This is a genomic window from Streptomyces sp. CB09001, assembly GCF_003369795.1.
Taxonomy (GTDB): Bacteria; Actinomycetota; Actinomycetes; order Streptomycetales; family Streptomycetaceae; genus Streptomyces.
Map to the genome: position 1 here is coordinate 1,355,343 of NZ_CP026730.1, position 113,449 is coordinate 1,468,791.

Genomic DNA, 113,449 nt, shown 5'->3' on the forward strand with positions numbered 1-113,449 from the left:
GTCAAGTCCCGCACGGTCCGCGGCATGGTGAAGCCGGCCGCGCAGGCGCTGTAGGCGACCGGGGACACCTGGGGGCCGCCCGACCACGGGCGCCCCTGGGTCCTAGCCCCGCCCCAGTCCCTCCATGAGCAGGGACAGGTATCGCCGTACGGCCATGCCGTCCACCTCGTCGGCGGCCTCGGCCGCCGTCACCACGCCGTGCAGCAGCCGCAGCACCTCGACCGGCTCCACGTCCGCCCGCAGCGCACCGGCCTCCTGCGCGGCCCGCACCAGCCGGGTCGCCGCGCCCCGCACACAGTCGCCGCACGCGGGCCCGCCGCCGGTGACGGCCGTACCGAGCAGCGCCTTGAGCCCGCGCACCTGGAGCATCCCGACGGCCAGCTCGTCGAGCCACGCCATGAGCGCCGCGCCCGGCGGCCGGGCGTCCGCGATCACGTCGGCGCGGGCCGCGATCGCCTCCAGCCGCTCCAGGTAGGCGGCCTCCAGCAGCGCCTGCCGCGTCGGAAAGTGCCGGTAGAGGGTGCCGACGCCGACCCCGGCCCGCCGGGCGATGTCGTCCAGGGAGGCGCCCTCACCGTGCTCGGCGAAGGCTTCCGCCGCCACCGCCAGCAACCGCTCACGATTACGCCGGGCATCCGCCCGCATGGGCCTGACCTGCGCCACAGCCCCTCCCTGCACAGCGGGCAACCTTCCGGGCACCCTACCGCGCGTGCTCGTCCCGGGCGTCCCACGGCCAGTCGGCGTCCCGGCCCGCCTCGAGCAGCGGAACCATCCGGAACGCCGCGTCCGAGAGCCCTCCGAAGGTGTGCCGGTTCGCCCGGCCCGACGGACCGTGGCCCGCCCGGTACCCGGCGAGGTTCCAGGTGTACACGGGCACGTGCGGCGGCACCTGCTCGGTCGGGTCGCCGTACCGGCTGTGGGCGTACTGCTCGTCGGTGACGATCAGTACCCGGTCGTGCTTCCTGTAGTGGCGCCGCACCGCCTCGGTGGTGTGGGTGCCGCCGAGGTCGCCGAAGCGGGCCAGAACCTTCAGCACCGACTCGCCCTCGCGGTACTTCACGCGGTTGCTCGACGAACCGAACTCGACCAGGTCCGCGTCGGCCGCCCGCAGCGCCAGCGCCGTGCCGAAGACGGCCGCCGCGTCGGCCCGGGTGAGCTCGGAGCGGTCCGACATACGCGAGAAGAACATCGAGCCCGAGCGGTCCACGAGGACCAGCGTCCGGCCGCCCAGCGCGGGCACGTTGGCCAGCGAGTGGCCGAGCGCCTGCTCCAGGGGGTACGACCAGCGCAGCGACGGCGCGTGCCGGTACGCGGCGAGGTAGCGGAAGGGGAACTGCCGCGAGCGCGCCACCTCGGCCGGGTCGCTGATCCTCGCCGCGACCCGGGCGGCGACCTCGTCCGAGACACCGGCCTCGTCGAAGTTCCGGAGGTTGCGGAGCAATGCCATCGCTCCCATGGACGGGATCACCGCTTCCCAGGCGGCCTTGTCCATCGGCCCCTGGAGCCAGCCGGCCAGCATCTCCCACGTGATGCCCGCCGCCGTGAGCCGCTCGGCGCCGTCGGGTGCCGTGACCACGGCTCGCCGCTCGGCGACGGGCAGCGCCATCAGCTCGCGGTGCGCGGTCAGGACGCGGTTCGAGGCGGGCGGCACCGCGGTGTCCGGGTTGTGCCGGCGGTCGAGGGCGTACTGGAACAGCTCGCCCTGCCACGGCTTGTCCGGGTCGGGCGCCGCGTGCACCAGGTTGAGGATGTCGCCGAAGCGGTACCCCTTGGACGCGGTGTCGTACTTCAGCAGCGACTTGCCGTGGTAGAGCCGTCGCACGGCGTCGGCGATCCCCCGCTTGACCGGCTTGGGCACGGCGCGGCCGTACGTCGCGGTCCAGTACGCGAGCAGCTCACCGGGCTCGTCGGGCCGCCGCAGGACGGAGGCGACGACCTGCCGGTTCGCCGGTCCGTCGGTGACTCCGGAGTCGAGCCGCGCCTTGACGTACTCGGCGGCGCCGACGATCGAGGCGGTGCGCAGGTTGCCCTCGCCACGCAGCCAGCCCAGCAGGCCGGCCGTCCAGGACGGGTCGGAGAGGGCGAGTTCGCGCACCAGCGTGGCGAAGCGGTCGTCGCGGGCGGCGCCGCTCTCGTAGTAGGTCTGCTGGGACACGAAGTTGGCCACCGACAGCAGAAAGAGCTCGGAGCGCGCGTCGCGCTCGGCGCCCCGGCCGCCCTCGCAGGTGCGCAGCACGCGGCCCGTCGAGGTCACGCGCGAGGTGGGCTGCGCCTTCGCGGCCTTGGTGTTGAATCGCGCCATGGTGAATTCCCCCGAATTCTCGAAAGCTCGAAATCTCGAACATTTTCGGAGGGAGGCACGGCAGCGGAAGGGTGCCCGAGGTCGGAATCGGCGACGGGACTGTGCGGATGCTCTGCCGAATTGAGCTACACCGACCCGAAGTCGATGACGGGATTCGAACCCGCAACCGTCCGATCAAAGGAAGTATCCGCTGCCTGCGCACCGGGCACCCTTCGACTGCTGGGCCTCCCGAGATCAAGTGGGCTGCGGCATGGGATTCTTTTGAGAGAAGAAGTAGCCGCGGCCCGCGCACCGGGAGGTGCGTGAAGTTGTAGGTGTCCAGAGTTCAGGTCGGCGGAACCGACAAGGTGCTCTAACCCCTGAGCTACACCGGCGCGTTGTGCCGGTGACGGGACTCGAACCCGTGGCCGCCCCATTTTGAGTGGAAGTAGGTCCTGCCTTCGCACCTGGACGTTCATCACTCTAAAAGGGCGGCCGTCGGTCGGGCGACCGATTTAATTACCGGCGCTTCTGGCGCTTCCAGGGCCCCGTGATCGCCAGCATGATGCCCGGCGTCTGGATGTTGGCGTAGAGGGTCCGGCCGTCGGGCGAGAAGGTGACGCCGGTGAACTCGCTGTATTCGGGGTCGTCCTCGGTGCCCAGGTTCAGTTCGTTGCGGGCGATGGGGTAGGTGCGGCCGCTGTCGGTGGCGCCGAACAGGTGCTGGACGCCGTCGCCGTCCTCGGCGATGACCAGGCCGCCGTACGGGGAGACGGTGATGTTGTCGGGGCCGTCGAAGGCGCCGTCGGCGGACGGGTCGGCGTTGACGCCGAGCAGGACCTTCAGCGTCAGGGTGCGGCGCTTCGGGTCGTAGAACCAGACCTGGCCGTCGTGCGGCCGGCCGGGGCTCTCGTCACGGGCGAAGGAGGAGACGATGTAGGTGCCGCCGTCGGCCCACCACATGCCCTCCAGTTTGCGCGCGCGGGTGACCTCGCCGGCGGCGAACTGCTTGCGCACGGAGGTGGTCCTCGCGTCGCGGTCGGGGACGTCGACCCAGTCGACGCCGTAGACGGTGCCGGTCTTCGTGGCGCGGGAGAGGTCGTCGACGAACTTGCCGCCGGAGTCGAAGCACTTGAAGGCCTGGAGGACCCCGGCGTCGTCGGCGAGGGTGCGCAGCCGGCCGCGGCCGTGCCGGAAGTGCTCCGGCGGGGTCCAGCGGTACAGCAGGCCGTTGGGGCCGGAGGCGTCCTCGGTGAGGTAGGCGTGGCCGCGCTTGGGGTCGATGACGACGGCCTCGTGGGCGTAGCGGCCGAGCGCCTTGACCGGCTTGGGGTCGCGGTTGGCGCGGTGGTCCTCGGGGTCGACCTCGAAGACGTACCCGTGGTCCTTGGTCATGCCGTTCTTGCCGGCCTTGTCCTCGGTCTCCTCGCAGGTCAGCCAGGTGCCCCACGGGGTGCTGCCGCCCGCGCAGTTGGTGGCGGTGCCGGCGATGCCGACCCACTCGGCGACGTGGCCGCCGCGGCGGACCTCGACGACGGTGCAGCCGCCGGCGGCGGCCGGGTCGTAGACGAGGCCCTCGGTGAGCGGGACGGGGTGCGGCCAGTCGTCGCGGTGGCCGCCGAGTTCGTGGTTGTTGACGAGGAGGGTGGTGCCGCGCGGGCCGTCGAAGGCGGCGGTGCCGTCGTGGTTGGACGGGGTGTACTCGCCGGATTCCAGCTTGGTCCGGCCGGAGTAGGTGATGACCTCGTACCGGAAGCCGGCGGGCAGGGCGAGGATGCCGTCCGGGTCGGGGACCAGCGGTCCGTAGCCGACCCCGCCGTGGCCGTGGTGGCCGTCGTGCCCGTGGTGGCCGTCGTGCCCGTGGCCGTGTTCCTCCCCCACGCTGTCGGTGTCCGTGGACGCGAGGGCGTTCGGTGCGGTGGCGAGGGCGCCGACGCTGCCCGCCAGTACGACCCCGGCGCCGGTGAGCGCGGATCGGCCGGCGAAATCCCTGCGGGTGAGCGACATGGTGTCTCCTGTGACGGTGAGCGGGCCGTGGAGGGTGGCGGACCTCGATCCGGCGTCACGGTTCCGCCCGCGCCTGAACGGGACTCCTGTCGGTTCCTGAACGGCAGTTGAACTGGCGGAGACCTCTCCCCGCCCTCGGGTCGCCAGCCGCACCCCGCACGCCGCTCGGCCCCCGCTCTGTGCGCCGCTCGGCCGCCCGCTCCGTACGCCGCTCGGTACGCCGCTCCGTACGCCGCCCCGCACGCCGCTCGGCCGCCCGCCCCGTACGCCGCCGTACGACGCTCAGCCGCCTTGCTGGGACCGTGCCTTGAACGCCGCCTTGCGGGCCTCCTTGGCGATCTTCTTGTCGGGGTGCAGCCGCCCCATCGCCTCCAGGACCTCCGGGGTGGCCGGGTGCTCGACCCGCCAGACCGTGTCGAAGAAGCCGCTGTGCCCGCGGGCGAGGCCCTCGACCAGGGCGCGCAGTTCCTCGGAGTTGCCCTCGGCGGCGAGCTGGGCGGCGACGGTGTCGATGGTCAGCCAGAAGACCATCTCCTGCGGCGGCGCCGGTACGTCCCGGGCCCCGTGCTCGGTGAGCCAGACCCGGGCCAGGCCGCCCAGTTCGGCGTCGTCGAGGACCTCCCGCAGCGCGGGCTCGGCCTCCGCGCCGACGAGGGAGAGCGCCTGCTGGCAGCGCAGCCGGCGCAGCGGAGCGCCGGGGTCGGAGCCGCGGGCCGCCGCGAGCAGTTCGCGGGCGGCGTCGAGCGGGCCCCGCCCGGCCAGCCACAGCTCGGTCTCGGCGTGGGCCGCGGCCGACGGGAAGGACGCGGTGCCGTCGAGGAGCGCGTCGGCGCCCTTGTCCGCGAGGTCACCGACGGCGGGCGCGTCGAAGCCGGCGTCCTGGAGCCGGGCGCGCAGTCCGTACAGCCCGAGCGGGGTGAGCCGCACCATGCCGTAGCGGGTGACGTCGGCCTCGTCGACGGGCGCGGCGGGCTCCTCGTCGGCGTCGGCCATGAGCGCCTCGTCGACCGGCTGGTACTCGACGAGGCCGACCGGTTCAAGGAGCCGGAACTGGTCGTCCAGGCGCATCATCGCGTCCGACACCTGCTCGAGGACCTCGTTGCTGGGCTCACTCATGTCGCTGGGCACGATCACCGAGGCGGCCAGCGCGGGCAGCGGCACCGGGGCCTCGCCGGGGCCCTCCTCGCCGACGGTGAGCAGGTAGAGGTTGCCGAGCACGCCGTCGAGGAACTCGGACTCGGCTTCGGGGTCCCAGTCGAGGGCGGACAGGTCGACCTCGCCGCCCTCGGCCATCGCGTCGACCAGGTCGTCGAGGTCGGGCACGCTCGCGTCGGCGAGCACGGTCTCCAGGGCGGTGAGCCAGACCCCGAGCACGTCCTGGGGGGAGCCGCCGGTGAGCAGGGCGAGGTCCTCGCCCGGGGCCACGGTGCCCGTCTCCTCGTCGGTGATCTCGACGAGCCCGGTGTCCACGGCGATCCGCCACGCCTCGCTCGCGTGGGCGGCGGCGTCGTCCCCGCTCAGCCCGAGCTGCTCGGCCGCCGCGGGCAACTGCTCCTCGACGAGTCCGCCCCCGGCGTCGACGCGGGTGCCGGCATCGGCCCAGCGGGCCAGCCGCGCGGCCCGGGCGAGCACCGGCGCGGACAGCGCGTCGCGGGCCAGCTCCGCTTCGGGGCGCAGCCGTGCGGGCGGCAGGGTGGAGCTGTCTGACATCGGAAGTTTCTCCTCGCGCGCCTCTTGACCGCCATACGGCCGCATCCGGACTGCCTGCGGCTCAACAGCCCAGCCTAGACGGGTTTCCACCCATGCCGCCCGGTTCATCTCCCCGTCGGGTGGTGTACATGGCCGAAACCTTGACAACTGGCGTGATCAAGCAGGAGATTGACGCGCGTAGAAAGCGGGGGGCGGGCCGGGACAAGTGTTCACTCAGGTCCCGGGTGTCCCACGTGCAGCCTGCTGCCCCTCGCACCCCACCCTCGTCCCGGCGCCACGTCACATCCCCGGAGGGATCCGTTGGCCAGCAAGTCCTCCACGCGCCTCGCCGCGCTCACCGTCGCCGCCGTCTGCTCGGCGGCGTCCACCGTCGTCCTCACCACGCCCGCGCACGCCGCCTCCGCAGCGGCCGGCCCGGTGCGGATCCACGACGTCCAGGGCAGCACCAGGCTGTCGCCGTACGCCGGCCGGCAGGTCACGGACGTGGCCGGAATCGTCACCGGCGTCCGCGGCTACGGCTCCTCCAGGGGCTTCTGGATGCAGGACCCGCTGCCGGACGCGGACCCGGCCACCAGCGAGGGCGTCTTCGTCTTCACGAGCAAGGCCCCCGAGGTCGCCGCCGGAGACGCGGTCACCGTCTCCGGCACGGTCTCGGAGTACGTCCCCGGCGGTACCTCCTCGGGGAACCAGTCGCTGACCGAGATCACCCGTGCGACGGTCACCGTCGTCTCGGGCGGCAACGCTCTCCCGGCCGCGACGGCCGTCTCCGCCCGCTCCGTGCCCCGCGCGTACGCCCCCGAGGGCGACGCGGCGGCGAACGGCTCGGTCAACGCCCTGACCCTGCGGCCGGGGGCGTACGCCCTGGACTACTACGAGTCCCTGGAGGGCATGAACGTCCGGGTCTCCGACGCCCGGGTGGTCGGCGCCTCGGACCCGTACACCGAGCTGTGGGTCACGGTGAAGCCCTGGGAGAACCGGAACCGCCGCGGCGGCACGGTCTACGGCTCCTACGACGACCAGAACACCGGCCGGCTGCAGATCCAGTCGCTGGGCAAGCCGGCCGACTTCCCCGACGCGAACGTGGGCGACACCCTCGCCGGCACCACCGCCGGTCCGCTGGACTACAACCAGTACGGCGGATACACGCTGGTCGCGAGCGAGATCGGCGCCCTGGAGCGGGGCGGCACGGAGCGCGAGTCGACGCGCCGGCAGAACGCCCGCGAGCTGGCGGTGGCCACGTACAACGTGGAGAACCTCGACCCGTCGGACGACACCTTCACCGCGCACGCCGAAACGATCGTGCATCGCCTCAAGTCGCCCGACGTCGTGTCGCTGGAGGAGATCCAGGACAACAACGGCGCCACGGACGACGGCACCGTGGCGGCCGACGTCACGGTCGGCAGGCTGATCGACGCGATCGTCGCGGCCGGCGGCCCGCGCTACGAGTGGCGCGGCATCGACCCCGTGGACAAGGCGGACGGCGGCGAGCCCGGCGGCAACATCCGTCAGGCGTTCCTGTTCAACCCGGAGCGGGTCTCCTTCACCGACCGCGCGGGCGGCGACGCGACCACCGCGACGGGGGTGCGCAAGGTGCGCGGCAAGGCGGCGCTGACCCTCTCCCCCGGGCGGGTGGCCCCGGCCGACCCGGCCTGGGAGGACAGCCGCAAGCCGCTGGCGGGCGAGTTCGTCTTCCGCGGCCGGACGGTCGTCGTGATCGCCAACCACTTCAACTCCAAGGGCGGCGACCAGGGTCTGACGGCGCAGTACCAGCCGCCGTCGCGCAGCTCGGAGACCCAGCGCCACGCCCAGGCGAAGGTGGTGAACACCTTCGTGAAGGAGATCCTGGCCACCCAGAAGAACGCGGACGTCGTCGCCCTGGGGGACATCAACGACTTCGAGTTCTCGACGACCGCCCGCATCCTGGAGGACGGCGGGGCACTGTGGTCGGCGGTGAAGTCGCTGCCGAGGAGCGAGCGCTACTCGTACGTCTACCAGGGCAACAGCCAGGTCCTGGACCAGATCCTGGTCAGCCCGTCGGTCCGCCGCGGCCACCTGTCCTACGACAGCGTGCACGTCAACGCCGAGTTCCACGACCAGATCAGCGACCACGACCCGCAGGTGCTGCGGTTCCGTCCGTAACCGGCCGGCGGTGGGGGCGGGTTCAGCGGCTTCAGCGGGGTACGAGGCCCAGCACGTGGTCGTAGCGGTTGACCGTGCTGCTCTTCACGCCCGGCCAGTCGTGCACCCGCTTCCACTGGGGCGTCGCCGAGCCGACACCGCCGCCGGGTGCGGCGAGGGCGTCGCGGTGGGCCTGCGCGCTCTGCCACTCGGCGTAGTTGAGGACGCGGGTGCCGTCGGTGCTGAGGTGGAAGTGGGCGGAGATACCGCCGGGGGGCGGGGCCGACTCGCTCTCCAGGGCCTCGAAGACGGCGTCCACCCAGGCGCGCTGCCGTTCGGGGTCGGGTCCCTCGAACTCGATGTCGACGATCACCACACAGCCCGGGACGACGGTGGCCGCCCCCGACGCGCGGCTCGTGCCGCGGTAGGGCCGGTACCGGCCGAGCTTCAGCCGTTCGATGCCCGGCACGGCGGTGTCGATCTCGTCGACGCGCTCCTGCCGTCGCGTTCCCGCGAAGGCCTCGTACGCCTGCTCGCTCGCCCACTGGGAGTAGTGCAGCAGCGTGCTGCCGTCGTGCCCGCCGTAGACGTGGTAGCCGAGCAGTTCGTCGGCGGGCCAGGGGCGGCTCTCCCAGGTACGGGAGATGGCGTCGACGGTCTGCCGTTGCCGCTCGGGGGTGCCGACCCTCCAGGTGCTGAAGAAGGGCGCCAGGACGTCGGGGCGGGCGGGACGGGGATGGGTGTGGGTGCGGCGGGTCATGCCGGCCTCCGGTGATCGGTGGTCGTCGGTGCACACACCAGCCTTTGACCTCGACCAAGGTTGAGGTCAAGTTGATTCCGATCAGGAACGCGTGTCGCGAAGCGCGTGTCGCCAACCGGGTGCCGCCACCTTCCTGCGCGGCGAGGGGCCCGCGTCGCCCGACTGGAGCCCCTCGCCGCACCGCGCTCCCCCGGAGGGCTCAGCAGTGTCCGGGCCGGCGGCGCCGCACGAGGCCCGCCGCGACCATCACGCCCGCCACCGCCCCGGCGGCCAGCACGGCGCGCGGATGCCCGAGCCCGGCCCGCACCGCGCCGCGCGCCCGCCCGGGCGGCGTGTGCCGCTCCGCGTCGTCCCGGGCCCGGGCCGCCCTGCCGTGCGCGGTGTGCCCGGCCCGGCCCGCCTTGTCCTGTACGGCGTGCCCGGCGTGCGCGGCGGAGCTGCGCAGTTGCCCGCTCATGGCGCCGGCCCTGTCCTTCAGGTCGGCGGCCCGGGCCTTGGCGCGGCCCTTCACGTCGGCCTTGCCCGCCAGCTCCTCCACGGTGTCGCCGAGCTGGCCGCGGGTCTGTTCGATCTGCCTGCGCAGTTCGTCGGGTCCCTTGGCCCCGCCGGCCGGCTGCGCGGTGGAGCCGCTCCTCGAACCGTCCCGGCTCGTCGCCTCGGTCATCGATGTGCCCTTTCCCTGATCTGGTCCACGTCGGCCCTGACGCTGCCGAGGGTCTCCTCGGGCTTGGGTGGCACGGCCCGGCGGAGCTGGGCGCGACCGGTCATGGCCAGTACGCCGGCGATCACGAAGAGCGCCGCCGTCACGATGAGCGCCGCGGCCCAGACGGGCAGTACCAGCGAGAGCGCGGCGGTGGCCGTGCCGGCCAGGGCGAACAGGCCCACGTAGGCGATGGCGCCCGCGGCACCGAGCATTCCGCCGCCGCGCCCGGCGCGCTTGCCCTTCTCGGCCAGTTCCATCTTGGCGAGGGCCACTTCCTGACGCACGAGCCGGGAGAGCTGTTCGGTGGCCTGCCCGACGAGTTCGCCCACGGAGTGCTGCTCGTCGTGCACCGGCCTGGTGTGCATGGTTCCGGTCACGGTGTTCCCGCCTCCTCTCGGTTCGGAGCACCCCGGGTACCCCGGGCCGAGCGGCGCTACCCCTGCCGCCGCCCGCACCGTCGCCGCCCGCACCGCCGCCGCCGCCCGCGGCTCCGCCACCCGAGCTGAAGCAATCCTTACAGGTATCTCGTAGAGAAATTAAGTAGAGCTACACTGTCCGGCGGCCGACACTACTCCCATGACGACAGACGACGACCGCCCCGCCGCCCCCTTCGGCCGCACCCTGTGCGCCATGGTCACCCCGTTCACCGCCTCCGGCGCGCTCGACCTCGACGGTGCCCAGCGGCTCGCCGACCGGCTGGTCTCCCGGGGCTGCGACGGCCTGGTGCTGTCCGGCACCACGGGCGAGTCGCCGACCACCACGGACGCCGAGAAGGCGGCGCTGGTGACGGCGGTCCGGGAGGCGGTCGGGGACCGTGCGGCACTCGTCGCCGGGGTCGGCACCGCGGACACCCGGCACACCGTGGAACTGGCCCTGGCCGCCGAGAAGGCCGGAGCGGACGGACTGCTGGTGGTCGCGCCGTACTACAGCAGGCCGCCGCAGGACGCCCTGGAGGCGCACTTTCGCGAGGTCGCCGACGCGAGCGGCCTGCCCGTGATGCTGTACGACATCCCCGGCCGCACCGCTACCCGCATCGAGCCCGCGACCCTCGTCCGGCTCGCCGGTCACCCGCGGATCGTGGCCGTCAAGGACTGCTCGTACGACCTCCTCGGCACCCAGAAGGTGCTGTCCCGCACCGGTCTGGCGTACTACGCGGGCTGCGACGAGCAGATCCTCCCCCTGTACGCGATCGGAGCGGTGGGCTGCGTCAGCACCGTCGCCAACGTCGTGCCTGAGCTGTTCCGGGCCGTCCTCGACGCCTTCGACGCGGGCGAGACCGGCCGGGCCGCCCTGCTCCAGCGGCGGGCGGTCCCGCTCGTCGAGTCGATGATGGCGGCCGCCCTGCCGGGCACGGTCACCGCCAAGGCCCTCCTCGGCGCGCTGGGCCTGCCGGCGGGGCCGGTCCGCGCACCGCTGCGGTCCGCGGACCGGGAGACCACTGCCGGTCTGCTGGCGGCCTACGAGGAACTGGCCGCCGACACCGGTCAGTCCCAGGCGTAGCCGTCGCCGAACAGCAGGGTGTGTTCCAGTACGTCCTCCGCCGGGTCGTCGATCTGCCCGACGTGGACGTTGAGGAGCCCCACCCGGGGGCCGTTGTGCGAACCGGTCGTCGTCTCGTCGGCGTGCGCGGTCCCCGCGGCCCCCAACGGGAGCCAGCACACCAGCACCGCGGCGCCCGCCCCGGCCAGCAGGCGCGCCACCGTCCCCACCCGCTCACTTTTCGCCTCAGGCGTCATCCCAGGTCCTCGTCTCGTCGGATCGGCGTCTGATCGGACTCTGCGTCCACCCGTTCATCCGCCAAGACCACCGGAAAGTCACGGACAGTCATCCGTACGTGCGGGTTACGGTGCCCGCGATGAGCAGACGACGCTACGTGGCCCGGGGCGTCCCGGGCGGATACCGGATCTGGGACAGCAAGGGCCGCCGCTGGTGGGGCGACCTCTACGAACTGTGCCCCGACGACCTCCTGACCGAGCTGAACGGAGCGGCCGACCAGGTCCGCGTCACCGCGCTGCTGAAGAGGTACCGGGCCCTGAAACGGTGAGCGCCGTAGGCTGGGCCCCCGCAGACGACCGACGGGGGCGACAGGAGGGGCCGAGGTGCCGGAGAAGACGCCGGACGAGACGCCGGCCGGGACGACGCTGCCCGAGGTGATGGCCGAGCTGGCCGGGCTCGAGGACCCGCGGATCCGGGCGGTGAACGAGAAGCACGGCGACGACCACGGCGTGAACCTCACCAGGCTGCGCGCTCTCGCGAAGCGGCTGAAGACGCAGCCGGAACTGGCACGCCGGCTCTGGGCGACGGACGACACCGCCGCGCGACTGCTGAGCCTCCTGATCTGCCGCCCCAGAGCCTTCGACCGCGCCGAACTGGACACCATGCTGCGCGGGGCCCGCACTCCAAAGGTGCACGACTGGCTCGTCGCCTACGTGGTGAAGAAGAGCCCGCACGCCGAGGAACTGCGCGTGGCCTGGACGGCCGATCCGGACCCGGTGGTCGCGAGCGCCGGCTGGGCGCTGACCACCGAACGCGTGACGAGGAGACCGGCGGGTCTCGACCTCCCGGGTCTGCTGGACACCGTCGAGTCGGAGATGAGGGACGCCCCGGACCGCCTCCAGTGGGCGATGAACCACTGCCTGGCCCGGATCGGCATCGACCACCCCGAACACCGCCCCCGCGCCCTCGCCGTCGGCGAACGCCTCGGGGTCCTCAAGGACTACCCGACTCCCCCGGGCTGCACCTCCCCGTACGCCCCCGTCTGGATCACGGAGATCGTGCGCCGCCAACAGGAGCAGGCCACCCCGAAGGCCACCCTCGCAGACACCTGAGCGCCCTCCCCGCGACGGACGGACAGAGCGCTCGGCGAACTGGCGCGTGATCAGTTGTGGCTGTGCAGGACCTCGTTCAGGCCGCCCCAGACCGCGTTGTTCGGGCGGGCCTCGACCGTGCCGGTGACCGAGTTGCGGCGGAAGAGGATGTTGGAGGCGCCGGAGAGCTCGCGGGCCTTGACGACCTGGCCGTCGGGCATCGTGACGCGGGTGCCCGCGGTGACGTAGAGGCCGGCCTCGACCACGCACTCGTCGCCCAGGGCGATGCCGACGCCCGCCTCGGCGCCGACCAGGCAGCGCTCGCCGATGACGATGCGGACGTTGCCGCCGCCGGAGAGGGTGCCCATGGTGGAGGCGCCGCCGCCGATGTCGGAGCCGTCGCCGACGACGACACCCGCGGAGATGCGGCCCTCGACCATCGAGGTGCCCAGCGTGCCGGCGTTGAAGTTGACGAAGCCCTCGTGCATGACCGTGGTGCCCTCGGCCAGGTGGGCGCCGAGCCGGACGCGGTCGGCGTCGGCGATGCGGACGCCCTTGGGTGCGACGTAGTCCGTCATGCGGGGGAACTTGTCGACCGAGGTGACCTGGAGGTGCAGGCCCTCGGCGCGGGCGTTGAGGCGGACCTTCTCGATGTCGTCCACGGCGACCGGGCCCAGCGAGGTCCAGGCGACGTTGGCGAGGTGGGCGAAGATGCCGTCCAGGCTCTGGCCGTGCGGCTTGACCAGGCGGTGGGAGAGCAGGTGCAGGCGCAGGTAGACGTCGTGCGTGTCGACCGGCTTCTCGTCCAGCGAGGCGATGACCGTGCGGACCGCGACCACCTCGACGCCGCGGCGGGCGTCCGGACCGACCGCGGCGGTCGCGCCGCCGCCCAGGAGTTCGGCGGCCTGTTCGGCGGTGAGGCGCTCGGTGCCGGAGGGACCGGGCTCGTCGGACAGTTCGGGCGCCGGGTACCAGGTGTCGAGGACGGTGCCGTCGGCGGCGATCGTGGCGAGGCCGGCGGCCACGGCGCCGGTGGTGCGGGGAGCAGTCGTGTCGGTCATGAGGGCAACCTAACCGGCCGCCGCCCGCCGATGCGAGCCGGGCCGGGGGGCGTCTCGCGTGCCGGGCGCGGGGATCAGCCGGGTCAGCACCTCCCGGGCGTACTCCTCGTCGTACGGCGTGTCCGTCAGCAGCACCTGGAGGCAGATGCCGTCCAGTACGGCGACCAGGGCTCGGGCCGTCACGGGGTCCGTGCGGGCGGCGAGCAGGGCGCCCACGCCCTCGGCCCACTCGGCGGCGACCGGGCGCAGCGCGGGGCGGCGCAGGGCGGCGAGGTACAGCTCGTACTCCAGCTCCACGCCGGTGCGGTCGCCGCCCAGCCATGCGCCGAGGACGCGGGCGAGTTCGCCGGGCAGGTCGGCCTCGGGGTCGGACAGGGCGGGGTGCGCCGCGACGACCCTGGCGAAGCCCTCGTTGGCCTGGCGCAGGGCGGCGACCATGAGGTCGTCGAGGGTCGCGAAGTGGTACGTCGTGGAGCCGAGCGGCACGTCCGCCTCGGCGGCGACGCTGCGGTGGCTGAGCCCGGCGATGCCCGCGCGTCCGACGACCCTGATCGCCGCGTCGATGATGCGCTGGCGGCGCTCCGGATCGTGGCGGCGGACCATCAGTGCGCTCCGCCCAGGTTGAGGACGACGACGCCGATGATGATCAGCGCGATGCCGGCGGCCTTGGTGGCCGTCATCCCCTCGCCCATGAAGGCGACGCCGATGGTGGCGATGGCGGCCGTACCCACTCCGGCCCAGATGGCGTACGCCGTGCCGACGGCGAGGATCTTCAGGGTCTGGGCGAGGAGGGCGAAGGAGAGGACGTAGGCGAGCGCCGTCAGCAGGGACGGCACGAGCCTGCTGAAGCCCTCGCTGTACTTCATGGCGGTGGTGCCGGCGACCTCGGCGGCGATGGCTCCGGCCAGGAGCAGATATCCCATGTGTACGAGCGTACATAACGTGGGGAGCGGGCGGGCGCGAACACGGGAACGGCGACACCCGGAGGTGCCGCCGTTCCCGAAAACGCTGCTGCCGATGTGTCTCAGACGTTGAACCCGAGCGCGCGCAGCTGCTCGCGGCCGTCGTCCGTGATCTTGTCGGGGCCCCACGGCGGCATCCAGACCCAGTTGATGCGCAGCTCGCTGACGAGGCCGTCCGTGGCGGACTTGGCCTGGTCCTCGATCACGTCGGTCAGCGGACAGGCCGCCGACGTCAGGGTCATGTCGACGGTCGCGATGTTCGCGTCGTCGACGTGGATGCCGTAGATCAGGCCGAGGTTGACGACGTCGATGCCCAGCTCCGGGTCCACGACGTCCATCAGGGCCTCGCGGAGCTCCTCCTCCGAGGCCGGCTTCATCTCCAGGGTCTCGCTCATGCCGTCGTCTCCTTGTCGGCGTCGGCGCCGTCCAGCGCCTGGGCGGTCGCGTCCTTCCAGGCCATCCAGCTCAGCAGGGCGCACTTGACCCGGGCCGGGTACTTCGAGACCCCGGCGAACGCGACCGCGTCCTCCAGGACCTCCTCCATCGCGTCGTCGGGCTCGATCCTGCCCTTGGACTGCATCAGCTCCAGGAAGGTCTCCTGGATCCGCTGAGCCTGGGCGAGGTCCTTGCCGACCAGCAGGTCGTTCAGCACGGAGGCGCTCGCCTGGCTGATGGAGCAGCCCTGGCCCTCGTAGCTGACGTCGCTGATCGTCGTGCCGTCGTACTTCACGCGGAGCGTGATCTCGTCGCCGCATGTCGGGTTGACGTGGTGGACCTCGGCGTCGCCATCCCGCAAGCCCCGCCCGTGCGGGTTCTTGTAGTGGTCCAGGATGACTTCCTGGTACATGGAGTCCAGCTTCATGCTCTTCGCTCGTCCCGTCAGCCGAAGAAGTTCCGTACGTGCTCCAGACCGTCGACCAGTGCGTCGATCTCGGCCGGCGTGGAGTACAGATAGAACGACGCTCGCGTGGTCGCAGGAATTCCGTAGCGCAGGCAGACGGGGCGGGCGCAGTGGTGGCCGACCCGGACCGCGATGCCCTGCTCGTCGAGGACCTGGCCCACGTCGTGGGGGTGGATGTCCCCCAGCGTGAAGGAGATCGCCGCGCCGCGCTCCTCGGCCGTGGTGGGGCCGATGATGCGCAGGTCCGGGACCTCCAGCAGACGCTTGACCGCGTACTCGGTCAGCGCGTGCTCGTGGGCGAGGATCCTGTCCATGCCGATCGAGTTCAGGTAGTCGATCGCCGCGCCCAGGCCGACCGCGCCCGCGATGGGGGGCGTACCCGCCTCGAACTTGTGCGGGGCCGGGGCGTAGGTGGAGGAGTGCATCGAGACGGTCTCGATCATCTCTCCGCCGCCGAGGAACGGCGGGAGGTCCTCCAGCAGCTCCTGGCGGCCCCACAGGACGCCGATGCCGGTCGGGCCGCACATCTTGTGGCCGGTGAAGGCCACGAAGTCGGCCTGGAGGGCCTGCACGTCCAACGGCATGTGCGGCGCGGCCTGGGAGGCGTCGATGCAGACCAGCGCACCGACCTCCTGGGCGCGGCGCACGATCGCCTCGACCGGGTTGTGGGTGCCCAGGATGTTGGAGACCAGCACGAAGGAGACGATCTTCGTCTTCTCGGTGATCACCTCGTCGATGTTGGACAGGTCCAGGCGGCCGTCGTCCGTGAGGCCGAACCAGCGGAGCTTCGCGCCGGTGCGCTGCGCCAGCAGCTGCCACGGCACGATGTTGGAGTGGTGCTCCATCTCCGTGATGACGATCTCGGTCTCGTGGTCCACGCGGTAGGGGTCGTCGGCCCAGCCCAGCATGTTCGCGACCAGGTTGAGGGACTCCGAGGCGTTCTTGGTGAAGATCACCTCGTCGCGCGAGGGCGCGTTGATGAACTCCGCGACCTTGTCACGCGCGCCCTCGTACAGCGCCGTGGCCTCCTCGGCGAGGACGTGGACGCCGCGGTGGACGTTGGCGTTGTAGCGCTCGTAGTACTCGCTGAGCGCGTCCAGCACCTGCCGCGGCTTCTGGCTGGTCGCCGCGTTGTCCAGGTACACGAGCTTGTGTCCGTCGTGGACCTGGCGGTCCAGGATGGGGAAGTCCTTGCGGATCGCCTCGGTGTCGAGGAGGCCCGGCAGCTGTGTCACTCGGATGCGCCGCCCTTCGTGTATGCCTCGTAGCCCTCGGCCTCGAGCTTGTCGGCCAGCTCGGCGCCGCCGGACTCGGCGATGCGGCCGTTGGCGAAGACGTGGACGTGGTCGGGCTTGATGTAGCGCAGGATGCGCGTGTAGTGCGTGATCAGCAGGGTGCCGACCTCACCGGACTCGCGGACGCGGTTGACGCCCTCGGAGACGACGCGCAGGGCGTCGACGTCCAGGCCGGAGTCGGTCTCGTCGAGGATCGCGACCTTCGGCTTGAGCAGCTCCAGCTGGAGGATCTCGTGGCGCTTCTTCTCACCGCCGGAGAAGCCCTCGTTGACGTTGCGCTCGGCGAAGGCGGGGTCCATGTTGAGGCGCTCCATGGCCTCCTTGACCTCCTTCACCCAGTGCCGCAGCTTGGGGGCCTCGCCGCGGACGGCGGTGGCGGAGGTGCGCAGGAAGTTGGAGACCGAGACGCCGGGGACCTCGACCGGGTACTGCATGGCGAGGAACAGGCCGGCGCGGGCGCGCTCGTCGACGGACATCTCCAGGACGTCCTCGCCGTCGAGGGTGACGGTGCCGCCGGTGATCGTGTACTTGGGGTGACCCGCCAGCGAGTAGGCGAGGGTCGACTTGCCGGAGCCGTTCGGGCCCATGATGGCGTGCGTCTCGCCCTGCTTCACGGTGAGGTCGACGCCCTTGAGGATCTCCTTCGTGGCGTTGTCGGCCTCGACGGTGACGTGCAGGTCTCGGATTTCAAGCGTTGCCATGGGTGCCTCAGGACTCCTGGGTGAGGGAGACGAGCACGTCGTCCCCTTCGATCTTTACGGGGTATACGGGGACGGGGCGCGTCGCCGGAAGACTGTCGGGCTTGCCGGACCGGAGGTCGAAGCGCGAGCCGTGCAGCCAGCACTCGATGTGGCAGTCGTCGACCTCGCCCTCGGCCAGCGAGACGTTCGCGTGCGAGCAGATGTCGTAAATGGCGAACAGCTCGCCCTCCGTCCGCACGACGGAGATCGGCGTGCCGTCGAGTTCCACCCGCTTCGGGGTGTCCTCCTCCAGCTCGTCCGCTCCACAGACGCGTACGAAGGTCATGCGACCGACGCCTCCAGCTCCTTCTCGATCTTGGCGAGGAGGCGCTCCTCGATGTCCGCGACGCCGATCTGCTGGACCAGCTCGGCGAAGAAGCCGCGGACCACCAGGCGGCGGGCGTCGAGCTCGGGGATGCCGCGCGCCATCAGGTAGAAGAGCTGCTCGTCGTCGAAGCGGCCGGTGGCGGAGGCGTGACCGGCGCCGACGATCTCGCCGGTCTCGATCTCCAGGTTCGGCACCGAGTCGACCCGCGCGCCGTCGGTGAGGACGAGGTTGCGGTTCATCTCGTAGGTGTCGGTGCCCTCGGCCGCGGCCTCGATGAGCACGTCGCCGATCCACACCGCGTGCGCGTCGTCGCCCTGGAGCGCGCCCTTGTAGACGACGTTCGACTTGCAGTGCGGGACGTTGTGGTCGACCAGGAGGCGGTGCTCCTGGTGCTGGCCGGCGTCGGTGAAGTACAGGCCGAACAGCTCGGCCTCGCCGCCGGGGCCCGCGTAGGCCACCCGGGGGTGCAGCCGTACCAGGTCGCCGCCGAAGGTGACGACGAAGGACTTGAAGGTCGCGTCGCGGCCGACGAGCGCGTTGTGCTGGCCGACGTGCACGGCCTTGTCGTCCCAGTCCTGGACGGAGACGACGGTCAGCTTGGCGCCGTCGCCCAGGACGTAGTCGACGTTGGCCGCGAGCACCGCGTCGCCGGTGTGGTCGATGACGACCACGGCCTCGGCGAAGGCGCCCAGCTCGACGACCTGGTGGCCGTAGGCGGTGCCGCCCTCGCCGTGCACGGCGATGCGGATCGGCTCGGTGAGGACCGTCTCCTTGGGGACGGTGATCACGCCGGCCTTCTCGAACGCCGAGTAGGCCTGGGCGGCGACCCGGTCCACGGGGGTCCCGGCCCTGCCGATGCGCGCGTCGTCGCGGCCGACGGTCTCGACGACGACGCCCTCGGGCGCCTCGACGTCGACCTTCACGCCGTCGCCGGTGGCGACGGCGGTGCCGTCGTGCAGCCCGCGCAGCCGCTCCAGCGGGGTGAACCGCCACTCCTCCTCGCGGCCGTGCGGGACCTGGAAGTCCGCCACGTCGAAGGACGCGGGCGCGCTCATGCGCGTGGCGACGGTCGACTCGGCGGCCACCGCGATCTGGCCCGCGGTGGTGGACCCCACGGGGATGTTCTGAGCCTCAGCCATGGCTGTCGGTCTGCTCTCTTCCTACGTTCCTGAATCTGGCGACTGCGGTGGGGGCGGGGTCAGCCGACCGCGCCCTCCATCTGCAGCTCGATCAGCCGGTTGAGCTCGAGGGCGTACTCCATGGGCAGCTCCTTGGCGATCGGCTCGACGAAGCCGCGCACGATCATCGCCATCGCCTCGAACTCGCTCAGACCGCGGCTCATCAGGTAGAAGAGCTGGTCCTCGGAGACCTTGGAGACGGTCGCCTCGTGGCCCATGGACACGTCGTCCTCGCGGACGTCCACGTAGGGGTACGTGTCGGAGCGGGAGATGGTGTCGACGAGCAGCGCGTCGCACAGCACGTTCGACTTGGAGCCGTGGGCGCCCTCGCCGATCTCGACGAGACCGCGGTAGGAGGTGCGGCCGCCGCCGCGCGCCACCGACTTCGACACGATGTTGGAGGAGGTGTTCGGCGCCATGTGGACCATCTTGGAGCCGGCGTCCTGGTGCTGGCCCTCGCCCGCGAAGGCGATGGAGAGGGTCTCGCCCTTGGCGTGCTCGCCCATCAGGTAGACGGCCGGGTACTTCATCGTCACCTTGGAGCCGATGTTGCCGTCGATCCACTCCATGGTCGCGCCCTCGTACGCCACGGCGCGCTTGGTGACCAGGTTGTAGACGTTGTTCGACCAGTTCTGGATGGTCGTGTAGCGGCAGCGGGCGTTCTTCTTGACGATGATCTCGACGACCGCGGAGTGCAGCGAGTCCGACTTGTAGATCGGCGCGGTGCAGCCCTCGACGTAGTGCACGTAGGCGCCCTCGTCGACGATGATCAGGGTCCGCTCGAACTGGCCCATGTTCTCCGTGTTGATACGGAAGTAGGCCTGGAGCGGGATCTCGACGTGCACGCCCTTCGGCACGTAGATGAAGGAGCCGCCGGACCACACGGCGCTGTTCAGCGAGGCGAACTTGTTGTCACCGACGGGGATGACGGTGCCGAAGTACTCCTTGAAGAGCTCGGGGTGCTCCTTCAGGGCCGTGTCGGTGTCCAGGAAGATGACGCCCTGCTCCTCCAGGTCCTCGCGGATCTGGTGGTAGACGACCTCGGACTCGTACTGCGCGGCGACACCGGCGACGAGGCGCTGCTTCTCCGCCTCCGGGATGCCGAGCTTGTCGTACGTGTTCTTGATGTCCTCGGGCAGGTCCTCCCAGGACTCCGCCTGCTTCTCCGTGGAGCGCACGAAGTACTTGATGTTGTCGAAGTCGATCCCCGACAGGTCCGAGCCCCAGTTCGGCATCGGCTTCTTCTCGAAGAGGCGCAGGCCCTTGAGACGGAGCTTGGTCATCCACTCCGGCTCGTTCTTCTTCGCGGAGATGTCGCGGACGACGTCCTCGTTGATGCCGCGCTTGGCAGAGGCGCCGGCCGTGTCGGAGTCGGCCCAGCCGTATTCGTACTTGCCCAGGCCCTCGAGCTCAGGGTGAGCAGTCTCCGTGGGGAGAGTCATGCGGGGTTCCTCCCGGCCGTGCTTGCAGATGCGTTGTGGGTCTTGGAAATCGTCTTGGAAGCCGCACCGGAAGCCGTCTCGGACGTCTCGGGGGGCTTCGAAGTCTTGGGGATGAACGTGGTGCACACCCCGTCGCCGTGCGCGATGGTCGCCAGACGCTGTACATGCGTACCGAGCAGCTCGGCGAAAAACTCCGTCTCCGCCTCGCACAGCTGCGGGAACTGCTCCGCCACGTGGGCGACCGGGCAGTGGTGCTGACACAGCTGCTCGCCCTGCTGGGGGTGGGGTGCGCTCCGCGCGGTAGCAGCGTACCCGTCCTCGCTCAGAGCCTTGGCCAGTGCTTCGGCGCGCTTCTCGGCGGGGGCGGACTCGACGGCCGCGCGGTACGCGCCCGACTGGGCGGCGATCCGGGCACGGGCGAAGGCGGCGATCGCCTGCTCCCCGCCCTGCTGCTCGGCGATCCAGTGCAGGGCGTCGGCCGCCAGCTTGTCGTACGACTGGTCGAAGGCGTCCCGGCCGCAGTCGGTGAGCGCGAAGACCTTGGCGGGCCGCCCGCGCGTGCGCGCGCCGTAGACCCGCTGTTCGCGGGCTTCGACCACGTCGTCGGCGACGAGGGCGTCGAGATGGCGCCGGACGGCGGCCTGGGTCAGGCCCAGGCGTCCGGCGAGCTCGGCGACGGTCGACGGCCCGTGGTCCAGGATGGAGCGCACGACACGGTTGCGGGTGGACCGCTCACCGGTCGCGAGTTCCTCCTGCGGAGCCTCACCGACGTTTTTCACAACGCCATTGTTGCGTAATTCCTCCGGGGCGGGCAAGCCGCGTCCGGATCATCGGACGGTGCCCTGCGTCACTTAGGCATACCTAAGGTGACCTGCGGAAACGATCTTTGATCGATCGGACGCCGGGCAATCCACTGGCGTCCGCGACCGGCTTCCGGAACACTCCCCGCATGCCCACGCCCCCTCCGACCGGCCCACTCGTCACCCGCGGCAGCCTCGCCGCCGGGCTGCGCGAACTGGGTGTGCGCACCGGCGACACCCTCCTCGTGCACTCCTCCCTCAGCTCGCTCGGCTGGGTCTGCGGAGGCCCCGTCGCGGTCGTCCAGGCGCTGCTCGACGTGCTCGGCCCGGGCGGCACCCTGGCGGTCCCGACGCAGACGGGCGACCTCTCCGACCCGGCCCTGTGGACCAGCCCGCCGGTGCCCGAGGCGTGGTGGGAGGCCGTCCGCGCGGCGACGCCCCCGTACGACCCGCTGATCACGCCCTCGCGCGGCGTCGGCGTGGTCCCGGAGACCGTACGCACCTGGCCCGGCGCCCGGCGCAGCGCCCATCCGCAGACCTCATTCGCCGCCCTCGGCGCCCGCGCCGCCGAGGTGGCCGCCGGCCACGCGACCGACTGCCGGCTGGGCTGGGGGTACCTCCCACGCCCTTAAGGCAGTGGGGGAACAGCCCGCTGGCCACGCTGGAGCGGCTGGACGCCCGGGTCCTGCTGCTCGGCGCGGGCTACGACGCGTGCACCGCCTTCCACCTCGCCGAGTACCGGATCCCCGCTCCGCTGGTGGAGGTGGGGCGCCCGGGGCCGGTGGGCTGGGAGCGGGTGACCGAGGTGTCGATCACGTCGGAGCGCTTCGACGAACTCGGCCACGACTTCGAACGGGACCGTCCCGTCGTGCGCGGCAGGGTCGGCGCGGCCGACGCCCGCCTGTTCTCCCTGCCGGACGCGGTCGCGTACGCCGAGCGGTGGCTGCCCCTGCACCGCCCTCGCGAGTGAGTCCCGTACCGGCGGCGAAGAGGTTTTCCACACCCCCGCGCCCGGCCGGTCGTCCGCCTCCCTAGACTCGTGACCCATGCGAAGCGAGCCCGTGGTCCAGGTCCAGGCCCTGGAGAAGCGGTACGGCCCGAAGACCGCGGTGAACGGCCTGGACCTGGTGGCCCGCACGGGCGTGACCGCCGTGCTCGGTCCCAACGGGGCGGGCAAGACGACCACGATCGAGACCTGTGAGGGATACCGCAGACCGGACTCCGGGACGGTGCGAGTCCTCGGCCTGGACCCGGTGCGACAGGGTGCCGAGCTGCGGCCGCGGATCGGCGTGATGCTCCAGTCCGGCGGCGTCTACTCCGGCGCCCGCGCGGACGAGATGCTGCGCCACGTCGCGAAGCTGCACGCCCACCCGCTGGACGTCGACGCGCTGATCGAGCGGCTCGGTCTCGGCTCGTGCGGCCGCACCACGTACCGCAGGCTCTCGGGCGGGCAGCAGCAGCGCCTCGCCCTCGCGATGGCCGTGGTCGGCCGCCCGGAGCTGGTGTTCCTGGACGAGCCGACCGCCGGCCTCGACCCGCAGGCCCGCCGCGCCACCTGGGACCTCGTGCGGGACCTGCGCGGCGACGGGGTCTCGGTGATCCTCACCACGCACCACATGGACGAGGCCGAGCAGCTGGCCGACGACGTCGCCATCGTCGACACCGGCCGGGTCGTCGCCCAGGGCTCCCCGGAGGAGCTGTGCCGCGGCGGCGCCGAGAACACCCTGCGGTTCACCGGCCGCCCGGGACTGGACGTGGCGTCGCTGCTCAAGGCACTGCCCCCGGACTCCGCGGCCGCCGAGCTGACCCCGGGCTCCTACCGGGTGAACGGCGAGGTCGACCCGCAACTGCTCGCGACGGTGACCTCCTGGTGCGCCCAGCACGGGGTGATGCCGGACCGCATCTCGGTGGAGCGGCACACCCTGGAGGACGTGTTCTTGGAACTGACGGGCAAGGAGCTGCGCGGGTGACCACGACGACCGGGACACCGGGGAACACGGGAGCGCCCGGGGCAGCGGGGACGTACGCGCCCCGGCCCGGCGCGGCTCCCCTCGGGCGCATGATCGCGGCCCAGGCCGTGCTCGAGACGAAGATGCTGCTGCGCAACGGCGAGCAGCTGCTGCTGACGGTGATCATCCCGACGCTGCTGCTCGTCCTGTTCAGCTCCGTGGACATCATCGACACCGGAGCCGGGGAGGCGGTCGACTTCCTCGCCCCGGGCATCCTCGCGCTGGCCGTGATGTCGACGGCGTTCACCGGGCAGGCCATCGCCACCGGCTTCGAGCGCCGGTACGGAGTGCTGAAGCGGCTGGCCGCCTCCCCGCTGCCGCGCTGGGCCCTGATGACCGCGAAGACGGCGTCGGTCCTGGTCACCGAGGTGCTCCAGATCGTGCTGCTGACGGTGATCGCCCTCGCTCTGGGCTGGTCGCCGCACGGCAACCCGGCGGCCGTGCTGCTGCTCCTGGTCCTCGGCACCGCCGCCTTCTCCGGGCTCGGGCTGCTGATGGCGGGCACGCTGAAGGCGGAGGCCACGCTGGCCGCAGCCAACCTGGTCTTCCTGCTGCTCCTCGTGGGCGGCGGGGTGATCGTGCCGCTGGACAGGTTCCCGGACGGGGCGCAGGACGTGCTGGGGCTGCTGCCCGTCTCCGCCCTGTCGGACGGACTGCGGGACATCCTCCAGCACGGGGCCGCGATGCCCTGGGGCGACCTGGGGATCCTCGCCGTGTGGGCGGTCGTGGGGCTCGCGGCCGCGGGGAAGTTCTTCCGCTGGGAGTAGGAACACATGCCACGGACCGACCCTCGTGAAAGCGTGCACAAGCGGACGCCTACGATGGACGGCGTGCCAAACGTGACCCGTGCCGACGCCGTAGCCGCCGTGCGCAACCCGCTCGCCTTCATCGCCGCACGCTGGACCCCGCATCCCCGGACGGTCCAGCGGGCGGCCCTCGCGCCTCTCGTGATGGCGGTGGTCATCGTCGTCACCGGCGGCGCCGTCCGGCTCACCGGCTCGGGCCTCGGCTGCCCGACCTGGCCCAAGTGCACCGACGACTCGCTCACCACCACGGGCGAGATGGGCTTCCACGGCATCATCGAGTTCGGCAACCGCATGCTGACCTACGTGCTGTGTGCCGCCGTCGGCTGGGCGATCATCGCCGCCCGCTCGCAGAAGCCGTACCGGCGCAGCCTCACCCTGCTGGGGTGGGCGCAGTTCTGGGTCGTGATGAGCAACGCCGTGCTCGGTGGCATCGTCGTGCTCGTCGGCCTCAACCCGTACACGGTCGCGGCGCACTTCGTGGCGACGACGGCGCTGCTGACCCTGGCCACGGTGATGTGGCAGCGCACCCGGGAGGGCGACACGGCGCCGCGCCCGCTGGTCGGCAGGTCCGTGCAGCAGCTGGTGTGGGTGATGGTCGTCGTCTCCGCGCTGCTGGTCGTGGTCGGCACCGTGGTCACCGGGGCGGGACCGCACGCGGGCGACTCCAGCGACGTGCCGCGCATGCCGGTCGACTGGGAGATGATCAGCAAGGCGCACGCCGTCCTGGCGTGGATCGTGGTGACGCTGACGTTCGCCCTGTGGTTCGTGCTGAAGGCGGTCGACGCGCCCAAGGGCCCGCTGTCCCGCACCCGCGACCTGTTCCTGGTGCTGCTCGCGCAGGGGGCCATCGGGTACGTCCAGTACTTCACCGACCTGCCCGAGGTGCTGGTCGGGCTGCACATGCTGGGCTCATGCCTGGTGTGGATCGCGGTGCTGCGGGTGCTGCTGGCGCTGCGCGAGCGGCCCGAGGAGGCGGTCCCCGGGCTGCCCGCTCAGGAGTACGACGCCACCAGCGTGTCGATGGCCGGTCCCAGGTAGCTCCGGGTCAGCTCGGCGCGGCGGGCGGTCCACTCCGCCGTGGCCGCGGGCCACGGGCCCTTCCCGTACCGCCGTTCGGCGATGTCCTCGACGACCTCGCCGGGCGCGCCCAGGGCGGGCAGCTCGTCCAGGGCCTCCCGCTTGGTGATCAGGCGGCCCTCGCGCAGCGTGACGGTGGCGCGGGCGAAGGTGATCAGACCCAGGTCGACCCAGACGTCCTGCGACCACAGCTGCGCCCTGCGCACGTGCGGACGCCAGAATTCCCGCTGGTCGCGGACGACGAAGGCGTGCAGTTCCCGGTCCGGCACCGGTGGCAGCAGCCGCTCCGGCGACTCGCCGTGCAGGATCCGGCCGAAGCTGTGGAGTTCGCGCCGGGTGACCGGGGTGACCGTCCGTTTGAAGAGCTGCTGGTGGGCCCAGGTCAGATGCCGCTGGTCGGGGTCGGCGACCGTGTCGGGCGACAGGTAGGTGCAGTGCAGCAGCCCGGCCAGGGGCTCGGCGCGCAGACGGGCGTGGAGCAGCCCCAGCCGCCAGGCCGTGCGGGCCGTGGCCGGCCGGGGCAGCACCGCGATCAGGTCCAGGTCGCTGCGGCCCTCCTGGTAGTCGCCCGCGCCCAGTGAACCGTGGGCCCAGACGGCGACGGGGTCGAGGGGCGTCAGGCCGGTGCGGAAGCGGTCGAGCAGGGCGTCGGTCGGCATGCGCCCAGTCTCGACGACCCGCTCCGGTGTGTACACCCGTCACTCCAGTCCGTACACCCGTCCGGCGTTCCCCGAGGCGATCATCCCCGCCACCCGCTGCGCGTCCCCGAGCGACCACGCCCCCTCGGCCACCCAGGCGCCCAGCACCCGCCCGAGGGCCTCGCGGAACAGCCGGGCGGCGACGACGTGCAGTTCGGGCAGGCCCTGGGCGCCGCTGGAGAACAGGATCTTGCCGAAGGGGGCCAGCTCGAGGATCTCCGCGAGGACCGTCGCGGCCCGGGCGCCGGTGCGCACCAGGGCGGCGCCCGAGTCGGCGTAGACGTGCGGGAAGACGCCGGCCAGGTGGGCGGCGTGGCGGTGGTAGGGGTAGCCGTGCAGCAGGACCAGGTCGGTGCCCAGTCCGGCGGTGGCCCGCACGAAGTCGGTGAGCAGGACGGGGTCGGTGCGGTCGATGCGCAGGCCCGGTTCGCCGAGTCCCGCGTGCAGCTGGAGCGGCAGGCCCGAGGCGACGGCGATCCACAGCAGGTGGCGCAGCAGTACGGGGTCGCTCAGCTCCCCGCCGACCTCGCGCCCGGTCAGCCAGCGGGCGGCGGCCCCGCGCACCTCGCCCGCGCCGGGCGGCTCCGGGGCGAGGGCCAGGCCGTGCCGTACCCCGGCGACGGAGGTGAAGGCGACCGCGTTCGCGGCGGCGCCGTGCACGGCCTCGGCGAGGTTGGCGAGGAAGGACTCGACGGTGCCCGAGGTGTCGGCGACCTGCTCGGCGAGGAGTTCCAGGCGCACGATCTCGCGCGTGTCCGCGTCCGCCGCGGTGGCCATCTCGGCGGGGCCGGTGAGGTCTCCGGGCAGTCCCGCGTCGACCAGGTAGGTGGTGATGCCGCTGCCGCGCAGCAGCCGGCGGTCGGCCTCCATGACGCCCAGTTCGCGGCGCCGGGCCAGGTAGCGGGCGGGCGGACAGTGCGGTTCCAGGCCGAGCAGGGGCGGGCACCAGCGGCGTACCGCGAAGCCGGTCTGGGTGTCGAAGAGGGTGGTGCCCGGTGCGGGCGGGCCCTCGGTGCGGGCCAGCTGGGCCTCGAAGGTGCCGAGTCCCAGCTCCGTTCTCAGGACGCCGTGGCAGTACTGGTCCACCAGGGACGGCGTTTCGATCATCCGGGCTCCCCGCGCTGGGACCGTGCGCCGCGCGGCTGGTGTGCCTTGCGGCCCCTGCGCCTCGCGGCTTCCTACGGTCCTAACGGGTGAACCCGCCCTCAGGTGTTGCTCGGGCCCCCGACCTGGATGCCGGCCATGCGCGACCACTCGTAGCGGCCCGTGGCGACCTTGGCCGCGAACTCGCCGTCGAAGTCCTCGTGGACGGTGATCCCGGACTGCTCGACGGCCTTGACCGCGCTCGCGTGGGTGCGCGCGACCAGGTCGCCCCAGGCGCCGTCCGCGCCGACGAGCACGATCCGGGCGCCGCGCTCACCGAGGTAGGCCACCTGGGCCTCGGCGCCGCCGTGGGCCTTGGCGAAGGAGTCGATCCGCCCGGCCGTCCGGGTCACCTCGTACGCGGCCCACCGGTCGGCCCAGCCGCCCTTCGCGCCGGACTGCTCCGTGTCCACCTGCTGCGTGTCTGCCATGACCAGGATGCTACCGACGGGTAGATCAAACGGCGACGGGCGGGGTGCGTGGCCTTGACCACGCGCCCCGCCCGTCGGACGAGTTCACCAAGAGCGCTCAGCGCAGGAAGGGGTCCACCGCGATCGCCAGGAACAGCACCGACACGTAGGTGATCGACCAGTGGAACAGCCGCATCTCCTTGAGCTTGCCACCGGTCACCTCGGCCTTGGCGCGGTTCTGCAGCCCGTGCGCCTCCCACAGCCACATACCGCCGGCGGCCAGGGCCACCGCACTGTAGAACCAGCCGGTGTAGCCGAGCGGCTGCAGCAGCAGCGACACCACGACCATCACCCAGCTGTAGATGACGATCTGCCGGGCGACGACCTTGTTGGAGGCGATCACCGGGAGCATCGGCACGCCGACGCGCGCGTAGTCCTCCTTGACCTTCATGGACAGCGGCCAGTAGTGCGGCGGCGTCCAGAAGAACATCACCCCGAAGAGGATGACCGGCGCCCAGGACATCGAGTTGGTCACGGCCGACCAGCCGATGAGCACCGGCAGACAGCCGGCGATGCCGCCCCAGACGATGTTCTGCGAGGTGCGGCGCTTGAGGATCATCGTGTAGACGACGACGTAGAAGAGGAGCGCGCCGAGCGAGAGCCAGGCCGACAGCCAGTTGACGGTGAGGCCGAACAGCAGCGTGGAGACGATCGCCAGGGTGATGCCGAAGACGAGGCATTCGACCGGGCTGACCATGCCGGTCACCAGCGGTCGCTGCGAGGTCCGGTCCATCAGGGCGTCGATGTCGCGGTCGATGTACATGTTCAGCGCGTTGGCGCCGCCGGCCGACAGATAACCGCCGACACAGGTCAGCAGCACCAGCTTCAGATTCGGAACACCCTGTTCGGCGAGGAACATCACCGGAACGGTGGTGATCAGCAGAAGCTCGATGATCCGCGGCTTGGTCAGCGCCACGAACGCCTTGACACGGGCCCCGAACGGCCGGTGACTCGGGCTCTGGCTCGTCCCGATAACCCCCGCAGGACGGGATTCAACGGCCGTCACGCACACCCCTGACAGAGACATCCCAGCAAGCCTCCCCGTGTGAAGTGGCGGTAAAGGCTCGCGCGTACCACGCCACTTTAGACGTTGCCCATACCTCGGCCTTCGCGGGGGTGGGCTCGTGTTGGCGAGGCCGCTCCGACGTGCGTTCGGAGAGTCGATTGAGCAGTCAGATGAGCGGCTCCGTATTCACTTGCCGAATGCGGTTTCGCCCAGTCGACAGGCGGATCCACAAGAGTCCCGGCAGTCTGGTTTCCATCGGAAAAACGCACGTACTTACGGGGGTAGGCTCGGCCATGGCCGGCCGACTCACGGACGCGCCGGCAGCCGGTGCACTCGTGCACCGGCAACCGACATGTGGAGAGGAGCCCTGACTCAGGGTGAGCACCAAGCCGACCACCACAGACCTCGAGTGGACCGAACTGGACCAGCGGGCCGTGGACACCGCCCGCGTCCTGGCCGCCGATGCCGTACAGAAGGTTGGCAACGGCCATCCGGGTACGGCGATGAGCCTGGCGCCCGCCGCCTACACCCTCTTCCAGAAGGTGATGCGGCACGACCCCGCCGACGCGAACTGGGTCGGGCGCGACCGTTTCGTGCTGTCCGCGGGTCACTCGTCCCTGACCCTCTACACCCAGCTGTACCTGGCCGGCTTCGGCCTTCAGCTGGCGGACCTGGAGTCCTTCCGCACCTGGGGCTCCAAGACCCCCGGCCACCCGGAGTACGGCCACACCACGGGCGTGGAGACCACGACCGGCCCGCTGGGCCAGGGCGTCGCCAACGCGGTGGGCATGGCGATGGCCGCCCGCTACGAGCGCGGCCTGTTCGACCCGGAGGCCGCCGAGGGCGAGTCCCCGTTCGACCACTTCGTCTACTGCATCGCCGGTGACGGCTGCCTCCAGGAGGGCATCTCCGCCGAGGCGTCCTCGATGGCCGGCCACCAGAAGCTCGGCAACCTGGTGCTGCTGTGGGACGACAACCACATCTCCATCGAGGGCGACACCGAGACCGCCGTCTCCGAGGACACCTGCAAGCGGTACGAGGCGTACGGCTGGCACGTCCAGCGCGTCGCCCCCAAGCCGGACGGCGACCTGGACCCGAACGCGATCTACGACGCGATCGAGGCGGCGAAGAAGGTCACCGACCGGCCGTCGTTCATCGCGATGCGCTCGATCATCGCCTGGCCCGCCCCGAACGCGCAGAACACCGAGGCCGCACACGGCTCGGCGCTCGGCGACGACGAGGTCGCGGCGACCAAGCGGGTCCTGGGCTTCGACCCGGAGAAGTCCTTCGAGGTCTCCGACGAGGTCATCGAGCACACCCGCAAGGCGCTGGAGAAGGGCCAGGCGGCCCGCGCTGTGTGGGAGAAGTCCTTCCAGCAGTGGCGGGACAACAACCCGGAGCGCGCCGCCGAGTACGACCGCGTGGCCGAGGGTGAGCTGCCGGAGGGCTGGGAGGAGAAGATCCCGGTCTTCGAGGCGGGCAAGGGCCTCGCGACCCGCGCCGCGTCCGGCAAGGTGCTCCAGGCGCTCGGCGCGGTCGTCCCGGAGCTGTGGGGCGGCTCGGCCGACCTCGCGGGCTCGAACAACACGACGATCGACAAGACGTCGTCCTTCCTCCCGGCGGGCAACCCGCTGCCGGAGGCGGACCCGTACGGCCGCACCGTCCACTTCGGCATCCGCGAGCACGCGATGGCCGCGGAGATGAACGGCATCGCGCTGCACGGCAACACCCGCATCTACGGCGGAACGTTCCTGGTCTTCTCCGACTACATGCGCAACGCGGTGCGCCTGTCGGCCCTGATGCACCTGCCGGTGACGTACGTGTGGACGCACGACTCCATCGGTCTGGGCGAGGACGGCCCGACCCACCAGCCGGTCGAGCACCTGGCCTCGCTGCGCGCCATCCCGGGTCTGAACGTGGTCCGCCCGGCCGACGCCAACGAGACGGCGATCGCCTGGCGCGAGATCCTGCGCCGCTGGACGAAGGAGTTCGGCAAGGGCCAGCCGCACGGTCTGGCGCTGACCCGCCAGGGCGTGCCGACGTACGAGCCCAACGACGACGCGGCCAAGGGCGGCTACGTGCTGTTCGAGGCCGAGGGCGGCGATGCGCAGGTGGTCCTGATCGGCACCGGCTCCGAGGTCCACGTCGCCGTCGAGGCGCGCGAGCGGCTCCAGGCCGACGGCGTGCCGACCCGTGTGGTGTCCATGCCGTCCGTGGAGTGGTTCGAGCAGCAGGACCAGGGGTACCGGGACAGCGTCCTGCCCCCGTCCGTGAAGGCCCGGGTCGCCGTCGAGGCCGGGATCGGCCTGACCTGGCACAAGTACGTGGGGGATGCCGGCCGCATCGTCTCCCTGGAGCACTTCGGTGCTTCGGCGGACGCCAAGGTGCTCTTCAAGGAGTTCGGCTTCACCGCGGAGAACGTGGCCTCCGCCGCGCGGGAATCCCTCGCCGCGGCCCAGCGCTGACGCTCGTATACGACACGTAGGAGATGCATTTTCCATGACAGACGCACTCAAGCGCCTCTCCGATGAAGGCGTGGCGATCTGGCTGGACGACCTGTCGCGCAAGCGGATCACGTCCGGCAACCTCGCCGAGCTGATCGACCAGCAGCACGTCGTGGGCGTCACCACCAACCCGTCCATCTTCCAGAAGGCGATCTCGCAGGGCCACGGCTACGACGCGCAGCTCGCCGACCTCGCCGCCCGTGAGGTCACGGTCGAAGAGGCCATTCGCATGATCACCACGGCGGACGTCCGCGACGCCGCCGACATCCTGCGCCCGGTGTTCGACAGCACCGGCGGCAAGGACGGCCGGGTCTCCATCGAGGTCGACCCGCGCCTCGCCCACAACACCCGCGCGACGGTCGCCGAGGCCAAGCAGCTGGCCTGGCTGGTCGACCGGCCCAACACGCTGATCAAGATCCCGGCCACCGAGGCCGGTATCCCGGCGATCGCCGAGACCATTGGCCTGGGCATCAGCGTCAACGTCACGCTGATCTTCTCGCTGGAGCGCTACCGCAAGGTCATGGACGCCTTCCTGACCGGCCTGGAGAAGGCCAAGGAGCGCGGCCTGGACCTGTCGCAGATCCACTCCGTGGCGTCCTTCTTCGTGTCCCGCGTGGACACCGAGATCGACAAGCGGATCGACGCGCTCGGCACCGACGAGGCCAAGGCGGTGCGCGGCAAGGCCGCCGTCGCCAACGCGCGCCTCGCCTACCAGGCGTACGAGGAGGTCTTCGGCACCGACCGCTGGGCAGCCCTGGAGAAGGCCGGCGCCAACAAGCAGCGTCCGCTGTGGGCGTCGACCGGCGTGAAGGACAAGGCGTACAGCGACACCATGTACGTCACCGACCTGGTCGCGCCGAACACGGTCAACACCATGCCGGAGGCCACGCTGCTGGCCACCGAGGACCACGGCGAGATCACCGGCGACGCCGTCGCCGGGTCGTACGAGCAGGCCCGTGCCGACCTCGACGCGGTCGAGAAGCTCGGGATCTCCTACGACGAGGTGGTCCAGCTCCTGGAGGACGAGGGCGTCGAGAAGTTCGAGGCGGCCTGGAACGACCTGCTGAAGTCCACGGAGGCGGAGCTCAAGCGCCTCGCTCCCTCGAAGGGCTGAAAATTGTCAAGCAGCAACCCGCTGCGTGACCCCGCAGACCGACGGCTCCCGCGCATCGCGGGGCCGTCGGGTCTGGTCATCTTCGGCGTCACCGGCGATCTGTCCCGCAAGAAGCTCATGCCCGCCGTGTACGACCTCGCCAACCGGGGTCTGCTGCCGCCGGGCTTCTCGCTCGTCGGGTTCGCCCGCCGCGACTGGGAGCACGAGGACTTCGCCCAGGTCGTGCACGACGCCGTCAAGGAACACTCCCGGACCCCGTTCCGCGAGGAGGTCTGGCAGCAGCTCATCCAGGGGATGCGCTTCGTCCAGGGCACCTTCGACGACGACGACGCCTTCGAGCGGCTGCGCGGCACCATCGAGGAGCTGGACAAGGCACAGGGCACGGGCGGCAACTTCGCCTTCTACCTGTCGGTGCCGCCGAAGTCCTTCCCGGTGGTCATCCAGCAGCTGAAGAAGCACGGACTGGCCGACCAGTCGAGCGGCTCCTGGCGCCGCGCGGTGATCGAGAAGCCGTTCGGCCACGACCTGAAGTCGGCCGAGGAACTGAACGCGATCGTCCACGACGTCTTCGGTTCCGACCAGGTCTTCCGCATCGACCACTACCTGGGCAAGGAGACCGTCCAGAACATTTTGGCGCTGCGCTTCGCCAACACGATGTTCGAGCCGATCTGGAACCGGTCCTACGTCGACCACATCCAGATCACGATGGCCGAGGACATCGGCATCGGCGGCCGGGCCGGCTACTACGACGGCATCGGCGCCGCCCGCGACGTCATCCAGAACCACCTCCTCCAGTTGCTCGCGCTGACCGCGATGGAGGAGCCCGCCTCCTTCGACGCGGACGCGCTCGCGGCGGAGAAGACCAAGGTGCTCGGCGCGGTCCGCCTCCCGAAGGACCTGGGCCGGGACACCGTGCGCGGCCAGTACTCGGCGGGGTGGCAGGGCGGCGCCAAGGCCGTCGGCTACCTCGAAGAGGACGGCATCGACCCCAAGTCGAAGACCGACACCTATGCCGCGATCAAGGTCGGCATCGACAACCGCCGCTGGGCGGGCGTCCCCTTCTACCTGCGCACCGGCAAGCGCCTGGGCCGCCGGGTCACGGAGATCGCGGTGGTCTTCCAGCGGGCCCCGCACTCCCCCTTCGACACGACGGCCACCGAGGAACTCGGCTCGAACGCGATCGTCATCCGCGTCCAGCCCGACGAGGGCGTCACCGTCCGCTTCGGTTCCAAGGTGCCGGGCACGTCGATGGAGATCCGGGACGTGTCGATGGACTTCGCCTACGGCGAGTCCTTCACCGAGTCCAGCCCGGAGGCGTACGAGCGCCTGATCCTGGACGTCCTGCTGGGCGACGCCAACCTCTTCCCGCGCACCGAGGAGGTCGAGCTGTCCTGGAAGATCCTCGACCCGATCGAGGAGTACTGGGACGAGCACGGCACCCCGGCCCAGTACCCGGCCGGCACCTGGGGGCCCGTCGAGGCGGACGACATGCTGGAACGAGACGGACGGAGCTGGCGCCGGCCATGAAGACCGACCTGACGGACACCACGGCCAGCAAGATCAACAAGGCGCTGGTGCTCGGCCGCCGGGCGATCGGCACCCCGGCCATCGGCATGGTGCTCACCCTGGTCATCGTCACCGACGAGGAGAACGCCTACGACGCGCTGAAGGCCGCGAGCGACGCCGCGCACGAGCACCCCTCGCGCACGCTCGTCGTCATCAAGCGGGTCTCGCGCTCGCCCCGGGACCGCACCCGGTCCCGGCTCGACGCCGAGGTGCGCCTCGGCGCCGACGCGGGCACCGGCGAGACGATCGTGCTGCGGCTGTACGGCGACGTCGTCGACCACGCCCAGTCGGTGGTGCTGCCGCTGCTGCTGCCGGACGCGCCGGTCGTGGTCTGGTGGCCGGTGAACGCGCCGCTGGACCCGGCGAAGGACCCGCTGGGCGCGCTCGCCCAGCGCCGGGTCACCGACACCTACGCCTGCGAGGAGCCGATACGGGAGCTGGTGGCCCGCGCCGACGCCTACGCGCCGGGCGACACCGACCTGTCGTGGACCCGCATCACGCCCTGGCGCTCGATGCTGGCGGCGGCTCTCGACCAGGTCGACTGCGAGGTGCAGTCGGTCGAGGTGGAGGGCGAGGAGTTCAACCCCAGCTGTGAGCTGCTCGCGATGTGGCTCGCCGACCGGCTGAACGTGCCGGTGCGGCGCACGGTGTCGAGCGGCCCGGGTCTCACCGCGGTCCGCCTGGACACCGACTGCGGTCCCGTCGTCCTGGACCGGGCCGACGGCTCGCTGGCGAACCTCTCCATCCAGGGTCAGCCCGGACGTGCGGTCGCGCTCAAGCGCCGCGAGACGGCCGAGCTGATCGCGGAGGAGCTGCGCCGCCTGGACCCGGACGACACGTACGCCTCGGCGCTGCGGTACGGGGTGGACCGGCTGAACGCGCCGGCCAAAGGAGACCCGGCCGGCGACGGCGCCGTCGCGGAGGCCGTTCCCGTCGGGACGGTCGCGAAGGCGCCCGCGAAGGACGCGGGGCAGGAGAAGACACCGGTGAGGAAGGCGGCGGCGAAATGAGCGACACCCCGCAGCTGGTCGTGCACCGTGACAAGGAGCTGATGGCCGAGGCCGCCGCGGCCCGCCTGATCACGAAGATCGTGGACGCGCAGGCCTCCCGGGGCAGCGCGTCCGTGGTCCTCACCGGCGGCCGCAACGGCAACGGCCTGCTCGCGGCGCTGGCCGGCTCCCCGGCCCGGGACGCGATCGACTGGAGCCGCCTCGACCTGTGGTGGGGCGACGAGCGGTTCCTGCCGGAGGGCGACCCGGAGCGCAATGTCACCCAGGCGCACCAGGCGCTCCTCGACGCGGTGCCGCTGGACCCGAAGCGGGTGCACGCGATGGCGGCCTCCGACGGCCCCTACGGCTCGGACGTGGAGGCGGCAGCGGCGGCCTACGCGCAGGAACTGGCTACGGCCTCCGTCCCCGAGAACCACGCCGCGGTCCCGTCCTTCGACGTCCTGCTCCTCGGCGTCGGCCCGGACACCCACGTGGCGTCGCTCTTCCCGGAGCACCCGGGAGTCCGGGAGACGGAGCGCACGGTGATCGGCGTCCACGGCTCCCCCAAGCCGCCACCCATCCGGATCTCCCTGACCCTGCCCGCGATCCGCGCCGCCCGTGAGGTGTGGCTGCTCGCGGCGGGCGAGGACAAGGCGAACGCGGTGGCGATGGCCCTGTCGGGCGCGGGCGAGATCCAGGCCCCGGCAGCGGGCGCCCGGGGCCGCGCCCGCACCCTGTGGCTGCTGGACTCGGCGGCGGCGTCCCAGCTGCCGAGGTCGCTGTATCCACCGGCGTCGGCATAACGCCCCAGGAACGGGAAGGGGCGGCGGGGGCGAAACCCTCCCGCCGCCCCTTCGACACGTTCACGCCCGCCCGCACAGCTCCCGGTAGGCGGCGACCAGCGCGGCCGTGGAGGCGTCCAGTCCCGGCACCTCCGCGCCCTCGCTCAGCGCCGGCTCCACCCGCTTGGCCAGCACCTTGCCCAGCTCCACACCCCACTGGTCGAACGAATCCACGTTCCAGACCGCGCCCTGGACGAACACCTTGTGCTCGTACAGCGCGACGAGCTGTCCCAGCACCGACGGGGTCAGCTCGCGGGCGAGGATCGTCGTCGTCGGATGATTGCCGCGGAAGGTCTTGTGCGGGACCAGTTCCTCGGGCACTCCCTCCGCGCGTACCTCGTCCGGGGTCTTGCCGAGGGCGAGGGCCTGGGTCTGTGCGAAGAAGTTGGCCATCAGCAGGTCGTGCTGCGCCTTCAGCTCCTCGCTCAGTTCGCCCACGGGCCGGGCGAAGCCGATGAAGTCCGCGGGGATCAGCTTGGTGCCCTGGTGGATGAGCTGGTAGTAGGCGTGCTGCCCGTTGGTGCCCGGCGTGCCCCACACCACCGGCCCGGTCTGCCACTCCACCACATTCCCGTCCCGGTCGACGGACTTGCCGTTGGACTCCATGTCGAGCTGCTGGAGATAGGCGGTGAACTTCGACAGGTAGTGCGAGTACGGCAGCACCGCATGCGACTGCGCGCCCAGGAAGTCGCCGTACCAGATCCCCAACAGACCCATCAGCAGCGGCACGTTGGACTCGGCGGGGGCGTTGCGGAAGTGCTCGTCGACCAGGTGGAAGCCGTCGAGCATCTCCCGGAAGCGGTCCGGGCCGATGGCGACCATCAGGGAGAGTCCGATGGCCGAGTCGAAGGAGTACCGGCCGCCGACCCAGTCCCAGAACTCGAACATGTTGGCCGGGTCGATGCCGAAGCCGGAGACCTTCTCGGCGTTGGTCGACAGGGCCACGAAGTGCTTCGCGACCGCGGCCTCGTCACCGAGCGCGTCCAGCAGCCACGAGCGCGCCGAGGTGGCGTTGGTGATCGTCTCGATGGTGGTGAAGGTCTTGGAGGCGATGACGAACAGCGTCTCCGCCGGGTCCAGGTCCCGGACCGCCTCGTGCAGGTCGGCGCCGTCCACGTTGGACACGAAGCGGAACGTGAGCGAGCGGTCGGTGAAGGCCCGCAGCGCCTCGTAGGCCATCGCGGGACCGAGGTCGGAGCCGCCGATGCCGATGTTGACGACGTTCCTGATGCGCCTGCCGGTGTGACCGGTCCACTCGCCGGAGCGGACCCGGTCGGCGAAGCCGGCCATCTTGTCGAGTACGGCGTGCACCCTGGGAACGACGTTCTCGCCGTCGACCTCGATCACCGCGTCCCGCGGGGCGCGCAGCGCGGTGTGCAGCACCGCCCGGTCCTCGGTGATGTTGATGCGCTCACCGCGGAACATCGCGTCGCGCAGCCCGAACACACCGGTCGCGGCGGCCAGCTCCTGGAGCAGCCGCAGGGTCTCGTCGGTGGCGAGGTGCTTGGAGTGGTCGACGTGCAGGTCTCCCACGCCGAGCGTCCAGCCGGTGCCGCGCCCCGGGTCGGCGGCGAACAGCTCGCGCAGCCGCACCTCGCCGAGCTGCTCGCGGTGCTTGACCAGCGCGGCCCACTCGGGCGTCTGGTGGAGCCTGGTACGGCCGTCTGCGTTCATGTCGGACGTCAGCCTTCTTCCTTGGGTGTCCCAGCTGTCCCGGCTGTACAGCTGTTCCAACCTAAGTGATCAGGAGTGAAGGCGGCCTACGGAGACGGAAACCGACGAGGTACGGCCTAGATCTCGCCGCGCAGTTTGGCGAGTGCCTCGGCGAGGATCGCCTCGCCGTCCGCGTCGCTGCGGCGTTCGCGCACGTACGCGAGGTGGGTCTTGTAGGGCTCGGTGCGCGGCGGGTCCGGGGGGTTGTCCCGGTCCTGTCCGGCGGGGAAGCCGCAGCGCGGGCAGTCCCAGGTCTCCGGGACCTGGGCGTCGCTCGCGAAGCTCGGCTGTGTCTCGTGTCCGTTGGAGCACCAGAAGGAGATGCGCAGACGCGGCGCTGACTCGCCACGCTCGGCCTCGCCCATCGGCCCCGCCCCGACCCGGCTTCCCCGGATCGCGTTGCCACTTGCCACGGTCGTAACTCCCTGCGTGATGGTGCCGCAAAGCGAGTCGGCGTTTCGCTTCGCTGCGAGCGCCTCAGTCTACGTAAGGCCCAACGCGCGTCCAGTATTTGGAGTTACAAGCTCCAGTGCACAGACGCAAGCCCCATGATAGGCGGCGCGCCGAGGCGCGTACCGGACATGGGGCTTTACGTGCACAAGTGTGTGACGGGGCGACGGGACCCCTCAGCTGTCGGCCTTCATGAGCAGTCCGAGCACCATGATGCAGGCGAACCAGGCCAGACCGACCACGACGGTGATCCGGTCGAGGTTGCGCTCGGCGACCGAGGAGCCGCCGACGGACGACTGCATGCCGCCACCGAACATGTCGGAGAGACCGCCGCCCTTCCCCTTGTGCATCAGCACCAGCAGCATCAGCAGCAGGCTGAAGACGATCAGGGCGATCGAGAACCCCAAAACCACGGCTGGACCAACTTCCTCGGATTCGGATGAACGACGGGGGCACGGTGACAGCAGGCCACCATGCCCCCGCAAGGGTACGACGTATCGCCGCCAGCGCATACTCACCGGTCGATCTGCCTCTCGACCGGGCGCCTGCTACTGGTCGCGGAAGCGGACGATCTTGACGAACTCGTCCGAGTCCAGCGAGGCACCGCCGACCAGGGCGCCGTCGATGTCGGGCTTCGCCATGATCTCGGCGACGTTGCCGGACTTGACGGAGCCGCCGTACTGGATGCGGACCCGGTCGGCCAGCTCCTGGGAGTACAGCTCGGCGAGCTTGCCGCGGATCGCCCCGCAGACCTCCTGGGCGTCGTCGGCGCCGCAGACCTTGCCGGTGCCGATGGCCCACACGGGCTCGTAGGCGATCACGACGGACTCGGCCTGCTCGGCCGGGAGGTCCTTGAGGCCGCCCTCGACCTGGGCGAGGGTGTGCTCGACGTGGTTGCCCGCCTCGCGGACGTCCAGCTCCTCGCCGACGCACAGGATCGGGGTCAGACCGTGCTTGTAGGCGGCCTTGACCTTGGCGTTCACGATCTCGTCGGTCTCGGCGTGGTACTGCCGGCGCTCCGAGTGGCCGACGGCCACGTACGTGCACTTCAGCTTGGCCAGCATCGGGCCCGAGATCTCGCCGGTGTAGGCGCCGCCGTCGTGCGCGGAGATGTCCTGGGCACCGTACTTGATCTTGAGCTTGTCCCCGTCGACCAGGGTCTGCACGGAGCGCAGGTCGGTGAAGGGGGCGAGGACGGCGACCTCGACGGCGTCGTAGTCCTTGTCCGCGAGGGCGAAGGCGAGTTTCTGGACGTGGGCGATGGCCTCGAGGTGGTTGAGGTTCATCTTCCAGTTGCCCGCCATCAGCGGCGTGCGGGTGGTCATCGGGGTCAGTCCTCCAGTGCGGCGAGGCCGGGGAGCGTCTTGCCCTCGAGGTATTCGAGGGAGGCGCCGCCGCCGGTCGAGATGTGGCCGAATGCGTTCTCGTCGAAGCCGAGCGTGCGCACGGCGGCGGCGGAGTCGCCGCCGCCGACCACGGTGAAGCCCGGGGCGTCGACGAGGGCCTGGGCGACCGTCTTGGTGCCCTCGGCGTAGTCGGGGTGCTCGAAGACGCCCATGGGACCGTTCCAGAAGACGGTGCCGGCGTCGGCGAGCTTGGACGCGTACAGCTTGCGGGACTCGGGACCGATGTCCAGGCCCATCCGGTCCGCCGGGACGGCGTCCGCGGCGACGGTGGTGGCGTTGGCCGGGGCCTTGGTCTTCAGGTCCGGGAACTCGGGCCCGACCACGACGTCGACGGGCAGGACCAGCTCGACGCCGTTCTTCTCGGCGCGCTCCATGTACTCCTTGACGGCCGGGATCTGGTCCTCCTGGAGGAGGGAGATGCCGACCTCGTACCCCTTAGCCTTGAGGAAGGTGTACGCCATGCCGCCGCCGATGAGGATCCGGTCGGCCTTGCCGAGCAGCTGGTCGATGACGGCGAGCTTGTCGGAGACCTTGGCGCCGCCGAGGGCGACGACGTACGGGCGCTTGACGTCGTCGGTGAGCTTCTTGAGGACGCCGACCTCGGTGGCGATGAGGTACCCGGCGTAGTGCGGAAGCCGCTTCGGCAGGTCGAAGACGGAGGCGTGCTTGCGGTGCACCGCGCCGAAGCCGTCGCCGACGTAGACGTCCGCGAGGCCGGCCAGCTTGTCGGCGAAGGCGGCACGCTCGGCGTCGTCCTTGCTGGTCTCGCCCGCGTTGAACCGCAGGTTCTCGATGACGGCGACCCGGCCGTCGGCGAGGCCGGAGACGGCGGCCTCGGCGGAGGCGCCGACCGTGTCCTCGGCGAAGGCGACGTCGGCGCCGAGCAGTTCACCGAGGCGGGCGGCGGCCGGGGCGAGGGAGAAGGCGGGGTCCGGGGCGCCCTTGGGGCGGCCCAGGTGCGAGGCGACGATCACGCGGGCGCCCGCGTCGGCCAGCGCCTTGACGGTGGGCACTACCGCGCGGATGCGGCCGTCGTCGGTGATGGTGGTGCCGTCCAGCGGGACGTTCAGGTCGGCGCGGACGAAGACGCGCTTGCCCGCGACGCCTTCGGAGAGCAGTTCGTCGATCGTCTTCAAGAGGGCTCCTGGGTTCTCGGATCGCTCGTGATCCTACGAGGGCTGGTGGCGGCGGACGCGACGCAGGGCCCGGGCAGCGCGACCTTGCGCTGCCCGAGCCCTGCTACCGCATCGAGGTGCCTTGCTGAAGTCGATCAGAGCTGGTCGCCGACGAAGACCGTGAGGTCGACGAGGCGGTTCGAGTAGCCCCACTCGTTGTCGTACCAGCCGAGGATCTTCACCGACTTGCCGTCCTGGACCATGGTCAGGGACGAGTCGAAGGTGCAGGAGGCCGGGTCGCCGACGATGTCCGAGGAGACGATCGCGTCCTCGGTGTAGAACAGGAAGCCCTTGAGGTCGCCGTCGTCGGCGGCCTTCTTGAACGCGGCGTTGACCTCGTCCTTGGTGACCTCGCGCTGGAGCTCCACGACCAGGTCGGTGGCCGAGCCGGTCGGGACCGGGACGCGCATCGCGATGCCGTCGAGCTTGCCCTTGAGCTGCGGCAGGACCAGCGCGGTGGCCTTGGCGGCACCCGTGGTGGTCGGGATGATGTTCTCCGCGGCGGCACGGGCGCGGCGCAGGTCCTTGTGCGGGAAGTCCAGGATGCGCTGGTCGTTCGTGTACGCGTGGACCGTCGTCATCAGGCCCTTGACGATGCCGAAGTTCTCGTCGAGGACCTTGGCCATCGGCGCCACGCAGTTGGTGGTGCAGGAGGCGTTGGAGATGACGTGGTGGTTCGCCGGGTCGTACTTGTCCTGGTTGACGCCCATCACGATGGTGATGTCCTCGTCCTTGGCCGGAGCCGAGATGAGGACCTTCTTCGCGCCACCGGCGATGTGCTTCTCCGCGTCCGCCTTCTTCGTGAAGATGCCGGTCGACTCGATCACGATGTCGACGCCCAGCTCACCCCACGGGATGTCGGCCGGGTTGCGCTCGGACAGGACCTTGATGGTCTTGCCGTCGACGGTGATGGTGTCCTCGGTGTGCGAGACCTCCGCCTTGAGGCGGCCGAGGATGGTGTCGTACTTCAGCAGGTGGGCGGTGGTCGCGGTGTCACCCAGGTCGTTGACAGCCACGATCTCGATGTCCGCACCCTGCTCCAGCAGCGCGCGGAAGTAGTTACGACCGATGCGGCCAAAGCCGTTGATGCCTACGCGGATCGTCACGAACCGATCTCCTCGTTGGTACGCCGGCCCGATGTGCCGGCGAGCTGTATTTGGGATGTCCCCGACCACCTCCGACCCTACCTCCCTACGGCGTCGGGGGTGACATCGAGACGCCCCATACCCGGCAGGGCGGTCCGTACCCGCCAGTAGGGGTACGGACCGCCCTGGGCGACGGGAACCGATCACCCGATTTCGCTACACCGGGTCAGTCCCCCGCACACCCGGATTCACTCGTCCAGGGCACGCAGCGCCTGCCGGACCAGTGCCGCGCGGGCGGCCGGTTCGGCGAGGTGCTCCAGTCCGAAGCCGAGCAGCACGGTGTCGTCCGTGGTGACGGCGCCGTAGGTCTGGAACAGGGTCCCGGTGCGGGTCCAGTCCTTCAGGACGGCGGGGCTGCCCGCGGGCGGTCCGGAGACCCGCCAGGCGCCCAGCGAGGTCTCGAAGCCCTCGGTCTGCGCCGCCGTGCCCCCGACGACCAGGGAGGCCTCGTCGGCGAGGACGCCGCGGCCGCCGCTGCCGGGGTCGGTGACGTAGGCGATCGACAGCTCCACGGACTTCCCGGCGTAGGCGCTCAGGTCGAACTCGACCTGCTTCCAGCCGCCCGAGGAACCGGTGAGGCTGTTCCACTGCCCGGTGGTGCCGGTCGCGGTGCAGCCGTCGTCGGACAGGGTCAGGTAGTGCGCCAGCCAGGGGTGCCCGGCCAGGTAGAACCCGGCCGCGCACTCGGCGGGCACGGCCGTGCCGGTGGCGCCGTTCGCCTCGGGCAGCGTGGTCCAGTCGTCGGCGCCGGTGGTGTGCGCCTCGACCAGGGCGTTGTCGTAGCCGCGCTCGGTGTCCCACAGCAACTGGGTGCGGAGCGTGGGGCGGTCGGCGGCGGTGACACTCGTGAGGTCGACGGTGCGGGTGAGGCGCTTGTAGGCGTCGTCGGTGTGGACGGCGGCGGCCATCCACTCCCCCGCGTAGGGCCCGTACGGGTTGACCGTGCCGGCGAACTTCCCGGCGCCCGCGCTCGCGAACTGCGGGTAGGTGCCGGGGTCCAGCTCGTCGGAGGTCACGCTGTAGGCGCCGGCGGCGTCCAGCGGGTTGCCGGGGGCGTCGCCGAGGGTGCCGTCGGCCTTGTCGAGCTTGCCGGAGCCGGTGAATCCGGTGGCGTCCGGGGTGGCGGTGCGGGTGTAGGCGCCCAGGTAGTACTGGCTGAAGTCGTCGGAGAGGGTGCCGCCGCCGAGGTCGACGTCGCCGCCCGCCTGCTCGCCGGCCTCGATCAGCCTGCCGCCCTCGTTGAGGAAGGCGCGCAGCTGGAGCTGGGTGGCGTTGCCGGGCACCGCGGCACCCGTGTAGTGGACGACGGTGCCGAAGTGGCCGAGGACGCCGAGCGCGTCGGGGGCGCCCTGGGTGGCGACGTCCCAGACGGCCGCCCGCTCGCCGCTTGCCCGGAGAGCGTCGACGTAGGTCTGGGCCTGCGTGGCCTTCGCGCCCTCCTCGGCGACGACGAGGACGTCGGCGCGGGGCCGCTCGGCGACGGTGTACGTGAAGTGCTCGCTCTCGGTGCGGTTGCCGTGCTTGCCGCTTTCTCCACGCCGGTCGTGGCTGTCGTGGGTTCCGCGCGGTGTCTCGCCGGTGAACCAGACCTCGACGCGGTCGCCGGGGTCGGCACCCCTGACCTTGGCCCGGTACTCGTCGAAGTAGAGGTTGTCCTCACCGCCGTACGTCTCACCGCCCCGCCAGGGTCGCAGCGTCGCGTCGTGCGTGCGTCCGCCGTTGACGCGGTACTTCAGCTCCTTGTCGCGCACGGACTTGCGTACGACGACGGAGACCTCCTGGTCGGCGCCGCGCGCGTAGGAGGTGGTGAAGGGGGCGGGGGTGAAGTCGGCGGCGTCCAGGCCGACCGAGGAGGACGGCCGGTCGGGGTGGGCGGCGGTCTCGGCGACGGAGAGCGCGAACGGGATGTTCTTGGCGAACTCCTGCTGGATCAGCTTCTCGTCGTCGGGGAAGTTGAAGCCGGACTGGCAGTCGCGCGCGTTCCACTGGTCGTCGGGGTCCACGTCGGAGGCCGTCTTGCAGGTCGACATCTCCGGGGTGAACATCGCCATGCCGTTGACGTTGGCCGCGTGCCCGTCGGCCTCGCCGTTGGTGGTGTACAGCTCCGAGGAGACCTGCGGGTGGTAACCGGGGATCGCGGAGTTGTCGGGGGTGCCGGCCAGCGCCTTGTAGAGGACGTCGTCGGGGGTGTTGGTGGCCACCTGCCAGCCGACACCGTAGAGGAGGAGTTCGGCGGCGGAGTGGTAGTTGATGCCGTACGTGAAGCCGATGCGCTTCTGGAAGGCGTCCAGCGCCTTGGTCTCCGGCTCGGAGCCGGGACTCGCCCCGCGGTAGGTCTCGCTGGTGGGGTTGGGGGACGAGCCCTCGTCGTCGTAGCCCCACTTGTAGGCGAAGTTGCGGTTGAGGTCGACGCCGTCGCCGGTGCTGATGGTGCCGTCGCCGTTGACGTCGCGCAGGTTCTTGCGCCAGAGGCGGTTGTCGGTGCCCTCGAAGGTGTAGTCGTAGCCGTCGGGGTTGGCCGACAGGACGAACCACAGCTCGGTGGAGTCGACGATCTTCCTGATCCGCCGGTCCTTCTTGTAGTTGTCCAGGTAGTGGTGCATCAGCCGCCGGGTCATCTCCGGGGTGATCCACTCACGCGCGTGCTGGTTGGACATGTAGAGGACGGACGGCTTGGAGCCGTCCTTCGACTTCTTCGCGTGCCTGGTGAGCTTGAGCGCCAAAATGTCCTGGCCCCGCACGGTCTTCCCGATGGAGACGACCTTGGTCAGACCGGGATTCTGCTGGGCGGTCCGCAGGATCTCCTCGCGCAGGCCGCCACTGCCGCTGTACGGGCGGAATACGCCGTCGGCGGCGCTCTCGACTCGCTTCTCGGCCTGGGTGGACAGGGTGTGCTCGGTGAGGTCGACGCCTTGTTCCTGCAGCGTGTCGGCCTGCTTCTCGGTGAGGTACAGCTCGACGGCGGCGGTTCCCCGGTCGGGTACCTGCTCACCGAGTTCGTGGCCGTCCTGGCCGGTGGCCAGCAGCAGGGGTACCTGCTCCCGGGTGACGTCGGCGCGGAAGACCTTCACTTCGTTCGCGTCCGGGGTCCCCGGGTCCGCGGGTTGTGCCTGGGCGATGGGCGCGAAGCTCGCTCCGCCGATCAGGAGCGCGCCGACAGCGAGGATCGATCTCGCTCTTCGTCTCATGAACCCCCCTAGATGGGGCCTGTCCGACAGGCCTGGGTCCGCCACAGTGGCGAACAGATGCCAGGCTCATGACAGCTCATGATCGAGTCAAGAGTGCGGCAAGGACACGCGAAAGCCGGTGCCGGTCACCCAAGTGGGCGCCGGCACTGGCTCGTTGTCCTCTTCCGTACGGCCCGGAATCCGTACGGCCGGGATCTGTGCGGCTCGGACCCGGACGCCTCGGATCCGTCGGGCCCGGATCCGTAGGGCTCGGAGTCACGGGGCGGTCGGTCCGGTCAGCCGACGAGGTTGTCGGCCATCTCCTCCTCGCCGAGGTTGGCGTCCGTTCCGGCGATGCCGAGGTCCGAGGCCCGCTTGTCGGCCATGGCCAGCAGGCGGCGGATGCGTCCGGCGACGGCGTCCTTGGTCAGCGGCGGGTCGGCGAGGGCGCCCAGCTCCTCCAGGGAGGCCTGCTTGTGCTCCATGCGCAGCCGGCCCGCCGCGGCGAGGTGCTCGGGCACGTCGTCGGCGAGGATCTCCAGGGCGCGCTGCACCCGGGCACCGGCGGCGACGGCCGCGCGGGCGGAGCGGCGCAGGTTGGCGTCGTCGAAGTTGGCGAGCCGGTTGGCGGTGGCGCGGACCTCGCGCCGCAGCCTGCGCTCCTCCCAGGCCAGCACCGAGTCGTGGGCGCCGAGCCGGGTGAGCAGCGCGCCGATCGCGTCGCCGTCGCGGACCACGACCCGGTCCACGCCGCGCACCTCGCGGGCCTTGGCGGGGATGGACAGCCGACGGGCGGCGCCGACCAGGGCGAGCGCCGCCTCGGGGCCCGGGCAGGTCACCTCCAGGGAGGAGGAGCGGCCGGGCTCGGTGAGCGAGCCGTGTGCCAGGAAGGCCCCGCGCCAGGCGGCCTCGGCGTCGCAGGTGGCCCCCGAGACCACCTGCGGCGGCAGGCCCCGGATCGGGCGGCCCCGGCCGTCCACCAGGCCGGTCTGCCGGGCCAGCTGGTCACCGCCCGCGACCACCCGGACCACGAAGCGCGAACCGCGGCGCAGCCCGCCCGGCGCCATCACGATCAGCTCCGAGCTGTGCCCGAAGATCTCCAGGATGTCCCGCTTGAGCCGACGCGCCGCGTTCCCGGTGTCCAGCTCCGCCTCGATCACGATGCGTCCGCTCACCAGGTGGAGGCCGCCGGCGAACCGCAGGACGGCGGAGACCTCCGCCTTTCTGCAGCAGGTCCGGGTGACGGGGAGCTGGGAGATCTCGCTCTTCACCGCTGCCGTCATCGCCATGGGCCGATCCTTCCATGCATCCGAAAAATACGGTCGTACGCGGCGGCCAGCAGCTCCGGGTCGTGCCTCGGGGTCCCGTCGGTCCGGGCGACCGGAGCCAGCTCGACCGCGGCACCGAACCGTTTCGCGGCGTCGGTGAGCGAGTCACGGTCGGGCACGGCGGCCTCGTCGGCCAGCACCACGTCCAGGGCGAGTTTAGGGGCGTGTCGTCCCAAAACCTCCAAATGACGCTGCGGGGAGAAGCCCTCAGTTTCTCCGGGCTGGGGGGCGAGGTTCAGCGAGAGCACCCGGCGCGCCTTCGTCTCGACCAGCGCGTCCAGCAGGTCCGGCACGAGCAGGTGCGGGATGACCGAGGAGAACCAGGAGCCGGGGCCCAGCACCACCCAGTCGGCGTCCAGGACGGCGTCGACCGCCTCGGGGACGGCCGGCGGGTCGCTGGGCACCAGGTGCACGGACTGCACCTCACCGGGCGTGAGCGCCACGGTCGCCTGCCCCCGCACGGTGTCCACCTCGTCGGGTCGCTCCGGGTCGTGGCCCCTGACCAGGGCCTGGAGCTCCAGCGGGACGGCGGACATGGGCAGTACCCGGCCGTGCGCGCCGAGCAGCTTTCCGACCAGGTCCAGCGCCTGGACGTGGTCGCCGAGCTGCTCCCACAGGGCGACGATCAGCAGATTGCCGACCGCGTGTTCGTGCAGGTCGCCCTGGGACTGGAAGCGGTGCTGGATGACGCGGGCCCAGGTCTGGCCCCAGTCGTCGTCGCCGCACAGCGCGGCCAGCGCCTTGCGCAGGTCGCCGGGCGGCAGGACGCCCAGCTCGTCGCGCAGGCGCCCGCTGGAACCGCCGTCGTCGGCCACGGTCACGACGGCGGTGAGGTCGCCGGTGATCCGGCGCAGCGCGGCGAGCGAGGCGGACAGGCCCATGCCGCCGCCGAGGGCGACGACCTTGGGCTGGGCGCCCCGGCGGCGCGGCTTGCCGCCGCGCGCCTGTTCGGGCCGGGCGGCGCGGGCGTCGGCAGGCCTGCCGCCGCGTCCCTCGGGCACCACCCGGCGCAGCCTGCTCAGCCGCGGAGTACGTCCTGTCATTCCCCTGTCATTCCCGTCCCATGTCCCGGTGGACGACCACCGTCTCCACGCCCTCGGCGGCGAGCCGAGCGGCGAGCTTCTCCGACATGGCCACGGACCGGTGCTTGCCGCCGGTGCAGCCGACGGCGACGGTCACATAGCGCTTGCCCTCCCGACGGTAGCCCGCGGCGATCAGCTGGAGCAGCTCGGCATAGCGGTCGAGGAACTCCTTGGCCCCGGGCTGGTTGAGGACATAGCTCGACACCTCCTCGTTGAGGCCGGTGAAGGGGCGCAGCTCCGGGACCCAGTGCGGGTTGGGCAGGAAGCGCATGTCGACGACGAGGTCGGCGTCGACCGGGAGTCCGTACTTGAAGCCGAAGGACATCACCGTGGCCCGCAGCTCGGGCTCCTCCTCCCCGGCGAACTGGGCGTCCATCTTGGCGCGCAGTTCGTGCACGTTGAGGCTGGAGGTGTCGATCACCAGGTCGGCGTCGCCGCGCAGCTCACGCAGCAGCTCTCGCTCGGCGGCGATGCCGTCGACGATGCGGCCGTCGCCCTGGAGGGGGTGCGGGCGGCGCACCGACTCGAAGCGGCGCACCAGGGCGTCGTCGGAGGACTCCAGGAAGACGATCCGGCGGGTGACGCCGCGGGCGTCGAGGTCCGCGAGGGATTCGCGCAGGTTGTCGAAGAAGCGCCGGCCGCGGACGTCGACGACCACCGCGATGCGGGCCACGTTGCCCTGGGAGCGGGCGCCGAGCTCCACCATGGTGGGGATCAGCGCGGGAGGGAGGTTGTCGACGACGAACCAGCCCAGATCCTCCAGACACTTGGCGGCCGTCGAGCGGCCGGCCCCGGACATGCCGGAGATGATCACCAGCTCGGGGATGGCCGCCTCGTGCGCCCCGGCTGTTTCCTTGCCCGTACTCACCTGTGCTCCGTCGTCGTGCGTCTGTTCCCGCTCCGCCGTGTGCCGGGGCTGTTCTCGTCCCGTCGCCGGCTGTGCCTGATCTCGTCCGGCCGCGGGCTGCGCCTGTTCTCGCTCCGCCGCGGGCTGTGCCTCGTGCTCGGTCATCTCTCCTGCCCCCGTCGTTCGTCCGGGGTGCCCGCGGACACGGGCTCCCCCGGGGCATCCGCCGTCGTCTCGGGTGCCCCGTCCTCGTCATCCATGATCTCTCCGGTCGCCGTGTTCACGGCGGGTGCGGCCGGGGTGGCCCGGGCGAGGGCCACGGCGACCGTCTCGGCCGTCTTGCGGCCTATGCCGGGCACCTCGCAGATCTGGTCGATCGTCGCCGACCGCAGCTTCTTCACCGAACCGAAGTGCTTGATCAGCGCCTGCTTGCGGGTCTCCCCCAGGCCGGGAACGTCGTCCAGCGGGCCCGCGCGGAAGCGTTTGGCGCGCTTGGCCCGCTGGTAGGTGATCGCGAAGCGGTGGGCCTCGTCGCGGACCCGCTGCAGCAGGTAGAGGCCCTCGCTGGTGCGGGGCAGGACCACCGGGTCGTCCTCGCGGGGCAGCCAGACCTCCTCCAGGCGCTTGGCGAGTCCGCACACGGCGATGTCGTCGATGCCCAGCTCGTCCAGCGCCCGCTGGGCGGCCGCGACCTGCGGCTGCCCGCCGTCGACGACGACGAGCTGCGGCGGGTAGGCGAAGCGCTTGGGCCGGCCGTCGTCGTCCTTGAGCGCGGGGCCGGCCGTCAGCTCCTGCCCGTCCGTGAGTGCCGCGCCGTCGTCCGGGGCGGCGTCGCCGTTCGGATACCGGTCGCCGTCGGTCGGTCCCTCGCCGTCCGCCCATTCGCCCGTCTTCTCCTTCTCGGCGAGATAGCGGCGGAAGCGGCGGGTGATCACCTCGTGCATGGAACGGACGTCGTCCTGTCCGCGGAAGCCCTTGATCTGGAACCGGCGGTATTCGCTCTTGCGGGCCAGCCCGTCCTCGAAGACGACCATGGAGGCCACGACGTCGTCGCCCTGGAGGTGCGAGATGTCGTAGCACTCGATCCTGAGCGGGGCGCTGTCCAGGTCGAGGGCCTCGGCGATCTCCTCCAGCGCGCGTGAGCGCGTCGTCAGGTCGGAGGCGCGCTTGGTCTTGTGCAGGACGAGCGCCTGCTGGGCGTTGCGCTGGACGGTCTCCATCAGCGCCTTCTTGTCGCCGCGCTGCGGGATGCGCAGCGACACTCCCGACCCGCGGCGCTCGGTCAGCCACTGCTGGACGGGCTCGACCGGGTCGGGCAGGGCGGGGACCAGTACCTCCTTGGGGACGGCGTCGCCGCTCTCCTCGCCGTACAGCTGCTGGAGGGCGTGCTCGACCAGGGCACCGGTGGTGATCTCCTCGACCTTGTCGGTGACCCAGCCGCGCTGACCGCGCACGCGTCCGCCGCGCACGTGGAAGATCTGGACGGCCGCCTCCAGCTCGTCCTCCGCGACCGCGATCAGGTCGGCGTCGGTGGCGTCGGCGAGGACGACCGCGCTCTTCTCCATCGCCTTCTTGAGGGCTCCGATGTCGTCCCGCAGGCGCGCCGCCCGCTCGTACTCCATCTCCTCGGCCGCCTCGGCCATCTGCCGCTCCAGGCGGCGCAGGTAGGTGCCGGTGCGGCCGGCCATGAAGTCGCAGAACTCGTCGGCCAGGTCCCAGTGGTCGTCGGGGGTGATGCGGCCGACGCAGGGCGCCGAGCACTTGCCGATGTAGCCCAGCAGACAGGGGCGGCCGGTACGCGCGGCGTTCTTGAAGACACCGGCCGAGCAGGTGCGCACCGGGAAGACGCGCAGCAGGAGGTCGACCGTGTCGCGGATCGCCCAGGCGTGCCCGTACGGCCCGAAGTAGCGCACGCCCTTCTTCTTCTGGCCGCGCATCACCTGGACGCGGGGAAACTCCTCGTTCATCGTCACCGCGAGGTACGGGTAGCTCTTGTCGTCGCGGTACTTGACGTTGAACCGGGGGTCGTACTCCTTGATCCAGGAGTACTCCAGCTGCAGCGCCTCGACCTCCGTGGACACCACCGTCCATTCCACGGAGGCGGCCGTCGTGACCATGGTGCGGGTGCGCGGGTGCAGGTGCGCCAGGTCCTGGAAGTAGTTCGCCAGGCGCTGGCGCAGGCTCTTCGCCTTTCCGACGTAGATCACCCGGCGGTGCTCGTCACGGAACCTGTACACCCCCGGGGAGTCCGGGATCTCTCCCGGCCTGGGGCGGTAGCTGGAGGGGTCGGCCATGACTCACACCCTACTGGCGCGGACCGACACTCCGGCGGGGCTGTGGACGACGGGCCGGGCCCCTGTGGACAGCCGGCGGGACAGGCCGGCGAAGACGGTGCGGGGCCGGTCGGTCACGCCGGGTGGCCCCCGGGACGGCGGGCCCGTGCGTTCTCGGCCAGGAGCGTGTGACGGTCGGGCGCCAGGTGTTGTCGGGACTAGGTCAACACGCTTCAATGCGGGGGGACTCGGGGCCCTGAAGCGCGGCGTACGGATGTGAAGACCTCTGCGCCGCGACCGGGGGGCGGGCGGCCCCGGGCGATCCGTGTCGACGGCCTGACCAGCCGCCGTGAACTTCACAGAAGGGCCCCTGCATGCCGCACGCCACACAGCACGCGGACGTCGCCACCGCGCAACTCGACTCGGCCCTGCGCGGTGGCCCCTTCCACGTCGCCCTGCGCGCGGCGATCGCCGCGCGCGGACTGCCGCTGCAGCGCGTGCAGCATCATCTGTCGCGCCACGGGGTGAAGGTGGGCGTCACGAGTCTGAGCTACTGGCAGCAGGGTGCCCGCCGTCCGCAGCGTCCCGAGTCCCTGCGGGCGGTGCGGGCCCTGGAGGAGATACTCCAGTTGCCCGAGGAGTCGCTGATTCGCCTGCTCGCCGAGGCCGACGCCGAGCCCGCGGAGCGAGGGCCCGCGGGCCGCTCCTACCGCGCCCACCTGGCGGCGTCGGGTGTCCTGGACCAGCTGCTGACCGAACTGGGGTACCCGTCACCGGACGGCGGGGTGCACACCCTGGGGCACCACGAACGGATCCGGATCGGCCCCCGCCGTGAGCTGGCGGGCCGCGAGTCGCACCTCATCGTCCGTGCCCACCGCGACGGCGTGGACCGCTTCGTCGCGGTCCACTACGGCGATCCGGGATGCGTTCCCGCGCGGATGAGCGTCCACGCACTGGAGAACTGCCGCACGGGCCGGGTCCGCTCCCACCAGGAGACCGGTGTGCTGGTGACCGAGCTGCTCTTCGACACGCGGCTGGGGGCCGGTGACACCCATCTCTTCCGCTACGGCGTCGAGGACGCCACGGCCGGTGTGTCGCGCGAGTACGTCCGCGGGTTCGGTACGGCGGGCGGGCAGTACGCGCTCCAGGTGCGGTTCGACGCCGCGGCGCTTCCGGTGCGCTGCCACCGCTTCACGCAGCACTCTCCGGCGGCACCGCGCGGCGGCCGGCAGGAGCTGGTGCTCAGCGGGCAGCACCGTTCGGTGCACCTCGTGGAGCCGCGGGTCAGGTCGGGGATGCTGGGCATCGGCTGGGACTGGGAGTAGGACGCGGCCCGTCCCACTCAGGTCCCGGGGCTCGCGACGATCCGGCCCTGCTTGACCTCGACCGGCAGTTCGACGAGCGGCACGGTCGCCGGGGCGTGCAGCACCTCGCCGGTACGGGCGTCGAACTCGCTGCCGTGGCAGTTGCAGACGAGCCTGGTCCCCTCCAGCTGCTTGATGGGGCACCCCGCGTGCGTGCACACCGTGCTGAACGCCTTCAGCGAGCCGTCCGCGGCCCGGCTGACCACCACGTTTCCGTCCGGGAAGAGCTTCGTCGCGCCCTTGGCGACCTCCCCGTCCGCGCCGAGGTCCACGGGCGCGGTCGGCCTGGCCGGCGCGGCACCGTCGTCGCCCGGGGAGCAGGCGGCCAGGCCGAGCCCGGCGACGGGCGCGGCGGCCGCCGAACGCAGGACGGTACGGCGGCTCGGGGCGGGACGGCCGGGCATGGGATCTCCACTGGTCGGGCTGGGCAGGGCCGGGGGCGTGCGGGTGCAGGGCGACGATATCCGGCGGCCCGGACACTTCCGGGAGCCGGGTGGCCCGGGCGGGAGGGGGCTGCGGCGTGGTCCCGCCGGAGACCGCGTAAACGCTTGCGCAAGCGTTTACGCCACCCGGGGCCATGGGGTACGGTCCGGCCACGGCGCGACCGCACGCAAAGGGGGTATGCCGGTGCCGACCATGGCCGACGTCGCGCGGAGCGCCGGGGTCTCCGTGGCGACCGTTTCGCACGTGCTCAACGGCACCCGTCCGGTGCTGCCGCACACCCGCCGGGCGGTGCTGGACGCCGTCGAGGAACTGGGCTACACCCCGAACACCCTCGCCCGCTCCCTGGTGACGTCCCGCACCCGCTCCATCGGGCTCGCGGTGTCGGCCATCAGCAACCCGTACTTCACGGAGATCCTCCAGGGCGTCGAGGCCAGTGCGCTGGAACACGGTTACAGCCTGCTCATCGCCGATCCGCACGACGACCCCGGACACGAACGCAAGGTCGTCCAGCTGCTGCACGAGCGACGCGTGGACGGCATGATCGTCGCGCCCTCCGCCGACCCCCGGGCGCTCGTCGCCTACCTCACCCGCCACCGGGTGCCGGCCGTGTTCCTCGACCGGATCGTGGACGTGCCGGAGGGCGAGGACGCCCCGCGCTTCGACCAGGTCGGCGCCGAGGGCGCCGAGCCGACGACCGGACTGGTGGGCCATCTCGCCGGGCTGGGCCACCGCCGGATCGGCCTGGTCGCGGGTCTGCCGGGCCTCAGCACGACCCGCGAGCGGATCACCGGGTACCGGCACGGCCTCGCCGCCGCCGGGCTGCCCTTCGACGAGCGGCTGCTGGTCCACGGCGACTCCGAGGCGGCCGCCGGCGAACGGGCCACGGCGGGCCTGCTGTCCCTGGCGGTGCCGCCCACCGCGCTGGTCACCGCCAACAACGCGATGACCATCGGCGCCCTGCGCGCCCTGCGGGGCCGGGGCCTGTCGGTACCCGGCGACCTCGCCCTGTGCTGCTTCGACGACTTCGCCTGGGCAGACCTCTTCGCTCCCCGGCTCACCGCCGTCGCCCAGCCCAGCAGGGACATCGGGGCGCAGGCCGTCCGGTTGCTCCTCGAGCGCCTCGCCGCGCCGGACCGGCCCGCGCGGACCCTGCGACTGCCCTGCACCTTCGTCCACCGCGGCTCCTGCGGCTGCGCCGAGCAGCCCGGACCGCTCTCCGGGAAGTCCGGCGTCTCCGGGCCGTCCGGGGAAGCCCACGCCAAGGCCCACGAAAGGACCCTCCCGTGATCGTCGTCGCCGGTGAGGCACTGATCGACCTGGTACCGCAGGGCACGGGCGCCCTCGCCGCGCTGCGGCCCGCGCTCGGCGGCGGTCCGTACAACACGGCCGTCGCGCTGGCCCGTCTCGGCTCCCCCGCCGCGTTCTGCTCGCGGGTGTCGTACGACGGCTTCGGCGAGGCGCTGCTCGAACGGCTGCGCGAGACCGGCGTGGACGTCTCGCCGGTACAGCGCGGGGCCGAGCCGACGACCCTCGCCGTGGCGTCGCTCGACGCGGACGGCTCGGCCGCGTACTCCTTCTACGTGGACGGGACGGCCGACCGGCTGTTCGCGCTGCCCGCGGCGCTGCCGTCCGGCACCCGGGCCGTCTCCTTCGGGACCTGCTCGCTGGTGCTGGAGCCGGGCGCGAGCGCGTACGAGGAACTGCTGCGCGACACGGCCGCGCGGGGCGTGTTCACCGCGCTGGACCCGAACATCCGGCCCGGGCTGATCCCGGACCCGGACGCCTACCGGGCCCGGTTCAAGAGCTGGCTGCCCTCGGTGTCGCTGCTGAAGCTGTCCGCCGAGGACGCCGAGTGGCTCGGCGGCACGCCCCGGGAGTGGCTCGCGGCGGGACCGGCCGCGGTCGTGGTCACCCGGGGCGGTGCCGGTCTGACGGCCTTCACCCGTGACGGGGGCGAGTACACGGTGCCGGGTGAGCGCGTCGAGGTGGTGGACACGATCGGGGCGGGCGACACGGTGAACGCGGCACTCCTGCACGGCCTCGCGGCGCGGGACGCACTCGGCGACGCGGAGCTGGCCGCTCTGGGTCCGGGCGGCTGGGCCGGACTGCTGGGCTTCGCCGCCCGCGCGGCGGCGGTCACCTGTTCCCGTGCGGGCGCGGAACCGCCGTACGCCCACGAGGTCGCCGCCTGACGGAAACCGGCCACTGCCGGACACGCACTCCGGCTCCGGCTCGGGCTCGGGCTCGGGCTCGGGCTCGGGTAGGACGCTGTCAGACCGCCCGGCGGACGGCCCGCAGGGCGCCGGGGCGGCGGCCGTTGAGCCGGTCCAGAGCGGTGGCCGTGGCCTCGTCCGCGGGCAGGAGCACGACGATCCGCCGGCCTTCCTCGGGCAGCGACAGGGTCTCGTGCAGCAGCCGCAACGTTCCTGTCTCGGGGTGCTCCATGAGCTGGGTGCCCGCCCGCCGGGCCGCCGCGCCGAGGTCGGAGAACCGGTCGGTGAAGGCCGCCCCCGCCGTAAGCGTCAGCTCTTCGGCGAGGTCACTCACGTACGGGTCCCGCAGCGGTGCCTCCTGCCGCAGCTGGGCGACCAGGTCGTCGGCCACCCGGTCCCAGTCGGGGTAGGCGACGCGCGCCCGCGCATCGGTGAAGAGGTACCGCAGCAGGTTGGGCCGCTCGCCGTCCAGCAGCCCGATCGGGCCGACCAGCCGGGCGTACCCACCGGTGTGGGCGACGACGTCACCGACCCAGTCGAGCACCACGGCGGGAGCGGGCTCCATCCGGTCCAGCACGGCCCGCACCGTGGGGCGCACTCCCCTGCTCCGCGACGGCGCCGCGGCGCAGAGCAGCGGGTCGCCGCCCTCGGCCTCCTTGGTCAGCCGGCGCAGCAGCATCCGCTCGCGGAGGGACAGCTTCAGCGCGTCGGCGAGAGCGCCGAGCACCTGGACGGACGGATTGCGGTCACGCCCCTGTTCCAGCCGGGTGAGGTACTCCACGCTGACGCCGGCGAGCGTGGCCAGTTCGGCGCGGCGCAGACCCGGGGTACGGCGGCGGGTGCCGACGGGGAGCCCCACCTCGGCCGGAGTGACGGACTCCCGCATCCGGCGCAGGAACGTGCCCAACTCGTTGTCGCTCACGTCTTCGAACGTACCAACGCGCGCGGACGAAAGGGTGGCCCTGCCACTACCACGCTCGGGCCGGTCTCCCACCGCGAGCGCCCGGCCTGCACGGTGGAGGGCATGACGAACGACATCCGTACCCCCTCCGCCGCTCTGCCCATCGCGCCCGGTGCGTGGGCGCTCGACCCGTTCCACTCCTCCGTGAACTTCACCATTCGCCACCTCGGCATCGCCAAGGTCCGGGGCCGTTTCACGAGGTTCGACACCGAGTTGCACGTCGGTCGGACCGCCGAGGAGATCCGGGTGTCCGCGACGGTCGACCTGGCCTCCATCGACACCGGGAACACCGACCGGGACGCGCACGTACGCGCCTCCGACCTGCTCGACGTGGAGAAGCGGCCGACCATGGCCTTCCGCTCGACCCGGGTCTCGGGCGCGGGCGAGGACTGGACCATGGACGGCGAGCTGACGATCGGCGACGTCACCCGTCCGGTGACACTCGCCGTGGAGTTCGGCGGACTGGTGGACGTCCCGATGGAGGGCGCCGGCCGGCACGCCGGGTTCGAGGCGACGGGTGAGATCCGGCGCAGCGAGTACGGCCTGGACTTCGCGCCGGGGCTGCTGGGAGAGGTCGTGAAGATCCAGCTCGACATGCAGTTCGTGGAGCCGTCCGGTGCCTGACTGTCCGGCCGCGCGGACGGCGCCGGGCCCCACGGGGGATCCCGTGGGGCCCGGCGCCGTCGGATTCAGGCCCTGATCGTCCGCTTCAGGCCTTGCTCGTCCGCGTGGTCTTCTTCGCGGCGGGCTTGGCGGTCTTCTTGGCCGCCGTCTTGGCCGTCTTGGCCGTCCTGGTGGCGGTCGCCTTCTTGGCCGCCGTGCCCGTGACCGTCTTCGTGGCGGTCTTCTTGGCGGTGGCCTTGGCCGCGACCGTCTTCGCCGCCTTGCGCGGCCTGGTCACCAGGGCGGCGTCGCTGACCCGGTCGGCGCCCAGGACGTCCCGCAGGAACTTGCCGGTGTGGCTGGCGGGGACACCCGCGACCTGTTCGGGCGTGCCCTCGGCGACCACCAGGCCACCACCGGCGCCGCCCTCCGGGCCCATGTCGACGACCCAGTCGGCGGTCTTGATCACATCGAGGTTGTGCTCGATGACGATGACCGTGTTGCCCTTGTCGACCAGGCCGCCGAGGACGGTCAGCAGCTTGCTGATGTCCTCGAAGTGCAGACCGGTGGTCGGCTCGTCCAGGACGTAGACCGTGCGCCCGGTGGAGCGGCGCTGCAGCTCGCTGGCCAGCTTGACGCGCTGGGCCTCGCCGCCGGACAGGGTGGTCGCGGACTGGCCGAGCCGGACGTAACCGAGACCGACGTCCTTCAGGGTCTTCATGTGCCGGGAGATGGCGGGGACCGCCTCGAAGAAGTCGGTCGCCTCCTCGATCGGCATGTTCAGCACGTCGGCGATGGACTTGCCCTTGTAGTGGACCTCCAGGGTCTCCCGGTTGTACCGGGCGCCGTGGCAGACCTCGCACGGGACGTAGACGTCCGGGAGGAAGTTCATCTCGATCTTGATCGTGCCGTCGCCCGCGCAGTTCTCGCAGCGGCCGCCCTTGACGTTGAAGGAGAACCGGCCCGGCAGGTAGCCCCGGACCTTCGCCTCCGTCGTCTCGGCGAACAGCTTGCGGATGTGGTCGAAAACGCCGGTGTACGTCGCCGGGTTCGACCGCGGGGTGCGGCCGATGGGCGACTGGTCGACGTGGACGACCTTGTCGACGAGGTCGTCGCCGTCCACGCGCGTGTGCCTGCCCGGCACGTTGCGCGCGCCGTTCAGCTCGCGGGCCAGGTGGGTGTACAGGATGTCGTTGACCAGCGTCGACTTGCCGGATCCCGAGACGCCGGTGACGGCCGTGAAGACGCCCAGCGGGAAGGACACGTCGATGTCCTGGAGGTTGTTCTCCCGGGCGCCGTGCACGGTCAGCCGCCGGGAGGGGTCGTGCGGGCGCCTGATGTCGGGCAGCGGGATGGCCTTGCGCCCGGACAGATACAGGCCGGTCTGCGACTCGGCGTTGTCGAGCAGCTCCTTGACGGAGCCGCTGTGCACCACCTTGCCGCCGTGCTCGCCCGCTCCGGGGCCGATGTCGACGATCCAGTCGGCGACCTTGATGGTGTCCTCGTCGTGCTCGACGACGATCAGGGTGTTGCCCATGTCCCGGAGCCGGACGAGGGTCTCGATCAGCCGGTGGTTGTCGCGCTGGTGCAGGCCGATGGACGGCTCGTCGAGGACGTACAGCACGCCGACGAGTCCGGATCCGATCTGGGTGGCCAGCCGGATGCGCTGGGCCTCGCCGCCGGAGAGGGTGCCCGCCGCGCGGTTCAGCGAGAGGTAGTCCAGGCCGACGTCGACCAGGAACCGCAGCCGCTCGTTGACCTCCTTCAGCACGCGCTCGGCGATCTTCTTGTCCCGGGCGTTCAGGGTCAGCTCGCCGAGGAAGTCCGCGCAGTCGCTGATGGACATCGCCGAGACCTCGGCGATCGACTTGCCCATGACGGTGACCGCGAGGACGAGGGGCTTCAGCCGCGTGCCCTCACAGGTGGGGCAGGGCACCTCGCGCATGTAGCCCTCGAAGCGCTCGCGGCTGGCGTCGCTCTCCGCCTCGCTGTGCCGGCGCTTGACGAAGGGGATCGCACCCTCGAAGGCCGTGGTGTACCGGCGCTCGCGGCCGTACCGGTTGCGGTAGCGGACCTCGACCTGGGTCTTGTGGCCGTACAGCAGGGCCTTGCGGGCGCGCACCGGCAGGCCCGCGAAGGGGATGTCCGTACGGAAGCCGAGCGCGTCCGCGAGGGCGCCGATGAGGCGGCCGAAGTAGTCCTTGGTGTGCCCGTGCGACCAGGGGTGGATGGCGCCCTCGTCGAGGGACTTGTCCTCGTCGGGGACGATCAGCTCCGGGTCGACCTCCATGCGCGTGCCGATGCCGGAGCAGTCGGGGCAGGCGCCGAAGGGCGAGTTGAAGGAGAAGGAGCGGGGCTCCAGCTCCTCGAAGGACAGGTCGTCGTAGGGGCAGTACAGGTGCTCCGAGTACATGCGCTCGCGCTCGGGGTCGTCCTCGGGGAGGTCGACGAAGTCGAGCACGACCATGCCGCCGGACAGGCCGAGCGCGGTCTCCACGGAGTCGGTCAGGCGCCGCTTGGCGGAGTCCTTCACGGTGAGGCGGTCGACGACCACCTCGATGGTGTGCTTCTCCTGCTTCTTCAGGGTGGGCGGGTTGGACAGCTGGACGGTCTCGCCGTCCACCCGCGCGCGGGAGTAGCCCTTGGTCTGGAGGTCGGCGAAGAGGTCGACGAACTCGCCCTTGCGCTCGCGCACCAGCGGCGACAGCACCTGGAAGCGGCTGCCCTCCGGCAGCTCCAGGACCCTGTCCACGATGGCCTGCGGCGACTGGCGCGAGATCGGCCGGCCGCACTCGGGGCAGTGCGGCTTGCCGATGCGGGCGAAGAGCAGGCGCAGGTAGTCGTAGACCTCGGTGATGGTGCCGACCGTGGAGCGCGGGTTGCGCGAGGTCGACTTCTGGTCGATGGAGACCGCCGGGGAGAGGCCCTCGATGAAGTCGACGTCCGGCTTGTCCATCTGGCCGAGGAACTGCCGGGCGTAGGAGGAGAGGGACTCCACGTAGCGCCGCTGGCCCTCGGCGAAGATGGTGTCGAAGGCCAGGGAGGACTTGCCCGACCCGGACAGGCCCGTGAAGACGATGAGCGAGTCACGAGGCAGGTCGAGCGAGACGTTCTTCAGGTTGTGCTCGCGCGCGCCACGGACGATGAGACGGTCGGCCACGCCGGTCCGCACCTTTCTTGAGAGAAGTGACAGGGGCGGGGCCCCCGTCTTTCTCAGACTAGGGGGAGCCACTGACAACGCCGGTCGGATTCACCGGTTGTCAACAAACCCCGACTTCCCAGCATGCCCGACGCCGCAGTCGACCTTATAGCACGTGCATTCGAATTGCGGGGGTCGTCCACAACCTTCACCCGAAGGTGTGGCTCGGTCTAGGGTCAGCAGCATGATTGATCACGCTCATGACCTGGCGTCTGTACGTGACGCGACCGAGCGGCTGCTCACCGCGGTCGGGAAACTGGACAACGCGTCCGTGACGGAGTCGTCACGGCTTCCCGGCTGGAGTCGCGGTCACGTCCTCGCCCACCTCGCCCGCAACGCCGACGCCCTCGTGAACGTCCTCGAAGGACGCCCCATGTACGTCTCCGGGGAGGCCCGGGACGCCGACATCGAGCGGGACGCCCCGCGCCCGCTCGACGCACAGCTCGCGGACGTGCGCGAGAGCGCCGCCCGGTTCCAGGACGTCGCTGCCGCCCCCGCGGACTGGTCGCGCACGGTGGAGCTGCGCAACGGGGTCACGGACTCCGCCTCCAGGGTGCCCTTCCGCAGGTGGGTCGAGGTGGAGCTGCACCACGTGGACCTGGGCGTCGGCTACGAGCTGGAGGACCTTCCGGCGGAGTTCACCGAGCGGGAGACCGACTTCCTCGCCGCCCGGTTCGCCGGTCACCCCGAGGTGCCGCCGACCCGGCTCACCGACGGCACGCGCGCGTGGACCACGGGACGGGAGGCGGACGTTCCCGAGGTGACCGTCACCGGTCCTCCGGCCGATCTGCTCGGCTGGCTCGCCGGGCGCCGTGCGGGCTCCGCGCTCACGGTGGCGGGCGGCCCGCTGCCGGCACTGCCTCCGCTGTAGGTCCCGGTGGGCAGGCGGGAGGCAGCCTGCGGGCCGCCTCCCGGCGCTAGGCTGGCGGTCATGACGTACAGCGGAGAGGTGACGGTCGGCGGGCCCGCCGACGTGCACGAGCTCAAGGACCTGATGATCACCAAGGTCGCGGTCGGCCCGATGAACAACAACGCCTATCTGCTGCGGTGCCGGGCCACCGACGAGCAACTGCTGATCGACGCCGCCAACGACGCGCACACCCTGCTCGGCACGATCGGTGACGACGGCATCGCGTCGGTCGTCACCACCCACCGCCACGGCGACCACTGGCAGGCGCTCTCCGAGGTCGTCGCGGCCACCGGCGCCCGCACCCACGCGGGCCGGCACGACGCCGAGGGCATCCCGGTGCCGACCGACGTCCTGGTCGACGACGGCGACACGATCCGGGTGGGGCAGGTGGAACTCACCGCACGCCACGTCGTCGGCCACACACCGGGCTCCATCGTCCTGGTCTACGACGACCCGCACGGGCATCCCCACGTGTTCAGCGGGGACTGCCTGTTCCCGGGGGGCGTGGGGAACACGTTCAAGGATCCGGAGGCCTTCGCCGACCTCCTTCACGACGTGGAGACCAAGGTCTTCGACCCGCTCCCGGACGAGGCCTGGGTCTACCCCGGGCACGGCAACGACACGACGCTCGGCGCGGAGCGGCCGCACCTGCCGGAGTGGCGGGCGCGGGGCTGGTGACGGCCGGGCGCGGGGCTGGTGACGGGCGGGCGCGGGGCTGATGACGGGCGGGCGCGTCAGGTGCGCGCCCGCGCCTCCCGCCCGACATACGCGCCCCGTGTGAAGCGTTCGCACACACCCGCGGGCCGCACCCGCTGCCCGCGCACCGGCGCGGCGCGGTCGACTGGTGGCAGCCCCGCACAGGAACGACGGCTCCTGGGCGGCACGGGCCGCCGGCCTCCCGATCCCCGCCCTCGGCCGGCGGCCCCGGCACCTCAGGCCCTGGCCGAGCCCGTCCCGGCCAGGGCCGCGATCCGCTCCACACCGAAGACGTACCCCTGCACCCCACACCCCGCGACGACGCCGTCGGCGCGCTGCGAGACGTAGGAGTGGTGCCGGAACGGCTCGCGCTGGTGGATGTTGGAGATGTGGACCTCCACCACGGGCAGCCCGTCGCAGGTGTTGAGCGCATCCAGGATGGCGACGGACGTGTGAGAGTACGCGGCGGGGTTGATCACGATCCCGCAGTGGTTCAGCCGGGCCTCGTGGATCCAGTCGACCAGTTCGCCCTCGTGGTTGGACTGCCGGAAGTCCACCGTGCCGCCGTGCGCGGCCGCCGCCTTCACGCACAGTGCCTCGACGTCCGCGAGGGTGTCGGAGCCGTAGATCTCCGGCTGACGCTGGCCGAGCAGGTTCAGGTTGGGGCCGTTGAGGATCATGATCGGGGCGTTGGCCAGGCTGCGGGGCACGGTTCCTCCGGTCCGTGAGGGTGCGGCGGTCCATCCGCGACCGCTGCTCGGTCCCCGGTCTATCACGGTGCGGCGGTGCCCCGTTCGGCCTACGGGTTGACGGCCAGCTCAAGGTACGCCGCGAACAGCACGAGGTGGACGCCTCCCTGCAAGGGCGTGGCCCGGCCCGGCACGACCGTCAGGGAGGCCACCACCACGGTCAGGGCGAGCAGCACCATGTGGATGGAGCTGAGGCCGAGGACCAGCGGCCCGGTGAGCCACACGGAGGCCAGGGCCACCGCGGGGATGGTCAGTCCGATGCTGGCCATGGCGGAGCCGAGCGCCAGGTTCAGGCTGGTCTGGACCCGGTCGCGGCGCGCGGAACGCACCGCGGCGATGGTCTCGGGGAGCAGGACCAGCAGCGCGATGATGACGCCGACGACGGCGTGGTGGAGTCCGGCGGCCGCCACCCCGTCCTCGATGGTCGGCGACACGCCTTTCGCGAGGCCTACGACCCCGATCAGTGCCAGGCCCAGCATCCCCAGGCTGATCAGGGCCGTGCGGGAGGACGGTGCGTCGGCGTGCTCCTCGAAGGTGATCACTTCGCCCTGCCGGGTGATGGGCAGGAAGTAGTCGCGGTGCCGCACGGTCAGGGTCGCGATGAACAGGCCGTAGAGGACGAGCGAGGACAGTGCCGCGAAGGTCAGCTGCACGGTGGAGAACTCCGGGCCGGGCGCGCTGGTGGTGAAGGTCGGCAGCACCAGGCTGAGGGTGGCCAGGGTCGCCACCGTCGCGAGGGCGGCGCCGGTGCCCTCCGGGTTGAACACCGCGGTCCCGTGTCGCAGGGAGGCGACCAGGAGACTGAGCCCGACGACGCCGTTGCAGGTGATCATGACAGCCGCGAAGACCGTGTCCCGGGCCAGGGTCGCGCTCTTGTCGCCGCCGTCCGCCATCAGGGTCACGATGAGCGCGACCTCGATGACCGTGACGGCGATGGCGAGGACCAGGGAACCGAAGGGCTCGCCGACCCGGTGGGCGACCACCTCGGCGTGGTGCACGGCGGCCAGGACGGAGGCCGCCAGGACGATCGTGAGCAGCGCGACGACCGCGCCGGGCAGCGAGCGGCCCCAGGTGAGGGCCAGCAGCACGACCGCGATCACGGGCGTGACGGTCGTCCACCGTGCGAGGAACGCCCTGGGACCGGTGACCATGCGGTGATCGTCGCAGAGGGCGACGGGCGCCGCACTCCGGGTCTTGGGGCCCTTCGCCCACCGAGCGAACCCGGCGCACCGGGGCCGCCGGGCACGGGAGGAGCGGCGAACGGCTCCGCGCCGCTCGCCGCTCCCGGGCCCGAGTGGGTCAGGCCTCGACGCTGTCCTTCCGGGCGTCGTCGCCCCCGGCGGCCGCCGCTTCCGCCGCGGCCTGCTTCTTCGAGGCGCGCAGGCTGGTGATCGTGGTGACGATCAGGACGGAGCAGATCACACCGAGCGAGACCGGAATGCTGATCTCGGGGACGTGGACGCCGGACTCGTGCAGGGCGTGCAGCACCAGCTTGACGCCGATGAAGCCCAGGATCACGGACAGGCCGTAGGACAGGTGGACCAGCTTCCTCAGCAGACCACCGATGAGGAAGTACAGCTGGCGCAGACCCATCAGCGCGAACGCGTTGGCCGTGAACACGATGTACGGGTCCTGCGTCAGACCGAAGATCGCCGGGATCGAGTCGAGCGCGAAGAGCACGTCGGTGGTGCCGATCGCGAGCATCACGACCAGCATCGGGGTCATGATCCGCTTGCCGTTCTCCTCGATCCACAGCTTGGTGCCGTGGTACCGGTCGGCGACACCGAAGCGACGCTCGGCGGCCTTGAGGAGCTTGTTCTCCTCGAACTCCTCGTCCTCCTCGTCGGCCCGGGCCTCCTGGATGAGCTTCCAGGCGGTGTAGATGAGGAAGGCACCGAAGATGTAGAAGACCCAGGCGAAGCTGGCGAGGATCGCGGCACCCGCGGCGATGAAGACGGCCCTCAGGACCAGGGCTATGAGCACACCGATGAGCAGAACCCTCTGCTGGTACTGGGAGGGCACCGCGAACTTCGCCATGATCAGAACGAAGACGAAGAGGTTGTCCACGCTCAGCGACTTCTCGGTGATGAAGCCGGCGAAGAACTCGCCGGCGGGCTCACCGCCGCCGAAGAGGAGCAGGCCGAGCCCGAAGAGGCCCGCCAGGGCGATCCAGACGCCGGTCCAGATACCGGCTTCCTTGATCGATACGTCGTGCGGTTTGCGGCCGATGAAGAAATCGACCGCGATGAGGGCGGCAAGGCCCACGATGGTCAGGACCCACAGGGTCACCGAAACTTCCACTACGCCTCCGGCAGTACGTCACACGGCAGATGTCAGCGTCGTCGCTGCCGGAGGTCTCTTCCACCCAGGTGTCCGGGACGCGTGATGCGCCCGGTACCACGGGCCGACGCCCCGGGATCTGGCCTGATCCGTATTGACGGGTACGCCGCACAGACAGGGAGTACTCCCCTCCGTACGGACGACAGTACCCCAATCCCCAAGGGAAGGTAAAGAGATTTGCAAATAAAGCTCAAAAGGCCAGCTCGGAGCCGGTCAGCGATCCCATGAACCGCGGGCGGCGGCGACCTGGGCGAGCACCTGCTGGAGCACCTGGCTGCCGGGCGGCACGAGCGAGGGCTCGTACGTCCAGGCGTGCCCGACCCACGGGTCGGCGAGGTGGTCGTCGGCCACTGGGGTCAGCCGCAGCAGTGAGCGCCACAGCGGATCGAGCAGCGGTCCGAACCCGGCGGACTCCTCGCGGTCGGCGACCATCATCAGGTGGACGCCGACGGCCGGCCCCTCGTCGGCGAGGTAGCGCAGCTGGTTGACGGCCCGGTCGTCGAAGCCGTGCGGGAAGTCGTTGACGATCAGCAACTGCTGCGAGGTGTCGAGGCCGGGCGGGAGCGCGTCGGGCGCACCTCCGCGCAACGCCATCTGGACCAGGTCGACGCGCTGGGTGAGACGGGCCAGTACGTCCGCCGCCCCGGCGGCGCCCTGGGCGGGCGGCGCGGCGAGCACCCCGCTCTGCGCCAGCGGCGACAGTGCCTGCGCCCCGGACCCGGCCGGGTCGATGACGTGCACGGTGAACTCGCCCGCCGGGTAGACGGCGAGCAGCCGGGCGGCGTGGGAGACGGCCGTCTCCAGGCCCAGGCGCCGCATCTCGTGCGAGTCGGCGAACGAACCGTCGAGCGAGGCGGAGCGCCCGCTGTCGATCCACAGGCCGCGCTCGAGCGGCAGCCGGATCAGCATCGGGATGCGGATGCGGTCGGCCTCCGGCAGATGGAGATCGCCCAGCCGCAGGGCCATCGGGATCTCCATGGGGACGCGATAGGCGTGCCAGACGGGGTTGTCCCAGCGGGCGAAGGCCGTCGGCAGCGCGGGCTCGACGACCTCGGCCTCGGCGACGAGCTGGGCGACGTCCCGGTCCAGGACCTCCCGGGCCTGGGCCACCAGCCGGCCGTGCCGGGCGCGCGCCGTTTCCCGGGCCGCGTCGCCCTGCCCGCCGATCCGGCTGCGGGGGTCGGACAGGACCTGGTCGAGCTCCTTCTCCATGCGGGAGTCGGCGAAGTCGACGGCGCTGCGGTAGGCGGCCGTGGTGCGGGCCAGGTCCTCGAACATGCCCCACACCTGGTTGTAGAGCCGCTCCTCCATGGACCAGCCGGTGGCGTCACCGGCGACGGGCCGGGCCGGCTGACCGGGTTCGGCCGGGGACGCGGCAGGTGGGGGCGGGGGCGGCGCCGCGTTCTGCCGGCGCGGGTGGCTGTAGTCGATCGGGCCGCCCGCGGCGGACGCGGAGGGCCGGCCGGTGGTGGCGGGCTCCCCCGGCCCGCTCTGGTACGGCTGCTGTGCCCCGGGCCGTCCAGGCGCCCCCGGCGTCTGCGGGCCGGGCGCGGATGCCCCCTGGGCGTCGTACGGCGACGCCGGCGGCACGGGACCACCGGAGCCGGTCCCGGGCGCGGTGCCCTGGTCCGGACGGTGCGCGGGGGCGGCGGCCGGCGGGGCCGGTATCGAACGGGCCAGCCCGCTCGCCACCGCCTCGTGGATGCTCGCCGCGAGCTGGTGGGCCTGGGCCAGCTGCTGGTCGGCGAGAAGCTCGCCGAGGCCGCCCGCGTAGCCCTGGCCCACGGCGCGCACCTTCCAGGCGCCCTGGCGCCGGTAGAGCTCCAGGGCGACGACGGCGGACTCGGCCTCCAGGCCGGTGATGGTGTAGCTGGCGACCTCGTCGCCGTCGAGGTCCGTGACGGCGACGAACGGGGCGGCGACGGCCCCGAAGCTGGCCGGGCCCGTCCCGCCGGCGGGCAGGGCGAGCAGCACGCTGACGCGGTGCACGGCGTCCGGCACGGCGTCCAGGTCCACCGCGAGGCGGTGGTCGGCGGCGGCCTGCCGCGAGACCTCCAGGCCCGGCAGGGTGGGAGCGCCGGGGTGGACCACCCGTTCGACGCCGTGGATCGTGCCGTTCTCGTCGCCGAGCGTGGCCCCGGCCACGACCGGCGTACCGGCCGAGACCCGGATCTCGAGACGAGCCCGGGAAAGCGGGTGGTTCTGTCCCCGCGTCAGCTCGGCCGTCATCGCCTTCCCCCTGTGTCATTCGTCTGTCACCCGCGAAACGTCATGCGGGTCTGGCCGGTCCCGCAAGGGGGACCGGCCGGTTCGTGTCGGGCTCCCTAGAGGACCGGCAGGATCGCCGGCATCAGGTCCTGGAAGGTGCGGCCGTTGGCCGGGGTGCCGATGGCGGTCATCGCCCAGCCCTGGCCCACGCGGTTCACCTTGGCCATGATCTGGGCCGTGTAGGCCCCGCCGCCGGCCAGCGTGTAGCGGGCGAGTTCCTGGCCGTTGGTCTCGTCGACCAGGCGGCAGAAGGCGTTCTGCACTTCCTGGAAGGTCTGGCCGGTGAAGGAGTTCACCGTGAAGACGATCTGGTCGATGTGGACCGGAACGCGCTGCAGGTCGACGAGGATCGCCTCGTCGTCGCCGCCCTGGCCGACACCGCCGACGAGGTTGTCCCCGGTGTGGCGCACCGAGCCGTCGTCGCTCACCAGGTGGCGGAAGAAGACGACGTCGACCGGCTGCTTGTCCGCGAAGAGGACCGCGGAGGCGTCCAGGTCGATCTCCCGGGTGCGCGAGCCGAACAGGCCGCGCCGGGGAGCCGCCTGCCAGCCGAGACCCATCCGCACCGACGTCAGGCTGCCGCCGTCGCTCTTCTGCAGACTGATGGCCTGACCCTTGGTCATGTTGACGGTCACGCGCTGATCCCCTCTCGAACTGTCCCCTGTTGCCGCGGTCTCCGCGGTTGACCAGAACCCTACGCAGGGGCACTGACAGCGCCCCACCCCGGTCCGCGCTTTGTGTCGGTCTTGCAACACAGCGCGTGCCCGGACGGGCCGTCAGGCCAGGCCCGCCTCCCGCATCTGGCGCAGTTCCTTCTTCATTTCGGAGACCTCGTCGCGCAGCCGGGCCGCGATCTCGAACTGGAGGTCGGCCGCGGCCGCCCGCATCCGGGTGGTGAGGTCCTCGATCTGCTCGGCCAGCTCCGCCGCGGGACGGTCGGTCACCGCCGTCTCCTTGGCCCTGCCCCTGGCTGCCTTGGTTCCGCCCGCCGCCTGACCGCCCAGCGCGGGCACGGGAGCCTTGGCGCCCTTGCCCTCCTTCAGCTGGCGGTAGCCCGAGCCGAGGAGCTGTTCGGTGTCGACGTCCTCGCGGGCGATCTGCGCCACGATGTCGTTGATCTTCTTGCGGAGGGGCTGCGGATCGACGCCGTTCGCCTTGTTGAACGCGACCTGCTTCTCGCGGCGGCGGTTGGTCTCGTCGATGGCCTTCTCCATCGCCGGCGTGATCTTGTCCGCGTACATGTGAACCTGGCCGGAGACATTGCGCGCCGCGCGGCCGATGGTCTGGATGAGGGAGGTGCCGGAGCGCAGGAAGCCCTCCTTGTCGGCGTCGAGGATCGCCACCAGGGACACCTCGGGCAGGTCGAGGCCCTCGCGGAGCAGGTTGATGCCGACCAGGACGTCGTACTCGCCGGCGCGCAGCTCGCGCAGCAGCTCGACCCGGCGCAGCGTGTCGACGTCGCTGTGGAGGTAGCGGACCTGGATGCCGAGCTCGACGAAGTAGTCGGTGAGGTCCTCGGCCATCTTCTTGGTGAGGGTGGTGACCAGGACGCGTTCGTCCTTCTCGGTACGCCGGCGGATCTCGTGCACCAGGTCGTCGATCTGGCCCTCGGTGGGCTTGACGACGACCTCCGGGTCGACCAGGCCGGTGGGGCGGATGATCTGCTCCACGGCGCCGTCCGAACGGGAGAGCTCGTAGGCCCCCGGGGTCGCCGACAGATAGACGGTCTGACCGACGCGCTCCTGGAACTCCTCCCACTTCAGCGGGCGGTTGTCGAGGGCGGAGGGCAGCCGGAAGCCGTGGTCGACCAGGGTCCGCTTGCGGGAGGCGTCGCCCTCGTACATGGCGCCGATCTGCGGCACGGTGACGTGCGACTCGTCGATGACGAGCAGGAAGTCGTCCGGGAAGTAGTCGAGCAGCGTGTTCGGCGGGGAGCCGGGTGAGCGGCCGTCGAAGTGCATCGAGTAGTTCTCCACACCGGAGCAGGAGCCGATCTGGCGGAGCATCTCGATGTCGTACGTGGTGCGCATGCGCAGCCGCTGGGCCTCCAGGAGCTTGCCCTGCTTCTCCAGCTCGGTCAGGCGCTCGACCAGCTCCTTCTCGATGTCGTTGACCGCCCGCTCCAGGCGCTCGGGCCCGGCGACGTAGTGGGAGGCCGGGAAGACGTACAGCTGCTGGTCGTCGCTGATGATCTCGCCGGTGACCGGGTGGAGCGTGGACAGGGCCTCGATCTCGTCGCCGAACATCTCGATGCGGACGGCCAGCTCCTCGTAGACCGGGAAGATCTCGATGGTGTCGCCGCGCACCCGGAAGGTGCCGCGGGCGAAGGCCACGTCGTTGCGCGTGTACTGGATGTCGACGAAGCGGCGCAGCAGCTCGTCCCGGTCGTGCTCCTCCCCGACCCGCAGCGGGACCATGCGGTCCACGTACTCCTGCGGGGTGCCGAGGCCGTAGATGCAGGACACGGAGGCGACCACGATGACGTCACGGCGGGTGAGCAGCGAGTTGGTGGCGGAGTGGCGCAGGCGCTCCACCTCCTCGTTGATCGAGGAGTCCTTCTCGATGTAGGTGTCCGACTGGGGGACGTACGCCTCGGGCTGGTAGTAGTCGTAGTACGAGACGAAGTACTCGACGGCGTTGTTGGGCAGCAGCTCGCGGAACTCGTTGGCCAGCTGGGCGGCCAGGGTCTTGTTCGGCGCCATCACCAGGGTGGGGCGCTGGAGCTTCTCGATCATCCACGCGGTGGTGGCGGACTTTCCGGTGCCGGTCGCGCCGAGCAGGACGACGTCCTTCTCGCCCGCCTGGACGCGCCGGTCCAGCTCGGCGATGGCCGTGGGCTGGTCGCCGCTCGGCTGGTAGGGACTGACGACCTCGAAGGGCGCCACCGTGCGTTCGATCTGGGAAACGGGCCGCATGGGTTCCACCGTACGACCCCGCACTGACAACCGGTCCCGGTCAGCGGTTCTGCGGGGTGCGGGAGCGCCGGTGGACGAGGGGACGGCGGGTGCGGCGCGCGGGGTGGTGCGCCGGGTGGCGGATGGTGCGCGGGACCTCGCTGTGGGCGGGGATGCCCGGCTTCCGCTCGGCGGGGACTACGGTGGGCCTTCCCATCACCATCAGCGGGTCGAACATAACGACGACGCCGGCGAGGAGGAGGAAGGCGAGGGGGCCGATCAGCATGGGGGCGAGCAGTTCGGCGGGCGATCCGCCGACGGAGGGCTCGGCCGTGCCGCTGAGGTGGACCTCGACCGCGGCCATTCCCGTGTAGTGCATGCCGGTGACGGCCAGTCCCATGATCAGGGCCGCGCCCACACTCCACAGGAAGCCCCGGACCTGTCCGGCCGCCCACAGGGCGGCGGTGGCGGCGGCCATGGCTATGACGACGGACACGGCGACGGTGAACGTGTTGTACGTCAGCTGTCCGTCCAGGTGCATACCGGCCATTCCCAGGTAGTGCATGGAGGCGATGCCCAGGCCGGTGATGGTGCCGCCGGTGAACAGGGCGGTCCCGCGGGCGCCCCGGTAGCCGACGATGAAGATCCCGACACCCACCATGACGATGGCGACGGCCAGGCTGGCGAAGGTCATCAGCCAGTCGTAGCGGATCGGGGTGTGCTCGATCGTGAAACCCATCATCGCGACGAAGTGCATGGTCCAGATGCCGGAGCCGATCGCCGCCGAGCCGAGGGCGAGCCAGCCGGGGCGCCAGGAACGGCTGACCAGTACGGCCCTGGCGGTGCAGCGCAGACCCAGGGCGCCGCCGAGGCAGGCCATGAGATAGGCCACCAGCGGTGTGACGAGTCCGTAGCTGAATCCGTGGACCGTGCTGTGCATGTGCGGCTGCCCTTCCGCCTTCGTACGCCCCGGTGGTGTCCCGGATTCTCCTGATGTGCGCCCCCTCCCAGGACCGCGCGAACGATTCAGGGTCGGGGCAGAGAGTATGGCGTCCACCGGAATGGTCGAACGATTCTCCGGCAAAGAATCACGGTCTCGCCCCAGTTGTGCCGCCCCCGTGAGCGTAGTTGAGCAACTCCATTCAGTCTGTGGCCACTCCGCACCCCCCTTTCGTTGACTCTCTGATGTCACAGTGGTGCTGTCCGTGATCGTTCGACGCGAGGAGTACGCATGCACGTGCGCGCAGTAGCCGTCACGACCACCGCCCTTCTTGGAGTCGCCCTCACGGCTCCGCTCTCGCACGCGCGGGCGGACGAGGCGGGGGACGAGGGGCCCACGGTCGTGGCCCACCGGGGTGCTTCCGGGTACGCGCCGGAGAACACGCTGGCCGCCGTGGACCGGGCGGCCGAGCTCGGCATCCGCTGGGTGGAGAACGACGTCCAGCGCACCCGGGACGGCGAACTGGTCGTCCTCCACGACGAGAGCCTGGCCCGGACGACCGACGTGGAGGAGGTCTTCCCCGACCGCTCGCCCTGGAAGGTGAAGGACTTCACCGCCGCCGAGATCGCGCGGCTGGACGCGGGGAGCTGGTTCGGGTCCGAGTACGCGGGCGCGCGCGTGCCGACGCTGGAGCAGTACGTGCACCGCGTGGAGCACAACCACCAGAAGCTGCTGCTGGAGCTGAAGAGCCCGGGGCTGTACCCGGGCATCGAACGGCAGACCCTCAAGGTCCTCGCCAACGAGGGCTGGCTCGACCGGCGGCACGTGGCGGGGCGGCTGGTCGTGCAGAGCTTCGACGCCGACAGCATCCGGACGGTCCACGACCTCAAGCCCGCCGTCAAGACCGGGTTCCTCGGCACCCCGGCCGTCTCGGAGCTGCCGGCGTACGCGGAGTTCGCCGACCAGATCAACCCGTCGTACGGCTCCCTCTCCATGAGCTACGTGTCCGCGGTCCACGCGTTCACCGGGCCGCACGGCAGGCCGCTGGAGGTCCTCACCTGGACGGTGAACGACGCGGACACCGCGCGCCGGGTCGCCGGGTACGACGTCGACGGCATCATCACCAACAAGCCCGACGTGGTGCGGGACGCCGTGGACTGACCCGGGCGTTGTCAGTGGCGGGCCGTACGGTGGGCGCATGGACAGCCACGGGCAGTACGAGCAGCAGGTCGGGTGGACCGTCGTCGGCACCGACATAGGTCCGCTGCTGCTGGCCGCCACCCACGACGGTCTCGTCAACGTCGTGTTCCACGCCACCGACGCCACGCGCGGCCGGGCACTCGAAAGGCTCGCGGCCCGGCTGGGCACGGAGCCGGTCGAGGCGCCCGGCTCCCCGCTGCTGGCCGAGGCGATACGCCAGGTCGAGGCGTACTTCGCGGGCCGGAGGCGCGACTTCGAGCTGCCGTTGGACTGGTCGCTGATCTCGGGCTTCAACCGTCAGGTGCTGCGCGAGCTGGCGTCCGGCGTCCCCTACGGCTCGGTCGTCGGTTACGGCGACCTGGCCGGCCGGGTGGGCCAGCCAGGTGCCGCTCAGGCGGTGGGCATGGCCATGGGGGCCAATCCGCTGCCGGTCGTCGTGCCGTGCCACCGGGTCGTGGAGAGCGACGGCGGCATCGGCGGGTTCGGCGGTGGCGTGGACACCAAGCGGCGGCTGCTCGCGCTGGAGGGTGTGCTGCCCGAGCCGCTGTTCTGAGGGGCGGACAGCGGCCGGGCGGGGCTACTCGTAGTGCCGGGCCTCGATGATGTTGCCGTCCGGGTCGCCGAAGTAGAAGCTTCGCCTGGCCATGCCGCGGGCGCCGTAGGAGTCGTACGAGAGGTCCGAGACCGGGACGGACTGCTCCTCCAGGCGGGTGCGCAGGGCGTCGAAGTCGTGCGGGGACAGGGACACGCAGATGTGGTTGACGGGATGCCCGGCACTGGTGTCGGCGCCGGGGAGCATACGCATGCGGTCCGCCATGGCGTGCGGCGCGAGATCGAGGATGGTCTCGTCGTTGAGGCGCACGGAGGGGAAGCTCACGGTCCCCGCCGCGTACTCGGTGATCCGCAGGGGCTCGAGGCCCAGGTTCTTCTCGTAGAAGCCGGCCGCGGCGACCGGGTCGCGCACCCAGAGGACGATGTGGTCGAGACGTGTCGTCATGTCCGTCATGGCTCCCAGGTTCATGGTCGGCTCCGGGGGCCGCAAGGGGCCCGTTCCGGCGCCGTCGGGGTTTGACCCGGTCCCGCGCCCGCCAGGGATGAGGGAGACCGGAGCTGAGGCTGAGGGAGAACCGTCGGACAGGAGGCAGGCGCGTGATGCTGGTGGTGTCGGAAGAGGTACGGGAGGCGATTGACGCGCGTCGCCCCGTGGTGGCCCTGGAGTCCACGATCATCGCGCACGGCTTGCCCCGCCCGCGCAATCTGCTGGTGGCGCGGGAGCTGGAGGAGGCGGTGCGCCGGGAGGGCGCGGTACCGGCGACGATCGCCGTGCTGGACGGCCGGCCGCATGTCGGCCTGGACAAGGAGCAGCTGGAGCAGGTCGCCAACGAGGACGGCATCCGCAAATTGGGACACCGGGACCTGCCGCTCGCGGTGGCCTCCGGTGCGAGCGGGGCGACCACCGTCTCGGCGACCGCCCTGCTGGCGGACCTCGCGGGCGTACGGGTGTTCGCCACCGGCGGGCTGGGCGGCGTCCACCGGGAGTGGACGGTGACGCAGGACGAGTCGGCCGACCTGGGTCTGCTGGCCCGCACCCGGATCACGGTGGTCTGCGCGGGCGTGAAGTCCATTCTGGACGTACCGGCGACCCTGCAGCGGCTGGAGACGCTGGGGGTCGCGGTGGCCGGTTACGGGACGGACCGCTTCCCCGGCTTCTACCTGTCCGACTCGGGACATCCGGTGGACTGGAGGCTGGACGACCCGGGACAGGTGGCGGCGGTCATGCGGGCGCAGGACGCGCTGGACGGACCGCGGTCCGCGCTCGTGGTCGCCAACCCCGTTCCCGAGGAGGAGCAGCTCGATCCCGTGCTCCACGCGCGCGTGCTCGCCGACGCGCTGCACGCCTGCGAGGCGGAGGGGGTGTCGGGCCAGGCGGTCACGCCGTTCCTCCTCGAACGCCTGGTGCGGCTCACCGACGGCGCCTCGCTGAGCGCCAACCTGGCGGCGGTGCGGGGGAACGTGCGGCTGGCGGCCCGGATCGCGGCGGCCTGGACCGCGGCATGAGCCTCGCCCCGGGCGGTGCGCTGCTGGTCGTCGGGGACGTCGTCACCGACATCGTCGCCCGGCACCGGGGGCCGCTGGCCGCCGGCACGGACACCGTCGCCGCGGTCCGGCGGCTGCCCGGCGGGGCGGGTGCCAACGTGGCCTGCTGGGCCGCGCACGAGGGGTGCGAGGACGTGCGGCTGCTGGGCCGGGTGGGCACCGACGCGTCCGCGTGGCACGAACGGGAGCTGACGGCCTGCGGGGTGCGTCCGCTCCTCGTCGTGGACTCGGTGGCGCCCACGGGGACGGTGATCTGCCTGGTCGACACCGCCGACTCGGCCGAGCGGACGTTCCTCACGGACAGCGGGGCGGCGTTGCGGATCGGGCCGGGCGACTGGTCGGACACGCTGCTCGAAGGCGTGGGCCGGCTGCACCTCTCGGGCTACCTCCTCTTCTCGGAGCCGGGCAGGGCCCTGGTGTCGGTCGCTCTGGCGGCGGCCGGTACGCATGGGGTGCCGGTGAGTCTGGACCCGGCGTCGGCCGGGTTCCTCACCGCGCTGGGCGTCGACCGTTTCCTCGGCCTGGTCGAGGGCGTGGACGTGCTGCTGCCCAGCCGTGACGAGGCGTGTCTGCTCACCGGCCTGCCCGACGCGGCGGACGCGGCGGCGAAGCTCAGCCGGCACGTTCCGCTGGTGATCGTCAAGCAGGGGGCGGAGGGGGCCCTGGTGGCGCGGTCCGGCACCGTGGGCGCGCGGGTCGCCGCGGTCACGGCGGTACCGCGGGACAGCACGGGCGCCGGCGACGCCTTCACCGGCGCGTTCCTCGCCGCGCTGCTCGCGGGCGCGGCGGCCGAGGAGGCCACGGCCGCCGGGTGCCGGGCGGGCGCACGGGCGGTCGAACGGGTGGGCGGGAGACCGCCACGAGCGGCCGGCCGGGGGCCGGGCGACGGTTAGCGGGGCTCAGGGGTCACCCCTTGCGTCCCCACGCCGAGATCATCGGCGCCGTTGCGAGGTCCATACCGCCGGACGCGACGTTCGCGAGGTGGCGGTCGATGTCGTCGTGGGTGGCCACTTGGGCGGCGACCAGCTGGTCGCGGATCTGTCGTACCGTCGCGGACTCCAGCGCGGCGCACGCGGGTGAGGTGACCGGGAAGTAGGCGTCGGCCTCCACTCGGCGCAGTCCCGCCTCCCGGAGCAGCCGGGGCAGTCGGCGGCCGTAGGAGAGGTCGGCGCCGCGACGGGACAGCAGTTGGCGGAAGCCGTGCCGGAGCCGGTTCGCCAGCTCCTGCTCGGGTCCGTGCTCGTCGGGGCAGAGCAGGGGCTGGAGTGCCGGATCGGCGTCCTCGACCAGGAGGCGGCCACCGGGACGCAAGGCCTTGATCATCGACCGCAACGCCCTGTCCCGGTCGGGCACATGGACGAGGACGAGGCGTGCGTGGACCAGGTCGAAGCCGTCCCCGGGCGGTTCCTCCGCCCCCACGTCGTGCACGCGCACCTCGACCGGCGGCCGGCCGGCCGGGGCGACCCGCGAGGTGTCGATGTCCGTCGCGAGGACCCTGCCGGTCGGTCCCACCCGCTTGGCCAGCCACGACGCCACGGAGGTGCCTCCGGCTCCGACCTCCCAGCAGCGCCAGCCGGGGCCGACGCCGAGTGCCTCCAGGTGCCGGAACGTCGTGGGGTCGAAGAGCGTGGCGAAGGCGTCGAAGCGCTCCGCCGCCTCGGACTGCCCGTTGTCGAGGAGGTATCCGTCGGTTCGCGTCATGCTGCGATCATCCCAGTTGTCCCGCTTGCCCGAAGTGGGCGACGCTCCGGCACGCGGGCCCCCTCCGCGACGGCCGGGTCGGCTCGGGACGAGGCGTGCGGGCCCGAACGGTCCGTCCACAGGCGGGAACAAAGCGGAATTCCCCGTTTCCACAGGCGCGTTCGCCGTGCCCGCCGGCCTGGCAAACTGGCCTGCCAAGGCGCGGGAAGCACAGCGCGAGGGGACCCACGCGGGGAGATTCGAATGACCATGGCGGGCAATTTGCGGAAGGTCACGGGGCTGGGCAGGGTCGGCGGCCTGCGGAAGGTGGCACGGCTGGCCCGCCGGCGGCCGCGGGTGGACCTGAGCCACCCCGCCCGCTCCCCGCTGGGTTCCTCGGTGGTGAACTGCGTGACCTACCGGGACGGTGTCCGCATGCCCGAGGCCGGCGATCCGGTCGACGTCGTGGCGCGGATGCGCAGGCGCGGGGAGGGTTTCGTCTGGCTCGGCCTGCACGAGCCGACGGACCAGGAGTTCGAGGGTGTCGCGGAGCTCTTCGAGCTGCATCCGCTGGCGGTCGAGGACGCGATCGAGGCCCACCAGAGGCCCAAGGTGGAGCGGTACGGAGAGACGCTCTTCGCCGTGTTCAAGACGGTCTGCTACGTGGAGCACGAGGAGCTGACGGCCACCAGCGAGGTGGTGAGCACCGGCGAGATCATGGTGTTCGCCGGGCAGGACTTCGTGATCACCGTGCGGCACGGGAGGCACGGCTCGCTGGGACCGCTGCGGGAGGGACTGGAGTCCGATCCGGCCCAGCTCGCCAAGGGTCCGTCGGCGGTACTGCACGCGATCGCGGACCATGTGGTGGACGACTTCCTGAGCGTCATCGAGTCGGTCCAGGGGGACATCGACCGCGTCGAGACCGAGGTGTTCGCGGAGAACGGTGCCCGGGCCGACCCGGGTCGCATCTACCAGCTCAAGCGTGAACTCCTGGAGCTGCGGCGGGCCGTGGTGCCGCTCGGCCGGCCGCTGGAGGAGCTGGCCACCCGGCCGTTCCGCGTTGTCGAGCCGGAGATACAGGCCTACTTCCGCGACGTCGCCGACCACCTGCTGCGGGCCACCGAGCAGATCGCGGCGTTCGACGAACTCCTCAACTCCATCCTCCAGGCGCACCTGGCCCGCGTGACGGTCGCGCAGAACGAGGACATGCGGAAGATCACGGCCTGGGCCGCCATCGTCGCGGTGCCCACGATGATCTGCGGCGTGTACGGCATGAACTTCGACCACATGCCGGAACTGGGCTGGCGGTACGGCTACGGCCTGGTCCTCGGCGTGATAGCCGTCGGCTGCCTGGCGCTGCACCGGGGTTTCCGGCGCAACGGCTGGCTCTGAGGGGCCGGCCCGCACCGGGCCGGCCCGCACCGGGTCAGCCGCACCGGGTCAGCCGCTCCGGTCAGCCGCTCCAGGCGGGATGCCGTGGATCGTCGGCGCGCACGAGGACGTCCGCGGTGCCCGAGGGGTCGGTCTCCTCGTCGTAGCGATCGAAGGCGGGCAGGGTCCACTGCTCGGTCTCGGGGGTGCGGCGACGCAGGGCGCCCGGGGTGAGGACGAGATGGACGCTCAGATCGAGGGGGAACCAGTGACGGAGCAGAAAGGGCCCGTGGAGCAGCAGCGCACCGCCGGGAGGGAGTTGGGCGTAGGGGCTGCGGGTGGCTCGGTCGGTGACCGGGTCCCACAGGTCGGGCAGGACCCGCCCGTCGCCGCCGGGACCGAGGGGGTCGAAGACCTCACGCCACAGAGCACCGGTGTCGTACCAGCCGTTGTAGTAGGACTCGACGTCCTGGTGCCCGTACTCCAGGCGGAGCGAGGCGGGGCGCAGGAAGCCCGGCGTTCCGACGACGAGGGACGGGCGTCCGCGCACGCGCAACGCCTCACTGACCCGTTCGGCGAGGTCGCCGGGACGGGCGGCGGGGGCGCCGTCGAGGGCGACGCGCGTCCAGGCACTGCCGTCGGTGGGCTCCAGGTCGAGCAGTCGCTCGGCGAGCCGGTCGCCGAGCCGGTCCCAGGTGATCGCTTCCAGTCGCACCCGCCCATGATGCGTCAGCTGCCGCGTCGGTCGACACGACGGTTGCCGCGCCGGACGGCGCCTCGCCCTGCTGGACGCTCGCGCATGGGGCCGCGGCGCTCGGCCATGGTCACCGTGCCGGTGCGGAGGTTGACTTGGGGGGACCGACGGGCGGTGACGCCGCGAGGGCGTGCACCGGACCGACAGCCGTTCGACGAGTGGGAGTTGACGCGACATGGGCGAGGGGCCGTACTTCGTACTGACGGTGCTGGGCGTGCTCGGGACCGGTGTGACCGCTGGTGTCTTCTGTGCGTTCTCCACCTTCGTCATGCGGGGGCTCGCCGCACTGCCGCCCGCCCAGGGGGTCGCCGCGATGAACGCGATCAACACGGCCGCCGTACGGCCGGCCTTCATGTCGGTGTTCCTCGGGACGGCGGTGCTGGCCGCGGTGATCGCCGTGGCCACGCTGGTGCTGTGGCCGGAGGAGGCGGCGGTGGAGCTGCTGCTGGGCAGCGGGCTCTACCTGGTCGGATCGTTCGGGGTGACCGCGCGGCCAACGTGCCGCGCAACGCCGCGCTGCTCCGGCTGGAGCCGGGCTCCACGGAGGCGGCCGAGCGCTGGCCGGCCTACGTGCGCGAGTGGACCGCCTGGAACCACGTGCGTGCGGTTGCCTCGGCCGCCGCGGCGGTGGCGTACGTGCTGGCCCTCGCCTGAGTCGGGACGCCGTGGGCGAGGAGCCGTCCGGCGGCGCTCTGCGCGCGGGGCGGACCGGTCGTATCGTGGAGCGGGAGAGTGCCGCCCCACGGCGCACGGCCAGCCACCGCGCAGGCAAGGAAGACGGCCATGGCCGATCCCAAGGGTTTCCTGACGACACCCCGCGAGGAGTGGCCCCGCAGGCCGGCCGGGGAGCGGGTCCGGGACTGGGACGAGGTGTACGTCCCGGGAGCGCTGCTGCCGATCGTCGGCCGGCAGGCCGACCGGTGCATGGACTGCGGCGTCCCCTTCTGCCACGAGGCCTGTCCCCTGGGCAACCTGATCCCGGAGTGGAACGACCTGGTCTCCCGGTCGGACTGGCGGGCGGCGAGCGAGCGGCTGCACGCCACGAACAACTTCCCGGAGTTCACCGGCCGGTTGTGCCCGGCGCCGTGCGAGGCGGGCTGTGTGCTCGCGATCAACCAGCCCGCCGTCACCATCAAGAACGTCGAGTGCGCGATCGGGGACATGGCCTGGGAGGAGGGCTTCGTGCCGCCCCGGCCGCCGGAGCGGCTGTCCGGCAGGACGGTGGCGGTGATCGGCTCGGGACCCACGGGTCTCGCGGCGGCGCAGCAGTTGACCCGGGCCGGGCACACGGTCGCGGTGTACGAGCGGGACGACCGGATCGGGGGGCTGCTGCGGTACGGGATCCCCGAGTTCAAGATGGAGAAGCGGCACCTGGAGCGGCGCGTCGGCCAGATGCGGGCGGAGGGCACGAGGTTCCGTACCTCGACGGCGGTCGGACGGGACGTGGACGCCGCCGGGCTGCGGGCTCGCTACGACGCGGTGGTGATCGCCACCGGGGCGACGGCGTGGCGCGAGCTGACCGTGCCGGGCCGGGAACTGGCGGGGGTGCATCAGGCGATGGAGTACCTGCCGCTGGCCAACCGGGTGTGCGAGGGCGACCTCGAGTCCTCCCCGCTGTCCGCCGCCGGGCGGCATGTCGTCATCGTCGGTGGTGGCGACACGGGCGCGGACTGTCTCGGTACGGCGGTGCGGGAGCGGGCCGCGTCCGTGACGCAGCTGGACATCTACGCGCAGCCGGGTGCGGAGCGCGACGAGCAGGCCGAGCCCTGGCCCACCTATCCGCGCCTGTACCGGCTGTCGGCGGCGCACGAGGAGGCACGCGACCTGGGGTCGGCGCCGGCGGCGGACGCGGACGCGCGGCTGTTCGCGGCGTCCACGCTCCGCTTCACCGGCGACGAGCGGGGGCATGTGCGTGCGCTGCATCTGGTCGGGGTGGACGCCGGTCGCCGTCCACTGCCCGGCAGCGAGCGGTCGCTCCCCGCCGACCTGGTCCTCCTCGCCCTGGGCTTCTCGGGGCCCGACCGGCGGGACGGGCTCGTCGACGGACTGGGACTGGACATGGAGCCCCGTGGCACGATCGCCCGGGACCGGGACTTCGCGACCAATGTTCCGGGGGTGTTCGCCGCCGGGGACGCGGCACGCGGGCAGTCACTGGTCGTCTGGGCGATCGCGGAGGGGCGTTCGGTCGCGGCGGCCGTCGACCGGCACCTGTCGGGTGGCGGCACCCGGCTGCCGGCCCCGGTCGGTCCGGACGACCGGCCGATGACGGCCTGACCGGGGTGCGGTCGCCATGGGCGACCGGATCCCGGACGTCGGTCTGGAGGTACTCCGTCCTCTCCGCCGGGATACCGGTCGTACATCCGCGCGGGGCGCGATCGGATCGGTGGTCAACTCAGTGCCAAACAGCTTAAGAACAAACAATCAAAGGGGGTGCACGTTTCAGGACAGAAGGAAGTCCGCCTCTCCAGCCTTCGCTCCCTCGATGAAGGCTGTCATCTCGGCCGAGGTGTAGATGAGCGCCGGCCCGTCCGGGTCGGTGGACTGCCGCACCGCGATCCGGCCGTCGGCGAGCTTCATGGCCTCCAGGCAGTTGCCTCCGTTGCCTCCGCTCCACGGCTTGTGCCAGCCCTCGCTGCCCAGTTCGCGGGCGGGCATGCCGTTGTAGATCCGCTCGGCGCGGTTGAGTGGCGAGCGCTGGGGCTTGATGCGATTCATTCACAGCTCCTTGCGGAGATCCCGGAGGATCTCCTTCGTGCGATGTGCCGTGGCGGCCTGCGCCGCCATGCGGTCCATGACCTCGAGGTGGGTCGCCACCTCGGCGCGCGCGTCGAGATAGACGGCGCCGGTCAGGTACTCGCTGTAGACCATGTCCGGCAGTTCCGGCATGGCGAATCGGAACAGCACGAAGGGCCCGTACGTGCCGGGGTGCGGCCCGCTCGAGAACGGAGCGATCTGCAGCGTCACGTTGGGCAGCTTCGTGGCCTCGAGCAGCCGGTCGATCTGGGCGCGCATCACCTCGGGCCCCCCGACGGGGCGGCGCAGCGCGGTTTCGTCCATCACGACCCACAGCCGGGGTGCGTCCTTACGGGTGAGCAGTTCCTGGCGTTGCATGCGCAGGTCGACGTGGCGCTCGATGTCGTCGGGCCGGGTCTGCCCGATGGCGCCCGAGCGCAGCACGCCGCGCGCGTAGTCCTCGGTCTGCAGCACCCCGGGGACGAAGTGGGGCTCGTAGGCACGGATCAGGGAGGCCGCGCCCTCCAGGCTGACGTACAGCGAGAACCAGCCGGGGAGGATGTCGTGGAAGCGCTGCCACCACCCCGGTTTGTTGGCGTCCTCGGCCAGCTGGACGAAGGCGTCGGCCTCCTCGTCGCCGACGCCGTAGGCCTTCAGCAGGAGCTGGAGGTACGGGATCTTGAGCGCGACCTCGGCCATCTCCATGCGCCGGACCGTGGCGGGGGCGACGCGCAGGATGCGGGCGGCTTCCTCACGCTTGAGACCGGCACGTTCCCGCAGGTCCAGCAGGCGCCGGCCGAGTACGACCTGGCCGACCGTCGGCGCGGACCGCGGCTCGCTCACCGCCCACCTCCTGAAGAGTCCCGAAAAGAGTCCTTGCGTCCCAGAGTTCCTGCGTCCCTGTTTCCTTGTACGCACAGCCTTGGCGAGGCCCGGCGTGTCCTGGTGCGGACAGCCCGGCGGCGCCATTCGAAGATCTGTTCGAAAACCTGGCGGGGTCTTCGACGACCTGAAGTGGCGCCGCTCGACGTGCTGTTGCGAGCAGTGTGCCACGGCCGTCCAGAACGTCACACAGCACTCTGCATTTTTCAGAGTGACACTTGCCAAGTGTTCACGGCGGGGCGATAGTGGCAAGCGTGATTCCGTCCGCGCCCTTAGGAACAGACGCCGCCGCGGGCTCCCTGGGCCTCGGTGCCGCCATGGGAGCCGGCTCCTCGGGGGCCGCCGCCGCCGAGCGCCGGTTCCGTTTTGAGCTGGCCGCTCATCCGGGTTCTCCCTCACAGGCCAGACGCCTGACACGGGCCCGGCTGAGCGGCTGGGCGGTGTGCGAGGACACCTGCGACACCGCGGCCCTGGTGGTCTCCGAGCTGGTGACCAACGCGATCGTGCACACGGCGAGCAGACACATAGTGTGCGAGCTGCACGACGCCGACGACCTGGTCCGCATAGCCGTGCGCGACGAGGGCTGCGCTCCGGGCCAGCCCCACCCCTCGGCCGATCAGCAGCCCGAGGACGAGCACGGCAGGGGCCTGATCCTCGTCGACGCCCTGTGCGAGGCCTGGGGCGCCCACGAGCACGGACCCGGACTGCTGGTCTGGGCGGAGCTGCCCCGCAAGGCCGACGAGCCGCGCGACCTCTCGGAGCCCCACAACGACCTGGGCTGGGGCGCCCGGCCGAAGCCCGCCCCCACGGATGACACGGGGGACGAGGGCGAGGCCGAGTCCCGCCGCCGGGAAGTCGGCCGGTCGTACGAGGCCCGGGGGACCACAGAGGCCCGGGGGACCACAGAGGTCCGGGGGACCACAGAGAGCCGCAAGGGCCGGGAGACACTCCGCGGAACGGGGACCGAATGGCTATGAGGGCTGCGTCCGGCGTCCGACCGCTCGGTCTGGACACGATGGTCCGCCTCCAGCGCGGGCGGCACACCGCCGGAACACCTCGGAGACTGCCCGTGCCGGAGGGTATGACGGCACCGCTGGGCTGCGACGCGGTGGCGGTGCCCGCACGCCTCGGCCAGCAGGTGCTGCCCCGGCTGCCGCGCGTGGGGTGCGTCTACGCCGACGAGACGCACTGGTGGTGGATCGTTCCGTCCGACTCCGACTACGCGCTGGAGTGGCCGGCCCCCGCGCGTTACGCCACCGGTGCGGTCGTACCGGGCTCCACGAGCCTGCCCGCCCTCATCCACCGCTCGGACGGCACGGTTCCCTACACGCCGCCGATCCCGCTCTACCTGGCCCTGTGCCGGCTGACGAGCACGACACCCACCTGGTCGCGGACGGTGAGCGCGTAGGAGCCGGGCGGCACCGCGTCAGGCCGCCGCATCGCCCGCGGTGTCGCCACCGCGCAGGACGACCAGGAACATGTCCGTGGCGAGGTCCATCACGACCTCGGCGGGCATGCCTTCCAGACGCCGCGCCTGTGCGAACTCCTCCGCCGGCCAGGATCCCCGCGGTCCGCCGGCGGGAAAGCGCTCGAGCACCGTTCGCCCGTTCACTCCGCACCTCCATGTAGCGCTGTACTCGTAGAGTTAAACGCCAACCATGGAGCGGACGCCTCCCGTGGTGATGGGACTGAGACATGGTTGACACCCGTTCACCGCAAAGTGTGAGCGGCGCCTCAGCCGTCCGGCCGTCTTCGCCACCGAGCGTGTCAGTCCTCGTACTCGTCGTGATAGCGCACTGTCCCACCGCCCGCGGGCGCACCGAAAGCCGACGCGCGCCCCTCCGGTTTCTCCCACGGCTCCCGCCGGCCGAGCGCGGTCAGGTCGAGCAGGCTGGTGGTGGATCCGAGCCCGTCGAGGCCACGCTCGTACGTCGAGTAGGTGTGGAAGACCCGCTCGCGGTCCCGCAGGAAGCAGCTGACGCCGGGTCGCTCGACCAGCTCGCCCTCGTGCTCCAGGGTCGCCTCGAAGTCGGTGTTGAAGTCGCTGACGTGGGACGAGTACCAGGGCAGTGTCCAGCCCATCCGCGCCTTGAACGGCAGGATCCTCGGATACGGCGCCCGGGAGACGGCCGCGAACGACGTGCCGCGGGCCCTGAGGTGCGCGAGGTGGCCGATCTGGTCCAGGAACGCCGAGCAGCTGCGACAGCCGGCGTCCCACTCGGGCGCGAACATGAAGTGGTGGACGACGAGCTGCTCCCGGCCCTCGAAGAGGTCGAGCAGGGTGGCCTTGCCGTCGCCGCCCTCGAACACGTACTCCTTGTCGACCTCCACCATGGGCAGCCCGCGCCGCTCGGCGTTGAGGGCGTCACGCGCGCGGGTGGCCGCCTTCTCCTTGGCCAGTAGGGCCTCGCGCGCCGCGCGCCAGTCGGCGCGGGTGACGATCTCGGGCAGCGACATGCTCCAGCCTCCTGTACGACGTGCGTCGTGCGTCGTGCGTCGTGTTCCGGGACGACGGCCGACGGTCCGAAGCGGTCGGGCCGTCCGGGTGGTGACCGAAGGGCGGAGCGGAACTCATCGCTGCCCGGCAAGATTCTTTTCAGCAGGTCGCTGAACAGTCTCTGAACAGGCCTTTCAGGTGTCGTACTGCTGGATGCGCCGGCCGTGCCCGCGGTCGGTCAGGGCGGGCAGCCGCTCCCCCAGCTCGCGGACCACCTCGGGCACGTCCAGGGTGAGCAGTTCGCGGTCCCGCATGAGGACGCGTCCGTCGACGATCGTCGTGCGCACGTCGGCGGAGCGCGCGCTGTGCACCAGGGTGGCGGCGAGGTCGTGCACCGGCTGGGTGTGCGGTCCGGTGAGGTCGACGAGGATCAGGTCCGCCCGCCGCCCGGGTGCGATGCGGCCCACGGCATCCCCGAGCCCGACCGCGTGGGCGCTCTGCACGGTGGCGTGGTGGAGGGCCTGGCGGGAGGTCAGCCAACGCGGGTCGCCCTCGGTGGACTTCTGGATCAGGGAGGTGAGCGCCATCGACTCCCACACGTCGAGGGAGTTGTTGGACGCGGCACCGTCCGTGGCCAGCCCCACGGGGACGCCGATGTCACGCAGCGCGCGCACCGGTGTGGTGCCGGGCCAGCCGAACTTGAGGTAGCCGCGGGGCGCGGTCGCCACCGCCGTACGGCCGCCCGCGCGCGCGAGGAGCGGCAGGTCGTCCTCGGTGATGCCGGTGCCGTGGGCGATGAGCACGTCGGTGTCGAGGACGCCGGTGCGTTCCAGGACCCCGATGGGGGTGACCCCGTGCCGGGCCAGGCTCGTGTCGGTCTGGTCGCGGTTCTCGGCGGCGTGCAGGTGCACGGGCAGGCCGTGCTCCCGCGCGAGTTCCGCGGTGGTGGTCAGGTCGGCGTCGGTAACCGTGTAGGGGGCGTGCGGGGCGAGGGTGGTGGTGATCCGGCCGTCGGCGGAGTCGCGGCGGCGCAGCGCGAACTCCAGCGACGCCTCCCGTCCGTCCGGCCCCTGCGAGGAGAAGTACGCCTGCCCCAACTGCGCCCGCATCCCGCACTGGTCGACGACCGCGGCCACCATGTCCATGTGGAAGTAGCTGTCCGCGAAGGTCGTGACCCCCGCGCGGATCATCTCGGCGCAGGCCAGCCGGGCGCCCAGGATCACGTCCCGCACCGTGAGGTTGGACTCGACGGGCCAGACGACGTCGTTGAACCACTCCTCGGTGGGCAGGTCCTCGGCGAGTCCGCGCAGCGCGACCATGGGCGCGTGCGTGTGGCAGTTGATCAGCCCGGGGAGGGCGACCTGACCGTGTGCGTCGATGCGATCGGCGGCGGGCACGGCGGCCCCTGCCGCGGCGGTCGTCACGGACTCGACGACCCCGTCGCGGACGACCACGGCCGCGTCCTGCTCGAAGTCGATCCGTTCCTGCTCGTCGTGCACGAGGACGGTGCAGCCGGTGATGACGAGATCGGCAGGCCCGGCGCACTCGGCAGGCCCGGCGGACTCGGGTGAAGAAGGCGTCATCACGCCAACGTACGGTGCCGTCCCACGCGCCCGTGCCGCTCGGCGAGTTCGTCCCGCAGCGCGGCGAGCCGTTCGGTGTGACGGGGTGTGAGCCGACCGGTGTCGTCGAGGTGCACGGCGCACGCGGTGGTGGTGTCGACGAGCCGTTCGAGGACCGCCGCGACCTCGTCGGTGCCCTCGGAGTGCCGGGCGAGGGCGGGCAGTTCGGCGGCGGCACGGGCGATCGCGGCACGGGCCTCGGCGAGCGTGCGGTAGGCCTCCCGGCGCAGCGTCCACCGGGTGGCGCGGTCGTCGGACTCGCTCATTACGTGCGTGAGGTAGGCGTGCGCGGCGGCGTCGGCGGCGTCGAGGCCCGCCCGGATGCCGGCACCCCGCTGCCCCGGCATCGGCAGGTGCCCGGCCACCAGGACGATCGCGCAGGCCAGCAGCGTCTCCCCGATGCGGCCCGCGGAGGCCTGCGGTTCGCCGCCGACCATGACCAGGGCGAGGACGAGAACGGTGACGACGGTGGTCTGGGCGGCGAAGTGCCGCGCGGCGATTGGCACCAGGGCACCGCAGACGGCGACCAGCGCGACCAGCCCCTCCGGCCGGGGCAGCACGGCCGCGAACCCGGCGAGCAGCAGCGCCCCGAGCACCGTCCCGGCCGCCCGGCACAGCACCCGGGACACGAGCGGGCCGAGGTCGGGCTTGACGAGGAAGACGACGGTGGCCGGCAGCCAGTACCAGTGCTGGTGGGAGCCGTACCAGTGCCCGTGGTGCAGCGCCTGGGCGACGGCGGCCCCGGCACCGAAGCACAGCCCGACCCGCAGCCCGTACTCCCGCCCGCCCGCGCCGAGCACCGCCTGCGCGGCCGAGCGGGGCGATCGCCTCCGGACGTGCAGGTCGGGCCCCCTGCCGCGGTCGAAGGCCTGCGCCGCGTGCAGCAGGGCGTCGTCCAGAGCCCGCAGGGCGGGATCGGTCCGGCCGGGGGCGGGCAGCGGCCCGGCCCGGGTGTTGCCGCGGACGGCCGCCGCGAGCCGCCGGGGGCCTTCGCCGGTCCGCGCGGGCACCGTCTGCTCCGCCCACGCGAGCGCGGTCGCGGCCTCGCCGAGGGGCAGCGCGGCGGCGTACTGGGCGTGCAGCCGGCGTTCGGCCGCGGTGGAGGCCCGGCGCCGCAGCCGGGGTCCGGCGAGCGCGTCCTGCGCCTGGTCGAGGGCGGCGGTGAGCGCGGCCCTGCGGGTCACGGCCTGCTCGGTGCCGACCGCGTCGAGCAGCGCGGCGACGGCCTCGTAGACGTCGGCGACGGCCGCCCGCTCCCCGTCGAAGCGGAAGTCGAGACGGAGGTCGCCGGCGAGGGAGGCGGGCGTGGGCAGGGCCAGTCGCAGCAGGAGCAGCCATCCGGCGCCGGCGAGGAAGGCGAGCACACGCTGCCACCCGGGGTCGGGCAGCGGCATCCCCGCGCCCACGGCCGCGGTGACCAGCAGCTGCGTCCCCGTCCCGGACGCCACGGGCCCGACGGCACTGACGCTTCCGGCGACCAGTCCGAGCCCGGTCAGCACCAGGGTCAGCGCCACGGGCCCGAGGTGCTGCCCGGCGTACGTCCCGACGAGCAGCCCGAGCGCCCCCGCGAGCGCGGGTACGCCGATCCGCCGCACAGAGGTACGGCGGCTGCCCGGCCGGTCGTTGATGCCGGCCAGCATGGCGGCGATCGCGGCGACGACCCCGAGGGAGGCCCGCTCGGCGACCAGGGCGGCGGTCAGCAGCGGCCCGCCGGCCAGCGCGCCCCGGACCACCGCGTTCCAGGGCACGGGGCCGCGCTGGGCGTTCAGGGCGTGGCCGAGCCAGGGCGGGAGCGCGTGGGCGGCGGTGCGGGACACGGGGTGCCGGGCTCCTGTCGTGCGGGCGAGGCGGTGGTGAGCCTTCGGGCGACGGTGGCCGGGCTGGGCGGTGCGCTGACAAGCGTACGACGGGTTTTCGAAGGCGCGGAAACGGCCCTGTTTCGGGAGGATGACAGCCGTCGGGCGCCACCGCACTCCGCGGTGCGCTCAGCGCTCGACGGTCTCCATGGCCTCGCGCAGCAGGGTCTCGGCCCGTGTCACGGACCGCTCCAGGGCGTCCGGCCGCGGCGCCAGCTCCGCCAGCAGGGCGTCGATCCCGTCCAGCCCGGCCCGGCCGACCATGCCCTTCTCGTTCGTCACCCACTCCCCGCGCGCCGCCAGCACCGCGTGGGCCGTCTGGGTCGCGGCCAGGGCGAGCGCACCGGCGACCTGGGTGAGGGCTCCCTTGGGGGCGTGGCCGGCCTTGGCGTAGGCGAGGGTGGCGGTGGCCGCGCCGTACCAGCGTTCGGGTGCGGCGGTGCGCAGGGCCTCCGGGTAGGCGGCGGGGCGGGGCGGGTCGCCGCGCAGCACCTCGTTGATGGCCAGCTCGGCGACCACGAGGTAGGTCGGGATGCCCGCCAGGTGGAACATCAGCGGCTCGACGTCGAAGCGGCCCGCCTCCGCCCGCGTCATCTCGTGCTCCACCACGTCGAGGTCGCGGTAGTGCACGTCGACCCGGCGCTCGTCGATCGTCAGCCAGGCGCCCCCGTTGAAGACGCCGCCGCCCCAGGCGCCGAGCTCCGAGACCTCTCCTGGCCAGCCGACGGCGCGCAGGTCCGCCGGGTCGAAGGCGCCCCGGTAGTAGACCGCCAGGTCCCAGTCGCTGTCCGGTCCGTGCGTGCCCTGTGCCCGGGAGCCGCCGAGGGTGACCGCGCGGACCGCGGGCAGGGCGGCGAGCCGGTCGGCCGTGGTGTCGAGGAAGGCCTGGTCGGTGAGGGTGGGCGTGGGCACGGGTGCGGGCTCCTGACGGTGGGGTGGGCGGGGGCGGGGCCGACGCCGGGGAGCCTAGGTGGCCTGGGTACGGGCCGCGAGTGAAATTCGGATGCGCGGCGCGGGCGGAGAACGGACGATCGGGGGGTTGCCCGCCCGTCGTCCAGGAGTCCACGTGATCCAGCGCGTCACCGTGCCCGGCCTCTTCCCGCCGCCCGTCTACTCCCACGCCTCCGTCGTCGAGGCCGGGACCAGGCTCGCGTTCCTCGCCGGTTCCGTTCCGCTCGACGCGGAGGGGAAGCTGGTCGGCGGGGGCGATCCGGTCCGTCAGGCCGAGCAGGTGATCGCGAACCTCACCGAGCAGTTGCGTGCCGTCGGGAGCGGCCTTGAGCACGTGCTGTCGACCGATGTGTACGTCGTGAGCGCCGAGACCGCCGCGCTGTCCGCCGTCTGGGACGTGGTCGAGGCGTCCGGGCTCAGCACCGGTCCGCACTCCTCGACGCTGCTCGGGGTGAACTGCCTCGGTTACCCGGGACAGCTGGTGGAGATCACCGCGACCGCGGTCGTGCCGGAGAACGGCCGCCCGTGAGCCGGGAGGAGGCGGGCGCCGGGGCCGTCGTCCTGCGGCGCGCCTCGGCCGTCGACGCGCGGGCGGCGGCCGACGTCTGGCTGCGCTCCTTCGCCGCCGCGCTGCCGACCGTGGTCCGGCCACGCTCCGACTCCGAGGTCCGTGCGTACTTCCGGCACGTGGTGGTGGAGCGCTTCGAGACCTGGGTGGCGGAGGCGGCCGACGGCGCGGTGGCCGGTGTGATGGTGCTCGAGGGCGAGGAGCTGTCGCAGCTGTACCTCGCCCCCGAGCGGCGCGGGTGCGGGATCGGGGACCGGTTCGTCGCCCTGGCCAAGGAGCGCCGGGCGGACGGGCTGTCGTTGTGGACGTTCCAGGTCAACGCGCCCGCGCGGCGCTTCTACGAGCGGCACGGGTTCCGGGCCGTGGAGTGGACGGACGGCGACCGGAACGAGGAGCGGGAGCCGGACGTGCGCTACGAGTGGGGGCCCTAGGCGGTCATTCCGCGATGTCACCGCGCGCGTACGTGTCCGTCGCCGCCAGCAGGACCTCGTCGCCGGTGGCCCCGGCGTCGTGTCCGGCCTCGTCCACGATCACCAGGTCGCTGCCGGGCCAGGCGTGGTGGAGCCGCCAGACGATGCCGAGGAGGTTGCCGAAGTCGAGGCTGCCCTGGACCAGGGTGCCGGGGATGCCCTTCAGCAGGTGCGCGTCCCTGATGACCACGCCCTCGTCGTTGCCGTCGCCGAGGAAGTGGTCGTTGCCCCAGTAGTGCGTGACGGTACGGGCGAAGCCCATACGGAACTCCGGGTCCTGGAACCGGGCGACCGAGCCCGGCGGCGCCGGGATCGTCGCCGTCTCCCAGTCGGTCCAGGCCCGCGCGGCCCGCTCGCGCACCGCCGCGTCCGGTGACTCCAGCAGACGGTTGTACGCGGCGGCCAGGTTTCCGTCGCGTTCGTCCGGGGGCAGCTCGGCGAGGAACCGCTCGTGCGCCTCCGGGAAGACGTTTCCCAGTCCGCGCGTCATTAGGGCCACTTCGGCGTTGGAGCCGGTGGCGACCCCGGTCAGCACCAGCTCGCTCACCACGCCGGGGTGCGTCTGCGCGTACCGCAGGCCCAGGACCGAGCCCCAGGACACGCCCCACACCAGCCAGCGCTCGATGCCCAGGTGGGCCCGCAGCCGCTCCAGGTCCGCCATGAGGTGGGCGGTCGTGTTGACGCTCATGTCCGTGTCGTGGGCGCTCGCGCGGGGCAGCGAACGCCCGGCGCCGCGCTGGTCGAGGAGGACGATCCGGTAGGCGGCCGGATCGAAGTAGCGCCGGTGCCCCGGACTCGCTCGGCTGCCGGGTCCGCCGTGCAGCACCAGCGCGGGCTTGCCGTGCGGGTTCCCGCAGGTTTCCCAGTACACGTGGTTGCCGTCCCCGACGTCGAGCATGCCGTGGTCGTACGGTTCGATCTCCGGATACAGGCCCATCGGCGCACCATAGCGGCGACGGCCCCGGGCGGTCATCCGCATTTCCGTGCGGCCCTCACCGCGCGGGCAGCCCCGCCGTCTCCGCCGCCGTGCGCAGCACGTCGCGCAGCATCTCGGGGGTGAGCCGTCCGGTGAACGTGTTGCGCTGGCTGACGTGGAAGCAGCCGAAAAGGTGCAGGTCCGGCCCGTCGGCGGCGGCCAGCGTCACCTGCGCCCCGTGTGCGAAGGCCGGACGGGGGCGGGGCACGGTCCAGCCCGCCCCGGCGAACGCGGGCAGCGCCGCCTGCCAGCCGAAGGCCCCGAGGACGACCACCGCCCGCAGTGTCGGCCGCAGCAGCCCCAGCTCCTGGACGAGCCAGGAACGGCAGGTGTCCCGTTCGGCGGGGGTGGGCTTGTTCGCGGGCGGGGCGCAGTGCACCGGTGAGGTGACGCGTACGCCGTACAGTTCCAGCCCGTCGTCCACGTGGGCCGCGGTGGGCTGCGAGGCGAGGCCCACGTCGTACAGCGCCCGGTACAGCACGTCGCCGGAGCGGTCGCCGGTGAACATCCGGCCGGTGCGATTGCCGCCGTGGGCCGCGGGCGCCAGGCCGACGATCAGCAGCCGCGCGTCCGGCGGGCCGAAGCCGGGTACGGGCCGGCCCCAGTACGTCCAGTCGGCGAAGGCGGCCCGTTTGGTACGGGCCACCTCTTCCCGCCACTCGACCAGCCGGGGGCAGGCCCGGCACCCCGCGATGCGCTGGTCGAGTACGGAGAGGCCGCCGGTGTCCATGCCTCCACCGTAAGACCCTCTTCTGCACGGGCGGGACGCGCGAGCGCCCAGGGTGCGCCACGAGGTCCGTCGGCCGGCCGCGGAAATTGCGGCCCCCTGCGCCGTGCCGGGCGGTTAGGGTCGAACCATGGCTTCCGAGCATGACGAAGGCGGGAGCGGCCCGGTGGCCGCCCCGCGGGACGGTGCCGCTGCCGCGGCCGGGGCACCGGACCCGAAGACGGCGGCGGCCGCCGCCGCCGAGGCGGCCGGGCCGCAGAACGGTGGGAGCGTCCGCGTGGACAGCTGGATCTGGGCCGTCCGCCTGATCAAGACCCGCTCCCTCGGCGCTACCGCCTGCCGCGGCGGCCATGTCCGGGTGAACGGCGAGCGGGTGAAGCCCGCGTACGCGCTCCGCGTCGGCGACGAGGTACGCCTGCGGCAGGAGGGCCGGGAACGGGTCGTCGTCGTGAAACGGCTGATCCGCAAGCGGGTCGGTGCCCCGGTCGCCGTCCAGTGCTACGTCGACAACTCGCCGCCGCCCCCGCCCCGCGAGGCCGTCGCCCCGGCCGGCATCCGCGACCGCGGCGCGGGCCGCCCGACCAAACGCGACCGCCGCGAGATGGACCGGCTGCGCGGGCTGGAGAGCCTGAGCAGTTCCCGGCGGGACGCGGGGACCCGGCCCTGAGCGGTCCGTGGTCGGGCAGGCCCGGTCAGCCGCGTCGGACCCGGTCGCGCAGCAGTCGGCGCAGCTCCTCGTTGTGCCCGCGGCGGGCCCGGGCGACGATGAGGAGCGGCACCATCAGGATCAGCGGTGTCGCCGCGTTCGCGCCGTCGAAGTAGCTGAGCTGGACGACGAACGCGCCCACCATCAGCGCGCTCAGTGCCGTCGCCGCCACCGACTGCAGCACCGGGACGAGCAGGGCGACCGCTCCCGTCAGTTCGAGCACACCGATCGCGTACATGCCCGCGTCGCCCCAGCCCATCTCGGCGAAGGTGTCGGCCGCCGAGGAGTGCGCGATCAGCTTGGGCAGGGCGCTCGCGACGGCGAAGAACAACGCGAGGAGCACCTGCACGACGCGCAGGGCGACCCGGAGGCCGCCGCGCCCGCGGGCCGGTGCGGTGGGGACGGGGGAAGTGGTGGTTTCCGACATGGCGGTCTCCTGAGCCGAGCGGTCCGTGCTGCTGTCGGGATACAGACCGCCCACCGCCCCGGGACTCATCGCCGGACCGGACCCCGACTCCCCTCACCTTGCCGGGCGTGCCCTTGCCGCTACGCCTGCCGCACGGGCACGGCCCTCACCCACGTCCCGTCGTCGGTGAGATACCGGTCCACCGCGAGTCCCGCCTCCCCCAGTGCCTCCTCGAACTGCTCGCCGGTCAGCGGCCGGGCCCGGAAGGTCTGGGTCCAGACCGCGTCCGGGAACTCGTACTCCGCCCGGACCGCGTTGACGCCGTCACCCACCGGGTCCGCCGACAGGATCCGGATGGTGAAGCCGCCGGGGTCCACCCGCTCACGCGGCAGATTCGTGTGGTAATCCGCCCCCTCCCGCTGGATCAGTACACAGCCGTCCTCCGCCACGTGCCGGGCGCAGGTGCGCAGCAGCCCCCGCCGCACCTCGACGTCCCCGGTGTGCACGAGGAACGACGCCAGCATCACCGCGTCGAAGCGCTCGCCGAGGTCGAGGTCCTCGATCGGGCTGCATATGGTGCGTGCCCCGCGCACCCGCTCCAGCATCTCGGCGGACTCGTCCACCGCGGTGACCCCGAACCCCCTTTCCAGCAGAGGGTGCGTCATCCGCCCCACCCCGCTGCCCAGCTCCAGTATCCGCGCGCCCTCGGGCACGGCGGCGGCGACGACGTCCGGCTCGGCTCCGACCGGCAGCCGCGAATAGAGCTCGACCGCGCAGCCGTCCGGGGTGATGGCTCCTGGTCCCGTCCCCTGGTGTCCCTCTCGCATGCTCAGCTCCATACCCGTCCAACGGCCCGCCCCCGCACACCCGTTCCCCCTCACCCTCGGTTCACCCGACCGAGTGAACGCGCCCCGTTCCGGGGTGCGCTCGGTCCGGCGCTGCGCCTCGTTTCCCCCTCGGCGCCCGCCGCAGTACGTTCGATACAGGAGTGGTGAACCGATGCGTACGGGCAGTGAACCGGCCACCGCGCGCAGTGCCCTGCGGGCGCGGTTCTGGCTGAGCCTGTGGGGGCTGGCCTGGGCGGTCTTCGGCACGGCCGTCTTCGCGCTCACGGGGCATTTCGGGTGGGCGGTCGCCTGCGGCGTGCTGTGGCTCGTCGTCACGGTCGACCTGACGGTGATCCTCCGGCATCTCCGCGAGGGTCCGCACTACCAGCCGGGCCGGGACGTCCCGCCGTACCTGCCGCCCAGGCGCTGACCTCAGCAGTCGACCGCCAGACCGACGGCCGGGAGTCCACCCTCGGAAGTCGGACGTCAGGAGTCGAAACGTGCCTGCTGCAGGTACTCCGGGTTCGGGTCCAGGGCCGCCGCCAGCCGGAAGTGGCGCCGGGCCTGGCCGGGGCAGCCCCGGCGTTCGTAGGTGCGGGCGAGAGCGAAGTGTGCGAACGCGTTGTCCGGTTCGCGCTCCAGGACGATGGTGAACTCCAGCTCGGCCGGACGCAGTTGCGCCGCCGCGAAGAAGGCTCGCGCGCGCAGCAGCCGTGCGGCCGTGTTCTCGGGATGGGCGCCGATGACCCCGTCGAGCAGTTTCACCGCGCCGCGCGGGTCCCGCGCCGCGAGCAGTTGCTCGGCGGCACGGAAGTCGATGACATCCGTCTCCGGAGTACGTCCGGTCGGACCGCTTGTCTCGGGCACGGCTGAGTCCTTCCCTCGCTGGAAGGGATCAACGCACGGGCCGGATCCGCTATTCCGTGTGCGCCCGGCGCACCAGTTCGCCCCAGACCTCCTTGACACGCCGCCGCAGCTCCTCCAGCGGTACGTCGTTGTCGACGACCACGTCCGCGATCTCCCTGCGCTGCTCGCGCGTCGCCTGGGCGGCCATGCGGGCCCGTGCGTCCTGCTCGGGCATGCCGCGCAGCCGCACCAGCCGGTCGAGCTGGGTGGCGGGGGCGGCGTCCACGACGACCACGAGGTCGTACAGCGGCGCCAGGCCGTTCTCCGTGAGCAGGGGGACGTCGTGGACGACGACGGCGTCCTCGGCGGCGGCCGCCTCGAGGGCACTGGAGCGCTCACGGACCAGCGGGTGCACGATGCCGTTCAGGACGGTCAGCTTCTCGGGGTCGGCGAACACGATCGAACCGAGTTTCGGCCGGTCCAGGCTGCCGTCCTCGGCGAGGACGTCCTCGCCGAACGCCTCCACGACCGCGGCGAGCCCCGGTGTTCCGGGGGCGACTACCTCGCGCGCGATCCTGTCGGCGTCGATCAGTACGGCACCGTGCTCGACGAGGAGCCGTGACACCTCGCTCTTGCCGGCGCCGATTCCGCCGGTCAGGCCAACCCTCAGCATGAGCGGAAGCTTAGAGGGTGCCGGTCACGGCGTCAGCCGTCGCCCTCCCGCTCGGCGAGGAACCGTTCGAACTCGCGGCCGATCTCGTCGGCGGAGGGGATCTCGACGGGTTCGGCGAGCATGTTGCCCCGGGTCTCGGCACCGGCCGCCGCGTCGTACTGGTGCTCGAGGCCTTGGACGAGGGCGATGAGCTCCTCGTCGCCCTCCTGGATCTGCCGGTCGATCTCCGTCTGGGTGCGGTGGGCGTCCGTGCGCAGGGAGTGCGCGATGCCCGGCAGGACCAGGCCGGTCGCCGCGGTGATCGCCTCCAGGACGGTCAGCGCCGCGTCCGGGTACGCGGAGCGGGCCACGTAGTGCGGGACGTGCGCGGCGACGCCGAGCACGTCATGGCCGGCCTGCCCGAGCCGGTACTCGACGAGCGCCTCCGCGCTGCCGGGGACCTGCGCCTCCTCGAAGGGGCTGCGATGGCCCGGCACGAGGTCGGTCCGGCTGCCGTGCGGGGTGATGCCGACGGGCCGGGTGTGCGGGACACCCATGGGAATGCCGTGGAAGCTCACCGACAGGCGGACGCCCAGACGCTCCACGATCTGCCCGACGGCCGCGGCGAAGCGCTCCCACTCCACGTCCGGCTCGGGGCCGGAGAGGAACAGGAAGGGCGCACCGGTGGCGTCCTGGACGAGCCGCACCTCGATGGTGGGTTCCTCGTAGTCCGACCAGGTGTCCCGCTTGAAGGTCAGCAGCGGACGGCGGGCCCGGTAGTCCACGAGCCGGTCGTGGTCGAAACGGGCGACGACCTGGTGGGGCAGCGAATCGAGCACCTGGTCGACGATCTGGTCGCCGGTCTCCCCGGCGTCGATGTATCCGTCGAAGTGGTACAGCATGACCAGTCCGGCCGACTCCTGGGCGAGTGCCATGTCGACGACGGCAAGGCCCTTCGGCTCCCAGGCGTACAAATCCTGCGGATCAAGCACAGTGACCGCTCCCCTCCTCGTGTTCATACGTCACAACACCCTTGTGGGGTGGGGCATTCCCGGGGGAGGCACACTGAAGGGGCCGCACCTCGAAAGGTGCGGCCCCTCAGTCAACCGCTGTGCTTCAACCGCTGTGTGTCAGCGGCCGGTGTGCAGAGCTTCAGCTCTGGCCGCCGGCCAGCTTCTCGCGCAGCGCGGCCAGCGCCTCGTCCGACGCCAGGGCGCCGGAGTTGTCGCCACCCTCGGAGGAGTAGGAGCCACCGCCGCCACCGCCACCGGACGCGGCCTGAGCCGCACCCGCGGTGTCGACACCCTCGGCAGCGGCCTTCTCGTCCGCCTCGCGGGACTTGATGACCTGCGCCTGGTGCTGCTCGAAGCGCTGCTGGGCCTCGGCGTACTGCGTCTCCCACGCCTCGCGCTGGGTCTCGTAGCCCTCGAGCCAGTCGTTGGTCTCGGGGTCGAAGCCCTCGGGGTAGATGTAGTTGCCCTGGTCGTCGTAGGACGCGGCCATGCCGTACAGGGTCGGGTCGAACTCGACCGTGGACGGGTCGGCACCGAAGGCCTCGTTGGCCTGCTTCAGCGAGAGGCTGATGCGGCGGCGCTCGAGGTCGATGTCGATGACCTTGACGAAGATCTCGTCGTTGACCTGGACGACCTGCTCCGGGATCTCCACGTGGCGCTCGGCCAGCTCGGAGATGTGGACCAGACCCTCGATGCCCTCGTCCACGCGGACGAACGCACCGAACGGCACCAGCTTCGTGACCTTGCCGGGCACGACCTGGCCGATCTGGTGGGTGCGGGCGAACTGCTGCCACGGGTCTTCCTGGGTCGCCTTCAGCGACAGGGAGACACGCTCGCGGTCCATGTCGACGTCGAGGACCTCGACGGTGACCTCCTGGCCGACCTCGACAACCTCGGACGGGTGGTCGATGTGCTTCCAGGACAGCTCGGAGACGTGGACCAGACCGTCGACGCCACCCAGGTCCACGAAGGCACCGAAGTTGACGATCGAGGAGACGACGCCGGAACGGACCTGACCCTTCTGGAGGGTCGTGAGGAACGTCTGGCGGACCTCGGACTGGGTCTGCTCCAGCCAGGCACGGCGGGACAGGACCACGTTGTTGCGGTTCTTGTCCAGCTCGATGATCTTCGCCTCGAGCTCCTTGCCCACGTAGGGCTGGAGGTCGCGGACGCGGCGCATCTCGACCAGGGAGGCCGGGAGGAAGCCGCGGAGGCCGATGTCGAGGATGAGACCACCCTTGACGACCTCGATGACGGTACCGGTGACGATGCCGTCCTCTTCCTTGATCTTCTCGATGGTGCCCCAGGCCCGCTCGTACTGGGCACGCTTCTTCGAGAGGATCAGGCGGCCTTCCTTGTCCTCCTTCTGGAGAACAAGGGCCTCGATCTCGTCACCGACGGCGACGACCTCGTTGGGGTCGACGTCGTGCTTGATCGAGAGCTCGCGGCTCGGGATGACACCTTCGGTCTTGTAACCGATGTCGAGCAGGACCTCGTCCCGGTCGACCTTCACGATGACGCCGTCGACGATGTCGCCGTCGTTGAAGTACTTGATCGTCTCGTCGATCGCGGCGAGGAAGGCTTCCTCGTTACCGATGTCGTTGACCGCAACCTGCGGGGTGGTGGCGGTGGTCTCGGTGCTGCTCGTCATGTGGGAAAGGGCTCCGGTACGGACATTGAAGTCGTAGGTACTGCTTACGCCGGGAGCCCGTTTCGCTCTGCAGAAGCCGGACAGCCAAGGAAACGTCACCGAAATCCACTGGTGACGCCTCGAGAACCGAGGGGACATACAACAGATGCGAGCGCGACCTGCTACGTCTGAGGTGCGCAGGCCCGCAGCGCAACTTGTAGCATACGGGGGCAGCCGGGCAGGGTCAATGCGCGAAGCCGCACACCCGGGGCGGATCGTCGCATACCCGGCACAAAAGCCGTCTCCCGAGGCCACACGGACCCCTGGATGCCCCTTGCGTGACACGAGGGGCGGGCGGCACGGAAGAGCCCGCAGACTAGTACGAGGGAGCCGGCCATCCAAGAGCCCGTAACGTCCGAGGCCGCATCCGAGGCCGCATCCGGGACCGCCTCCGGGGCCGACGGAACCGGAGGACCAGAGCCCGAGGCCACCCGGCGTGCCGCCGGTGTCACGGAGAGTTCCCGCGCCAACCGCGGCTGGTGGGACCGGAACGCGGACGAGTACCAGACCGAGCACGGCACCTTCCTCGGCGACGACCGCTTCGTGTGGTGTCCCGAGGGCCTGGACGAGGTGGAGGCCGAGCTGCTCGGCCGGCCGGAGGACCTGAAGGGCAAGGATGTCCTGGAGATCGGCGCCGGCGCGGCCCAGTGCTCGCGCTGGCTGACCGCCCAGGGCGCCCGTCCGGTGGCCCTCGACCTCTCCCACCGCCAGCTCCAGCATGCCCTGCGCATCGGCGTCTCGTTCCCCCTGGTGTGCGCCGACGCGTCGGTGCTGCCCTTCGCGGACGGCTCGTTCGACCTGGCGTGTTCGGCGTACGGGGCGCTGCCGTTCGTCGCCGACCCGCGGCTGGTGCTGCGGGAGGTGCGCCGGGTGCTGCGGCCCGGCGGCCGTTTCGTCTTCTCGGTCACGCACCCGCTGCGCTGGGCGTTCCCGGACGAGCCGGGCCCCGAGGGGCTGTCGGTCTCCGCGTCGTACTTCGACCGCACGCCGTACGTCGAGCAGGACGACGAGGGCCTCGCGGTGTACGTCGAGCACCACAGGACGCTCGGCGACCGGGTGCGGGACGTGGTGGCGTCGGGGTTCCGGCTGGTGGACCTGGTGGAGCCGGAGTGGCCGGACTGGAACACCTCGGAGTGGGGCGGCTGGTCGCCGCTGCGCGGACATCTGATCCCGGGGACGGCGATCTTCGTCTGCGAGCGCGACTGAGCCGTACTCGTTCCCGAACCGGACCTGTGCGGGTCCACGCGCGCGTGGAGGGCGCTTTCACGGACGTACGACACTGGGGGCGTGATCCGTTACGACGCCCTGGACGCGCTGCCCGTGCGCGGCGCCCTGCCCGCGCTGCACGACGCCCTGGAGGGACACGGCACGGCGGTGCTGGTCGCACCGCCCGGCACCGGCAAGACGACACTGGTACCGCTGGCGCTGGCCGGGCTGCTGGGCGGGGAGGGTGCGCCCGCGCGGCGCGTGGTCGTGGCCGAGCCGCGGCGGATCGCGGCGCGGGCGGCGGCCCGGCGTATGGCGTGGCTGCTGGGCGAGAAGCCGGGCGCGAGGGTCGGGTACACCGTGCGCGGGGAGCGGGTCGTCGGGCGCCACGCGCGCGTGGAGGTCGTCACGACGGGCGTGCTGTTGCAGCGCCTCCAGCGGGACCAGGAGCTGACGGGCGTCGACGTGGTGGTGCTGGACGAGTGCCACGAGCGGCATCTGGACGCGGACACGTCGGCGGCGTTCCTGTGGGACGTGCGGCAGACCCTGCGACCGGAGCTGCGGCTGGTGGCCGCGTCGGCCACGACCGACGCGGAGGGCTGGTCCCGGCTGCTGGGCGGTGCGCCGGTCGTCGAGGCGCGGGGCGCGTCGTATCCCGTCGAGGCAGTGTGGGCGCCGCCGGCGCGTCCGGTGCGGCCGCCGCACGGGATGCGGGTGGACCCGGCGCTTCTCGCCCACGTGGCCTCGGTGGTGCGGCGGGCGCTCGCGGAGCGGGACGGGGACGTCCTGTGCTTCCTGCCGGGCGTCGGCGAGATCTCCCGCGTCGCCGGCCAACTCGGGTCACTGGCGGACGTCGATGTGCTTCAGGTGCACGGGCGGGCGCCCGCTGCCGTGCAGGACGCGGTGCTGGCGCCCGGTGCGCGGCGCAGGGTGGTGCTGGCGACCTCGGTGGCCGAGTCGTCGCTGACGGTCCCGGGCGTGCGGGTGGTCGTGGACGCGGGGCTGGCGCGGGAGCCGCGGGTGGACCACGCGCGCGGGCTGAGCGCGCTGACGACGGTACGGGCCTCGCGGGCGGCGGCGCGGCAGCGGGCGGGCCGGGCCGGACGCGAGGCCCCGGGGGTGGTGTACCGCTGTTGGGCGGAGGCGGAGGACGCCCGGCTGCCGCGGTTTCCGGCGCCGGAGATCAAGGTGGCCGACCTGACGGCGTTCGCGTTGCAGGCGGCCTGCTGGGGCGATCCGGACGCGTCCGGTCTGGCGTTGCCCGATCCACCGCCCGGCGGTGCGATGACGGCCGCCCGGTCGGTGCTGGCGGCGGTCGGCGCGGTGGACTCCGTGGGGCGGGCGACGGAGCGGGGCGTACGCCTGGCCCGCCTCGGCCTGCATCCCCGGCTGGGCCGGGCACTCCTGGACGCGGCGGAGCTGGGTGCGGGGGTCTCGCCCCGGGCCTCCTCGGGAGCGGCGGCACCCGCGGACCGCTCCGGTGCGCGTCCGGCCGGTACGGGTGCCTCGCCGACGGAAACCTCGGCACGGCGACACGCCGACGGCGGCACCGCACGACCGCCCGCCGCCGAGGACGGAGCCTCCGGGTCCGGCGGCTTCAGGAGCGGTGAGGCCGAGGTGGTGGCCGAGGTGGTGGGTCTGTTGAGCGAGGAGGCGCCGCGGGAGTACGGGGACGACCTCGTGTCCGTACTGCGGGCCGCCCGGCGCGGAGGGGACGCGTACGGCGCGCGGTGGCGGGCAGAGGTGCGGCGGCTGCGGGCCGCCGTGGAGGGCGGCGACGGTGGGCGGGGACGACGCACCGCCGCGGAGGATGGCGACGACCGACGGGGACGGCCCCTCACCGCGCAAGGTGACGACAGCGAGCGGAGACGACGCACCGCCGCGGAGCATGGCGACGACCGACGGAGACGACGCACCGCCGTCGAGGATGGCAACAGTCTGCGGGGGGAGCGGGTCGGTGAGGACGTTCTCGCCGGGCTGGTTGCCGCGTTGGCGTTTCCCGAGCGGGTGGCCAGGAAGGACGGCGGTTCGTATCTGATGGTCTCCGGCACCCGGGCGGAACTTCCGCAGGCGTCGGCACTGCGCGGGGCGCCGTGGATCGCCGTCGCCGTCGCCGACCGGCCCGTGGGAAAGGGGCACGCGCGCGTGCAGCTCGGCGCGGCCGTCGACGAGGAGACGGCCCGGCTCGCGGCGGGGACGCTGCTGACGGAGCGCGACGAGGTGCACTGGGCCGACGGTGACGTGGTGGCCCGGCGGGTCGAACGGCTCGGGGCGGTGGAACTCGCGGTGCGGCCCCTCTCCGACGTCGACCCCGTGCTCCTACGGGGCGCCCTGCTGGAGGGGCTGCGGCGGGAGGGGTTCGGGCTGCTGCGCCGTTCGGTCGACGCCGACCTGCTGCGCAAGCGGCTCGCGTTCCTGCGGCGGCATCTGGGTGGGCCCTGGCCGGACGTCACCGACGACGCGCTGCTCGCGCGCGCGGACGAGTGGCTGGAGCCCGAGCTGAGCCGGGCCCGGCGGCGGGCGGACCTGGGTCGGATCGACGCCGGGCAGGCGCTGACGCGGTTGCTGCCCTGGGCCTCCGGGGAGGCGGCGCGGCTCGACGAGCTGGCCCCCGAGCGGATCCTCGTCCCCAGTGGGTCCAGGATCCGGATCGACTACGGCGACCCCGAACAGCCCGTGCTCGCGGTGAAGTTGCAGGAGATGTTCGGGCTCCAGCGGTCGCCGGAGATCGCCGGGGTGCCGCTCCTCGTGCATCTGCTGTCCCCCGCCGGCCGTCCCGCCGCGGTCACCGCCGACCTGGCCTCGTTCTGGAAGGACGGCTACACCGGCGTCCGGGCGGAGCTGCGCGGCCGGTACCCGAAGCATCCGTGGCCCGAGGACCCGGCCACGGCGGAGCCGACCCGGTACACGAAGGCCCGGCTCGGCAAGTGACCGGGGCCCGGCGGGGCGAGGCGCGCCTCGCCGGGCGGACGGTGTCTACGCCTCGGGTCCAGTCGACGAACCGGTCGACGGCTCCGGCGTCGGGTCGGCCGCCTTGGCCACCTTCAGGGTGATGTCGAGCGTGGCGCCGCCCGGCGTGGTGAGGCGCAGGATGTACGTGCCCTCCGCGTCGTCGGCGTACAGCTTCGGCAGCTTCAGCAGGCCCTCGGCGTCGGTCTTCCGGCCGGTCAGCGTACGGACGGCCTTGCCGTCGGCGTCCTTGAAGTAGGGGCCCTTGTCGTTCTCGGCCGGGTCGTCCTCGGACTTGATGAGCGTCGCGGTGACGGCGACCTTGTCCGCGACGGCACCCTTGAGCGTGGCCTTCACCTCGATCGGGTCGGCGAACTCGCCGCCCGGCGTGCACGTCAGCTCGGTCTGGCCGGTGCCGGTGAGGGCGTCGGCGACGCGCTCGGTGACGGTGGCCACGTAGTCGAGGCCCGGGACGGTGCGGCCGATGACGGTGGCGCGGACGGTGAACTCGCCGGTCTGTTCGCCCGCCACCAGCGCGGGCGCGACGGCCACGCCGGAGGAGGGGTCGGTGGTGACCGCGGCGACCTTCTCGCCGCCGGTGAAGGTGGCGTCCGTGTCGCCCAGGACGGTGAAGCGGACGCGCACCTTGCCGACGGCCTCTCCGGTCTTGGTCTCGGCGCGGGTGCTGATCTTCTTGGCGAACGTGTCGCCCGCGACGGCGCTGAACCCGGTGGCGCCGGCGTTCTCCAGGTGGTGAACGGTGTCGGTGGGCGTGGGGGTCTCGGTCGGCGGCGCCGGGTCGGTGGGCGGCGTGGAGGGGGTGGTGCTCGGGCCTCCGGGATCGGTGGGACTGCCCGACGCCGGCGGCTTGCTCGGGGTGCGGCCCGGACTGGGCGTCGCCGGGCCGGGGGTCCGGGGCCGGCTGCTCGCGCCCGTGCCGCGGCCCGTGGAACCGGTGCCGACGGTGGTGTCGTCGCTGCGGCCGACCGGGAGGCTGCCGGTGCCGTCCGGGATCTCGTGGGTGCCCTTGCGGTAGTACTCCAGCCACGACAGGACCGTGTGCAGGTAGTCCTGCGAGTTGTTGTAGCTGAGGATCGCGCGCTTCAGGTCGGCCTGGTCGGCCAGGTCCCAGCCGTTGCGGCACAAGTAGTGTCCGGCGGCAAGGGCGGCGTCGTAGACGTTGTTCGGGTCTTCCTTGCCGTCGCTGTTGCCGTCGCGGCCCGCCCACGCCCAGGTGGACGGGATGAACTGCATCGGGCCGACGGCGTTGTCGTACCTGCTGTTGCCGTCGTAGACGCCGTTGTCGGTGTCCTTGATGAGCGCGAAGCCGTTGCCGTCGAGCTGCGGGCCGATGATGCGGCCGATGGTGGTGCCGTCGGCGTCCACGCGGCCGCCACGGGCCTGGCCGGACTCCACCTTGCCGATGGCGGCGAGCAGTTGCCACGGCAGGTTGCAGCCGGGCTTGGACCGGCTCAGCTCGGACTCGGCCTTCTTGTAGGCGTCGAGGACGGTCGCGGGAATGCCGGCCTCGGACGCGCCGCGGGAAGCGGGAGTGCCCGTGGTCGGAGCGGGGCTGGGGCTGTTGAGCGGCGGCAGGTCGGTGTAGTAGCGCGAGTTGCCGGTGGCGCTCTCCGCGGGGGGAGTGTCGGACGTCGGCGCGTTGTCGGCGGTGGTCTGTCTGCCGTTGCCGTCGGCCGTGACGTCGGGCGCCTGGGACGCGGACAGGGCCGCGACCGCGACCGCCGCCACGGTGGTGGTGACCGCCGCCTTGCGGAGCCTCCTGTCGAAATGCGCCGCCATAGAGTGAACCCCTCCCCTGGACGCCCGCGCGTCCCTCTCCGTCCGTCTTCTGCTGTCGTGCTCGCCCGTCGTACCTGCTGTGTCCGCCCTGTTGTGACGAGCGACCGGCGCGGACGGTTGCACCGCGATCCGCCGGGCACCGTGGTCGTCTGTTCGACCGGTACGGTGCCGCAGGCGACCCTACGGCAACTTTCTTTGCACGGGCACCCGTTCCTGCCCGACATTCACCACTTGGCCATATGAGGGGTTCTGTTGGGGTTCTGTCGGCGTTCTGATGCCGTTCGCCCTCGGTCATGCGGCAAGCGTGCCGTCCGGAGCGGCCGTCAGTACGGAGCCGGTCCGGGGCGGGCGCCGAGGGTGTCGGCGGGCGCGACGAACACGGTGAACGTGTGGGCGGGTCGGGGCCGGGGCAGCAGGGCGAGGGCCAGCGCGAGGTAACTGCGTGCCAGGTCGGCCCAGAGCTGCCAGGCGGGTGTTCCGTGCGGGGCGGCGGTCGCCGGGGTCCGGTGGGCGAGCCTGCGGCGGAGGTCCGTCGCGGTGCGGTGAAGGACCGTCGCGACGGTGGCGGGGATGCGGCCGGTACTTGCGCCCGGTGCGAAGACCGGGACGGGGAGGAGTGGCACGCGGGCGGGTCCGTCGGTGCGTGCCCGTGCCGGTGTCGTCCGGTGGTGGAGCATGCGTATACCCATGCCCGCATCCTCACGGGAGACCGGGGCGGGGGCGTTTCCTCGGGGGCCACCGGAGTGACGGGGCGGGCGGGGCCTGGACGGAACGGGGGTGCCGCCCGCCCCCGCGTGGCGGGGCGTCCCCCAGTGCCCGACGGCCTGGGAGGCGCCCCCACCGCGCACCCGTGCCGCCGCTCACTAGTGCGCTGCCGACTCCCAGTCCGGGCCCGCGCCCACCGAGACGCCCAGGGGGACCCTGAGCCGCACGGCGTCGGCCATTTCGCGGCGGACCAGTTCCTCGGCCGCGGCGCGCTCGCCCGGAGCGATCTCCAGCACGATTTCGTCGTGGACCTGGAGGAGCATGCGGGACTTGAGGTCGGCCTCGCGCAGCGCCTTGTCCACGTTGAGCATGGCGATCTTGACGATGTCGGCCGCCGTGCCCTGGATCGGCGCGTTCAGGGCCATGCGCTCGGCCGCCTCGCGGCGCTGGCGGTTGTCGCTGTTGAGGTCGGGCAGGTAGCGGCGGCGGCCGAAGAGGGTCGCCGTGTATCCGGTGGCCCGTGCCTCGTCGACGACCCGGCGCAGATAGTCGCGCACGCCGCCGAAGCGCTCGAAGTAGGCGTCCATCAGGCCGCGGGCCTCGGCCGCCTCGATGTTCAGCTGCTGGGAGAGGCCGAAGGCGGACAGCCCGTACGCGAGTCCGTAGGACATGGCCTTGATCTTGCGGCGCATCTCCGCGTCCACGGCCGACTGCTCGACGGAGAAGACCTGGGCCGCCGCGGTGGTGTGCAGGTCCTCGCCGGACGTGAACGCCTCGGTCAGGCCCGCGTCCTCGGACAGGTGGGCCATCACGCGCAGCTCGATCTGGCTGTAGTCGGCCGTCATCAGGGACTCGAATCCCTCGCCGACCACGAAGCCGCGGCGGATGGCGCGGCCTTCGTCGGTGCGGACCGGGATGTTCTGCAGGTTCGGGTCCGTGGACGAGAGGCGGCCGGTCGCGGCGACCGTCTGGTTGAAGGTGGTGTGGATACGGCCGTCCGCGGCGATCGTCTTGATCAGGCCCTCCACCGTGACGCGCAGCTTGGCCTGCTCGCGGTGGCGGAGCATGATCACCGGCAGCTCGTTGTCCGTCTGGGCGGCGAGCCAGGCCAGGGCGTCGGCGTCGGTGGTGTAGCCGGTCTTGGTCTTCTTGGTCTTCGGCAGGTTCAGTTCGCCGAAGAGGACTTCCTGGAGCTGCTTGGGCGAGCCCAGGTTGAACTCGCGTCCGGCCGCGGCGTGGGCCTCCTTGACCGCCTGCTGGACGGCGCCCGCGAACATCTGCTCCATGGCCTGGAGGTGCTCCCGGTCGGCCGCGATGCCGTGCCGCTCCATGCGGGCGAGCAGCGCGGACGTGGGCAGCTCCATGTCGCGCAGCAGGTCGGCGGCGCCGACGTCCGCCAGACGGCTCTCGAAGGTCTCGCCCAGGTCGAGGATGGCGCGGGCCTGCACCATCAGCACCTCGGCCTCGGCGTCGTCGTCCGCGCCGAAGGCGAGCTGCCCGTCGGCCGCGGCGGCGGGGGCCAGCTCGCGGTGCAGGTACTCCAGGGACAGCGCGTCCAGGTCGAAGGAGCGGCGGCCGGGCTTGACCAGGTAGGCGGCCAGCGCGGTGTCCATGCCCACGCCGGCGACGCTCCAGCCGTGCTCGGCGAAGACGCGCATCGCGCCCTTGGCGTTGTGGAAGACCTTCGGCCGCTCCGGGTCGGAGAGCCAGGTCCGCAGGGCCGTCTCGTCGGCCTCGTCGGTCTCCGTCGGGTCGAACCAGGCGGCCTTCCCGTCGGACGCGGCGAGCGCGACCTCGGCGACCGAGCCGGTGCCCAGGGCCCAGGTGTCGACGGTGGCCACGCCGAGCGGCCGCGCGCCGTGCTCGGCGAGCCAGCCGGCCAGCTCGCCCGTGCCCAGCACCGTGCCGTCCAGCTCCACGCCGTCGGCGACCACCGGGGTGGCCTCGGCCTCCTCGGCGCCCGGGTCGACGGCGTAGAGCCGCTCGCGCAGCGAAGGATTGCGGATCTCCAGGGTGTCCAGGATCACCGCGACGCCCTTGCGGTCGTAGGCCGTCCGCTCCAGGTCGGTGACGGTCCTCGGCAGCTCGACGCGCCGCTCCAGCTCGGTGAGCCGGCGGTTGAGCTTGACGGACTCCAGGTGGTCGCGCAGGTTCTGCCCGGCCTTGCCCTTGACCTCGTCGGCGCGCTCGACCAGCTCCGCGAACGACCCGAACTGGTTGATCCACTTCGCGGCGGTCTTCTCGCCGACGCCCGGGATGCCAGGCAGGTTGTCGGAGGGGTCGCCGCGCAGCGCCGCGAAGTCGGGGTACTGGGCGGGGGTGAGCCCGTACTTCTCGAAGACCTTCTCCGGGGTGAAGCGGGTCAGCTCGGAGACGCCCTTGGTCGGATAGAGGACCGTGGTGTGCTCGCTGACCAGCTGGAAGGAGTCCCGGTCGCCGGTGACGATCAGGACGTCGAAGCCCTCGGCCTCGGCCTGGGTGGCGAGGGTGGCGATGACGTCGTCCGCCTCGAAGCCCTCGACGGCGAACCGGGGCACGTGCATGGAGTCGAGCAGCTCGCCGATCAGCTCCACCTGCCCCTTGAACTCGTCCGGGGTCTTGGAGCGGTTCGCCTTGTACTCGGTGAACTCCTCGGACCGCCAGGTCTTGCGGGAGACGTCGAACGCCACCGCGAAGTGCGTGGGCGCCTCGTCACGCAGGGTGTTGGCCAGCATCGACGCGAACCCGTAGATCGCGTTGGTCGGCTGGCCGGTCGCGGTCGTGAAGTTCTCCGCGGGCAGCGCGAAGAACGCGCGGTACGCCAGCGAGTGCCCGTCCATGAGCATCAGCCGCGGTCGGCCGCCGGAGGTGCTGTCGGTCTTCTTCGATGCTGTCTTCGCCACAACCCCGATCCTGCCACGTGCCACTGACACTCGGCTCCGCCCTCACCGTCCCGCCACGTCCCGCCACGTCCCGCGCCGCCCGGCGTCGGGCGCGCGGCGACGGCATCGCGGGTTCCGCAACCTTTGCTCACCACCTCCGCCCCTCCCGGACGGCCTCGGTGTCACCGTGGCGTGCGAGGATCGGAGACGTACTTCACAACGCGTAAGCGAAGGAGCGCGCGATGGCGAGCAAGCCGCCCAAGGGTGATCCGGTTCAGGACGCGCCGCAGGTCTCGGAGCCCCAGCACGCGGCGGCGGGCATCCCGGCGATCGGCCACACCCTGCGGGTCGCGCAGCGGCAGATGGGTGTGAAGCGGACGGCACTGACGCTCCTGCGCGTCAATCAGAAGGACGGCTTCGACTGCCCGGGCTGCGCCTGGCCGGAGGGGGACCACCGGCACAAGGCGGAGTTCTGCGAGAACGGCGCGAAGGCCGTGGCCGAGGAGGCCACGCTGCGCCGGGTCACGCCCGAGTTCTTCGCCGCGCACTCCGTGGCCGACCTCGCGACCCGCAGCGGCTACTGGCTGGGCCAGCAGGGCCGGCTGACGCACCCGGTGTACCTGCCGGAGGGCGGCGAGCACTACGAGCCGGTCACCTGGGAGCGCGCCTTCGGCATCGTCGCGGAGGAGATCGCCGCGCTGGACTCGGCCGACGAGGCGGTCTTCTACACCTCGGGGCGCACCAGCAACGAGGCGGCGTTCCTGTACCAGCTCTTCGCGCGCGAGCTGGGCACCAACAACCTGCCGGACTGCTCCAACATGTGCCACGAGTCGTCCGGCTCGGCCCTGTCCGAGACCATCGGCGTCGGCAAGGGCAGCGTCCTGCTGGAGGACCTCTACAAGTCCGACCTGATCATCGTGGCGGGCCAGAACCCGGGCACCAACCACCCGCGGATGCTCTCGGCCCTGGAGAGGGCGAAGGCGAACGGCGCGCGGATCATCAGCGTCAATCCGCTGCCCGAGGCCGGTCTGGAGCGCTTCAAGAACCCGCAGACCCCCAAGGGGCTCACCGCGGGAGCCTCCCTGACCGACCTGTTCCTGCAGATCCGCCTCGGCGGCGACCAGGCGCTGTTCCGGCTCCTCAACAAGCTGATCCTCGAGACGGAGGGCGCGGTCGACGAGGCCTTCGTCGAGGAACACACGCACGGCTACGAGGAGTTCGCGGCGGCCGCCCGCGCCGCCGACTGGGACGACACGCTCGCCGCGACGGGTCTCACGCGCGCCGAGATCGAGGAGGCGCTGCGCATGGTGCTCGCCTCGGAGCGCACCATCGTGTGCTGGGCGATGGGCCTGACCCAGCACAAGCACTCGGTGCCCACGATCCGCGAGGTCGTGAACTTCCTGCTGCTGCGCGGCAACATCGGCCGCCCGGGCGCGGGCGTGTGCCCGGTGCGCGGCCACTCCAACGTGCAGGGCGACCGCACGATGGGCATCTTCGAGCGGCCCGCGCCCGCCTTCCTGGACGCCCTGGAGAAGGAGTTCGGCTTCGCCCCGCCGCGCGAGCACGGCTACGACGTCGTACGGGCGATCCGCGCGCTGCGCGACGGCGAGGCGAAGGTCTTCTTCGCCATGGGCGGCAATTTCGTCTCCGCCTCCCCCGACACGGAGGTCACCGAGGCGGCCATGCGCCGCGCCCGGCTCACGGTGCACGTGTCGACGAAGCTGAACCGCTCGCACGCGGTCACGGGCGCGCGGGCGCTGATCCTGCCGACGCTGGGCCGTACGGAGCGTGATCTCCAGGGCGGGGGCGAGCAGTTCGTGACCGTCGAGGACTCCATGGGCATGGTGCACGCCTCGCGCGGGCGCCTGGAGCCCGCGAGCGGGCAGTTGCTGTCCGAGCCCGCGATCGTGTGCCGGCTGGCGCGGCGGGTGCTGGGCGAGGAGAGCCGCACGCCGTGGGAGGAGTTCGAGAAGGACTACGCCACGATCCGCGACCGCATCGGGCGTGTCGTGCCGGGCTTCGAGGACTTCAACGCGCGCGTGGCACACCCCGGGGGCTTCGCCCTCCCGCACGCCCCGCGCGACGAGCGCCGCTTCCCGACGGCCACCGGTAAGGCCAACTTCACCGCCGCGCCGGTGGAGTTCCCCGAGCTGCCCGAGGGGCGGCTGCTGCTGCAGACGCTGCGCTCGCACGACCAGTACAACACGACGATCTACGGCCTGGACGACCGTTACCGGGGGATCAGGAACGGCCGTCGCGTCGTCCTGGTCAACCCGGAGGACGCCCGGAAGCTGGGCGTCGAGGACGGCTCGTACGTCGACCTGGTGAGCGAGTGGCGGGACGGGGTGGAGCGGCGGGCGCCCGGTTTCCGCGTCGTGCGGTATCCGACGGCGCGGGGCTGCGCGGCGGCGTACTACCCGGAGACCAACGTGCTGGTGCCGCTGGACGCCACCGCGGACACCAGCAACACCCCGGCCAGCAAGTCCGTGGTCGTCCGTCTGGAAGAATCGGCGACCGACTGAGCGTTTGCTCAGCGAAGCGGCCGGCCGACGCCCCGAGCGGCCGGCCGGCGGACACGCAGCCGTATCGACGAACGGAGCCGGCCCATGGGCGAGCAGCAGCAGGTGCAGTTCCCGCAGGAGGTCATCGACGAGTACGCCGCGCTCGGCGTCGATCTGCCCGCGCTGTTCTCCGCCGGACATCTGGGGACGCGCATGGGTGTCCAGATCGTCGAGGCGTCCGCCGACCGGGTCGTCGGCACGATGCCGGTGGAGGGCAACACCCAGCCGTACGGACTGCTGCACGGGGGCGCCTCGGCCGTGCTGGCCGAGACGCTCGGTTCGGTCGGCTCGATGCTGCACGGCGGCGCCTCCAAGATCGCCGTCGGGGTCGACCTGAACTGCACCCATCACCGCGGGGCCCGCTCCGGTCTGGTCACCGGGGTGGCGACGCCGGTGCACCGCGGCCGGTCGACGGCGACGTACGAGGTCGTGATCAGCGACGAGCAGGACCGCCGGGTGTGCACCGCCCGGCTGACCTGCCTGCTGCGGGACGTGAACCCCGGCGACGGGGCCCGGACGGCCGCGGCCGGCTAGGACCTGTCCGACGGGTCGTGCCGCGGAGGCGGGGTCCGGCACGCGCGGCCGAGGCGCCCGCGGCGCACTCCGGCCCGGACACGGGCATTGCCCCCTGCCGCCGGGCGCTCTAGCGTCGGGGCATGGGACGGGGAGGCGGCCCTCGGCCGGGGGCGGTGGCGCTTCGGCGCGGTGTCGTGCGGGGGCGGGCCGTGCCCGGAGGGGGCGTACGGGACCTTGCGGACCCGACTCCGGCCCGGACCGTGGCCCCCACCCTCACCCTGGCCCTGGCCCTGCTGATCGGCGTCTCCGTCGCCGGGTGCGGCAGCGGCTCGGATGACGGAGGGGGCGGTTCCGCCGGCACCGCGCCCAGCGCGTCACCGTCGTCCCCAGTGTCCCCGTCGGCGACGTCGTCCCCCTCGGCAAGCCCCCCGCGCCCCTTGTCCGGCGCGGAGTTGTGCGTGAGCGCCGTCGGGTACTGGGCGCGCGAGACACTGGACGGCGGTGTGCCCTACGGCGACTATCAGTCGATGGGGCTGTCCAACCGGCAGTACGACATCCTGCGGGAGGTCGTGGCCGCGGCACGGGCCGCGAAGCGGGAGCAAGGCGCCCGCGCCGCGGGAGAGCTGATCGACCGCCAGGTGCGCCGGACGTGTAGCGAGCGGTACCGCGACGGCGGTCCGAGCGTCGGCCCGTGGCAGCGATGAGCGGCGTCGGACCGGTCGAGCCGGGCGAGGACACCCGCGTCCGGGACGTCCCGCAGCCCCGTCCGCGTGGCCCCCTGGCCCTGCGCTACGACCGCCACCGCCGGACGGTCCTCGCCTCCGCCGCCGCCCTCGCCGTCCTGGCCGGCGGCGGCTACCTGTACGCGAGCCGCCCGCAGCCGCGCCCCGCTCCCCCGCCGCCCTACCCGTCCCAGGCGGTCGACCTGGTCTACGTGGCCCCCGTGACCGGCTCGCCCGGGACCGGGGCCGCCGGCTACAGCTTCACGGTGCTGCTGAGCGTGCGCAGCGGGCCGCCCGTCACGGTGACGCGACTGACCCAGCCCTACGCCGGCCTGTCGGTGACCACCTCCCCCGCGGCACCTTTCCAGACAAAATCACATTCCGCCCGCAAGATCATTGTCACGCTACGGGTGACGGAATGTGAAAAAGCGCCCCGGAATCCCGGACTCCCTTTCCTGGATGTAACACTGCGTAATGTGCGCGCAATAGAAGCGCACAGTTTCATCCTGGGGACGCGCTATGCGCAGGACCTCTCCCGCGCCCTCGAGGTCGCCTGCAGCAACGATTCGAGGTAATGACCAAAACGTCCCAGACGCCTGAACCCGGGCGGTCCGTCCTGCGGGTTCTCAGCATGCGGACAGGGCGAATCGGCCTGAATTCAGCCCTTCTTCCCAGCCAGTACCGCTCTGCAATACCCGGTGTCATAACAAGAGAGTCACAGCCTCAGTCAGACCCTCCTCCACCTTCCCCACACCCGCTTAGAGTCACGGCCAGTCACCGCGCCGTCGGATTGTCATTTCGGCCCCGCGCTCGACTCGACCGCCTCCACGGGGAAGCGGCCGTGCCAGGGAAAGGACTGATCGTGCGTCAACGTTCGCTCATCGCCATCACCGCCGCTCTGGCGGCGGGAGCGCTCACCCTCACCGCCTGCGGCTCGCGCGACGACGACGGCGGCTCCGACTCCGGCAACGGCGGCGGTGGCACCACCGTCGTCATCGGTGTCGACGCCCCGCTGACCGGCGACCTGTCCGCGCTCGGCCTCGGCATCAAGAACTCGGCGGACCTCGCGGCCAAGACGGCCAACAAGGACAAGACCGTCGACGGGATCACCTTCAAGGTCGAGGCCCTCGACGACCAGGGCCAGCCCTCCGTCGGCCAGCAGAACGCCAGCAGCTTCGTCGCCAACAAGGACGTCCTCGGCGTCGTCGGCCCGCTGAACTCGTCGGTCGGCGAGTCCATGCAGAAGGTGTTCGACACCGCCAAGCTGGTCGAGGTCTCCCCGGCCAACACCGGCCCCTCCCTCACCCAGGGCCCGGACTGGCGCAACAAGAAGGTCCGCCAGTACAAGTCGTACTTCCGCACCGCGACCACGGACGCCATTCAGGGCCCGTTCGCCGCGCAGTACGTCTACAACGACGCCAAGAAGAAGAAGGTCTTCGTCATCGACGACAAGAAGACCTACGGCGCGGGCCTCGCCGGCACCTTCACCGAGGAGTTCAAGAAGCTCGGCGGCCAGGTGGTCGGCACCGAGCACATCAACCCCGACACCAAGGACTTCTCCTCGGTCGCCACCAAGGTGAAGAACTCCGGCGCCGACGTCGTCTACTACGGCGGCGAATACCCGCAGGCCGGCCCGCTCAGCAAGCAGATCAAGGAAGCCGGCGCCAAGATCCCGCTCGTCGGCGGCGACGGCATCAAGGACGACACCTTCATCAAGCTGGCCGGCGCCGCCGCCAACGGCGACCTCGCCACCTCGGTCGGTGCGCCCGTCGAGACCCTCCCGTCCGCCAAGAAGTTCGTGGCCGACTACAAGGAAGCCGGTTACAAGGAGGACTACGCGGCCTACGGCGGCTACTCCTACGACTCCGCCTGGGCGATCATCGAGGCCGTCAAGAAGGTCGTCGAGGACAACGGCGGGAAGCTTCCCGACGACGCCCGCGCCAAGGTCACCGAGGCCATGCAGAACGTCTCCTTCGACGGTGTGACCGGCAAGGTCTCCTTCGACGAGTTCGGTGACGCGACCAACAAGCAGCTCACCGTCTACTCGGTCGAGAACGGGGCCTTCAACGACGTCAAGTCCGGTACCTACACCGGCTGACCGACCCCGCACCACAGCCCACGAGCCGCGCGGGGCGCTGTTCCACTGGCGCCCCGCGCGGACTCGCATCCGGCCACACCATCCGTCGAACGTCCGAATGTCTCGGAGGACATGCGGTGAACGAACTGCCGCAGCAGCTGGTCAACGGCCTGCTACTGGGATCCATGTACGGGCTCGTCGCCATCGGCTACACAATGGTCTACGGCATCGTCCAGCTCATCAACTTCGCCCACGGCGAGATCTTCATGACCGGCGCCTTCGGCGCACTCACGGTCTACATGTACATCCTGCCCGACGGCACCTCCATGCTGATCGCCCTGCCCCTGATGCTGCTCGGCGCGGTGATCGTCTCCACCGCCGTCGCCGTCGGGGCGGAACGGTTCGCCTACCGACCCCTGCGCGGCGCACCCAGGCTCGCGCCGCTCATCACCGCCATCGGCCTCTCCCTCGCCCTGCAGCAGGCGGTGTGGGCCTGGTACCCGGACGCGAAGTCCGCGCGGCCCTTCCCGCAGATCGACGGCGGGCCCTTCCACATCGGCAACGTCACCCTCCAGACCGGCGACATCTTCCTGTTCGTCGTCGCCCCGGTGAGCATGGCCATCCTCGGCTTCTTCGTGATGCGCACCCGCACCGGACGGGGTATGCAGGCCACCGCCCAGGACCCGGACACCGCCAAGCTGATGGGCGTCAACACGGACCGCATCATCGTGATCGCCTTCGCGCTCGGCGCCGTCTTCGCCGCCGTCGGAGGCGTCGCCTACGGTCTCAGGTACGGCCAGATCGAGTTCAAGATGGGCTTCATCCTCGGTCTCAAGGCCTTCACCGCGGCCGTCCTCGGCGGCATCGGCAACATCTACGGCGCCATGATCGGCGGTGTCGTCCTCGGCGTCGCCGAGACCCTGGCCACCGCCTACATCGCCGACATCCCCGGCCTGGACAAGTTCGGCAGCCAGTCCTGGGCGGACGTCTGGGCCTTCATCCTCCTCATCCTCGTGCTGTTGTTCAGGCCACAGGGCCTGCTCGGCGAACGCGTTGCGGACAGGGCGTGACACCGATGACCACACAGACCACCGCGCCGAAGAGCACCGGCGGCGCCCCCACACCGGGCGACGCATCCGGACTCATCGGCATACCCGCGAACCTCGGCCGTGCCCTGGCCACCGGCGGCGGCGTCCTCACCGTCGTCTCCACCTTCCTCGCCTGGACCTGGACCGCCGAGTTCCCCGGCGACCTCACCGTCTACGGCTACCCCGGCGGCCTCCAGGTCCTGGTGCTGATCGCCGGCGCCCTCACCGCCCTCTTCGGCCTCGCCTCGTACGGCGTCAAGGGGCTCGGCTGGCTCGCACCCGCCGGCGCCGACGCCGCGCTCAAGTTCGCCGCCCTCGCCGCCTTCGCCACCACCTGGTACACGGTCCTCGCGATCAGCACCAAGCTCGGCGGCCTCGTCAACCTCGAACCCGGCGGCTACATCGCCGCGGCCGTCACCCTCGTCGCGTTCCTGGGCGCCCTCGCACTGCCCTTCGAGCGCCCCGAGCCCGACCCCTTCGACCCCGACGACACCGGCTGGGACCGGTTCAAGCACACCAGCTCCCAGAACTGGCAGACCGTCCGGGCGGCCTTCGCCTCCAAAGACCCCCGGCCCGTGCGCGCGCTCCCCTCCTACGTCGAGATCCTCGTCATCGTCGCGACCCTCGCCGTGGCCCTGCTCGTCTTCACCTACGGCATCGGCACCGAGTACGACGAACTGTTCATCGGCTTCCTGATCGTCGCCGGTTTCGGCTTCACCGCCCTCCACCGGTCCGGACTGATCGGCCACATCACCGAGATCACCGCACGGCACCAGAACATCACCGTCTGCGGCGGCTTCATCGCGGCGGCCTGCTTCCCCTTCACGCAGTCCGACGACCAGTACGCCACCCTCGGTGTCTACATCCTGATCTTCGCCACGGTCGCACTCGGCCTGAACATCGTCGTCGGCCTCGCCGGCCTGCTCGACCTCGGCTACGTGGCCTTCCTCGGAGTCGGCGCCTACGCCGCCTCCATGGTCTCCGGCTCCCCCAGCTCGCCCTTCGACCTGCACCTG

105 protein-coding genes and 2 pseudogenes (2 of these 107 only partly in view) are annotated in these 113,449 nt (G+C 71.8%); 42 read left to right on the forward strand and 65 right to left on the reverse strand.

Translation table 11 applies throughout. From position 1 onward, the window contains the following. A protein-coding gene (locus C4J65_RS06370; protein WP_115741506.1) for a TerD family protein crosses the window boundary here: on the forward strand, positions 1-54 show its final stretch. Its footprint begins 1,146 nt before the window's first position; 54 of the gene's 1,200 nt are visible here — the last part of the coding sequence; its start codon lies off the left edge, out of view; it ends in the stop codon at positions 52-54. 48 nt (positions 55-102) lie between these two features. Here the strand turns inward: C4J65_RS06370 and C4J65_RS06375 are convergent, their stop codons facing one another. The 4 genes from C4J65_RS06375 to C4J65_RS06390 form a co-directional block, all read right to left on the reverse strand. Then, entirely contained in the window at positions 103-663 is a 561-nt protein-coding gene (locus C4J65_RS06375; protein WP_162833057.1) for a TetR/AcrR family transcriptional regulator, read from the reverse strand. Positions 664-700: 37 nt separating this feature from the next. Continuing rightward, on the reverse strand, positions 701-2,302 hold the full coding sequence (locus C4J65_RS06380; protein ID WP_115741508.1) for a TROVE domain-containing protein: 1,602 nt from the start codon (positions 2,300-2,302) through the stop codon (positions 701-703). A 498-nt stretch (positions 2,303-2,800) separates the two neighbouring features. Further along, complete coding sequence (locus C4J65_RS06385; protein WP_115741509.1) at positions 2,801-4,288, reverse strand: PhoX family protein; 1,488 nt, start codon at positions 4,286-4,288, stop codon at positions 2,801-2,803. Between the two features lie 282 nt (positions 4,289-4,570). Further along, entirely contained in the window at positions 4,571-5,998 is a 1,428-nt protein-coding gene (locus C4J65_RS06390) for a hypothetical protein (RefSeq protein WP_115741510.1), read from the reverse strand. A gap of 300 nt (positions 5,999-6,298) precedes the next feature. On the opposite strand from C4J65_RS06390, the gene C4J65_RS06395 reads away from it, so the two are divergent. Beyond that, positions 6,299-8,137, forward strand: coding sequence for an endonuclease/exonuclease/phosphatase family protein (locus tag C4J65_RS06395; protein WP_115741511.1), 1,839 nt, complete (start codon positions 6,299-6,301; stop codon positions 8,135-8,137). A gap of 31 nt (positions 8,138-8,168) precedes the next feature. Here the strand turns inward: C4J65_RS06395 and C4J65_RS06400 are convergent, their stop codons facing one another. The 3 genes from C4J65_RS06400 to C4J65_RS06410 form a co-directional block, all read right to left on the reverse strand. After that, on the reverse strand, positions 8,169-8,876 hold the full coding sequence (locus C4J65_RS06400) for an antibiotic biosynthesis monooxygenase family protein (RefSeq protein WP_115741512.1): 708 nt from the start codon (positions 8,874-8,876) through the stop codon (positions 8,169-8,171). Positions 8,877-9,075: 199 nt separating this feature from the next. Beyond that, entirely contained in the window at positions 9,076-9,540 is a 465-nt protein-coding gene (locus C4J65_RS06405) for a DUF3618 domain-containing protein (RefSeq protein ID WP_115741513.1), read from the reverse strand. Next, entirely contained in the window at positions 9,537-9,956 is a 420-nt protein-coding gene (locus tag C4J65_RS06410; RefSeq protein ID WP_087810006.1) for a phage holin family protein, read from the reverse strand. Before C4J65_RS06410 ends, C4J65_RS06405 begins: the two co-directional genes overlap by 4 nt. Positions 9,957-10,155: 199 nt before the next feature. Here C4J65_RS06410 and dapA point away from each other — a divergent pair, with 199 nt between their 5' ends. Further along, entirely contained in the window at positions 10,156-11,079 is a 924-nt protein-coding gene (gene dapA / locus C4J65_RS06415; RefSeq protein WP_115741514.1) for a 4-hydroxy-tetrahydrodipicolinate synthase, read from the forward strand. On the opposite strand, the gene C4J65_RS06420 is transcribed toward dapA, so the two are convergent. Further along, a complete protein-coding gene (locus tag C4J65_RS06420; protein WP_115741515.1) occupies positions 11,064-11,315 on the reverse strand; it encodes a hypothetical protein in 252 nt (83 codons plus the stop codon). The genes dapA and C4J65_RS06420 overlap by 16 nt on opposite strands. A 119-nt stretch (positions 11,316-11,434) precedes the next feature. On the opposite strand from C4J65_RS06420, the gene C4J65_RS06425 reads away from it, so the two are divergent. Next, a complete protein-coding gene (locus C4J65_RS06425) occupies positions 11,435-11,623 on the forward strand; it encodes a hypothetical protein (protein ID WP_162833058.1) in 189 nt (62 codons plus the stop codon). A 109-nt stretch (positions 11,624-11,732) separates the two neighbouring features. Further along, positions 11,733-12,407: a DNA alkylation repair protein gene (locus C4J65_RS06430; protein ID WP_205351128.1), complete on the forward strand. Its 675-nt coding sequence runs from the start codon at positions 11,733-11,735 to the stop codon at positions 12,405-12,407. Between the two features lie 50 nt (positions 12,408-12,457). Here C4J65_RS06430 and dapD read toward each other — a convergent pair whose 3' ends face one another. The 11 genes from dapD to C4J65_RS06485 all read right to left on the reverse strand — a co-directional run bounded on the left by dapD (position 12,458) and on the right by C4J65_RS06485 (position 21,072). Continuing rightward, positions 12,458-13,447: a 2,3,4,5-tetrahydropyridine-2,6-dicarboxylate N-succinyltransferase gene (gene dapD, locus C4J65_RS06435; RefSeq protein WP_115741518.1), complete on the reverse strand. Its 990-nt coding sequence runs from the start codon at positions 13,445-13,447 to the stop codon at positions 12,458-12,460. A gap of 9 nt (positions 13,448-13,456) precedes the next feature. Beyond that, on the reverse strand, positions 13,457-14,050 hold the full coding sequence (locus C4J65_RS06440) for a TetR family transcriptional regulator (protein WP_115741519.1): 594 nt from the start codon (positions 14,048-14,050) through the stop codon (positions 13,457-13,459). After that, on the reverse strand, positions 14,050-14,370 hold the full coding sequence (locus C4J65_RS06445; protein WP_115741520.1) for a multidrug efflux SMR transporter: 321 nt from the start codon (positions 14,368-14,370) through the stop codon (positions 14,050-14,052). Before C4J65_RS06445 ends, C4J65_RS06440 begins: the two co-directional genes overlap by 1 nt. 101 nt (positions 14,371-14,471) lie before the next feature. Beyond that, positions 14,472-14,804 carry a metal-sulfur cluster assembly factor gene (locus C4J65_RS06450; RefSeq protein ID WP_003976900.1) on the reverse strand — a complete coding sequence of 111 codons (333 nt, stop codon included), beginning with the start codon at positions 14,802-14,804 and terminating at the stop codon, positions 14,472-14,474. Further along, positions 14,801-15,271: a Fe-S cluster assembly sulfur transfer protein SufU gene (sufU, locus tag C4J65_RS06455; protein WP_115741521.1), complete on the reverse strand. Its 471-nt coding sequence runs from the start codon at positions 15,269-15,271 to the stop codon at positions 14,801-14,803. The genes C4J65_RS06450 and sufU overlap by 4 nt, the downstream gene beginning before the upstream one ends. A 17-nt stretch (positions 15,272-15,288) precedes the next feature. After that, entirely contained in the window at positions 15,289-16,545 is a 1,257-nt protein-coding gene (locus C4J65_RS06460) for a cysteine desulfurase (protein ID WP_115741522.1), read from the reverse strand. Beyond that, positions 16,542-17,306 carry a Fe-S cluster assembly ATPase SufC gene (gene sufC, locus C4J65_RS06465; protein WP_115741523.1) on the reverse strand — a complete coding sequence of 255 codons (765 nt, stop codon included), beginning with the start codon at positions 17,304-17,306 and terminating at the stop codon, positions 16,542-16,544. Before sufC ends, C4J65_RS06460 begins: the two co-directional genes overlap by 4 nt. Before the next feature lie 7 nt (positions 17,307-17,313). Then, positions 17,314-17,631: a non-heme iron oxygenase ferredoxin subunit gene (locus tag C4J65_RS06470; RefSeq protein WP_115741524.1), complete on the reverse strand. Its 318-nt coding sequence runs from the start codon at positions 17,629-17,631 to the stop codon at positions 17,314-17,316. Next, positions 17,628-18,812 carry a Fe-S cluster assembly protein SufD gene (gene sufD, locus C4J65_RS06475; protein WP_115741525.1) on the reverse strand — a complete coding sequence of 395 codons (1,185 nt, stop codon included), beginning with the start codon at positions 18,810-18,812 and terminating at the stop codon, positions 17,628-17,630. Before sufD ends, C4J65_RS06470 begins: the two co-directional genes overlap by 4 nt. Before the next feature lie 59 nt (positions 18,813-18,871). Next, positions 18,872-20,293 (reverse strand): Fe-S cluster assembly protein SufB, encoded by a 1,422-nt coding sequence (sufB, locus tag C4J65_RS06480; protein WP_003976894.1) that lies wholly within the window; start codon positions 20,291-20,293, stop codon positions 18,872-18,874. Continuing rightward, the gene (locus tag C4J65_RS06485) at positions 20,290-21,072 is read right to left on the reverse strand and encodes a metalloregulator ArsR/SmtB family transcription factor (RefSeq protein ID WP_115741526.1); all 783 of its coding nucleotides are present in this window, start codon (positions 21,070-21,072) and stop codon (positions 20,290-20,292) included. Before C4J65_RS06485 ends, sufB begins: the two co-directional genes overlap by 4 nt. Before the next feature lie 170 nt (positions 21,073-21,242). Here C4J65_RS06485 and C4J65_RS06490 point away from each other — a divergent pair. The 4 genes and pseudogenes from C4J65_RS06490 (at position 21,243) to C4J65_RS06505 (ending at position 24,946) form a co-directional block, all read left to right on the forward strand. Next, positions 21,243-22,063 (forward strand): annotated as a pseudogene (locus tag C4J65_RS06490) (AAC(3) family N-acetyltransferase). Between the two features lie 76 nt (positions 22,064-22,139). After that, positions 22,140-23,063 carry an ABC transporter ATP-binding protein gene (locus C4J65_RS06495; protein WP_115741527.1) on the forward strand — a complete coding sequence of 308 codons (924 nt, stop codon included), beginning with the start codon at positions 22,140-22,142 and terminating at the stop codon, positions 23,061-23,063. Continuing rightward, positions 23,060-23,869 carry an ABC transporter permease gene (locus tag C4J65_RS06500; RefSeq protein WP_115741528.1) on the forward strand — a complete coding sequence of 270 codons (810 nt, stop codon included), beginning with the start codon at positions 23,060-23,062 and terminating at the stop codon, positions 23,867-23,869. Before C4J65_RS06495 ends, C4J65_RS06500 begins: the two co-directional genes overlap by 4 nt. 6 nt (positions 23,870-23,875) lie before the next feature. Next, a complete protein-coding gene (locus C4J65_RS06505; protein WP_115741529.1) occupies positions 23,876-24,946 on the forward strand; it encodes a COX15/CtaA family protein in 1,071 nt (356 codons plus the stop codon). Here C4J65_RS06505 and C4J65_RS06510 read toward each other — a convergent pair. From C4J65_RS06510 to C4J65_RS06525, 4 genes are all read right to left on the reverse strand, one after another. After that, positions 24,901-25,644: a nucleotidyltransferase domain-containing protein gene (locus C4J65_RS06510; RefSeq protein ID WP_205350963.1), complete on the reverse strand. Its 744-nt coding sequence runs from the start codon at positions 25,642-25,644 to the stop codon at positions 24,901-24,903. The two genes, C4J65_RS06505 and C4J65_RS06510, sit on opposite strands and share 46 nt — an antisense overlap. A gap of 39 nt (positions 25,645-25,683) precedes the next feature. Further along, positions 25,684-26,790 carry an amidohydrolase family protein gene (locus C4J65_RS06515; protein ID WP_115741531.1) on the reverse strand — a complete coding sequence of 369 codons (1,107 nt, stop codon included), beginning with the start codon at positions 26,788-26,790 and terminating at the stop codon, positions 25,684-25,686. A 98-nt stretch (positions 26,791-26,888) separates the two neighbouring features. Further along, entirely contained in the window at positions 26,889-27,257 is a 369-nt protein-coding gene (locus C4J65_RS06520) for a hypothetical protein (protein ID WP_205350964.1), read from the reverse strand. Positions 27,258-27,354: 97 nt separating this feature from the next. Continuing rightward, positions 27,355-28,308, reverse strand: a complete 954-nt coding sequence (locus C4J65_RS06525) for a heme o synthase (protein WP_115741533.1) — start codon at positions 28,306-28,308, stop codon at positions 27,355-27,357. A 371-nt stretch (positions 28,309-28,679) separates the two neighbouring features. Here C4J65_RS06525 and tkt point away from each other — a divergent pair, with 371 nt between their 5' ends. Genes tkt through pgl form a run of 5 tightly spaced genes read left to right on the forward strand, consistent with a single transcriptional unit; the run spans position 28,680 to position 35,278 of the window. Beyond that, a complete protein-coding gene (tkt, locus tag C4J65_RS06535; protein ID WP_115741535.1) occupies positions 28,680-30,767 on the forward strand; it encodes a transketolase in 2,088 nt (695 codons plus the stop codon). A 34-nt stretch (positions 30,768-30,801) separates the two neighbouring features. Then, positions 30,802-31,920 (forward strand): transaldolase, encoded by a 1,119-nt coding sequence (gene tal, locus C4J65_RS06540; RefSeq protein WP_115741536.1) that lies wholly within the window; start codon positions 30,802-30,804, stop codon positions 31,918-31,920. Positions 31,921-31,923: 3 nt separating this feature from the next. Beyond that, entirely contained in the window at positions 31,924-33,447 is a 1,524-nt protein-coding gene (gene zwf, locus C4J65_RS06545; protein WP_115741537.1) for a glucose-6-phosphate dehydrogenase, read from the forward strand. Further along, positions 33,444-34,496: a glucose-6-phosphate dehydrogenase assembly protein OpcA gene (gene opcA, locus C4J65_RS06550; protein WP_115741538.1), complete on the forward strand. Its 1,053-nt coding sequence runs from the start codon at positions 33,444-33,446 to the stop codon at positions 34,494-34,496. The genes zwf and opcA overlap by 4 nt, the downstream gene beginning before the upstream one ends. Beyond that, positions 34,493-35,278: a 6-phosphogluconolactonase gene (gene pgl / locus C4J65_RS06555; protein ID WP_087809983.1), complete on the forward strand. Its 786-nt coding sequence runs from the start codon at positions 34,493-34,495 to the stop codon at positions 35,276-35,278. The genes opcA and pgl overlap by 4 nt, the downstream gene beginning before the upstream one ends. 60 nt (positions 35,279-35,338) lie before the next feature. On the opposite strand, the gene pgi is transcribed toward pgl, so the two are convergent. The 11 genes from pgi to uvrC form a co-directional block, all read right to left on the reverse strand. Further along, a complete protein-coding gene (gene pgi / locus C4J65_RS06560) occupies positions 35,339-36,991 on the reverse strand; it encodes a glucose-6-phosphate isomerase (protein WP_115741539.1) in 1,653 nt (550 codons plus the stop codon). Positions 36,992-37,107: 116 nt separating this feature from the next. Further along, positions 37,108-37,443, reverse strand: a complete 336-nt coding sequence (locus tag C4J65_RS06565; protein WP_003976875.1) for an RNA polymerase-binding protein RbpA — start codon at positions 37,441-37,443, stop codon at positions 37,108-37,110. A 213-nt stretch (positions 37,444-37,656) separates the two neighbouring features. Next, entirely contained in the window at positions 37,657-37,893 is a 237-nt protein-coding gene (gene secG / locus C4J65_RS06570) for a preprotein translocase subunit SecG (protein WP_115741540.1), read from the reverse strand. A 135-nt stretch (positions 37,894-38,028) separates the two neighbouring features. Next, positions 38,029-38,805, reverse strand: a complete 777-nt coding sequence (gene tpiA / locus C4J65_RS06575; RefSeq protein ID WP_115741541.1) for a triose-phosphate isomerase — start codon at positions 38,803-38,805, stop codon at positions 38,029-38,031. A 5-nt stretch (positions 38,806-38,810) separates the two neighbouring features. Then, the gene (locus C4J65_RS06580) at positions 38,811-40,022 is read right to left on the reverse strand and encodes a phosphoglycerate kinase (protein ID WP_115741542.1); all 1,212 of its coding nucleotides are present in this window, start codon (positions 40,020-40,022) and stop codon (positions 38,811-38,813) included. Between the two features lie 134 nt (positions 40,023-40,156). Then, positions 40,157-41,167, reverse strand: a complete 1,011-nt coding sequence (gene gap, locus C4J65_RS06585; protein ID WP_115741543.1) for a type I glyceraldehyde-3-phosphate dehydrogenase — start codon at positions 41,165-41,167, stop codon at positions 40,157-40,159. 227 nt (positions 41,168-41,394) lie between these two features. Then, a complete protein-coding gene (locus C4J65_RS06590; protein ID WP_115741544.1) occupies positions 41,395-44,394 on the reverse strand; it encodes a M14 family metallopeptidase in 3,000 nt (999 codons plus the stop codon). A 275-nt stretch (positions 44,395-44,669) separates the two neighbouring features. Further along, positions 44,670-45,662 (reverse strand): DNA-binding protein WhiA, encoded by a 993-nt coding sequence (gene whiA / locus C4J65_RS06595; protein WP_059300230.1) that lies wholly within the window; start codon positions 45,660-45,662, stop codon positions 44,670-44,672. Further along, positions 45,653-46,744 carry a uridine diphosphate-N-acetylglucosamine-binding protein YvcK gene (gene yvcK / locus C4J65_RS06600; RefSeq protein WP_115741545.1) on the reverse strand — a complete coding sequence of 364 codons (1,092 nt, stop codon included), beginning with the start codon at positions 46,742-46,744 and terminating at the stop codon, positions 45,653-45,655. Before yvcK ends, whiA begins: the two co-directional genes overlap by 10 nt. 7 nt (positions 46,745-46,751) lie before the next feature. Continuing rightward, complete coding sequence (rapZ, locus tag C4J65_RS06605) at positions 46,752-47,795, reverse strand: RNase adapter RapZ (RefSeq protein ID WP_115741546.1); 1,044 nt, start codon at positions 47,793-47,795, stop codon at positions 46,752-46,754. Continuing rightward, positions 47,792-49,924 (reverse strand): excinuclease ABC subunit UvrC, encoded by a 2,133-nt coding sequence (gene uvrC, locus C4J65_RS06610; protein WP_115741547.1) that lies wholly within the window; start codon positions 49,922-49,924, stop codon positions 47,792-47,794. The genes rapZ and uvrC overlap by 4 nt, the downstream gene beginning before the upstream one ends. Before the next feature lie 353 nt (positions 49,925-50,277). Between uvrC and C4J65_RS06615 the strand changes: the two genes are divergently transcribed. Beyond that, the gene (locus C4J65_RS06615; protein WP_115741548.1) at positions 50,278-51,228 is read left to right on the forward strand and encodes a hypothetical protein; all 951 of its coding nucleotides are present in this window, start codon (positions 50,278-50,280) and stop codon (positions 51,226-51,228) included. A 17-nt stretch (positions 51,229-51,245) separates the two neighbouring features. Here the strand turns inward: C4J65_RS06615 and C4J65_RS06620 are convergent, their stop codons facing one another. Next, entirely contained in the window at positions 51,246-51,671 is a 426-nt protein-coding gene (locus tag C4J65_RS06620) for a Rieske (2Fe-2S) protein (RefSeq protein WP_115741549.1), read from the reverse strand. Positions 51,672-51,894: 223 nt separating this feature from the next. Between C4J65_RS06620 and C4J65_RS06625 the strand changes: the two genes are divergently transcribed. Both C4J65_RS06625 and C4J65_RS06630 read left to right on the forward strand, forming a co-directional pair. Beyond that, positions 51,895-52,998 (forward strand): LacI family DNA-binding transcriptional regulator, encoded by a 1,104-nt coding sequence (locus C4J65_RS06625; RefSeq protein WP_115746324.1) that lies wholly within the window; start codon positions 51,895-51,897, stop codon positions 52,996-52,998. Continuing rightward, complete coding sequence (locus C4J65_RS06630) at positions 52,995-53,903, forward strand: carbohydrate kinase (protein ID WP_115741550.1); 909 nt, start codon at positions 52,995-52,997, stop codon at positions 53,901-53,903. Before C4J65_RS06625 ends, C4J65_RS06630 begins: the two co-directional genes overlap by 4 nt. Positions 53,904-53,982: 79 nt before the next feature. On the opposite strand, the gene C4J65_RS06635 is transcribed toward C4J65_RS06630, so the two are convergent. Continuing rightward, positions 53,983-54,846 carry a helix-turn-helix domain-containing protein gene (locus C4J65_RS06635; protein ID WP_115741551.1) on the reverse strand — a complete coding sequence of 288 codons (864 nt, stop codon included), beginning with the start codon at positions 54,844-54,846 and terminating at the stop codon, positions 53,983-53,985. A gap of 102 nt (positions 54,847-54,948) precedes the next feature. Here C4J65_RS06635 and C4J65_RS06640 point away from each other — a divergent pair, with 102 nt between their 5' ends. Continuing rightward, positions 54,949-55,509 (forward strand): YceI family protein, encoded by a 561-nt coding sequence (locus C4J65_RS06640; RefSeq protein WP_115741552.1) that lies wholly within the window; start codon positions 54,949-54,951, stop codon positions 55,507-55,509. An 85-nt stretch (positions 55,510-55,594) separates the two neighbouring features. Here the strand turns inward: C4J65_RS06640 and uvrA are convergent, their stop codons facing one another. After that, entirely contained in the window at positions 55,595-58,648 is a 3,054-nt protein-coding gene (uvrA, locus tag C4J65_RS06645) for an excinuclease ABC subunit UvrA (protein ID WP_115741553.1), read from the reverse strand. Positions 58,649-58,871: 223 nt separating this feature from the next. On the opposite strand from uvrA, the gene C4J65_RS06650 reads away from it, so the two are divergent. Both C4J65_RS06650 and C4J65_RS06655 read left to right on the forward strand, forming a co-directional pair. Beyond that, on the forward strand, positions 58,872-59,558 hold the full coding sequence (locus tag C4J65_RS06650; protein ID WP_115741554.1) for a maleylpyruvate isomerase family mycothiol-dependent enzyme: 687 nt from the start codon (positions 58,872-58,874) through the stop codon (positions 59,556-59,558). A 60-nt stretch (positions 59,559-59,618) separates the two neighbouring features. Beyond that, complete coding sequence (locus C4J65_RS06655; RefSeq protein ID WP_115741555.1) at positions 59,619-60,275, forward strand: MBL fold metallo-hydrolase; 657 nt, start codon at positions 59,619-59,621, stop codon at positions 60,273-60,275. Positions 60,276-60,529: 254 nt separating this feature from the next. Here the strand turns inward: C4J65_RS06655 and aroQ are convergent, their stop codons facing one another. From aroQ to C4J65_RS06690, 7 genes are all read right to left on the reverse strand, one after another. Further along, entirely contained in the window at positions 60,530-61,003 is a 474-nt protein-coding gene (gene aroQ / locus C4J65_RS06660) for a type II 3-dehydroquinate dehydratase (RefSeq protein ID WP_115741556.1), read from the reverse strand. A gap of 89 nt (positions 61,004-61,092) precedes the next feature. Next, positions 61,093-62,193 (reverse strand): ionic transporter y4hA, encoded by a 1,101-nt coding sequence (locus tag C4J65_RS06665; protein WP_115741557.1) that lies wholly within the window; start codon positions 62,191-62,193, stop codon positions 61,093-61,095. Positions 62,194-62,341: 148 nt separating this feature from the next. Next, positions 62,342-63,343, reverse strand: a complete 1,002-nt coding sequence (locus C4J65_RS06670; protein WP_115741558.1) for a TerC family protein — start codon at positions 63,341-63,343, stop codon at positions 62,342-62,344. 252 nt (positions 63,344-63,595) lie between these two features. After that, positions 63,596-65,611: a TerD family protein gene (locus C4J65_RS06675; RefSeq protein WP_115741559.1), complete on the reverse strand. Its 2,016-nt coding sequence runs from the start codon at positions 65,609-65,611 to the stop codon at positions 63,596-63,598. A 95-nt stretch (positions 65,612-65,706) separates the two neighbouring features. Further along, a complete protein-coding gene (locus C4J65_RS06680; RefSeq protein WP_115741560.1) occupies positions 65,707-66,285 on the reverse strand; it encodes a TerD family protein in 579 nt (192 codons plus the stop codon). Positions 66,286-66,426: 141 nt separating this feature from the next. Continuing rightward, the gene (gene uvrB / locus C4J65_RS06685; RefSeq protein WP_115741561.1) at positions 66,427-68,565 is read right to left on the reverse strand and encodes an excinuclease ABC subunit UvrB; all 2,139 of its coding nucleotides are present in this window, start codon (positions 68,563-68,565) and stop codon (positions 66,427-66,429) included. A 40-nt stretch (positions 68,566-68,605) separates the two neighbouring features. After that, positions 68,606-69,484: an MHYT domain-containing protein gene (locus tag C4J65_RS06690; protein ID WP_115741562.1), complete on the reverse strand. Its 879-nt coding sequence runs from the start codon at positions 69,482-69,484 to the stop codon at positions 68,606-68,608. 291 nt (positions 69,485-69,775) lie between these two features. Between C4J65_RS06690 and C4J65_RS06695 the strand changes: the two genes are divergently transcribed. Next, positions 69,776-70,645, forward strand: coding sequence for a glycerophosphodiester phosphodiesterase family protein (locus C4J65_RS06695; protein WP_115741563.1), 870 nt, complete (start codon positions 69,776-69,778; stop codon positions 70,643-70,645). A gap of 37 nt (positions 70,646-70,682) precedes the next feature. Further along, positions 70,683-71,237 (forward strand): methylated-DNA--[protein]-cysteine S-methyltransferase, encoded by a 555-nt coding sequence (locus C4J65_RS06700; protein ID WP_115741564.1) that lies wholly within the window; start codon positions 70,683-70,685, stop codon positions 71,235-71,237. A gap of 24 nt (positions 71,238-71,261) precedes the next feature. Here C4J65_RS06700 and C4J65_RS06705 read toward each other — a convergent pair whose 3' ends face one another. Next, positions 71,262-71,705 carry a VOC family protein gene (locus tag C4J65_RS06705; protein WP_115741565.1) on the reverse strand — a complete coding sequence of 148 codons (444 nt, stop codon included), beginning with the start codon at positions 71,703-71,705 and terminating at the stop codon, positions 71,262-71,264. Between the two features lie 131 nt (positions 71,706-71,836). On the opposite strand from C4J65_RS06705, the gene C4J65_RS06710 reads away from it, so the two are divergent. Both C4J65_RS06710 and C4J65_RS06715 read left to right on the forward strand, forming a co-directional pair. After that, entirely contained in the window at positions 71,837-72,742 is a 906-nt protein-coding gene (locus C4J65_RS06710) for a pseudouridine-5'-phosphate glycosidase (RefSeq protein ID WP_115741566.1), read from the forward strand. After that, a complete protein-coding gene (locus tag C4J65_RS06715) occupies positions 72,739-73,674 on the forward strand; it encodes a PfkB family carbohydrate kinase (RefSeq protein WP_115741567.1) in 936 nt (311 codons plus the stop codon). Before C4J65_RS06710 ends, C4J65_RS06715 begins: the two co-directional genes overlap by 4 nt. Before the next feature lie 13 nt (positions 73,675-73,687). Here the strand turns inward: C4J65_RS06715 and C4J65_RS06720 are convergent, their stop codons facing one another. Beyond that, positions 73,688-74,482 (reverse strand): methyltransferase domain-containing protein, encoded by a 795-nt coding sequence (locus tag C4J65_RS06720; RefSeq protein ID WP_115741568.1) that lies wholly within the window; start codon positions 74,480-74,482, stop codon positions 73,688-73,690. 243 nt (positions 74,483-74,725) lie between these two features. Between C4J65_RS06720 and C4J65_RS06725 the strand changes: the two genes are divergently transcribed. Continuing rightward, positions 74,726-75,853 carry a magnesium and cobalt transport protein CorA gene (locus tag C4J65_RS06725; RefSeq protein ID WP_115741569.1) on the forward strand — a complete coding sequence of 376 codons (1,128 nt, stop codon included), beginning with the start codon at positions 74,726-74,728 and terminating at the stop codon, positions 75,851-75,853. A gap of 61 nt (positions 75,854-75,914) precedes the next feature. Here the strand turns inward: C4J65_RS06725 and C4J65_RS06730 are convergent, their stop codons facing one another. Next, the gene (locus C4J65_RS06730) at positions 75,915-76,547 is read right to left on the reverse strand and encodes a uridine kinase (RefSeq protein WP_115741570.1); all 633 of its coding nucleotides are present in this window, start codon (positions 76,545-76,547) and stop codon (positions 75,915-75,917) included. Positions 76,548-76,761: 214 nt separating this feature from the next. On the opposite strand from C4J65_RS06730, the pseudogene C4J65_RS06735 reads away from it, so the two are divergent. Together C4J65_RS06735 and C4J65_RS06740 are read left to right on the forward strand one after the other, a co-directional pair. Further along, positions 76,762-77,240, forward strand: a pseudogene (locus C4J65_RS06735) (anthrone oxygenase family protein). 129 nt (positions 77,241-77,369) lie between these two features. Next, positions 77,370-78,860: a glutamate synthase subunit beta gene (locus C4J65_RS06740; protein WP_115741571.1), complete on the forward strand. Its 1,491-nt coding sequence runs from the start codon at positions 77,370-77,372 to the stop codon at positions 78,858-78,860. A 165-nt stretch (positions 78,861-79,025) separates the two neighbouring features. Here C4J65_RS06740 and C4J65_RS06745 read toward each other — a convergent pair whose 3' ends face one another. Continuing rightward, positions 79,026-79,301, reverse strand: a complete 276-nt coding sequence (locus C4J65_RS06745; RefSeq protein ID WP_115741572.1) for a DUF397 domain-containing protein — start codon at positions 79,299-79,301, stop codon at positions 79,026-79,028. After that, a complete protein-coding gene (locus C4J65_RS06750; RefSeq protein WP_003976840.1) occupies positions 79,302-80,162 on the reverse strand; it encodes a helix-turn-helix transcriptional regulator in 861 nt (286 codons plus the stop codon). It abuts the gene before it with no gap. Positions 80,163-80,455: 293 nt separating this feature from the next. Between C4J65_RS06750 and C4J65_RS06755 the strand changes: the two genes are divergently transcribed. Together C4J65_RS06755 and C4J65_RS06760 are read left to right on the forward strand one after the other, a co-directional pair. Next, positions 80,456-81,178, forward strand: coding sequence for an ATP-binding protein (locus tag C4J65_RS06755; RefSeq protein WP_240330380.1), 723 nt, complete (start codon positions 80,456-80,458; stop codon positions 81,176-81,178). Next, the gene (locus tag C4J65_RS06760; protein ID WP_115741574.1) at positions 81,175-81,609 is read left to right on the forward strand and encodes a hypothetical protein; all 435 of its coding nucleotides are present in this window, start codon (positions 81,175-81,177) and stop codon (positions 81,607-81,609) included. Before C4J65_RS06755 ends, C4J65_RS06760 begins: the two co-directional genes overlap by 4 nt. 18 nt (positions 81,610-81,627) lie before the next feature. Here C4J65_RS06760 and C4J65_RS06765 read toward each other — a convergent pair whose 3' ends face one another. From C4J65_RS06765 to C4J65_RS06785, 5 genes are all read right to left on the reverse strand, one after another. Continuing rightward, positions 81,628-81,813, reverse strand: coding sequence for a hypothetical protein (locus C4J65_RS06765; RefSeq protein WP_115741575.1), 186 nt, complete (start codon positions 81,811-81,813; stop codon positions 81,628-81,630). A 155-nt stretch (positions 81,814-81,968) separates the two neighbouring features. Beyond that, entirely contained in the window at positions 81,969-82,658 is a 690-nt protein-coding gene (locus C4J65_RS06770; protein WP_115741576.1) for a DUF899 domain-containing protein, read from the reverse strand. Between the two features lie 174 nt (positions 82,659-82,832). Continuing rightward, complete coding sequence (locus C4J65_RS06775; protein WP_115741577.1) at positions 82,833-84,221, reverse strand: amidohydrolase; 1,389 nt, start codon at positions 84,219-84,221, stop codon at positions 82,833-82,835. Further along, positions 84,221-86,077 carry an FUSC family protein gene (locus tag C4J65_RS06780; protein ID WP_115741578.1) on the reverse strand — a complete coding sequence of 619 codons (1,857 nt, stop codon included), beginning with the start codon at positions 86,075-86,077 and terminating at the stop codon, positions 84,221-84,223. Before C4J65_RS06780 ends, C4J65_RS06775 begins: the two co-directional genes overlap by 1 nt. 168 nt (positions 86,078-86,245) lie before the next feature. Next, positions 86,246-87,028 (reverse strand): nucleotidyltransferase domain-containing protein, encoded by a 783-nt coding sequence (locus tag C4J65_RS06785; protein WP_115741579.1) that lies wholly within the window; start codon positions 87,026-87,028, stop codon positions 86,246-86,248. Between the two features lie 154 nt (positions 87,029-87,182). On the opposite strand from C4J65_RS06785, the gene C4J65_RS06790 reads away from it, so the two are divergent. Both C4J65_RS06790 and C4J65_RS06795 read left to right on the forward strand, forming a co-directional pair. Further along, entirely contained in the window at positions 87,183-87,596 is a 414-nt protein-coding gene (locus tag C4J65_RS06790) for a RidA family protein (protein ID WP_115741580.1), read from the forward strand. Then, complete coding sequence (locus C4J65_RS06795; RefSeq protein ID WP_115741581.1) at positions 87,593-88,066, forward strand: GNAT family N-acetyltransferase; 474 nt, start codon at positions 87,593-87,595, stop codon at positions 88,064-88,066. Before C4J65_RS06790 ends, C4J65_RS06795 begins: the two co-directional genes overlap by 4 nt. A 4-nt stretch (positions 88,067-88,070) precedes the next feature. Here C4J65_RS06795 and pip read toward each other — a convergent pair whose 3' ends face one another. Together pip and C4J65_RS06805 are read right to left on the reverse strand one after the other, a co-directional pair. Next, the gene (gene pip / locus C4J65_RS06800) at positions 88,071-89,042 is read right to left on the reverse strand and encodes a prolyl aminopeptidase (RefSeq protein ID WP_115741582.1); all 972 of its coding nucleotides are present in this window, start codon (positions 89,040-89,042) and stop codon (positions 88,071-88,073) included. Positions 89,043-89,097: 55 nt separating this feature from the next. Further along, the gene (locus C4J65_RS06805) at positions 89,098-89,811 is read right to left on the reverse strand and encodes a uracil-DNA glycosylase (RefSeq protein ID WP_115741583.1); all 714 of its coding nucleotides are present in this window, start codon (positions 89,809-89,811) and stop codon (positions 89,098-89,100) included. A 127-nt stretch (positions 89,812-89,938) separates the two neighbouring features. Between C4J65_RS06805 and C4J65_RS06810 the strand changes: the two genes are divergently transcribed. Next, entirely contained in the window at positions 89,939-90,475 is a 537-nt protein-coding gene (locus tag C4J65_RS06810) for an RNA-binding S4 domain-containing protein (RefSeq protein WP_115741584.1), read from the forward strand. A 25-nt stretch (positions 90,476-90,500) separates the two neighbouring features. Here the strand turns inward: C4J65_RS06810 and C4J65_RS06815 are convergent, their stop codons facing one another. Together C4J65_RS06815 and C4J65_RS06820 are read right to left on the reverse strand one after the other, a co-directional pair. Continuing rightward, positions 90,501-90,941: a DoxX family protein gene (locus tag C4J65_RS06815; protein WP_240330381.1), complete on the reverse strand. Its 441-nt coding sequence runs from the start codon at positions 90,939-90,941 to the stop codon at positions 90,501-90,503. Positions 90,942-91,060: 119 nt separating this feature from the next. Continuing rightward, a complete protein-coding gene (locus C4J65_RS06820) occupies positions 91,061-91,747 on the reverse strand; it encodes a class I SAM-dependent methyltransferase (RefSeq protein ID WP_115746325.1) in 687 nt (228 codons plus the stop codon). 172 nt (positions 91,748-91,919) lie between these two features. Here C4J65_RS06820 and C4J65_RS06825 point away from each other — a divergent pair, with 172 nt between their 5' ends. Beyond that, positions 91,920-92,177: a DUF6343 family protein gene (locus C4J65_RS06825; RefSeq protein ID WP_162833061.1), complete on the forward strand. Its 258-nt coding sequence runs from the start codon at positions 91,920-91,922 to the stop codon at positions 92,175-92,177. 56 nt (positions 92,178-92,233) lie between these two features. On the opposite strand, the gene C4J65_RS06830 is transcribed toward C4J65_RS06825, so the two are convergent. The 4 genes from C4J65_RS06830 to rpsA form a co-directional block, all read right to left on the reverse strand. Beyond that, positions 92,234-92,614, reverse strand: coding sequence for a tetratricopeptide repeat protein (locus tag C4J65_RS06830; RefSeq protein ID WP_003976823.1), 381 nt, complete (start codon positions 92,612-92,614; stop codon positions 92,234-92,236). A 49-nt stretch (positions 92,615-92,663) separates the two neighbouring features. Next, entirely contained in the window at positions 92,664-93,266 is a 603-nt protein-coding gene (gene coaE / locus C4J65_RS06835) for a dephospho-CoA kinase (RefSeq protein ID WP_115741587.1), read from the reverse strand. 32 nt (positions 93,267-93,298) lie between these two features. Beyond that, on the reverse strand, positions 93,299-94,237 hold the full coding sequence (locus C4J65_RS06840; RefSeq protein WP_115741588.1) for a PAC2 family protein: 939 nt from the start codon (positions 94,235-94,237) through the stop codon (positions 93,299-93,301). Between the two features lie 160 nt (positions 94,238-94,397). Next, positions 94,398-95,909 carry a 30S ribosomal protein S1 gene (gene rpsA, locus C4J65_RS06845; protein WP_109031901.1) on the reverse strand — a complete coding sequence of 504 codons (1,512 nt, stop codon included), beginning with the start codon at positions 95,907-95,909 and terminating at the stop codon, positions 94,398-94,400. 582 nt (positions 95,910-96,491) lie between these two features. Here rpsA and C4J65_RS06855 point away from each other — a divergent pair. Beyond that, positions 96,492-97,154 (forward strand): class I SAM-dependent methyltransferase, encoded by a 663-nt coding sequence (locus tag C4J65_RS06855; protein ID WP_115741589.1) that lies wholly within the window; start codon positions 96,492-96,494, stop codon positions 97,152-97,154. 81 nt (positions 97,155-97,235) lie between these two features. Then, positions 97,236-100,085, forward strand: a complete 2,850-nt coding sequence (locus tag C4J65_RS06860; protein WP_115741590.1) for an ATP-dependent helicase C-terminal domain-containing protein — start codon at positions 97,236-97,238, stop codon at positions 100,083-100,085. 45 nt (positions 100,086-100,130) lie between these two features. On the opposite strand, the gene C4J65_RS06865 is transcribed toward C4J65_RS06860, so the two are convergent. From C4J65_RS06865 to polA, 3 genes are all read right to left on the reverse strand, one after another. Then, a complete protein-coding gene (locus tag C4J65_RS06865) occupies positions 100,131-101,903 on the reverse strand; it encodes a lytic transglycosylase domain-containing protein (protein WP_115741591.1) in 1,773 nt (590 codons plus the stop codon). 323 nt (positions 101,904-102,226) lie between these two features. Then, positions 102,227-102,592 carry a hypothetical protein gene (locus tag C4J65_RS06870; protein WP_205350965.1) on the reverse strand — a complete coding sequence of 122 codons (366 nt, stop codon included), beginning with the start codon at positions 102,590-102,592 and terminating at the stop codon, positions 102,227-102,229. A 174-nt stretch (positions 102,593-102,766) separates the two neighbouring features. Continuing rightward, on the reverse strand, positions 102,767-105,490 hold the full coding sequence (polA, locus tag C4J65_RS06875; protein ID WP_115741593.1) for a DNA polymerase I: 2,724 nt from the start codon (positions 105,488-105,490) through the stop codon (positions 102,767-102,769). A gap of 221 nt (positions 105,491-105,711) precedes the next feature. Here polA and C4J65_RS06880 point away from each other — a divergent pair, with 221 nt between their 5' ends. The 7 genes from C4J65_RS06880 to C4J65_RS06910 form a co-directional block, all read left to right on the forward strand. Further along, positions 105,712-107,991 (forward strand): FdhF/YdeP family oxidoreductase, encoded by a 2,280-nt coding sequence (locus C4J65_RS06880; RefSeq protein WP_115741594.1) that lies wholly within the window; start codon positions 105,712-105,714, stop codon positions 107,989-107,991. 84 nt (positions 107,992-108,075) lie between these two features. Then, positions 108,076-108,564: a hotdog fold thioesterase gene (locus C4J65_RS06885; protein ID WP_115741595.1), complete on the forward strand. Its 489-nt coding sequence runs from the start codon at positions 108,076-108,078 to the stop codon at positions 108,562-108,564. Positions 108,565-109,004: 440 nt separating this feature from the next. Further along, positions 109,005-109,250 (forward strand): hypothetical protein, encoded by a 246-nt coding sequence (locus tag C4J65_RS37160; RefSeq protein WP_346265866.1) that lies wholly within the window; start codon positions 109,005-109,007, stop codon positions 109,248-109,250. Then, on the forward strand, positions 109,247-109,843 hold the full coding sequence (locus C4J65_RS06895; RefSeq protein ID WP_115746326.1) for a Tat pathway signal sequence domain protein: 597 nt from the start codon (positions 109,247-109,249) through the stop codon (positions 109,841-109,843). The genes C4J65_RS37160 and C4J65_RS06895 overlap by 4 nt, the downstream gene beginning before the upstream one ends. Before the next feature lie 287 nt (positions 109,844-110,130). After that, positions 110,131-111,366 (forward strand): branched-chain amino acid ABC transporter substrate-binding protein, encoded by a 1,236-nt coding sequence (locus C4J65_RS06900; protein ID WP_162833062.1) that lies wholly within the window; start codon positions 110,131-110,133, stop codon positions 111,364-111,366. Between the two features lie 116 nt (positions 111,367-111,482). After that, the gene (locus C4J65_RS06905; protein WP_115741598.1) at positions 111,483-112,415 is read left to right on the forward strand and encodes a branched-chain amino acid ABC transporter permease; all 933 of its coding nucleotides are present in this window, start codon (positions 111,483-111,485) and stop codon (positions 112,413-112,415) included. A gap of 5 nt (positions 112,416-112,420) precedes the next feature. Further along, positions 112,421-113,449, forward strand: the 5' portion of a protein-coding gene (locus C4J65_RS06910; RefSeq protein ID WP_115741599.1) for a branched-chain amino acid ABC transporter permease. Its footprint extends 801 nt past the window's final position; only the first 1,029 of its 1,830 coding nucleotides appear in the window; it begins with the start codon at positions 112,421-112,423; its stop codon lies off the right edge, out of view.

Coding starts and splice junctions, on each gene's coding strand:
- C4J65_RS06470 (WP_115741524.1), bottom strand. CDS start 17,631: ATGACCTTCGTACGCGTCTGTGGAGCGGACGAGCTGGAGGAGGACACC.
- pip (WP_115741582.1), bottom strand. CDS start 89,042: ATGGGCCTGTATCCGGAGATCGAACCGTACGACCACGGCATGCTCGAC.
- rpsA (WP_109031901.1), bottom strand. CDS start 95,909: ATGACGAGCAGCACCGAGACCACCGCCACCACCCCGCAGGTTGCGGTC.
- C4J65_RS06420 (WP_115741515.1), bottom strand. CDS start 11,315: ATGACGCCTGAGGCGAAAAGTGAGCGGGTGGGGACGGTGGCGCGCCTG.
- C4J65_RS06760 (WP_115741574.1), top strand. CDS start 81,175: ATGAGGGCTGCGTCCGGCGTCCGACCGCTCGGTCTGGACACGATGGTC.
- C4J65_RS06815 (WP_240330381.1), bottom strand. CDS start 90,941: ATGTCGGAAACCACCACTTCCCCCGTCCCCACCGCACCGGCCCGCGGG.
- C4J65_RS06745 (WP_115741572.1), bottom strand. CDS start 79,301: ATGAATCGCATCAAGCCCCAGCGCTCGCCACTCAACCGCGCCGAGCGG.
- C4J65_RS06705 (WP_115741565.1), bottom strand. CDS start 71,705: ATGAACCTGGGAGCCATGACGGACATGACGACACGTCTCGACCACATC.
- sufD (WP_115741525.1), bottom strand. CDS start 18,812: ATGGCTGAGGCTCAGAACATCCCCGTGGGGTCCACCACCGCGGGCCAG.
- C4J65_RS06450 (WP_003976900.1), bottom strand. CDS start 14,804: ATGAGCGAGACCCTGGAGATGAAGCCGGCCTCGGAGGAGGAGCTCCGC.
- C4J65_RS06405 (WP_115741513.1), bottom strand. CDS start 9,540: ATGACCGAGGCGACGAGCCGGGACGGTTCGAGGAGCGGCTCCACCGCG.
- rapZ (WP_115741546.1), bottom strand. CDS start 47,795: ATGACCGAGCACGAGGCACAGCCCGCGGCGGAGCGAGAACAGGCGCAG.
- tpiA (WP_115741541.1), bottom strand. CDS start 38,805: ATGACCACCCGCACGCCGCTGATGGCGGGCAACTGGAAGATGAACCTC.
- C4J65_RS06385 (WP_115741509.1), bottom strand. CDS start 4,288: ATGTCGCTCACCCGCAGGGATTTCGCCGGCCGATCCGCGCTCACCGGC.
- dapA (WP_115741514.1), top strand. CDS start 10,156: ATGACGACAGACGACGACCGCCCCGCCGCCCCCTTCGGCCGCACCCTG.
- dapD (WP_115741518.1), bottom strand. CDS start 13,447: ATGACCGACACGACTGCTCCCCGCACCACCGGCGCCGTGGCCGCCGGC.
- C4J65_RS06695 (WP_115741563.1), top strand. CDS start 69,776: ATGCACGTGCGCGCAGTAGCCGTCACGACCACCGCCCTTCTTGGAGTC.
- C4J65_RS06820 (WP_115746325.1), bottom strand. CDS start 91,747: ATGCGAGAGGGACACCAGGGGACGGGACCAGGAGCCATCACCCCGGAC.
- C4J65_RS06515 (WP_115741531.1), bottom strand. CDS start 26,790: ATGATCGAAACGCCGTCCCTGGTGGACCAGTACTGCCACGGCGTCCTG.
- C4J65_RS06770 (WP_115741576.1), bottom strand. CDS start 82,658: ATGTCGCTGCCCGAGATCGTCACCCGCGCCGACTGGCGCGCGGCGCGC.
- sufU (WP_115741521.1), bottom strand. CDS start 15,271: ATGAAGCTGGACTCCATGTACCAGGAAGTCATCCTGGACCACTACAAG.
- C4J65_RS06870 (WP_205350965.1), bottom strand. CDS start 102,592: ATGGGTATACGCATGCTCCACCACCGGACGACACCGGCACGGGCACGC.
- C4J65_RS06430 (WP_205351128.1), top strand. CDS start 11,733: ATGGCCGAGCTGGCCGGGCTCGAGGACCCGCGGATCCGGGCGGTGAAC.
- C4J65_RS06720 (WP_115741568.1), bottom strand. CDS start 74,482: ATGACGCGAACCGACGGATACCTCCTCGACAACGGGCAGTCCGAGGCG.
- C4J65_RS06400 (WP_115741512.1), bottom strand. CDS start 8,876: ATGACCCGCCGCACCCACACCCATCCCCGTCCCGCCCGCCCCGACGTC.
- C4J65_RS06810 (WP_115741584.1), top strand. CDS start 89,939: ATGGCTTCCGAGCATGACGAAGGCGGGAGCGGCCCGGTGGCCGCCCCG.
- sufC (WP_115741523.1), bottom strand. CDS start 17,306: ATGGCAACGCTTGAAATCCGAGACCTGCACGTCACCGTCGAGGCCGAC.
- C4J65_RS06725 (WP_115741569.1), top strand. CDS start 74,726: ATGACCATGGCGGGCAATTTGCGGAAGGTCACGGGGCTGGGCAGGGTC.
- C4J65_RS06700 (WP_115741564.1), top strand. CDS start 70,683: ATGGACAGCCACGGGCAGTACGAGCAGCAGGTCGGGTGGACCGTCGTC.
- C4J65_RS06440 (WP_115741519.1), bottom strand. CDS start 14,050: ATGGTCCGCCGCCACGATCCGGAGCGCCGCCAGCGCATCATCGACGCG.
- C4J65_RS06880 (WP_115741594.1), top strand. CDS start 105,712: ATGGCGAGCAAGCCGCCCAAGGGTGATCCGGTTCAGGACGCGCCGCAG.
- C4J65_RS06640 (WP_115741552.1), top strand. CDS start 54,949: ATGACGAACGACATCCGTACCCCCTCCGCCGCTCTGCCCATCGCGCCC.
- yvcK (WP_115741545.1), bottom strand. CDS start 46,744: ATGACAGGACGTACTCCGCGGCTGAGCAGGCTGCGCCGGGTGGTGCCC.
- uvrB (WP_115741561.1), bottom strand. CDS start 68,565: ATGCGGCCCGTTTCCCAGATCGAACGCACGGTGGCGCCCTTCGAGGTC.
- C4J65_RS06495 (WP_115741527.1), top strand. CDS start 22,140: ATGCGAAGCGAGCCCGTGGTCCAGGTCCAGGCCCTGGAGAAGCGGTAC.
- whiA (WP_059300230.1), bottom strand. CDS start 45,662: ATGGCGATGACGGCAGCGGTGAAGAGCGAGATCTCCCAGCTCCCCGTC.
- C4J65_RS06505 (WP_115741529.1), top strand. CDS start 23,876: ATGCCACGGACCGACCCTCGTGAAAGCGTGCACAAGCGGACGCCTACG.
- pgl (WP_087809983.1), top strand. CDS start 34,493: ATGAGCGACACCCCGCAGCTGGTCGTGCACCGTGACAAGGAGCTGATG.
- C4J65_RS06650 (WP_115741554.1), top strand. CDS start 58,872: ATGATTGATCACGCTCATGACCTGGCGTCTGTACGTGACGCGACCGAG.
- C4J65_RS06615 (WP_115741548.1), top strand. CDS start 50,278: ATGCCGCACGCCACACAGCACGCGGACGTCGCCACCGCGCAACTCGAC.
- C4J65_RS06865 (WP_115741591.1), bottom strand. CDS start 101,903: ATGGCGGCGCATTTCGACAGGAGGCTCCGCAAGGCGGCGGTCACCACC.
- C4J65_RS06895 (WP_115746326.1), top strand. CDS start 109,247: ATGAGCGGCGTCGGACCGGTCGAGCCGGGCGAGGACACCCGCGTCCGG.
- C4J65_RS06425 (WP_162833058.1), top strand. CDS start 11,435: ATGAGCAGACGACGCTACGTGGCCCGGGGCGTCCCGGGCGGATACCGG.
- C4J65_RS06740 (WP_115741571.1), top strand. CDS start 77,370: ATGGCCGATCCCAAGGGTTTCCTGACGACACCCCGCGAGGAGTGGCCC.
- sufB (WP_003976894.1), bottom strand. CDS start 20,293: ATGACTCTCCCCACGGAGACTGCTCACCCTGAGCTCGAGGGCCTGGGC.
- C4J65_RS06520 (WP_205350964.1), bottom strand. CDS start 27,257: ATGGCAGACACGCAGCAGGTGGACACGGAGCAGTCCGGCGCGAAGGGC.
- C4J65_RS06620 (WP_115741549.1), bottom strand. CDS start 51,671: ATGCCCGGCCGTCCCGCCCCGAGCCGCCGTACCGTCCTGCGTTCGGCG.
- C4J65_RS06710 (WP_115741566.1), top strand. CDS start 71,837: ATGCTGGTGGTGTCGGAAGAGGTACGGGAGGCGATTGACGCGCGTCGC.
- C4J65_RS06775 (WP_115741577.1), bottom strand. CDS start 84,221: ATGACGCCTTCTTCACCCGAGTCCGCCGGGCCTGCCGAGTGCGCCGGG.
- C4J65_RS06825 (WP_162833061.1), top strand. CDS start 91,920: ATGCGTACGGGCAGTGAACCGGCCACCGCGCGCAGTGCCCTGCGGGCG.
- C4J65_RS06445 (WP_115741520.1), bottom strand. CDS start 14,370: ATGGGATATCTGCTCCTGGCCGGAGCCATCGCCGCCGAGGTCGCCGGC.
- C4J65_RS06715 (WP_115741567.1), top strand. CDS start 72,739: ATGAGCCTCGCCCCGGGCGGTGCGCTGCTGGTCGTCGGGGACGTCGTC.
- C4J65_RS06390 (WP_115741510.1), bottom strand. CDS start 5,998: ATGTCAGACAGCTCCACCCTGCCGCCCGCACGGCTGCGCCCCGAAGCG.
- C4J65_RS06805 (WP_115741583.1), bottom strand. CDS start 89,811: ATGGACACCGGCGGCCTCTCCGTACTCGACCAGCGCATCGCGGGGTGC.
- C4J65_RS06665 (WP_115741557.1), bottom strand. CDS start 62,193: ATGGTCACCGGTCCCAGGGCGTTCCTCGCACGGTGGACGACCGTCACG.
- uvrC (WP_115741547.1), bottom strand. CDS start 49,924: ATGGCCGACCCCTCCAGCTACCGCCCCAGGCCGGGAGAGATCCCGGAC.
- C4J65_RS06655 (WP_115741555.1), top strand. CDS start 59,619: ATGACGTACAGCGGAGAGGTGACGGTCGGCGGGCCCGCCGACGTGCAC.
- C4J65_RS06885 (WP_115741595.1), top strand. CDS start 108,076: ATGGGCGAGCAGCAGCAGGTGCAGTTCCCGCAGGAGGTCATCGACGAG.
- C4J65_RS06690 (WP_115741562.1), bottom strand. CDS start 69,484: ATGCACAGCACGGTCCACGGATTCAGCTACGGACTCGTCACACCGCTG.
- pgi (WP_115741539.1), bottom strand. CDS start 36,991: ATGAACGCAGACGGCCGTACCAGGCTCCACCAGACGCCCGAGTGGGCC.
- C4J65_RS06675 (WP_115741559.1), bottom strand. CDS start 65,611: ATGACGGCCGAGCTGACGCGGGGACAGAACCACCCGCTTTCCCGGGCT.
- C4J65_RS06510 (WP_205350963.1), bottom strand. CDS start 25,644: ATGCCGACCGACGCCCTGCTCGACCGCTTCCGCACCGGCCTGACGCCC.
- coaE (WP_115741587.1), bottom strand. CDS start 93,266: ATGCTGAGGGTTGGCCTGACCGGCGGAATCGGCGCCGGCAAGAGCGAG.
- C4J65_RS06380 (WP_115741508.1), bottom strand. CDS start 2,302: ATGGCGCGATTCAACACCAAGGCCGCGAAGGCGCAGCCCACCTCGCGC.
- C4J65_RS06590 (WP_115741544.1), bottom strand. CDS start 44,394: ATGAGACGAAGAGCGAGATCGATCCTCGCTGTCGGCGCGCTCCTGATC.
- tal (WP_115741536.1), top strand. CDS start 30,802: ATGACAGACGCACTCAAGCGCCTCTCCGATGAAGGCGTGGCGATCTGG.
- opcA (WP_115741538.1), top strand. CDS start 33,444: ATGAAGACCGACCTGACGGACACCACGGCCAGCAAGATCAACAAGGCG.